Origin of the sequence: Neorhizobium puerariae, from assembly GCF_042429745.1 — a bacterium.
Taxonomy (GTDB): domain Bacteria; phylum Pseudomonadota; class Alphaproteobacteria; order Rhizobiales; family Rhizobiaceae; genus Neorhizobium; species Neorhizobium puerariae.
In genome coordinates, this window is the sequence record NZ_JBHMAA010000033.1 from 1 (window position 1) to 113,207 (window position 113,207).

The window sequence follows — 113,207 nt, forward strand, 5'->3', positions numbered from 1 at the left end:
AAGCTCAAACAATTCCGACGTGTCGCCACACGATACGACAAGCTGCTCGCAAACTTCATGGGCTTCGTCAAAATCGCCGCTATCGCCATCTGGCTCAAATAGTTAATTCGTCGCTACGGCCTAGGTCCTGGTCGACCACCCGGTAGTCGACGGCGAGCGCAGGGCGTGGAACCTGCCCATCCTGCGGCTGCAGCGAGACCCTGCTGTCGGGATTGGGGATCTGCTCCGCGTGATAACGCAGCAGATAGCGCCCTTTCGGATTCATCAGCATGCGCCAGCGATCGAGCCGCCGTTCCAGAAGGTTTCGCAGCGAGAGAAGAACATCCGGAAGCAAGCGGCGATCGGCGTGGATATTCTGCCAATGCTGCTTCCGGCTGATGTTCTGCGAGCCTCGCGACGTCGGCGCCAGCCCGTTCGAAAGACGGCGATAGAGCCCGAAGGTTCTGAGGAACAGATAGATGGACGAGAGTGCGCCCGAACCGTGCACGGGATCGGCGACCGAGATCGGGTCCAGCCAGAATACGCAGTTGAGAAGCTTTTCCTGCGTTTGCACCGCCGGCTCGATCTGGAGCCTCCGGCGGAAGATATAACCCTGGCGGTCCATCTGGAACGCAAATTGCTTCGCCATTTCAGGCTTGTCGAATTCGAGTACGGCGATATAGCCGGTCAGATGCCCCTGATAGAAACGTCCGAGCGGGTCACTCGAACCCTCGGCAATGCGGGGATGGTCCCGCGGCAGGGAAAACAGCAGACGCGCATTCTCGAGCCCCCCGCCGGCCAGGACGAAAGCCCGCGCCGTCACCTCGATCTGCTTTGCCCCGTGATGTGCGACAAGAGCCTCGATCCGCTCCCCGGAAGGGTCGACCACGACGCGCCTAACCGTGCCGTTGAGAAAACGGATATGACGGGAAGCCTGCAGGCGTTCGGTGCATATGGGCCCGAGATCGGGATATCTGCTCCAGCGTTCCAGCGCCTGTGTCCCGATCGTGCCATCCGCAATGCCGATCTCGTCCAGTTGCACGTCTCCCGCATTGCAGTTGAGGAATGCCAGCGCCTCTGGATAGTGGCGGCGGAGCTCGTCGTGGGAGATCGGCCAGCCGGAAAAAGGCACATGGCCACGCTTGTCGAAATCGATGTCGTCGAACTCGACGCAGCGGCCACCCCAGAGAGCCGAAGCGCCGCCGATCCCCGGACGGGACATGGCCGGCGAAGAGGCATGATGGCCGTTCTTGAATTCGATATCGCCCGTAGCGCCGCCATCACCGCCAGTTTCACCGGTGCCCATTTCCAGGAGGGTGACGGTGAAACCCAGCTCCTCCAGCTTGAAAGCCAGCGCCAAACCGACAGGTCCGGCGCCTACGATACATATATCCGCTCGCGCCGATCCCGTGTCCCAATCCGCCGCTATCATGGCCGCCTTTCAGCAAAAGCCCCCGTGATGAGCAGATAGCGCAAATTCGCGGAAATGGAACCGCCTTATTCCGGCGAAGTTTATGGTAAATCTCGATTTTTTGTCGTTTTTTGATCAGTCGCCGATCCGGTCCGCAACGACGCGCCAGTTCACCAGCTTGTCCAATACGGCCCGGATATGCTCCGGCTTGCGGTTTTCATAGTCGAGATAATATGCATGCTCCCAGATATCGATGCCGAGATAGGCAGGACGCCCGACGGCTACCGGGTTGTTGGCGTCCTCGTAGCCGACCAGGGCGAGTTCGTTCCGGTCGTCGCGCGTCAGCCAGACCCAGCCCGTACCGAACACCTCGTCCGACACAGCCACGGCCTTGTCGACAAAACCGTCATAACCGCCGAACGCAGCGTCGATCATTCCGGCAAGGTCGCCGTCGGGCCTGGCCGGACCGCCGGGCGTGAACTGCTCCCAATAGGCGACATGGTTCCAGGCCTGGGCGGCATTGTTGAAAATCTTGGCATCGGCTTTGGAGCCCGCGGACGCCTTGACGATGCCGGCGAGATCCATGTCGGCATAACGGGTGCCGCCCGCAAGCTGGTTGAGCTTGTCGAAATAGGCCTTGTGATGCTTGCCGTAGTGAAGCGAGACGGTCCTCGCCGAAATGGCCGGAGCCAGGGCATCCTCCTTGAAAGGCAAGGCGGGCTGCGCCAACGGCAGCGCCGCCCGGGCGATGTTCGGCCTTGGGAAAACGGCTGCGGCAGCGGTCGCGGCACTGGCAGCCAGAACGGTACGTCGCGTCATGTTCATCGGAATGTCCTCGCAAAGAAATAGCCCGCGACATGCGAACCCGCAGAAGCCGCAAATGTTTCCTCGACGGGAAGCATTGCCGGCGCAGACCGGGTTTCACCGCGTCAGGGGATAGAGGAGCTGCCCGTCTTCCTCGCCGCGCGGGAACGCGCCCTCGCGGTTGCTTTTCTCCGATTGCCGGTAGCCGAGCGGGCTGATGCCGATATAGCGCTTGAACATGCGCGAGAAGTAATAGGCGTCGGAATAACCGGAAAGTTCCGCAGCGCGCTTGACGCTGCAGCCGCCGGCCATCAGCCCCATGGCTCTCTCCATCCGCTTGAATTCCTGGAATTTGTCCGGCGTCCAGCCGACCCGTTTGCGGAACTCGCGTTTGAAATAATCGGCGTTGTAGGGAGCCGCATTCAGTGCCCGCTCAACGATCCCCCCGTTCAACGGATCGGCGGCGATCTGGCTGGCCGCGACCATGATGGAAAACGAAAGCGCATCGGGATTGTTGACATTGCCGACCGACTGCTCCCGCCAGCCGACATGCGCCTGCTCGATGAACTCGATCAGCAGGAACATGAAAAGATGATGCTGCAGTAGAGTGGTCGAATAGGGCGGCGAGTTGTCGTGGTAGTACCGGGTCAGCGGCTCCATCATGTCCCAGCGGGCCAGCGTGACGGATCGTTTCAGGTTCATTTGGGAAATTAGGTCCAGCCGGCCGAAAAGATCGAGCGTGAAGTGCTGCGCGATCCCGGTATAGGGCTCCTTCGAGGTCGAATAGCCGACGAAATGCGTCTCCGCGGGCAGAAGCATTGCCCGGCCCGGTTCCATGCCTATCGTCTTCCCCTCCACCTCGTAGTTCGCCGATCCTGTCAGGCAGACGACGAGGTCATGCACGCTGTTCGACTTGTCGACACTCCAGGTATGCGCGTGCTGCATCCTTATGGTTGAACGCGTGAGCGTCAGGGCCACTGCGCCCATCGGAACGCCCGCCAGAACGCTACCTTCGATTTTGTCCATCCTTTTCCCCGAATTTGTCGATTTGATCTCCTGTAAGGCGTGAGAGTATCAGCACGGGAGCTGAGGCCTCAACACGCCGGAAGGCAAGAATGGGAGGAAATGGCGGTTCATCCGCGGAAACCTGAAACCATCAGGACGATTCCGCTTTTGAAAACGCCAACATTGCGATGCACAATAAGGGAAGTATCTCTTCGTTCGATATCGCTTATATCGGCGGCGGTTCGCTCAACTGGGCGACGAAGCTCATGGGCGACCTGGCTTTCGACGGAACGATCGCCGCGCATATCAGGCTTTTCGACCTCGATCAGGCCGCAGCCGAACGCAATGCCCGCATCGGCATGCGCTATGCCGGCCGGGCGGACCAGACGGAACGCCTGCGCTATACGGCCGAACCCAGCCTGAAGGCTGCGCTGACCGGCGCCGATTTCGTCATCATTTCGATCCTGCCCGGCAGCTTCGACGACATGGCGCACGATATCGCCATTCCGGAGCGTTACGGCATCCGCCAGTCGGTCGGCGACACGGTCGGCCCCGGCGGCTTCATTCGCGCCTTGCGCGCCATTCCGGAACTCGCCGAGATCGCGGCGGCTATCGGCACGTTCTGCCCGAAGGCCTATGTCTGCAACCTCACCAACCCGATGTCGGTGCTGACCGGCGCTCTCTACAAGGTCTTCCCGGAAATCCGGGCCTGGGGATCGTGCCACGAGGTCATCAAGATCCGCAAGCTTCTCGCCTTTCTAGCCAACCGTCGCCGCGGCGAAGTCGCGTTCGGCTACCGGGATGTGAAAGTCAACGTGCTCGGTATCAACCACTTCACCTTCGTGGATGCCGCTTCCGCCGGCGGCATGGACATGATGACCGAATACATGGCCTTCGCCCGCGAACATCACGCCGATGGCTGGCGCGAAAACCCGATCGACCCCGCCGACGAACATGTCCGCTATTTCGAGGACATGAACCGCGTGAAATTCGATCTTGCCTGCCGTTTCGGCGTGGCGGGTGCCGCCGGCGACCGGCACCTGGCGGAATTCGTGCCGCAGAGCTGGTACCTGGACGAAAACGAAAGGTGGAAATTCGGTCTGACGCCGGTTGAATACCGCATTCGGGAACGCACCGAGAAGCAGGCGGCCGCAGCGGCCCTCGATACCGGCGCGGCGCTGCCCCCGCCTGCCCCTTCCGAAGAGGCGATCGTCGAACAGATCAAGGCGCTGACGGGCGGGCCGGAGCATGTCGGCAATGTCAATCTGCCGAACATCGGCCAGATGCAGGGCCTGCCGCCCGGCGCCATCGTCGAAACGAATGCCCGCTTCAGCGGCCTCGGCATCCAGCCGGTCCATGCCGGACGACTGCCGGCAGCGCTGGAAGTGATCGTCCGGCCCCACGCGGAACGGCAGACGGCGCTGGTCGAAGCGGTACTTGCCCGTGACAGCGCGGCGCTGCTGCCGCTTTTCCTCTCCGATCCGCTGGTCTCGCCGATCGGCCTCGATCGCGCGGCGCAGATGTTCCGCGACATGGTGGCGGCGACCACTCACCGGCTGCCGGAAGCACTGGCCAGATTGGGGAAGGCGGCATGAGCGGAGACAGCCGGTTCCTGGGTCTCTTTTACCTGTCGCCCTACATCATCGGGCTGCTGATCTTCACGGCCCTGCCCTTCCTCGCGTCGCTCTATCTGAGCTTCACGAGCTACAACCTGATGGACGAGCCGGTTTTCACCGGCCTGGCAAACTATATCAAGCTCTTCACCAACGACCGCACCTTCCGCAAATCGCTCTGGGTGACGCTGGCCTACGTCTTCACCACGGTGCCGCTGAAGCTCGCCTTCGCGCTCTTCATGGCGGTGATCCTGAACTACAAGCTGAAGTTCATCAACGTGTTCAGGACGGCCTATTACGTGCCGTCCATCCTCGGTGGTTCGATCGCCATCGCCGTGCTCTGGCGCTACATCTTCGCCGATGTCGGCCTCGTCAACATGGGCTTGAACCTGCTCGGCTTCGAATCCGTCAACTGGTTCGGCGACCCGACGAACGCGCTCTTCACCATCACCCTGCTGCGGCTGTGGCAGTTCGGTTCCGCCATGGTCATATTCCTCGCCGCGCTCCAAAGCATCGACAGGACGCTTTACGAAGCGGCCTCGATCGACGGCGCAGGAAAATGGAAGAGCTTCGTCCACATCACCCTGCCGCTGATCACACCCGTCATCTTCTTCAACCTGATCATGCAAATGGTCCAGGCCTTCCAGGAATTCAACGGCCCCTATATCATCACCCAGGGCGGCCCGCTGAAATCCACCTATCTCCTGCCGATCTACATCTACGACGAAGCCTTCAAGCGCTTCGACATGGGCTATGCGTCCGCAATCGCCTGGGTCCTTTTCGTCATCATCATGGCGCTCACCCTCATCGCCTTCTGGTCGTCGCGCCACTGGGTCTACTACGCCGGCGACAAGAGGAGCTGACCTTGGCCGATCATATCCTCTCCCAAAACACCCCCGCTGCCCGAGACGTGGACCGCGTCCGCTCGAAGGAGATGCGCCGCCATCGGACCGGCGTTGCAATGCGCTACATCCTGCTTGCCGGTGTCGGCCTCCTGATGCTCTACCCGCTGATCTGGCTGATCGGCGCATCCTTCAAGACGAATTCGGAGATCTTCTCCAATCCGGGCTTCTGGCCCGAAAACCCGACGCTCGACGGCTACATCAAGGGATGGCGGACCTCGACGCCCTATTCGTTCGGCACTTTCTTCCTGAACACGCTCTGGATCGTTATCCCGAAGGTCATCGGCACGGCCATTTCCTGCACGGCGGTCGCCTATGGCTTCGCCCGGTTCGAATTCCCGTTCAAGAAATTGCTCTTCGCGTCGCTGATCGCGACCCTGCTCCTGCCCAACGTCGTCACCCGGATTCCGCAATACCTGCTCTTCCGCGATCTCGGCTGGCTGGACAGTTTCCTTCCGCTCTGGGTGCCCTCCGCCTTTGCGGGAGATGCCTTCTTCGTCTTCATGCTGGTGCAGTTCCTGCGGGCCATCCCGCGCGACATGGAGGAGGCGGCCCGCGTCGATGGCGCCACGACCTGGCAGACGCTGATCTTCATCGTCGTGCCGCTGCTGATGCCGGCGCTGATCTCCGTCTGCCTCTTCCAGTTCATGTGGACGATGAACGATTTCCTCGGCCCGCTGATCTACATCTCGTCGGTCGACAAGTACCCCGTCTCGCTGGCGTTGAAACTCTCCATCGACACGACCGAGGCATTCGAGTGGAACCGCGTGCTGGCCATGTCCGTGCTCGCGCTGACCCCGGCGCTCGCGGTCTTCTTCCTCGCCCAGAAATATTTCATCGACGGCATCTCGTCCGGCGGCATCAAGGGATAATCGTCATGGCCCGTCTCCAATTGAGAAACCTGGAAAAGGACTACGGTTCGTTCCGCGCGGTGCACGGCATCAACCTCGATGTCGAGGACGGCGAGTTCATGGTGCTTGTCGGCCCCTCCGGCTGCGCCAAATCGACCACCTTGCGCATGATCGCCGGCCTCGAACGGGTCACCGGCGGCGAGATCCGCATCGGCGGTGAGCTGGTCAACGACAAGTCGCCGGGTGACCGGGGCATTTCCATGGTCTTCCAGAACTATGCGCTCTATCCGCATATGAAGGTGCGCAAGAACCTTTCCTTCAGCATGCGGCTCAAGCGTCGCTCGTCCGAGGAAATCGACAGGGCGACGGGCCATGTCTCCGGCATGCTCGAAATCGAGCCGCTGCTGGACCGCCTGCCGAAGCAGCTTTCCGGCGGCCAGGCCCAGCGTGTGGCGGTCGGCCGCGCGCTGATCAAGAAACCGCAGGTCTTCCTGTTCGACGAACCGCTGTCGAACCTCGATGCGAAACTGCGCGCCTCCATGCGCGTGCGCATCACCGACCTGCACAAGCGGCTGAAGGCCGAGGACCAGCAGGCGACAGTCATCTACGTGACCCACGATCAGACGGAAGCCATGACCATGGGCGACCGCATCTGCGTCATGAAGGACGGCCATATCATGCAGGTGGCCGACCCGGTGACGCTTTACAGCCGCCCCGCCAACACCTTCGTCGCCGGATTCATCGGCAGCCCGGAAATGAACTTTCTTGACGGCGAACTCGAAGGAACTGGCGCTGTCCGGGCTGCGGGCCAGACGATTGCGCTTGGCGACGATTTCGGCCGCCGGCTTTCGGCCGGCCGCAACGGCGAGGTCACGCTCGGCATCCGGCCGCAGCACTTGCGTATCACGGCCGCACAAACGCCCGGCACGCTCAAGGGCAAGCTCAACCACATCGAGTTCATGGGCCACGAAGTCTACCTCTACGTCGATATCGGCCCGAAGCGGCTGATCGCCGTCGTGCCGTCCAGCACCTACGACCGCAGCGCGTTGCGCGACGACTGGGTCTGGCTGAGCCCCGACCCGAAAGGGGTCCACCTGTTCGACCGCAAGACGGGGGAAAACATCGGTCTGGCGATCTGAAAACTTCATCGTTCCAACTTGGGAGGAGCCAAAATGAGAACCATGATCATGACAGCGGCCTTGTTTGCCGCCACGAGCCTGTCGACCGCCTTCGCCGCTGACCTGCGCATGTCCTGGTGGGGCAGCGACGACCGCCACCTTGCAACGCAGGAAGCGCTGAAGATCTGCGGCGGCAAGTTCGGCCACAAGATCGCGCCGGAATTCACCGGCTGGACCGGGCATCAGGAAAAAGTCGCAACCCAGCTTGCCGGGGGGACCGAGGCTGACATTATGCAGATCAACTGGCCCTGGCTGCCGCTCTTCACGAAAAACGGCACCGGTTTTGCCGATCTCTACCAGTACAAGGATGTCATCGATCTCGGCCAGTGGACCAAATCCGACCTCGACAGCGGCACGGTCAAGGGCAAGCTGAACGGCATTCCCGTCTCCACCACGGGACGCGTCTTCATGTTCAACAAGACGACCTACGACAAGGCCGGCATACCGATCCCCAAAACCTGGGACGACCTGATCGCCGCGGCGCCGAAGATGAAGGAAAAGCTCGGCAAGGAATATTACCCCTTCGAAGGCGCGGCCCTCGATGCCCGGCTGGTGGTCATCCTGCGCACCACCCAGAAGACGGGCAAGGATCTGATCGATCCCGCAACCAACAAGGTTGCCTGGACGGAGGACGAGCTGATCGAGGGCCTGCAGTTCTACAAGACGCTGGTCGACAAGGGCGTCATCGAAGCCTGGAAACAGGTGGCCGCCGCCGGCAACACGCCGCTGCATGAAAACCCGAAATGGGCGAAGGGCCAGATTGCCGGCACCTACCAGTGGGACAGCACCTATGGCAAGATTTCCACGCCTATGGAAAAGGGACAGGAACTCGTCCCGGTCAAGCTTCTGACGATCGACGGCGCAAAGACGGACGGCGTCTACCGCAAGCCTTCCATGCTGTTCGCCATATCGAAGAACAGCAAGGACCCAAAAGCGGCCGCCCAGATCGTCAATTGCCTGCTCAACGATCCGGAAGCGGTGAAGGTTCTGGGCGCCACGCGCGGCATCCCCTCCAGCAAGGCTGCGCTCGACGTGCTGACCAAGGAGGGCAAGGTCAAGCCGGTCCAGCTGGAGGCCTACAAGCAGGTCATGACCCCGACGAGCCCCGGCGTCTCGCCACTGAATGAGCACCCGCGCGTCACCGAGGTCTTCGATACCAATTTCGAGGCCTTCGCCTACGGTCAGCAATCCGCCGGGGATAGTGCGGCGGAGATCGTCGCCGGCATCAACGAAGCGTTGACGGGGATCTGAACGCCGTGCCGATCGCCGCCATCGAACTCCTGACCGCCGGATCGCGCAGCGCCACCTTCAGCGTCGATGCCGACAGGTATCTGCATGACCGGGCCGATGCACTCGCCTGGCAGGTCCGGAAAGGCGATGGCGGCATCGTAACCGAGGGGATGACGTCGAAGGTCGTCTTCACGATTCACGGTCTCGAGCCGGGCTGCCCCTATCGCCTGGAAACAGGCGATGCCCGGCTCGGGTTTTGCACCGGCAAGGAAGCCGCTCTTCTGGATATTCGCGATTTCGGCGCCTCGCCGGATGCGGAAGACAATGCCAGGGCGATCCAGAGCGCAATCGAAGCCCTGCCCGCCGGCGGCACATTGTGGATACCCGCGGGGCGATGGCTTTCCGGCCCGGTTTTCCTCAAGAGCGACATGGCGTTGCTGATCGGAAAGGGTGCCGAGTTCGCTGCCGTTTCGGATCGCCGGGGTTTTCCGATCCTGCCGGCACGCCATCCGGACGGCAGGGTGCTGGGCACCTGGGAAGGCGTCGCGGAAGCCTGTTACGCCAGCCTGATCAACGCCATCGATTGCCGCAATCTCTCCATCGCGGGAGAAGGCATCGTCGACGGCGGCGGCGACCGGGGCGACTGGTGGTCGTGGCCGAAGGAAACACGCGACAACGCCCGCCGCGCCCGCACTCTTTTCCTGTCCGGATGCGAGGATGTGACGCTGACCGGCCTCACGATCCGCAACTCGCCATCCTGGACGGTCCATCCCGTTCTCTGCAGAGGGCTGCTTGCCGCGGACCTGACTATCCGGAACGCCCCGGATTCGCCGAATACGGACGGGTTCAACCCGGAAAGCAGTTCCGACATGCACCTTGCCGGCCTGCACATATCGGTCGGCGACGATTGCATCGCCCTGAAGGCCGGCAAGCGCAGTCCGGATGGCGGACCTGGCCGTCCCACGGAAGATGTCCGCATTTCCAACTGCCTGATGGAGCGCGGCCATGGTGCGATCGTCATCGGCAGCGAGATGAGTGGCGGCGTACACGACATTGCGATCAGCCACTGCCACTTCAAGGGCACGGACCGTGGACTGCGCATCAAGACCCGCAGGGGACGCGGCGGCACCGTATCGGACATCCGCATCGCCGATTGCCTGATGGAGGACGTGGCGACCCCCGTGGCAGTCAACTCCTTTTATTTCTGCGACGCCGACGGCCGCTCCGACTATGTCCAGTCCCGCTCACCGCACCCCGTTTCCGCCGAGACGCCGAACATCCGGTCCATCTCCGTCAGGAACGTTACCGTTTCCGGCGCCCGCACGGCCGCCGCCGTCTTCTACGGCCTGCCGGAAGCGGTGATCCGCGACATCGCCCTGGAGAACTATTCGGTTTCCTTCGCGCCGGACGCAGAACCCGAGGTTCCGGAAATGGCTTGCCTCCTGCCGCCGCTGCGCCACGCCGGGATCGTCGCGGAAAACGCCGTCTTCAGCCGCCTGGCGAAGCTTTCGCCCGCCTCCATCCATCCAGCCCAAGACTGAATTCCCATGCTTCACGACTACTTCGAGACCTATGTCCGCAACTATCGGTACTACAAGGGCGGCGCCTGGTGCTACGAAGACGGCTGTCTCTACCGGGGCCTGATCGCGCTTTACGAGGCGACCGGCGACACGTCCTGGATCGATCATCTCGTCCGGCTGGTGAGCGGCCAGATCGACGCCGAAGGCCGGCTGATCGGCTATGAGATGGAAGAATTCAATATCGACAACATCCTGCCGGGCCGGGCGCTGGTCTTTCTCCACGGCCTGACGGGCAAGACCGCCTGGCTCGACGCCGCCGCCGCCCTCGCGCGGCAGCTCGAAACCCATCCGCGCACCGGAAGCGACGTCTATTGGCACAAGCTGCGTTATCCGCACCAGATCTGGCTGGATGGCCTCTACATGGCCCTGCCCTTCCGGATGGAATATGCCCGTGCCATCTCCAGCCCGGACATGGTGGATGAAGTGCTCCGCCAGTTCTCGGCCGCTCTCGATCTGACCTACGACCGGGACGCGGACCTCTACCGTCACGGTTACGACGAAGCCCGCCAGCAGCCCTGGGCGGATGCAAGCAGTGGCCTTTCCCGGGCCCATTGGGGACGATCGATCGGCTGGCTCGCCATGGCCTTCGTCGATATCATCGAAAACCTGCCGCATGGGCCGGCACGGCTCGATCTTGCCGGCCGTTCCTCCGCGCTGGCCTCCCGCCTGCTCGATCTCCGGACGGCGGATCATCGCTGGCTTCAGGTCATCGACCGGCCGGATGAAAGCCGGAACTATCCCGAAAGCTCCGCTACCGCGATGTTTTCCTATTTCCTGCAAAAACTCGGACGCCTGGGCGGTCCGAATTCCTATGCCCAGGCGGGCCGGGCGGCTCTGCGATCCCTGGTCAGCGAAGAGTTGCGACCCGCCGCGGACGGCACCCTGAAGCTCCACAATATCTGCTGCGTGGCGGGTCTCGGCGGTTTCAACGGCCGGTATCGGGATGGGACGGTGGAATATTACCTCTCGGAGGAAATCCGCCCCGACGACATCAAGGGCGTCGGGCCGCTGATGATGGCCTATGCCGAAACGCTACTCGACAGACGGTCATCGGCTCCGCAATCCACGCACCCGCACGATGAAATACGGCTCGCAGCCGCCAAGCGATAGCCCCTCCCCGAAGCGGGATTATCAGGAGAGGTACTGGAATTCAAAAACGAGCCGATGGCATGGGAACAGCCGTTACCGCGAGCCGCGGTCCTGACTCTCGTTCATTCCGGCAGGGTCGTAATTCAGGCTCCAGTCCTTTTTAGGCCCTTTCTTCCCCGGCGGGGTGCGGTGTGCCGTCGCATCCTCCGACCCGGGGATGACGGTCGGCTTCGCGCTATGGACACCGCTGCTTTTTCTGTTTGCCTGCGATCTGGCGAACTGCCCCTTCGCATCGCTGCGCGGCCCCTTTTCCGAATGGCTTTCCTTCATTTCAATCTCCCTTGGCCTTGCCGGCATCGGAAAGCTTTTCGCGGGATGGGTCCCGGTTGTTTTCGCCACGGGCATCCCTGTCACGATCTGGATCATCCCTGGCCCGCAGATATCCGCGCGGCGAATTTTCCCGAGGCCCTTCCCAGCGGGGAGACTGATCGGTCGTGCCGGGTGTGCCATTCTTCGGTGATTTCATACCCATGGGAAATCCTCTCTTTGAAAGGAGTAACCAGGATAAACGCCGGGAGTTCCCGGCCGCACCGTCGGCGGCGCAACCGCCCGCGCGGCTCAGGCTGCGGTGACGATGAACTTTTCCTCAATATCGACGGCAGCCATGGGCCGGCCGACGAGGTAGCCTTGCAGCTGATCGCAACCGGAAAGCTTGAGAACCTTGGCTTGCGCGGGTGTTTCGACGCCTTCGGCCGTGACGGGAATATTCAGCGCATTGGCAAGGGAAATCGTCGCGGCGAGAACCTTCGCGCCCCGCTCGTTGTCGATCGCCATCACCAGCGAACGATCGATCTTCATGCGGTCGAAGCCGAATTCGCGCAACGCCCCGATGCTGGCATATCCGCAACCGAAATCGTCCAGGGCGAACTTGACGCCGATCGCCTTCAGGCTGGCGATCGAGCGCTTCGACTGCTCGGGACTGGACATCAGGACCCCTTCGGTAATTTCCAGCGTCAGCCGGGCGGGATCGAAGGATTTCGTGCTCAGAAGCGCCGTGACATCTGCGGCGAAGTTCGGATTCTTGAGCTGGACCGGCGAGACATTGACCGAAACGGCGATATCTCCCCACCGCCCGATATTGTCGATCGCCGCGGAAAGCACGCCCATGCCAAGGTCGTCGATCAAACCGGCCCGCTCGGCGATCGGGATGAAGACCTCCGGGCTGACGGGGCCTCTTTCCGTCGTCCAGCGGGCAAGCGCCTCGACCCCCTTCAGTTCTCCGGTGGCCGCGTCGACCAGCGGCTGATAGGCGAGGTGGATGTTTTCCGACGCGATCGCCAGCCGCAGTTCTTCCTCCAGGCGGCTCCGGTATTCGCGCTCCAGGTCAAGGTCCGCCTCATACCTGACGGCCTGCCCCCTTCCGTTCTCCTTTGCCCGATAGAGAGCCATGTCGGCCCGGCGGAGAAATTCGAGAGTGTCCGTGACGGCGGCCTCCGTCGTCACGAGACCGATGCTCACCCCGATCTCGATCGTTCTGCCGCCGATGGCGAAAGGCATCGCCAGGTTCTTCAATATCGATTCGGAAAGCGCGCCGTCCGCTCCCTTGCCAACCGCCACCGCGAATTCGTCGCCCCCAAGACGCGCAAACAGCGCGCCGGATGGAAGAAGTCCCTCGACCCGGGCTGCAACGAGCTTGATCAGCTCATCGCCGACAGCATGCCCCCAGGCATCGTTGACTTCCTTGAACCCGTCCAGATCGAGAAGATAGAGATCCATCTCCGCATCGCGGGCCAGCCGCTCCTCCAGCTTTTCAAGGAAGCCGGCACGGTTGAGAAGCGAACTGAGTGGATCGTGAATGGCCTTTTGATGAGCCCGCTGCGCTGACCGCTTGAAATCCCGGGCGGAGAGGACCCCGATCACGACGATGGCGATGAAGAAACCAACCAGGATGAGCGCCGCCGCAAACAGATAGGTGCGAACTTCCTGGTAGATTCTGGAGCCGGGGTCCCGGCTGGGCCATTCAAGAAAGGAAACGGCTCTTCCATCCATGCCTGGAAGCGGCGTGCTCAGGCGGGCGGAAGCCGGTGAGGAAACAAGCCTCAAATCTCCGAGATCGAAAGTCTCGTCGATTTCGGCCACCGCTTCGGCGGTCAGTATCTTGGCAAGAATAAGCGTGCTGAACGCCTGCGGGCTTGCAGGCTTTTCGTCATACGGTTGGATGGAGCCCGCTCCAAGCAGTGCCGTTTCGTCGGCGGCCGCGGCAAATGCCGAAACCGTATCCTGCCCCGCTTCGCCTGCCTTTGCCGCGAGCCCGAAAAGCGCTTCGCCGAAATAACCGACGGGATCGAATTCCTGCCCCTTCTTGTAGGCGCTGAGCACGGTGCGGTCCGGCGCAAGCACGACGGCGATGTCATAAAGAGGATAGTCCTCCGAAGTCTTTCCCCAGTTTTCGTAGGCCCAGTCCTTGCCTCCCTCGGACCCGATAGCCTTGTAGGCATCGTCCCAGACCGCATTGTCCCTGACGGTGGCCCGAAGGCGGCTCCGGAGCGCCTCCACCGCCGCGGCCGCCGCATGGGACGCGCGCGTATCGTCGATCGTGGTCGCCGCCTCGGTCATGTCCCTCACCGCGATGGTGACGAGGATTGCGAGAATAGAGCCCACCGCTATGAAGAATCCGGTTACGGCGGCGATGACGAAAAGGGCGGAGCGAGATGACCGGGGGCGTATACTCTGCATCTATGGGACCTGCATGATTCCGTACAGGACAGGCATGAACCTGCATCGGACCCATATTAGTCCACCTTAATCAAGGAACGATTAATCTGCCGGCCGGAAAGGCTTTTTTGCACAATTTCATGCGCTTCCAGCCCCATGCCGGACAGGACCGGAAGCGTGGCCGGCTTCGTCAGACGATACCGCCGCCACCTGCGGAAGAGGCTGGCCGCTCACGTGCAACTTTCCTGCGATAACCGCTGGCCCGATAGGTCGCGACAGGATCGATCGCACCACCGGCGCGCTGCCGGGCCGCCGCCAGAATCGGTTCGACATCGGTGCGATAGGCGCGCTTCAGCGTCTCCGACGCCATCAGCGCATCGTTCTCCTGCTGGTAGCCGTCGAGCGCGTTGCGATCGACCAGCAGCGCCTGCGCATAGGCGCGGCGGATTTCGTTGGCGCTCGAAATCAGGCTTTCGATCGGATCGGTCACGTTATGCGACTGGTCGATCATATGAGCGGGATGGAAGCCCGTCACGTCACGATGCTCCGCGTCGACCAGTTCGTTGAAGACGAGGAACAGACGGTACGGCTCGATCGCACCGGCATCCAGGTCGTCGTCGCCATATTTCGAGTCGTTGAAATGGAAGCCGCCGAGCTTGCCGAACTGGATCAGGCGCGCGACGATCATCTCGATATTGGTGTTCGGCGCATGATGGCCGAGATCGACGAGGCAGAAGGCCTTCGGCCCCAGCGTATTGGCGATCAGGTAGTTCGTGCCCCAGTCCTGCACCACCGTCGAATAGAAGGCCGGCTCGTACATCTTGTGTTCGGAAAAGAGCCGCCAGTCGTCCGGCAACGCCTTGTAGATCTCCGCCATGGCGACGAGATAACGTTCGAAGCTCCTGGTGAAGTGGCTCTGGCCCGGGAAATTCGAGCCGTCGCCGATCCACACGGTGAGCGCCTTCGAGCCGATCGCCCTGCCGATCTCGATGCATTCGAGATTGTGCTCGATGGCCTGCCGGCGCGTTGCGGCATCCGTATGGCTGAGCGAGCCGTATTTGTAGGAATGAGCCTGCCCCGGCGCATCGGAGAACGTGTTGGAATTCATGGCGTCGAAACCGAGGCCGAGAGCATCGCCCTTGGCCTTCAATTCCTTCACATCCGCCTTGTCCCATGGAATGTGCAGAGAAACCGTCGGGGTTGCCCGCGTCAGCTGGTGGATGACGGAACAATCGTCGAGCTTGTCGAAGATGCCGCGCGGCTCGCCCTGTCCCGGAAAGCGGGCAAAGCGCGTGCCGCCGGTGCCAACGCCCCAGGAGGGCACGGCGACGAAGAATTCAGCCACCTTTCCGGTCACCGCGTCGATATCGATCCCGCGGCGCGACAGGCTCTCGCCCAGCGCCTGGTAATCGGATTTGAGCGCCGATGCGCGTTTGTCGTTTTCGGCAGCGATCAGATCCGCCGCAATCTTCAGCTCTGTCATGACACTATCCTCCCTGCGCAATCCGGAACCGCGCCCGCCGCCGGCCTTGGGAGGACCGGAAGCGGGCGGGCAAGCCTTTAACGCGTAAAGCTCTGGGCGTTGCCGGCGTCCACATTGATGATGTTGCCGGTCGACTTCGCGGACGCATCGGACGCCAGGAAGTAGATCGCTTCGGCAATATCCTCGGGGAAGACGTTGAGCTTCAGCATGGAGCGCTTGCGATAGTGCTCCTCCAGTTCGCTCACCTCGATCCTGGAGGAGGCCGCACGCTGCTCACGCCACTCGCCGCTCCAGATCTTCGAGCCGCGCAGCACCGCATCCGGATTGACCGTGTTGACGCGGATGCCGGCCTCCGCGCCCTCCAGCGCCAGGCAGCGGGCGAGATGGATTTCGGCGGCCTTGGCGGTGCAATAGGCCGACGCGTTCGGCGAGGAGGCGAGCCCGTTCTTGGAGGCCACGAAAACGACATTGCCGCCGAGCTTCTGCCGCCGGAACAGCCTGAAGGCCTCACGCGAGACGAGGAAATAGCCGGTCGCCAGGATATCGATATTCTTGTTCCACATTGCGAGCGTGGTTTCCTCGACCGGTGCCGAGGAGGCGATACCGGCATTGGAGACGAGGATATCGACGCCGCCGAACTCCAGGCAGGCTTCGGCGAAGGCGATGACGACCGCTTCCTCCTTCGTGACGTCGAGAAGGACGCTGCGCACGGCATCCTTGCCGAAGGACTTTTCGAAATCGGCCTTGGTCGCCTCAAGAGCGCCGCCGTCGATGTCGGCGAGCACCACGCAGGCTCCCTCGCCCATCAACCGCGCGGCCGTCGCCCGGCCGATGCCGCCGGCGCCGCCGGTGACGAAGGCGACCTGACCGGCCAGGCTTTTCGGCTTCGGCATGCGCTGCAGCTTGGCTTCCTCGAGCAGCCAGTATTCGATGTCGAAAGCCTCCTGCTCCGGCAGGCCCTGGTATTCGGAAACGGTGGAGGCGCCGCGCATCACGTTGATGGCGTTGACATAGAATTCCCCGGCGATGCGGGCGGTCGCCTTGTCGCGCGCAAAGGACAGCATGCCGACGCCCGGCACCAGGAAGATGACCGGGTTCGGGTCGCGCATCTTCGGCGAGTTGTCGTGCTTGCAGGTCTCGTAATAACGGGTGTAGTCGGCGCGGTAGTCCTCAAGCGCCGCGTCGAGCGCGGCGATGACCGCATCGATATCGGGCTTGGCAGGGTCGAAATCGAGGATCAGCGGACGAATCTTGGTGCGCAGGAAGTGGTCCGGACAACTGGTGCCGAGCGCGCCGAGCGGCTTCAGGTTCTTCGAGTTGATGAATTCCAGCACCGCATCCTGATCGTCGAAATGACCGAGCTTGCGTTCGGCCTTGCCGATGCGTCCGCGGATTTCCGGCATCAGCTTTGCGGCGATCGCCCGGCGCTCCGCGGCCGGCAGGCTTTTCACCGCGGCGCCGCCGAAGATCGCCTTGCCCTCGGTCGCTCCCGCGAACCAGTCGATCGCCTTGTTGATGATCTCCAGCGTCAGTTCGTAACACGCTTTCGCATCGTTCGCCCAGGTGAACAGGCCATGGCTTTCCAGCACGACGCCCTTGGCGCCCGGATTGGCCTTCACGAACGCTTCGAGGTCGAGCCCGAGCTGGAAGCCCGGCCGCCGCCACGGCAGCCAGCCGATTTCGTCGCCGAAGATCTGCTTCGTCAGTTCCTTCGAATTCTTCGAGGCGGCGATCGCGATGATCGCATCCGGATGCATGTGGTCCACATGCGTATAGGGCACGAAACCGTGCAGCGGCGTATCGATCGAGGCCGCGCGCGGGTTCAGGTTGAAGGTGCAATGCGGCAGGAAGCCGACCATGCGGTCTTCGTCCTCGATGCCTTTGTAGAGGCCCTTCAGCGCTTCCAGCTTGTCCAGATAAAGGGTGGCGAAGCCGTCGAGCCTGATCGTGCCGACATCGCCGCCGGAGCCCTTCACCCACATGACGCGGACCTTTCCGCCCGTGAGCGGGTCCGTCTCCAGCACCTTGGCCGAGGTATTGCCGCCACCATAATTGGTAATGCGCTTGTCGGCACCGAGAAGGTTCGAACGGTAGAGCAGCTTGCCCGGCTCATCGAGCTTGGCAGCATGAGAATCGTCCCAGCGGTTTTCGAGAAGGCGGGGTTGGCCCGACATCGCTTTCCTCCCAAGGTGTTTTGGCTCACGGCGACAGGACGACGTCGTCTCCCATCCCGGTTGGGTATCGCGCATTGCCACGTCACCTGTCAATCAAAAACGATCACAAACTTTCATTGTGCAGCGCAATATATGCAAATTTGATCGTTTATGATTGACAACGTAAATTTTCCAGCAATAGTTGATTGCCTAGGAGGACCCCATGCACGAACGTGAACGCCATCGCATCATTTTGAGCGCTATCCAGGAAAAGCCCGTCATCACGGTGCAGGATATCGCCGAACTGACCGAGGCTTCGGAGGCGACGATCCGGCGCGACATCGCTGCGCTGCATGTGCAGGGCAAGCTCCGGCGCGTGCGCGGTGGCGCCGAAGCCGTTCATCCTCCCCAGATCGGCCAGCTCGCCGCCCGTTCGTTCCGGGTGTCGGAATCGGTCAATATCGACAAGAAGCGCGCGATCGCACGCCGCGCCGTCGAACTTTGCGAAGAAGGCGACTCCGTCATCATCAACGGCGGCACGACGACCTTCCAGATGGTGCACTTCATGTCGGCGCGCCGCCTGCAGGTGATGACGAATTCCTTCGCGATCGCCGAGCATCTGGTCAAGCATTCGAAGAGCACGGTGACGGTGCCGGGCGGCGCGATCTATCGCGAACAGAGCCTCATCCTGTCCCCTTTCGAAAACGACGCGATCCGTAATTTCTACGCGCGGCGGATGTTCATCGGCGCGCAGGGCGTCGGCCCGCTCGGCGTGATGGAGGCCGACGCGCTGGTCATCCAGAGCGAACAGAAGCTGATGCAGCAGGCCGAGGAACTGATCGTGATGGTGGATTCGTCGAAATTCCATCGCCGTTCGAGCCTTATCCTGTGCCCGCTGGAACGGGTGACGACCATCATCACCGACGACGGGATTTCCGAAGATGCCGCGCGGATGATCGAGGACGCGGGTGTCAGGCTGATCATCACCGGGACCGCCACCATGGAGCCCGTCAAGGAGGATTCCCCGTCGGCTGCGTGAGCGCACCGCCGGGAAGCGAATGAACCGTGTTCAACTGGGAGGACTGACCATGAAACTTGCAAGGAAACTCGCCATCGGCGTGGCGCTCGCCTTCGCAGCGATGACGACCGCGGCAAATGCCGCGGACATCAAGATCGCGCTCGTCGTGAAATCGCTCGGCAACGGCTTCTTCGAGGCGGCCAACAAGGGCGCTCAGGAAGCAGCCAAGGAACTCGGCGGCGTCGAGGTCATCTATACCGGCCCGACATCCACGACGGCCGAAGGCCAGATCGAGGTGATCAATTCGCTGATCGCACAGGGCGTGAACGCGATCGCCATCTCCGCCAACGACCCGGATGCCGTCGTCCCGGCCCTGAAGAAGGCGGCCCAGCGTGGCATCAAGGTCATCTCCTGGGATTCCGGCGTGGCCAAGGAAGGCCGCATCATGCACCTGAACCCATCGTCCAACGAGCTGATCGGCAAGATGTGCCTGACGCTCGCCAAGGACCATCTGGAAGGCGGCAAGGGCGATTTCGCCATCCTTTCGGCCACCACCACCTCGACCAACCAGAACACCTGGATCGCCGAGATGAAGAAGCAGCTCAAGGATTTCCCGGGCCTCAACCTCGTCACCACCGTCTATGGCGACGATCTCGCCGACAAATCCTATCGCGAGGCCCAGGGGCTCCTGACCTCGCAGCCGAACGTCAAGGTCATCGTCGCCCCGACGACGGTCGGCGTGCTCGCCGCCTCGCAGGCCGTCAAGGATGCCGGCAAGATCGGCAAGGTCTACGTGACCGGCCTCGGCCTGCCTTCCGAAATGGCGGGCGCGATCAAGTCCGGCGCGACGAAGGAATTCGCCATCTGGAACCCGATCGACCTCGGCTACTCCGCGACGCAGATCGCCTATCACATCGTCAAGGGCGACACGGACGCCAAGCCCGGCTCGGAGATCAAGGCCGGCCGCATGGGCACGATCAAGGTGGGCGACAACGGAGAGGCCGCGATGGCCGACCCCTTCGTCTATGACGCCAAGAACATCGACGAGTTCTCGAAGATTTTCTGACCCCATTCGGCGGCAGGCGCGTGCGGTTACCCCCCTCATCCGCCTGCCGGCACCTTCTCCCCACTGGGGAGAAGGGAAGTTGCCGCACCGTCGCGAACCCTCCTCTCCCCTCAGGGAGAGGGTGGCCGGGCGCAGCGGAGGCCGGGTGAGGAGGCCGCGCCCTCAAAGCCATCGGCTCACCCCTTAAACCAGACGTGAACTCAAAAACCCGTCGGAAAATGTCCTGATGAACGGCGCTACTCGACCCCACGACCGATCCCCTCACCCGGCACCGCTGGCCGAACCCGCGCCCCTTCTGGAAATGCGCGGCATCAGCCAGATCTTTCCGGGCGTGAAGGCGCTCGATGGCGTCAGCGTCAAGCTCTACCCGGGACAGGTGACCGCGCTGATCGGCGAAAACGGCGCGGGCAAGTCGACACTGGTCAAGATCCTGACCGGCATCTACCGCCCCAACGAGGGCGAGATCCTGATCGATGGCCGGCCGATCGCATTTCATGGCGCGCAGGCCGCGATCGATGCGGGCGTTACCGCCATCCATCAGGAAACCGTGCTCTTCGATGAGCTGACGGTCGGCGAGAACATCTTTCTCGGCCATGCGCCGCGCACCCGCTTCGGCACGATCGACTGGCGGCAGATCAACACCCGCTCGAAAGCGCTGATGCACCAGCTCGAAAGCGAGATCGACCCGACGATCCGGCTGCGCGATCTTTCGATCGCCCAGCGCCATCTCGTGGCGATCGCCCGCGCGCTGTCGGTCGAAGCCCGCATCGTCATCATGGATGAGCCGACCGCAGCCCTTTCCCGCAAGGAGATCGATGACCTTTTCCGCATCGTCGAGGGCCTCAAACGGCAGGGCAAGGCCATACTCTTCATCAGCCACAAGTTCGATGAGGTCTATGAGATCGCCGAAAATTTCGTCGTCTTCCGCGACGGCCGCGCCGTCGGTCATGGCAAGCTCAGAGATACCCCTCAGGACGAGATCGTCCGATTGATGGTCGGACGCGACGTCAAGGACGTCTTCCCCAAGGTCAAGGTCGAGATCGGCGCGCCGGTGCTCGCTGTCCAGGGTTACAGCCATCCGACGGAATTCCGCGACATTTCCTTCGAACTCCGTCGCGGAGAAATCCTCGGCATATACGGCCTGATCGGCGCCGGCCGCTCCGAACTCTGCCAATCGCTGTTCGGGATCACCCGCCCCTCCTCCGGCAGGCTGATGCTTGACGGCCGGCAGGTCGACATCCGTTCGTCGGGCGATGCGATCCGCGCCGGCATCGTCTATGTTCCCGAAGAGCGCGGGCGTCATGGTCTGGCGCTGCCCATGCCGATCTTTCAGAACATGTCGCTGCCGTCCCTGAAGAAGACGTCGCGCTCCGGTTTCCTGAAGGCCGCGAACGAACTGGCGCTTGCCCGCAAGTATGCGGAACGGCTGGACCTGCGCGCCGCGGCCCTTTCCGTGCCGGTCGGCACGCTCTCGGGCGGCAACCAGCAGAAAGTGGTGATCGGCAAATGGCTGGCGACCCAGCCGAAGGTGATCATCCTCGACGAGCCGACCAAAGGCATCGACATCGGCTCCAAGGCGGCCGTGCATGGCTTCATCAGCGAGCTCGCCGCCGAGGGCCTGTCGATCATCATGGTCTCCTCCGAACTGCCGGAAATCCTCGGCATGTCCGACCGGGTGATGGTGATGCGCGAAGGCCTGGCGGCCGGCATTTTCGAACGCGACAGCCTGAGCGCCGAAGTGCTGGTGCGCGCCGCGACCGGCAATCAGTGAGGAGAAGCCCATGAACCGTCTCCTGAAAAACCGCGAAATCCTGCTGGTCGCCATCATCGCGATCATGGTCGCCGCCTTTTCGACCCGGGCGCCGGGCTTTGCATCGCCGGGCAATCTCGCCAACATCTTCAACGACACCTCGATCCTGATCATCCTGGCGCTCGGCCAGATGACCGTGATCCTGACGAAATCCATCGATCTTTCGGTCGCCGCCAATCTCGCCTTCACCGGCATGGCGGTGGCCATGACCAATGCCGCCTATCCGGAGCTGCCGCTGGCGCTTCTGATCGTCATGGCCATCGGCATCGGTGCCTTTCTCGGCGCCATCAACGGTTTCCTCGTCTGGGCGCTGCAGATTCCGCCGATCGTGGTGACGCTCGGCACGCTCACCATCTATCGCGGCATGGCCTTCGTGCTGTCGGGCGGCGGCTGGGTCAACGCCCACCAGATGACGCCGTCCTTCCTCAACATCCCGCGCCTGGCCGTATTCGGCCTGCCGATCCTCTCGTGGATCGCGATCCTCGTCGTTTTCGGAGCCTGGTTCGTGCTGACGCGCCTGCCCTTCGGCCGCGCGGCCTATGCCTCCGGCGGCAACCCGACGGCGGCCGTTTACGCCGGCATCGATATCGGCTGGACGCGCTTCCTCGCCTTCGTTCTATCCGGGGCCCTGGCCGGCCTGTCCAGCTATCTCTGGGTATCGCGCTACGCAGTCGCCTATGTGGACATCGCCGCCGGTTTCGAACTCGACACGGTCGCCGCCTGCGTCATCGGCGGCATTTCGATCGCCGGCGGCATCGGCTCGGTCGCCGGCGCTGTCCTCGGCTCGCTCTTCCTCGGCGTCATCAAGAACGCCCTGCCGGTCATCGGCATCTCGCCCTTCGCGCAGATGGCGATCTCGGGCATCGTCATCGTGCTCGCCGTCGTCTTCAACGCCCGCGCCGAAAAGAAGGCCGGCCGCATCATCCTGCGCGACCGCGCAGCCCAGGACCGGAATATCGGGGAGGTCTCCGCATGAGCGATGTCGCAACCTCGAAACGGGTCATTCCCGACCGTCTCGGCACCCGGACCTCACGCATCCTGTCGAGTTGGGAAGTGCTGCTGTTCGGCGTGGCCGTGCTGATCTTCATCTTCAACTCCTTCGCCTCGCCCTATTTCCTGAACGCCTGGAACCTGTCCGACGCCACCTTCAATTTCACCGAGAAGGCGATGATCGCCTTTGCCATGGCGCTGCTCGTCATCGCCGGTGAGATCGACCTGTCCGTGGCGGCGATCATTGCGCTGGCGTCGACGGCGATGGGGGCCGCGGCCCAGGCCGGCATCGGCACGCCGGGCCTTGTGGCGATCGGCATCGGCGTCGGCCTCGCCTGCGGAGCCTTCAATGGCCTGCTCGTCTCCGCACTGCGCCTGCCCTCGATCGTCGTGACGATCGGCACGATGAGCCTCTTCCGCGGAATTTCCTATATCGTGCTCGGCGACCAGGCCTATGGCAAATACCCCGAAAGCTTCGCTTATTTCGGCCAGGGCTATGTCGCCTGGGTCTTCTCGTTCGAATTCGTGCTGTTCATCGTGCTGGCGATCGCCTTCGCGATCCTGCTGCACGCGACGAATTTCGGCCGTCAGATCTATGTGATTGGCAATAACGAGTTCGCTGCACGCTTTTCCGGCATTTCCGTGGAACGGGTGAAGTTCATCCTGTTCGTGCTGACCGGTCTCATGGCGGGCGTCGCTTCCGTCTGCCTCACCTCGCGGCTCGGCTCGACACGCCCGTCGATCGCGCAAGGATGGGAACTCGAAGTGGTGACCATGGTCGTGCTTGGCGGCGTCTCGATCCTCGGCGGCGCGGGAACGATCGCCGGCGTCGTCATCGCGGCCTTCGTCATGGGGCTCGTGACCTTCGGGCTCGGCCTCCTCAACGTCCCCGGCATCGTCATGTCGATCTTCGTCGGCCTGTTGCTGATCATCACCATTGCCGTGCCGATCGTCGCCCGCCGGATCAAGGAAATGAACCGATGACTTCAGAGAAACACGCCTTCAAGATGAAGCTCAATCCGGGCATGGAGGCCGAATACAGGAAGCGCCACGACGAAATCTGGCCGGATCTGGTCGAGCTGCTGCGCGCTGCCGGCGTCAGCGACTATTCCATCCATCTCGACCGCGAAACGAACACCCTGTTCGGCGTGCTGACCCGGCCGCGCAACCATGGCATGGCAAGCCTGCCGGACCATCCCGTCATGAAGAAATGGTGGGCGCATATGGCGGATATCATGGAAACCAATCCGGACAACTCACCGGTGGCGATCGATCTCGTGACGGTCTTTCATCTGCCATGAGCAAGCCACGGAAAATTGCCGTTCTCGACATCGGCAAGACCAATGCCAAGGTTGTCGTGCTCGATTGCACGACAGGTGCGGAAATCGCAGGGCGCCGCACGCCGAACCGTGTTCTCGCCGGCCCGCCCTACCCGCACTACGATATCGAGGCGCTGTGGTCCTTCGCTCTGGAAGCCCTGGCGGCCTTTGCCGCAGAACCCGGCTTCGATGCGATCTCGATCACCACCCATGGCGCTGCCGCGGCATTGCTGGGTGACGATAGCGGCCTGGCGCTGCCGGTGCTCGATTACGAACATCAATATCCCGCCGACACCCGAAAAGCCTATGCGGCGATCCGTCCGCCCTTTTCCGAGACCTTTTCGCCGGCCCTGTCCGGCGGCCTGAATGTCGGCGCGCAGCTGCATTACCAGAAGAGCGCATTTCCCGAGGAATTCGCCCGGGTACGAAACATCGTGACCTACCCGCAATACTGGGCCTTCCGGCTGACAGGCGTTGCGGCAAACGAGGTGACTTCGCTCGGCTGCCACACGGACCTCTGGAGACCACGCGACGGGACCTATTCATCTCTGGTCGACGCGCTCGGCATTCGCGGTCTGATGGCGCCGGTCCGTTCCGCCTTCGAAGCGCTCGGCCCCGTTCTGCCGGAAATCGCCGAAAGGATCGGCCTTGCGAAACCGGTGCCGGTCCATTGCGGCATCCACGATTCCAACGCATCGCTGCTGCCGCATCTGGTCGGGCGCGAGCCGCCGTTTGCGGTCGTCTCCACCGGCACATGGGTCGTCAATTTCGCCGTCGGCGGCGATCTCGACCATCTCGACCCGAAGCGCGATGCCCTCGCCAATGTGGATGCCTATGGCCGCGCCGTGCCGTCATCCCGCTTCATGGGCGGCCGGGAATTCGAGATACTGACGGCGGAACTCGGCAAGCCCGACCCGCGGGCGGCGCTCGCCGCCATGCCCGAAGTCATTGAAAAAGGCCTGATGCTGCTGCCGAACCTCGCGACGGGCTCCGGCCCCTTCCCCGGCCGGGAGCGGCAATGGATCAACGATGCCGGCGCCTCCGCAAACCAACGCTGGGCCGCCGCCTGTCTCTATCTTGCGCTGATGACCGATACCTGTCTCGGCCTCATAGGCGCGAGGGGACCGGTTCTGGTCGAAGGACCGTTCAGCGCCAATATCGCCTATCTGCAGGCGCTTGCCTCCTCGACCGGCCGCGAGATCATCGCTCTTCCCGGCTCGACGGGGACGAGCCAGGGCGCGGCGCTTCTGGCGGGAACGCCTTCATCCGCAGGCCACAGCTCCCATCGCCTGGAGGGCAGCCTTCCGGGCATGCCCGCCTATCGGGAAAGCTGGCGCCGGCAGCTTGAGTGATTCCGCGCCGGGTTTTCAGTCCAGAAGCAGGCGAAGCCGCGTCGCGAGTTCTCTGGCGGTATAGGGTTTCTTCAGCCAGCTTCCGGACTGGGCAAGCTCGCGCCCGGCGATCGCCGGCTCCGCATAACCCGATGTGAAAAGCACCTTGATGTCGGGCCTTGCCGCCCGCACCTTGTTGGCGAGTTCGTCGCCTGTCATGCCGCCGGGCATGACGACATCGGTGAAGAGAAGCGCGACATCATCGTTGCGGGCGAGCTGGTCGAGCGCTTCCGCACCATTCGCGGCCTCCACCACCTGGTATCCGAAATCCGTCAGGCGCGACACGGCGACACGGCGCACGCGCGGATCGTCCTCGACCACGAGGATCTTCTCGGTTCCACCGGGAATCGCCACTTTCGCAACGCTCTCCGGCCCCGCGGCAGGCCTCATCTCTTCCTTTTGCGCCGCCGGCAGGAAAATCCTGACGCTGGTCCCCTGCCCGAGCTCGCTGTAGAGCTGGATATTGCCGCCCGACTGCTTGGCAAAGCCGTAGACCATGGAAAGACCAAGCCCCGTGCCGGCCCCGACCCCCTTCGTGGTGAAGAAAGGTTCGAAAGCCTTTTCCCTCACGTCCGGCGTCATCCCTGTGCCCGTATCCGTCACGGAGATCAGAACGTAGTCGCCCGTGCGCACATGCGGATACATCTGGGCATAATCGACATCGAGCTTCACCCGGGAAATGTCGATCGTCAGCTTGCCGCCGCGCGGCATCGCGTCCCGGGCGTTGATGGCGAGGTTGAGAAGCGCGTTCTGAAGCTGTGAGCCGTCGACCAGCGCTTCGTTGGAAGCGCCGGTGACGACCGTGCGAAACTCGATCGTCTCGCCCAGCGTGCGCCGCAGAAGGTCCGAAAAGCCGGTGACCAGTTGCCCCACGTCAACAAGTTTGGGATTGAGCGGCTGGCGGCGTCCGAAGGCCAGCAGCTGGCCGGTCAGCTTGGCGCCGTCCTCGGCGGCATCCTGCGCCTCGCGCAGCAGCACGAGCAGTCTTTCGTCCACCAGCCTGTTCTCGATCATTTCGAGATTGCCGCTGATGACGGTCAGGAGATTGTTGAAATCATGCGCCAGACCGCCGGTGAGCTGGCCGATCGCCTCCATCTTCTGCGATTGCCGGAGCTCCTCCTCGATCTTGTGCCGGCTGGTCAGGTCCCGGATGAAGCCGGTGAAGATGCGCTTGCCGCTGGTGACGGTCTCGCCGACCGCAAGCTCCATCGGGAACAGTGTCCCGTCCTTGCGCTGACCGGTCACCACGCGCCCGTAACCGATGATGCGGCGTTCCCCGGTCGTCAGGTAGCGCGAGAGATAGCCGTCATGGGCTTCCCGATCCGGCGACGGCATCAGCATTTTGACGTTGTGGCCGCAAACCTCATCCGAGGAAAAGCCGAAAAGCCGCTCGGCGGCGGCGCTGAAGGATGTGATGATGCCTGTCTCGCTGATGACGACCATCGCCTCGGGCACGGTGTCGAGGATTGAGCGCAGATGCGCTTCCCGCACGGCGAGATCGTTCTGCACCCTCTTCATATCCGTGATGTCGTTGTTCGTCTGGATGACGATGGTCCGTTCGTCTTCCGGAGAGGGGTTGACGGCAACCCAACGGCTGGCAATGAAAATCCGATGGCCGTCCTTGTGCCGGTGAACGACTTCGCCTTCCCAGGAATGCTCGTCCTGGATCTGCCGCCGGATGGCCGCCAGCGGCTCGGGGAATTCCGTTCCGAGAAGCTCGTGGACGATGCGGCCCACGGCCTCCTCCCGCGACCAGCCGTAGAGGCTCTCGCACCCGGCGGTCCAGCGGCTGATGACGCCATCCAGCCCGTGGACGATGAGATTGGCATCGTCGAGAAGGCCGGTGACGGCATCGAGCTGGTTTTCGGCGTCGACGTCGGTATGCGTATTTTCGTTCATATTTCTTCCGTGGGCGGTACCGCTAATGGCGGCGCCGCTCACCATGAACGACGAAATCCCGCCGGCTGTCCTCATATTCATCGCCGTCCCCGGCGAGTTGCGCAAGCGTCGCAGGCTTGATGATCCGGAGCGAATGTCGGCCGGCCGGTGTCAGAACGCCCTTGCTGGTCAGCTTGGTGATCGTGCGGGAGACGGTTTCGATTGTTAGCCCCAGATAGTCGGCCATGTCCAGACGGGTCATCGGCAGATCGACGACGGGCTGAAGGGCGCCGACGGACATTGTCCGCCGCAAATACCCGAGAAGGAAGCTGCAAAGCCGTTCCTCGGCGTTCTTGCAGGACAGCAGGACCATCTGGTCCTGGGCTGCGGCCATTTCATCGCAGACATGGGCGAAGAGCTGCGGACGAAGCTCTTCGGAATCGGCGACGGCCATTTCGAAAGCCTTGCGTGTCAGGCGGCGAACCTTGGTGACGGTGATCGCCTCCGCACTGTAGAGGTAGTTGCTTCTCAGGGAAACTCCGACGATGTCACCCGCATGCAGGAAACCGGTGATGATGCGCCGGCCGTCGGAAATGATGCGGAAGATGCGAAGCGTGCCTTCAAGCACCTCGAAAACGTGCCTGGCCTCGTCGCCTTCGAAGAACAGCGGCTGGCCCGGCGCCAGGTGCTCCACCGGCTGCTTGGCGAAGAGCGAATGCAGGCAACCCTGCTCTTCACGTTCCGCGGCCCTTGCGATCTCGTATCCATGAATGCGATTGCTGGTGAGAAACATGACGCTGCCTCCGTCTTTCGTTGGATGCAGTTGACCGAATCCAGGTAACACGCGAATGCTAGTACTGTTAAACACGGTTCGATTTTGTAACAGACTGTAACAGACCGATGCCTCTGCTTTCATCAAGTCCCGCTCATATTCTGATAGTCGATGACGATCCCCGGATACGGCAAATGCTGACCCGTTATTTCGAGGGAGAAGGATATTCGGTGAGCACCGCTGCCGACGGCGCGGAAATGAAGAGCCAGCTCAGGCAGAAGGCGATCGACATCATCCTGCTCGACCTGTCCCTTCCCGGCGGGCAGGACGGCCTCGACCTCGCGCGCGAAATCCGCAGCCAGTCGGATGTGCCGATCATGATGCTGACCGGACGTGACGACGTTGTGGACCGGATCATCGGCATCGAGATCGGCGCGGACGACTATATCGCCAAGCCCTTTCATCTCCGCGAAGTGCACGCGCGGTTGAAGTCCATCCTCAGGCGCCGCCAGCCGAGCGCGCCAAAAGCGGAAGTGAACGAGGATCGTGTCATTCGTTTCGAGGGCTGGACCCTTAACCTGTCGAGGCGGCAGCTGCTGGCGTCCGACGGCAATGACATCGAGCTCACCACCGGCGAATTCGACATGCTGACGGCGTTTCTGCAGAATGCCGGACGGGTCCTGACGCGTGACTTCCTGATGGATTCCACGAGAGGGCGCCAGCTTGAGGCTTTCGACCGGACCATCGATGCCCAGATCGTGCGCCTGCGCAGGAAGATCGAAGCGGACGCTCGCAATCCGCAATTGATCAAGGCCGTGCGCGGAGTGGGTTACATCTTCACCGGAAAGATCGATGGATGAGCGTCATTCAGGTCGGCGCTCAGATCGCAGACCTGACCGTCATCCCACGGCTCCGACGCCTTGATGATCTCGAGGCTTTGCCAGTCCCTGGCATTCCATTTCCAGAAATGCATCTTCTCGCAGCCCGCCTCCAGCGCGCGATGCTTGATGGCCTCAAAGAGCCGTTTGGCCACGCCCTCCTCGTCCAGCAGGCTGACGGATGCAAAGATCGGTATCTCCAGCCGGCGTCCAAAGGCCAGATGCTCCCTGACGAACAGATGGCATATCCCCCGAAGATAGCCCCTGGCGTCGGCGACCGTCAGCCAGTCGTGACGCAACACAGCCGTCGCCGTCAGGGCCTCCCATGCCTCCAGCCCGAGGCCGGGCATGATTGCCTGAATGACCGCGAAAGCGCGGTAGATATCCGCAGCCCTAAGGGTGCCTGTTTCATAGCCCTCATCCATTTTGCCACCTCGCCAAGAGGCCGCGGACGATCTTTCGCGGCGCCAGCATGCTGAGGCCGGAAAGACTATGTCACCCGATTTTGGAGGCATTGACCGGAGTCAACATGGCCCGTCATCGCTGCAAAACCGGCGAGGCCGGCTTGATGCGCCATACTCCTGCCAATCGTACCGCGACTTGATCTTGGTCACTGACGGCGTCCGAAACAGGAATATCCTCCCTGTGATGGACAAGGAGGCTATCATGACGCTGACACTGAAATCGGGATTTCTTACGTCGTCCGGATACGAGGGACGCCTCATCATGAGCACGGGAGCCGGTGACCAGGTCGTCGTGGTCACCCATGATGCGCTTGCCGCCATCGCCGATCCTCCGCGGGTCGATGAATTCAGGCTGCAGGAATATATTGAAGCCTTCAGCCGGATCGCGAGCGACAAGTTCGACGGCGGCATATTCGATGCGACGGGCCATGTCTGCGTAACGGCCGATGACGTTCGCAAATGGCGCTCGTCTCCACCGCAGCTCCACTGAGGACGCTTCGACATGCATCAATGGAGCGGCCGGCCGGCGCGCATCGATCCGTTGCGCGCCTCCCTTGTTCGTTCCTTCCGGCATCGCGGGCAATCGGCCGCGTGTTCCTGCCCGCCGATCCCTCCCGAACGGATATAATCAGAAAGTCAGGTTCTTCTCGATTTCCTGAATCGGCAGGTTGACGAGATCCTTGGCATATTCCGCCACGACAAGGTGCTTGACCGACGCGGGCATCGCGTGGCGCAGGTCGGCAAGCGCCTTCGGGGGCGCGACGATGAACAGCTTGTGGATATCGTTTTCCGCGCAGATCGTCTCCAGCTTGTGGGCAACCATGGAGGAGAAGCGGTCCTCTTCCAGTTCGTGGAAATCGGTCTGGCCGAGACTGCTGCGATGGCTGCCGGTTGCCGTACGGCCGGGCCTGTCCGTGCCCTGCTCACGGGTGGGGGCATTGTTCGGCGCCTCGATCACCTGCTCGACCTCGAACATGAGCTTCAGGGCCGTGCCCGTGTTGCGCAGGAGAAGAGCCTTTCTTGCATCCGAAACCAGGACCCGGGCATTGTAGGGAATAACTTTGTTGTTCATCACATCATCCTTCTCATGACAGGGATCAGCATAAGTGCCTGGACGGCAAGCCGTTTGATCGGCGTCAATATTCGAGGTTCCCGGCTCCTTCCGCACCCGCGCCTCAGGGGGGACCGCGATTGCCGCGTCCCGCCGGGCGACATGCAGAGCCGTGACGACACCGACGGATACGGCCGATATGGAGCAGATATCGCCGTCATCCACCCCGGACGCATCCGCACTCGGCCGGATGGGCCATCGCGCCGCGGTGATGCCGTGCGCAAGGAATGGCGCGGCCTGTTTTACAATTTTGTGACCGAAATGAAAAACGGGCGGAAAACCCTGTAACCGGCCTGACATGGGATGCCTCTAAAGAGGCTCGCAAACGTGTTCCGCAAGGCTGCGGCCGTTTCAGGACCGGAGGCTGCGCCCGTGAAAATCATTCAGATCACCGACACGCATTTCAGCCCGGACAAGCCGCATTTCAACGGCAACTGGGCTCCGCTGCTCACCTGGATCGAGGATACCGGCGCCGACCTGATCGTTCACACCGGCGATCTCACCGTCGACGGCGCGGACAACGCCGAGGACATCGCCTTCAGCATGGACCTGATGCGAGAGGCATCGATCCCGATGCTCATCGTGCCCGGCAACCACGATGTCGGCCATCTGCCGGGCTCGGAGCAGCCCGTCAACGCCGAACGCCTCAAGCGCTGGCGTGACCTCGCCGGCGAGGACCGCTGGTTCGAAGATACCGGCGACTGGCGCTTCATCGGCCTGAATTCCCTGCTGCTCGGTCATGAGGACAAGGAGGAGGAAGCGCAATTCGAGTGGCTGCGGGAAACGCTCGAAAGCCGCAGGGGCCGCCGGATCGCGCTCTTTGCCCACAAGCCCCTCTTCGTCGACGATCCCCATGAGGGCGATACCGGTTACTGGAGCATCCGCCCGGCCCAGCGCAGGCGGCTCTACGATCTCATCGAAGCCCATGACGTGGCGCTTTTCGCGAGCGGCCACCTGCATTGGGCCTGGCAGGGCCGCTTCGAACGGATTTCGCTCGCCTGGGGACCGGCAGCCTCTTTCGTCATCGACAAGATGGAGCGCGAGATGCCCGGCGAAAGGCTTGTCGGCGCGACCCTCCATACATTCGGCGACGATGTCCTCAGCGAAATCGTCGCCGTACCGGGCATGACGGCGCATATCCTCGACGAGGTCGTGCACGAAGTCTATCCCCGCGCCGTCAAACAGAAGGAGCCGGCCGAATGAGCGCCCTTTCCCTTCGTGGCATCCACAAATCCTTCGCCGGCAACCCGATCCTCAAGGGCATCAGCCTCGATGCGGAGCCCGGTGAGTTCATCGCGCTCGTCGGCCCCTCCGGCTGCGGCAAGAGCACGCTGCTGCGCATCCTTGCCGGGCTCGAAACCGCCGATGGCGGCGAGATCGTCGTCGGCGACCGCGACCTGTCGCCCGTTCCGGCAGCGGACCGCAACATCGCCATGGTGTTCCAGTCCTACGCGCTCTATCCGCATCTCACGGCCGCGCAGAACATGGCCGTACCGCTCGTCATGCGCAAGCTGACGCGCGCCCAGCGCCTGCCGTTCGTCGGTCCGCTCCTGCCGGGCCGGCGGCAGGCCGTGGCGGCGATCAGGCGCGAAGTCCAGGACATGGCGGTCTCGCTGAAGATCGACCACCTGCTCGACCGCAAGCCCGGCCAGATGTCCGGCGGCCAGCGCCAGCGCGTCGCGCTCGGCCGCGCCATGGTCCGCCGGCCGGCGGTCTTCCTGATGGACGAGCCGCTGTCTAACCTCGACGCCAACCTGCGTGTTCACGCCCGCGGAGAGATCGTCGAACTGCATCGCCGCGCCGGCGTGCCGACGCTTTACGTCACGCATGACCAGGCCGAAGCGCTGTCGATGGCGGACCGGGTCGCGGTCATGATCGGCGGCTCGCTGCTGCAGCTTGCCTCGCCGCAGGTGATCTACGACGATCCCGCCCATGTCGAGGTTGCCCGCTTCATCGGCCAGCCGCGCATCAACCTCTTCCCGTCGCAGGTCGGCGCCGATGCCACCGTTGCGCTCGGCGGTCTCCACCTTCAATTGCGGGAAAAACTGGCTGCAGGAACACCCGTCACCATGGGCATCCGGCCGGAATTCGTCCATGTCAGCCGCAGCGGACAGCATGGCCTGCCCGGACGCATCGACCGCATCGAATTCCTCGGTTCCGAGATCATTCTCTACTGCCGCCTCGATGCGATCGGCGAAACCATGATCGCCAGGCTTGCCCCGGCCGAAGGCGCCGGTCTTGCCTCGGGCATGCCGGTGCGCCTCGATTTCCCGGCCGAACGGCTTTTCGCCTTTGCCGCCGATGGCCATCGCCTCGCGTCCACGCCCGTGAGCTCCGATGCGGTGCTGGAGACGGCCCATGGCTGAGATCGCTGAGGCAGCCGCGCTTCGCGCTCCCATTGTTTCTTCGTCGGCTCATGCGGCGGCCGCCGGCAGGCACGAGAGCCGGACCGCCTGGCTCCTTTCACTGCCGGCGATCACCCTGCTCTTCGTGTTCATCCTTCTGCCGGTCGCAGCCGTGATCACGCTCGGCTTCACCGATTACGAACTCGGCTATTCGGGTTTCCGTTTCGTCGGTTTCGACAACTACGCCGACCTGTTCGCCAGCCGCACCTTCCGCCGTTCGCTGTGGAACACCGCCGTCTACACCGGGATTGTCGCGCCGGTCTCGATCTTCATGGCGCTCGGCCTTGCCATGCTGATCGAAAGCGAGGGCATCGGCCGGTCCTTCTTCCGCACCGCCTATTTCCTGCCGGTCGCTTCGCTGCTCGTCGCCATGGCGACAGTCTGGCAGTACCTGTTCCATCCAACGATCGGCCCGGTCAACGCCATGCTCGCGCTTGCCGGCATCAAGGGGCCGAACTGGCTCGGCGCCTCGGCCTATGTGCTCTACGGCCTGTCGATCATCGGCATCTGGCAGTCGGTCGGCTTCAATCTCGTGCTTTTCCTCGCCGGACTGACGGCCATCCCCCGCGAGCTTTATCAGGCCGCGCATGTGGATGGCGCACGTTCCGCATTCGACCGCTTCCGCCTGGTCACCTGGCCGATGCTCGGGCCGACGACGCTTTTCGTCACCACGATCAGCATCATCAACGCCGTGAAGGTGTTCGAAACGGTCAAGACGCTGACGGAAGGCGGTCCGAACAAGGCGTCCGAAGTGCTCCTCTTCACCATCTACCAGGAGGGCTTCGTCTATCTCAAGGTCGGATACGCCTCGGCGATGACGGTCGTCTTCCTCATCATCCTGGTCGTGCTGATGTTCCTGCAATACCGCATCCAGGACAGGCAGGTGCATTACACATGAGCACCCGCACCCTCACTCCCGGCCGCATCCTGCGCCTGTCGATCCTGAGCTTCGGCGCGCTGATCTTCCTTGCGCCCTACATCTTCATGATCTCGACCGCCGGCAAGGAGCAAAGCGAGATTTTCTCCTCGTCCCTGTCGCTGATCCCCCAGCAGTGGTCCTACGTTCAGAACTTCACCAAGGCGCTGACGCGCGTCTCCATGACGAGGCTGCTCCTGAACGGCGTCATCGTCTGCGGCCTGATCTTCCTCCTGCAGGTGCTGATCGCCATTCCCTGCGCCTATGCGATGGCGAAGCTGAAATTCCGGGCCGCGCGGGCGATGATGGTGCTTGTCATGCTCGGCCTGCTCGTGCCGATCCATGCGACGGCGCTGCCGATCTATGTCGCCTTCGACCGCATGGCGTTGCTGAACAGCTATTTCGCGCTCGTGGCTCCTTTCACCATCTCGGTCTTCGGCATCTTCCTGTTCCTGCAGTTCTTCCGCGCCATGCCGGACGACCTCATCCATGCCGCCCGTCTCGACGGCATGTCGGAACTCGGCATCATCGGCCGCGTCATCGTGCCGAATGCCTGGCCGGCGATCACCGCCTTCGCGATCTTCTCGGTCGTCGCTCACTGGAACGATCTCTACTGGCCGCTGATCGTCGTCTCGAACCAGGCCTATGCGACGCCGCCGCTCGGCCTCCTCTATTTCCGTGCCGCCGAGGCGGGGGACGATTACGGCGCCCTGATGGCCGCCACGCTCATCATCACCTTCCCCCTCGTCGCCGCCTTCCTGGCCGCGCAGAAGCGCTTTGTCGAGGGCATTACCATGACCGGTCTCAAGGGCTGACCGGCGCAACCAGGAGAACATGCGATGAAGCATATCACCAAGATCCTCGCCGCCGCGACGATTGCCATGACGGTGTCGCTTCCGGCCCATGCCGAAACGACATTGACCGTACATTATCCGATGCCCGGCTTCTTCAAGGACGTGATGGACACGATCTCGAAGAAGTTCATGGAAGAAAACCCGGACATCAAGATCCAGTTCGCCAATCCGTCGGCCACCTACGAAGAAGGCATCCAGCTCATCATGCGCCAGGCCGGCACGGCGGAAATGCCGGACCTGACCTTCATCGGCCTCAACCGCCTGCGCATGGTCAACGAGCGCGACATCCCGGTCGATCTCGGACCGTTCGTCGCCAAGGAAGGCAACATGGCCGAGAAGGGATTTTCGGACAACATCCTGCGTCTCGCCCAGGTGAAGGGCAAGCAGGTCGGCCTCGCCTTCGCGACCTCCAACCCGATCATGTATTATAATGCCGACTTGGTGAAGGCCGCCGGCGGCAACCCGGACAGCCCGCCGAAGACCTGGGACGAAGTCGTCGCGCTCGGCGCCAAGATCAAGGCTCTCGGCAACGGCGTCGAAGGCATCGACTTCCGCTGGCAGGGCGACGACTGGATGTTCTCGGCCCTTCTTTTCGGCGCGGGCGGCAAGATGCTGGCCGACGACGAGAAGTCCGTCGCCTTCAACGGCCCGGAGGGACAGAAGGCGATCGAAGTGCTCGATCGGCTGGTCAAGGAAGGTGGCCTGCCGGTCTTCACCGCCCAGGCCGGCGAACAGGCCTTCTTCGCAGGCAAGGTCGGCATCGAATTCAAGACCACCGGCGCGCTGCGCAACACCATCAAGAATGTCGGTGACAAGTTCGACCTGCGCACCGCCCAGATACCGCTGATCGATCCGGTGAACGGCAAGCTGCCGACCGGCGGCAATGCGGTCGTCATCCTGACCCGCAATGCCGAAAAGCAGGAAGCGGCCTGGAAATTCGCCAAGTTCGCCGCCGGCCCCTATGGTGCGTCCGTCGTCGTTCCCGGCACCGGTTATGTCCCGAACAACGAACTTGCCGCCAAGTCGCCGGAATATCTCGGCGATTTCTACAAGAAAAACCCGCTGTTCGTCGCCGGCCTCAGCCAGATGAACCGCATGGTTCCCTGGTATGCCTTCCCCGGCACCAACGGCGTGAAGGTGACGCAGGCAATCGTCGAGAACCTGTCCCGCGTCGTCGAACAGACTGCAACTCCCAAAGAGGCGCTCGAAGACGCGGCTTCGGAAGTCGAAAGCCTGCTGCCGCGCAGCTGAACCCCCATTTGACCAGGGCTCCGAGGGCCGCCGTTTCCAACCGGAGACGGCGGTTTTCATGTGCGATACATCAGATGGCGCGCACCGTGCCGCCGCGCCGGAGCATGTGAGCCACGCTCAGATGGCGGGCAGGAGCTGCGTTCTCCGCCATGTCGAGCAGCAGCGACGCCGCGGCCGCTCCCATGCTGGCATCCGGCATTTCGATCGTCGTCAGGGGCGGGTCCATAAGGCGACCGATCGCAATACCGTCGAAACCGGCCACCGAAACGTCCCCGGGCACGGAAAGCCCTTCCCGCCTCAGGGCGCCGATGACGCCAAGCGCCAGCAGATCGTTGGAGGCGATGATGGCGGTCGGCGAAAAAGCCGTCAGCGCGGCGCTGAGATCGAGCTGGTCGTACACGCCGACAAAAGGAATCTCCATGGCCCGGATCGGTGAAAGGCCGTGTCCGGCCATGGTCTCCCGGTAACCCTCGTAGCGATGCTGCGCGCGGTCGGAAGCCGCGAAATTGCCAGATACGAAAAGGATGCGGCGATGCCCGAGGTCGATGAGCATCTCGGTAAGCTCGCGCCCGGCGCCATGATTGTCGGCCGTCACGGCAGCGGGAAACAACGATGTCGGCATGTTGTTGAGAAGAACGGTCGGCGGCAGCGACGGAAGCAGCGCGGCGCTGCTGGCGGGATTGCAGACGGTCAGGATGAGGCCGGTAGGCTGGTCGTTCAGGAGCGACGCAACCGCATCCGCTTCGCGGGCCGGATCGTAATCCGACTGGGCGATGAGCACGCCATGCCCCGCGACCAGCATCCGGTTTTGGATGCTGGAAAGCGACGAGGCGAAGACCGGATTGGTGATGCTGGGGATCAGCACCCCGATCACCGGGCGCCTGCCCAGCTTGCCGCCCGCCGGCACGGCGGGACGATAACCGAGTTCGGCCGCCGCCCGCCGCACCTTGCGGACCATCAGATCGCTGACGGCCCCATTGCGATTGAGCGCCCGGCTGGCGGTCGCAAGCGAACATCCCGCTCTCAATGCCACCTGCTGCAACGTGGTCATGGAAAAGGATACCTTTCTCATCGCCGGACCGCTTCGGCCCGGTAGCAAGAGGTTTCTTCCTCTCCGCATGTAAAAGATTTATGTCAGCGCCGGCTGCGCGGCCTGAACGCCGCCGCCTCCCTCCAGGCGCCAGTCGAGCCATCCGCCCGAAGGGTAACTTCGCCCTCAGAAGCACCCAAATTAAGCAATTGCCTTTTCATCGCGTCCGGAATTTAGGCAACCAATCCTTCGCGCATTTAATCCATGTAATTAGTATATAGTCGGCTTCGGCGCATCGGGGGACAAGCACGATGAGCGGGGAGCCTGATTGTCACATCAGGAGCATTTTCACATGATATCTCAAGGTTTTCTGGGCGGTTTCGCAAGAACGGCGGTTGCCGCGGCCTTGCTCGCTACGGCTGCGCTCTCCGGCACTGCTCACGCTGGTCCCACGCTCGACAAGATCAATCAGCGGGGCAACATCAAGGTCGGCGTCGGGACGACGCCCGGTTTCTTTGCGCCCGACGGCAATGGCCGCTGGCAGGGTTTCTTCATCGACTACGGCCGCGCCCTTTCCATCGCCGTGTTCGGCAACCCGGACAAGGTCGAATTCACCAATTCCTCGCCGCAGCAGCGCCTGCCCGCCCTGCAGAGCGGTGAGTTCGACATCCTGCTTTCCGGCGTGACCGTGACCGTCACCCGCGCCCTCAAGCTCGGCTTCCACTTCGGCCCGACGATCTTCTACGACGGCCAGGGCATCCTGGTCCGCAAGGACCTCGGCGTTACCAAGGCGGCCGACCTGGACGGCGCCACGATCGGCGCCCAGAGCGGCACCACGGGCGAACTCAATGTGGCGGACTTCTTCCGCAGGACCGGCAAGACCTTCAAGCCCGTCACCATCGAGGACACCGGACAGTTCATCGCCGCGCTGGAATCCGGCCGCGTCGACGCCATCACGCAGGATTCCTCCGATCTGGTCGGCAAGCGCACCCAGCTCAAGAAGCCGGACGACTACATTCTCCTCCCCGAGCGCCTTTCGAAGGAACCGCTGGCCCCGGCCATCGCCGGCGGCGACGATCGCTGGCTGGAAATCGTCAGCTGGACGGTGAACGCCACCATCCAGGCGGAGGAATGGGGCATCACCTCCAGGAATGTCGACGAATTCCTGAAGTCGGAAGATCCGGCGATCCAGCGTTTCCTCGGCGTCGATCCGGCACTCGGCCAGGCGATCGGTCTCGATCCCAAATGGGCCTACAACATCATCAAGACAGTCGGCAATTACGGCGAGATCTTCGACCGCCACCTGAAGCCGCTCGGTTGGGAGCGCGGCTACAACCGCCTGTGGACCGATGGCGGCCTGCTCTATTCTCCGCCTTTCCGCTGAGAACGGCACGGGCCATCCCAGATGACCGCCACCGCAACGCCGGGCCCTCGCAGGCCCGGCATTTTCCGTCGTGTCGTGATGTGGTGGGGCGGCCGCCCCCTCGCCCAGCTCGCCGTCATCCTGCTCCTCGTCGCCCTGCTCGTTCTCCTTGCTGCGAATGTCGCTGCAACGATGAACCGCATCGGCATCGTGCCGGGCTTCGATTTTCTCTGGCGCTCGACCAGTTTCGAGATCGGCGAGAGTTCGATCTCCTTCACCGCCAGCGATCCCTACATCCGGGCGATCCTCGTGGGATTGATCAATACGCTGAAGATCTCTCTGTTCGGATGCGTGCTCGCCACCGTTCTCGGGGTGGCTGTCGGCGTCGCCGGCCTTTCCGGCAACCTGCTGCTGGCCTCCCTGGTGCGCTGCTATGTCGAGCTGATCCGCAACACCCCGCTTCTCCTCCAGCTCTTCTTCTGGATTTCGCTCGCAAAGGCCTTTCCCGCCCCGCGCCAGGCGGCGGCAATCCTCGGCTCGGTTTACCTGACCAATCGCGGCGTCTATCTGCCCGTCGTCTCGATCGACGGCGGTTCGGTCTTTGTCGTCCTCATCATCGCGGCCTATGCCGCAATGCTCCTTGCTCTGGCCGGGATGCGACGCCTCAATGCCCGGACGGCTGGCATCGCCTCCCTTTTGGCACTGGTCACCGCGGTAACGCTGTTTCAGGTGCAGGGCGCCACCCTCGTCTTCGACGTGCCGGCGCTTTCGGGCTTCAATATTCGCGGCGGTTACAACCTGACCCCCGAATTCGCCGCTCTTCTGACCGGCCTTGTCGTGAAATTCTCGGCCGCCATCGCCGAGATCGTGCGGGCGGGCATCCAGTCCGTGAACCGCGGCCAATGGGAAGCGGCGCGCGCGCTCGGGCTTCACGGCGGACAGATCATGCGCCTCATCGTCCTGCCGCAGGCATTGCGGGTCATCACTCCGATGACCACGTCGAGTTACCTGGACCTCACCAAGGATTCGAGCCTGGCGGTGGCGATCGGTTACCCGGACCTCGTCAGCATCGTCAACACGACTGCCAATACCACCGGCCAGTCGCTTGAAGCCCTGATGATCCTCATCGGGACGTATCTCGGCATCAACCTGTTCGTGTCGGCCCTCATGAACCAATACAACAAGCGGGTAGCACTGAAGGGAACGACGCGATGACGACAGGCTTTTCAGGCGCGACGAAACATTCCCGCCGGCGCCGGATCACCGGCCTGCGGAACGGATTGTTCGGAACGCTCCCGAACACGGTGATCACGCTTCTGACCGTGGCGACCCTGGCCTGGATCATACCGCCCTTCATCCGGTGGGCGATCCTTAACGCCACATGGAGCGGAACCGCCGCGGACTGCACCGCCCGTGACGGCGCCTGCTGGGCGTTCGTCGCAGCCAAGCTGCGTTTCATCTTCTTCGCGTTCTATCCGCCGGATCTTCAGTGGCGCGCAGGCCTGGTCATCCTGATCCTGGCAACATTGCTGGTCGCCAGCGCGCTCCCCCGCTTCTGGCGGAAGGAGCTGCTGATCGCCTGGCCGATTGCGGTCGCCGCCTGCTGGCTGCTGCTCGGAGGAGGCTTCTCCTCGTCCCCGGTCCCATCGAACCAATGGGGCGGCCTGCCGGTTACGCTTTTCGTCTGGGCCGTCTGCTTTGCGGCGGCCACGCCGATCGCGATCCTCCTCGCGCTTGCCCGCCGCTCCGGGCTTGGAGGGTTTCGCACCCTCTCCGTCATCTATATCGAGGTGATGCGCGGCACGCCCATGGTGGCCATCCTCTATGTGGCCATGCTCATCCTGCCGATGGCGCTTCCGGACGGACAACTCTTCGACAAGATGATCCGGGCGATGATCATGATCACGCTTTTCTGGGCCGCCTATGTGGCCGAGGTCATCCGGGCCGGCCTCCAGGCCATTCCGAACGGCCAGCAGGAGGCGGCCACGGCGCTCGGCATCGGTTACTGGCGAACCATGCAGCTCGTCATCCTGCCGCAGGCCCTGAGGATCGTCATTCCCGGCCTGGTCAACCTCGCGATCGGCTTCCTGCTGGCGACATCGCTCCTGGCGGTCATCGGCATCTTCGACCTGCTCAATGCCGCACGCGCCTCGGCGACCGATCCCAGCTGGCTGGGCTTCTACAACGAAGCCTATCTCGTCGTTGCGCTCGTCTATTTCGTCATATGCTTCGGCGCGTCCCGATACAGCCTTTGGCTGGAGCGACGCCTCCGCGGCAACAGGAACTGAGCATAAAGGCGGTCCGGCGCGTCAGACCGCCTTCGCCGCCGCAAACCCTTTCTCAAGATCGGCGATGAGATCGGCGACATCCTCGAGCCCGATCTGAAGACGCAGGATCGGCCCGCCTTCCGGCGGCGGCGTCACCTTGCGGTCGAACAGGTTGACATGCAGCGCAAGGCTCGGAAAACCACCCCAGGAATAACCGAGCCCGAAGAGCGTGAGCGCATTGAGAAATGCCTGCGCCTTGCGTTTGTAGTCTTGCCTGCGGTCGACCGCGAGCACGAAGGAGAATATGCCGCTGGCGCCCTTGAAATCCCGCTTCCAGAGTTCGTGTCCCGGAAAGCTCGGCAGCGCCGGATGCAGCACCTGCGCCACGTCGTCCCGGCCTTCCAGCCATCTTGCGACGGCAAGCGCGCTCGCCTGATGACGTTCGAGCCGCACACCCATGGTGCGCAGCCCCCGAAGCACCTGATAGGCATCGTCGGGAGCCCCGCAGATGCCCAGAGCGCCGTTGGTCTCCTTCAGGCGCGGCCAGTGTTTCGCATTGGCCGAGACGGTCCCCATCAGCACGTCGGAATGGCCCGCCGGATACTTGGTGACCCCCTGGATGGAGATATCCACGCCGAAATCGAGGGGCTTGAAATACAGGGGCGTCGCCCAGGTATTGTCCATGGTCACGACCGCGCCATGCCGGTGCGCGACGGCGACGATTGCCGGAATGTCCTGCATCTCGAACGTGTTGGAGCCCGGAGCTTCCGTGTGGACGAGCCTCGTGTTCGGACGGAAGAGCTTCTCGATGTCCGCTCCCGCCATTGGGTCGTAGAATTCCGCCTCGACCCCGAAACGCGAAAGCATAGTCTCGCAGAAATGCCGGGTCGGGCCATAGACGGAATCCACCACCAGCGCATGGTCTCCGGGTGAAAGATAGGCCAGGAAGGCAATCGTCACGGCGGCGAGGCCCGACGGAACGAGGATGGTTCCGGCCGCGCCTTCGAGCTCGTTGATGGCGTCGCAGAGCGCATTGGTGGTCGGCGTGCCGCGCGTTCCGTAGGTATATTTCTGAGCGTGCGTATCCATGATCTCGGCGGTCGGGAAAAGGACGGTGGAAGCCCGCACTGGCGGCGGATTGATGAAGCCGTGGTAATCGAACGGATCGTACCCCGCCCGCACCAGTTGGGTATTGATGCCGAGGGAGCGGGACGAACTGCTGTCTTTTGTCATGCAAATGCTTTCCAGGTATTGAGAGGCTCGCCGGCGGCCGCAGCCGGCGGCGGTTGCCAGCCGAGCTGCGGCGCGATCTTCCGGGCGAAATCGGTGATGATCTGTTCGTACTCTTCCGGCGCGAACTCGTAAGGCAGTTCCAGCCGGAGCTCGCGAACCTCCGGTAGAACGCTGTCGGCGAACAGCCTTTCGAGGATCTCGTCGGAACCGCCGACCAGATCCCGGCTGAAGAGCGTCCGGCGCGGCCCCTGCGGCGACAGTGTGCGCTCATGGCGGCTGGCGGCGTATTCGTGGTATTTCTCCCGCGTCCGGCGATCGGCGCTGTCGGTCGGCACGATCACGCGTCCGGCTGCGACCCGAGGGTTCCGGCCAGCCGGCAAGGCGGCACGATAGGCTTGTAATTGCCTTGCCTGGGCTTCGAAGAAATCGTCGGAAACATCCCCGGAAGTCAGGCTGCCGATCATCAGGTTGAGACCGGTCTTTCCCGCCCATTCGGAGGAACGCAGCGATCCGCCCCCATACCAGACGCGGTCCTGCAGTCCCTTCGCATAAGGCTGGAGGCGCGCACGCTGGCGGTTGCCCGGCGAAACGACATAGGTCTCGCCGTCGCCGATATAGTTGCCGGCGAGATTGGCGACGAGCCGCTCGACGCGGGCATGGGAAAAGTCGAATGTCTGCCAGTCGCCGTCGAAGACAAGCGGCGCGACGAGTTCCGCATGCAGGGGCGGCCCCGCGCTGACGCCGACATTGAGACGGCCGCCGGAGAGCGCATCGGCCATGGACAGATCCTCGGCAAGCCGGAACGGGCTCTCGTAGCCAAGCTGGATCACCGCCGAGCCAAGCTGGATGCGCCGCGTGCGCTGGCTGGCGGCAGCGAGAAATACCGACGCCGAGGAGATGCCGTGCTCCAGATGCCGTTGCCGGACCCATGCGCTGTCGTATCCCAGCACCTCTCCCGCCTCGAAGAGCTTGAGCGAGGCTTCCAGCCCCCCGGCGGGATCGTCGTCGGGATAGTTTCCGGGCGTGAGAAAGCCGATATGGCCTATGGTGAGCGAAGGTGACGTCATGGTTCTGCCGGCATCGATGAAAGGGATGAGGCCGCAGCCGGTGCTGCGGCTCCCGGATGCGGGATCAGCTCTTCGGAAGGCCGGGAGGGTTGGTCCGGGATTCCGGCAGCGCTTCTTCCGAAAGCTGCCAGCGCTGCAGGATCTTTGCGTAAGCGCCGCTCTTGATGAGATCGTTGGTCGCGAGCGTCAGCGCATCCGCCAGTCCCGAACCCTTGCGGGTGGTGATCGCCACGTCCGACCGCTCCGGCCAGCCGGCGGAGAGCGTGCCGACACGCCGGATGTTCTTGTCGCGCGCGGCGATATAGACGAGCTGGGCATGGGGCTGGACGATCACGTCCACACGGCCGGAACGCAGCGCGACGAGCCGGGCCGCATCGTCGTCGTGATATTGAAGCTCGATCGGCTTGAGCCCGGCCTTGACGTTCTCTTCGCTCCACTTGAGCAGGATGAGCTCCTGGTTGGTGCTGGCGCTGACCGTGATGCGCAGGCCCGCGGCATCCTTCGGCTCCCTGATCTCCTTGATATTGCTGTCGGCTCTCACGAAGAAACCGTGCAGGCCCTGCCGGTAGGTGGAGAAATCGAATTTCTCCTTGCGCAGTTCCGTGACGCCGATATTGGAAATCACGGCATCATATTTGCCGGAGGCAAGCCCCAGCGGCCAGTCGGCCCAGGCGACCGGAACCAGTTCCAGCTGAAGCCCGAGACTGTCGGCAATCGCCAGCGCATAGTCGGGATCGGCGCCAACCACGGTCTTGGCATCGGTGGCATAGGTCGCAAGCGGCGGACCGCCGGGCGATACGGCCACGGTGAACTTGCCGGGCGCGACGAACTTGAAGTCCTTCGGGACCGCTGCGATCGCCGCCGGGTCCTTTTCGGCTCGAATACGGCCCGACTGATCGGGTGAGAGATCGAAAATATCGTCCGCGGCAATCGCGGTCGCAAAGCCGATGGCGGAGGCCAGCAGGCTGGCAGCCACAAGGCCGGCTGCTTTCTTGAAAAAGGTCATGACGAGCTTCCGGTTTGGTAAAAGAGACGCGGGCACAGAGGGACGGCCCGCGCCAAACGAATTATTTCTTCGGCAGGCCGGGAGGATTGGTCTGCGATTCCGGGATCGCCTCGGCGGAAAGATTCCAGCGTGCAAGCGCCTTGGCATAATTGCCGTTCTTGATCTGCGCGTTGATCGCCGCGGTGATCGCATCCGCAAGGCCCGAGCCTTTCTTTGTGGCGACGGCGATTTCCGCCGTCACCGGCCAGCCGCCGGAGAAGGTGCCGACGAGGCGGGTCTTGTTGCCCTGCGCCGCCTTGAAGGCGGAGATCGCGTTCGGCCCGAGATAGACATCGGCGCGGCCGGATTGCAGCGCCAGATCCTGCACCACGACATCGTCATAATACTGAATTTCCGCCGGTTTCAGGCCCTTTGCCACATTGGCCTCGTTCCAGCGCAGCAGGATCTGCTCCTGGTTGGTGCTGGCTCCGACGATCACCTTCAGGCCGGCCACGTCCTCCGGCTTGGCGATGCTCTGGATCTTGCTGTCCTTGGCGACATAGAAGCCGAGCAAGTCCTTTCGGTAGGTCGAGAAATCGAGCTTTTCCTTGCGCTCCTCGGTAACGGTGACATTGTGTATCACCGCATCGAACCGCCCCGAGGCGATGCCGAGCGGCCAGTCCGCCCAGGCGACCGGGACGAGCTGCAATTCAAGCCCAAGGCTGTCGGCCACGAGCTGGGCGACATCCGGTTCGCCGCCAACCGGCGTCTTGGTGTCGCTGCCGTAGACTGCGAATGGCAGGTTGCCGGGAACGGAGGCGACGGTCAGCTTGCCGGGAGTCACGAACTTGTAGTCTTCCGGCAGGAGATCGATCACCGCCTGCACCTTTTCGGACCGGACCCGGTCCTTCTGCTCCGGCGAAAGATCGACCCCTTGCGCATGGGCGACCGAAGCGAGGGCGGCGGAGAGCGACAACAGTCCACCGATTGCGAAACTGAGCAACTTGTATCTGTAGGACATCCTGGCTGTTTCCTTTGGGTTTCGATTTTTCAGAGAACCTTGGCGAGGAATTCCGCGGTGCGCGGATGCTCGGGCCGGTTGAAGACCTTTTCCGGCGTGCCGGTTTCGAGTATCCGGCCCTGTTCCATGAAGACCACCAGATCGGAGACTTCGCGGGCAAAGCCGATTTCATGGGTGACGATGATCAGCGTCGTGCCCGAACGGGCGAGTTCCTTGATGACGTCGAGCACCTCGTTCACCAGTTCCGGGTCCAGCGCGGAGGTCGGTTCGTCGAACAGCAGGACCTTCGGCTTCAACGCCAGGGCGCGGGCGATTGCGACACGCTGCTGCTGGCCGCCGGAAAGCTGGCGCGGATAGGCCTGCGCCTTGTCGGCAAGGCCGACACGGGCGAGAAGATCGCGCGCCTCCGCCTCCGCCTGCTCCTTCGGAATACGGCGCACGGTGATCGGAGCCTCGATGACGTTCTCCAGGACCGTCAGATGCGGGAAGAGGTTGAAGCTCTGGAACACCATGCCGACTTCGACGCGGCGCTTCAGGATGTCTTTTTCCTTGAGTTCGTAGAGCGTTTCACCGTCCTGGCGATAGCCGATCAGCTCGCCGTCGATGGCGATGAACCCCTCGTCGACACGCTCCAGGTGATTGATCGAACGCAGCAGCGTCGATTTGCCGGACCCCGACTGGCCGAGAATGGTGGTGACGCTGCCGGCCGGGATGGAAAGCGTCACGTTGTCCAGCACCTTCAGGTATCCGTAGCTCTTCGATACCCCATGGATCGTGACATCGCCGCCGCGCGCATGGAGAGGCGCGATGTCCACCCGGCGCTCGGCCGGCCGCACCGCGGGTTCAGCGGCTTCACCCGTTTCCACCGCCTGCGGCACAAAACGGCGATAGAGGCTGGAGAAGATCGATGGAGGCGGATTGCGGAGCGCGCCCCTGGCGTAATGCCGCTCGATGTGATGCTGGACGATCGACAACACCGTCAGGATGACGAGATACCAGACCGTCGCCACCATGAGCAGCGGTATGACTTCCAGATTGCGGCGATAGATGATCTGGATCGTATAGAAGAGTTCCGGCAGCGCCAGGATATAGACCTGCGACGTGCCCTTCGCGAGACCGATGATATCGTTGAAGGCAGTCGGCAGGATGGAACGCATCGCCTGCGGCAGGACAATCCGCGATGCCTGGCGGCTACGCGGAAGACCGAGCGCCGACGCCGCTTCGAGCTGTCCCTGGTCGACGGAGAGAATGCCGCCGCGGATGATCTCGGACGCGAAGGCCGCCTGGTTGAGCGTCAGCCCGAGAACGGCGGCGGCAAAAGGCGTAATGAGCTGCGTCGTGTTCCAGCTGAAGAAGTTGATGCCGGTATAGGGCACGCCGACCGTGATCGTCTCGTAGAGATAGCCGAGATTGTTGAGGATCAGCAGGAGCACGATCAGCGGGATCGAGCGGAAGATCCAGATATAGACCCAGGAAACGCCGGCGAGCAGCGGAGAGCGGGAGACGCGCGCGAGCGCAAGGCCGGTGCCGAGCAGAAATCCGAAAAGGGCACCGAGAAAGGTGAGCAGAAGCGTGCGGCCAAGGCCGACCAGCACGGGTTCGGCAAAGAACCATTCGGCGAAGACGTCCCAGCCCCAGCGAGGATTGCCGAAGATCGAATGCAGGGCCGCGGCGATGACCAGCAGAGCGAAAACCGTACCCACCGTGCGGGCCGGATAACGCGCCGGCACGATGCGGTAGTGCGAGTAATCGCCTTTTGCGGCCGGCGCTTTCGGCGCCGCTACGGCCACGTCGTTGAAGTCGGTCGTGACGGTCATGGCGATCTTCCTCACACACCGTGGACAGCGCTTGCCGGAACGGATGCGCGCACCACATACGGACCGGCCGGAAGCAGTTTCTCGAACGGCAGCTTCCTGATCGTTTCCGGATCGGCGGCAGTATCGAAGAGCGCGGTGTACCCGTTGGTCAGGTAGAGGCCGACGGCTTCCGGCTGACGGAACCCCGTCGTCAGGTAGACACGGGAATAACCCTGCCGTGCCGCCTGGACCTCCAGTTCCAGCAGAACCTTCCGGGCCAGTCCCTGGCGGCGATGGGACGAATGCGTCCAGATGCGCTTGAATTCGGCGGTGTCGTCGCCTTCGTGCCGCATGAAGGCGCCGCCCGCGATCGCCTGCCCGTCGCGCAGCAGAAGAAGGAAATTGCCGTACGGAGGCGTAAAGACATCCGGGGCATAACGGTTCATTTCCTTCGTCGCGCCTTCCGCGTCGTAGAAACTGCCGTAACGGCTGTCGTATTCGTAGGTGAGTTCGTCGATCAGCGGCTTCGCCAGCGGATCGAGCGGGGTGGTGTAGACAAAGCGATCGCTCACGGGCATTCCTCTGTATCGACGGATCAGGACAGGAAGGTCTCGGCGAGACGCACCCAGAGCCGGGCCGCGGGTGCTATGATCTCGTCGTTGAAATCGTAGTGAGGGCTGTGCAGAGGCGCGCTGTCGCCGTTGCCGACGAAAAGGTAGGAGCCGGGCCGCGCCTCCAGCATGTAGGCGAAATCCTCGCTCGCCGTGCGCGGACGAAAGTCCCTGGCCACCTGCTCCGCCGGGAAGTTCTTCTCGGCCACGCGGCGGGCAAAGCGCGTTTCCTCCACATGGTTGATGACCGGCGGAAAACCGCGCCGGTAGCTCACATCCGCCTGTGCGCCGAAGCTCTCCGCCTGGGCGCGCGCGAGGGCCGGCACGCGTTCCTCCAGCTTGTCGCGGATCGCTTCCGAATAGGCCCTGGCCGTGAGTTTCAGCTCGACGCTTTCGGGAATGACGTTGGACGCCGAGCCGCCATGGATCGACCCGACGGTCAGCACCGCCATTTCCAGCGGATCGACATTACGTGCAACGATGCTCTGCAGGGCGGTGATGAAGGAGGCCGAGGCCAGAACGGGATCGACCGCTTCATGAGGCGCCGCACCGTGGCCGCCCCTGCCGACAATACGGATCACGGCCTGATCGACCGAAGCCATGGCAGGTCCTTCCACGAAGCCCAGCTGGCCGGCCGTGACACCCGGCCAGTTGTGCAGCCCGAACACCGCATCCACCGGAAAACGCTCGAAAAGCCCGTCCTCGATCATCTTGCGGGCGCCGGCGCCCACTTCCTCGGCCGGCTGGAAGATCAGCGTCAACGTGCCGGAGAACTTGCCGTGTTCGGCAAGGTAACGCGCTGCGGCCAGCAGGATCGTGGTGTGGCCGTCATGACCGCAGGCATGCATCACACCCGGATTCCGGCTTGCATAGACGAGGTTGGTCGCCTCGGCGATCGGCAGCGCATCGATATCCGCGCGGATACCGATGCGCCGGCCGGCCGGCCCCCGCCTGAGCGTGGCGACCACCCCATGGCCGCCAATGCCCTCCGTGACCTCGTAGCCATAAGAGAGGAGATATTTGGCTACGATTCCAGAAGTCCGCCGTTCCTGGAAGGAGAGCTCAGGATATTGATGCAGGTCGCGCCGTATGGCGACGAACTCATCGATGGAGGCAAGGATCGCCCGTTCGGCGTCGTCGCGAGGACGCGCGCCGTCAGTGTGGATGTTCATGGTCGTCTGCTTTCCGAAGGTTCGGCCGCGGGGTTTCGAGGCGCGGCCGCATCAGCCTTTCAGTTCGTCAAGCCCGGGCTTTTTCCGCTTCACGGCCCGGACCCGTCTTGTAGACGCTTTCGCGATAGGGCAGGCCGAGATGATCGCGCAGCGTCGTCCCCTCCAGATGCGGATCGAAATAACCGCGCTCCTGAAGAATCGGGATCACCAGCCGGACGAAGTCGTCGAGACCCTCGGCGATGACCGGGAAGCCCAGGATGAACCCGTCCGCGGCTCCGTTGTCCACCCAGTCGATGATCTTGCCCGCAATGGCATCCGCCGTCCCGACGAAACCTTCGCGCGGCGTCGCGGCCTCCAGCGCGGCCTCGCGCAGCGTCTGGCCTTTCTCCCTGGCGACCCGCTTGATACGGTCCGTGGTCGAGCGGAAGCTGTTCTTGCCGATGTCGCCGAGTTCCGGGAAAGGTTCGTCCAGCGGATAAACGCTGAAATCGTGGTGATCGAAGAAGCGGCCGAGATAGGCAAGCGCGTCTTCTATCGAAATCAGGTTGCGGATGGTCTGGTATTTCTCTTCCGCTTCCGCCTGTGTCTCGCCGACGACCGGGCCGATGCCGGGGAATATCTTCACGTCGTCCGCCGAGCGCCCCTGCGCCACCGCCGCCTGCTTCACCTGGCGGGAAAAGGTCAGGTTGTCCTCCAGCGAAACAGCGTTGGTGAAAACCGCATCCGCATGCTTGCCCGCAAGCCCGATGCCGGCATCCGACGAACCGGCCTGGAAGATGACCGGCTGGCCCTGCGGCGAGCGCTGGATATTGAGCGGGCCTTCCACGGAGAAGAAGCGTCCCCTGTGATCCAGCCGATGCAGCTTTTCACGGTCGAAGAATTTGCCGGTCTCCCGGTCGCGCACGAAAGCATCGTCGTCCCAGCTGTCCCAGAGACCCTTGACGATCTCCAGATATTCATGCGCGATCTCGTAGCGCAACGCATGTTCCGGATGCTGGCGGCTGTAGTTCTTCGCCGTTCCTTCAAGCGGCGTCGTCACGGCGTTCCACCCGGCGCGCCCCCCGCTCAGGAGATCGAGCGAGGCGAACTGGCGGGCTATCGTGAATGGATCGCTGTAGGAGGTCGAAACGGTCCCGGCGAGACCGATCTTCGACGTCACCGTCGCAAGCGCGGAAAGAACCGTCAGCGGTTCGAACCGGTTGAGGAAATGAGGGATCGACTTCTCGTTGATGTAGAGCCCGTCCGCCACGAAGGCGAAGGCGATGCCCGCAGCTTCGGCCTTCAGCGCCGTCGTCTTGAAGAACTCCAGATTGACACTGGCATCCACCGGGCTTTTCGGATGACGCCAGGAGTTCATGTGCCCTCCCGCGCCCTGCAGCATGATGCCGAAACGGATTTTCCTGGTCATCTCATATCTCCTTCAGAATCATGCGGCGGCGGAAAGCGGCTTGCGCGCCAGAAGCTCGACGGATGCGAGCCGCTCGTCGGCGCCGACGGCCGGCGGCTCGAGGATGAATTCCTCGACGCCGTACAGCTTCGAAAGACGCGCGAGCTCCTCGTGAATGCTCTCGGCCGTACCGTGCAGCACGCTCGGTTTGCGCTCCTCGATACGGTATTCCTTGGCGCCGGCCTGCCTTGCAAACTCCTCCGCCTGCTCGCGGCGGCCGAGACTTACAGACTGGCCGTTGTCGAGGAAAACCTTGAAAACCTTGAGTTCGGAGACCTGCGCCGCCGCATGCGCAGCGCTTTCGGAAGCAAAGGCGGCAAGCGCCAGGATCGCCGGCTTTCCGCCGCTTTCCCGCCGGAAGGTCTCAAGGCTGATCCGCAGATTTTCCGGATCGCCGTTGAGATGACCGGCAAAGACGAAGTTCCATCCATAGGCAGCCGCAAGACGGGCGCTGTCCGGGCTGGCCCCCAACAGGAAGCGGTCCGCCGTCACCGGAGGCCGCGGGCCGGCAACAGGCCGGGTCTCATCCGGCTGGCTGGCGACGGCATTGTCCAGAAATGCCCTGAGATCGGCAAACTGCGCCTCGAAATCCGGCTTGGCGGCGCGATAGGCCTGAAGAGCGGCGGTTGCCCTGGGCAGGCCGCCGGGCGTCTTGCCGATGCCCAGATCCACGCGGCCGGGAGCAAGCGACGAAAGCAGGTTGAACACTTCCGCCACCTTATAGGGGCTATAGTGCTGCAGCATGACGCCGCCCGATCCCACGCGGATGCGCGATGTGTTGGCCAGTATCCAGGAAACCAGCACTTCCGGCGCGGAACTGGCCAGTTCCGCGCTGTCATGGTGTTCGGCCACCCAGAAGCGGCGATACCCCAGTTCCTCGGCTTTCTTTGCGAGATTGACCGTATTCGACAGCGCCGCAACGGCGCTCTCTCCCCGCGGAACGGGGCTTTTGTCGAGAAGGCTCAGAGCGTACATCGGGACCTCGCGGATGCGTCGGAAACTTTCCCACAATTAATCTATTGATTTAGTGTATTTATGAAGAGCGTTATTTCTGATTGCAGCGGGCTTCTGCGAAATCTTTTTCGATCCGAAGCGGCGCTTGGGGAATTAAGCTTTTTGATTTCTCCGGTCCGAAAGACTGAAAGCGCCGGGCTCAAATCGGCCACGGACAGGCTGGGCGAAGGCGTTCGAGGCAACGTTCAGGCTGTCCGGACCAGCGGGACGGCCCCCCGCGTGCGACCGGAAGCTTCATCTGCGGCCCGTCTCAGCCGCTCGAAGAAACGGTAACCTTCATCCCAGCGGCCGAAGCCGCTCGCGACATTGATATGGCCGGCAAAACCGATCGTGACGAGTTCGCTGCCCCAGCTGCGAATGTGCCGCTCGATATCGGGAACGCTCATATAGGGGTCGTTCAGGCTACCGACCACGAGACTGGGAAAGGGGAGCCGTGACAGCGGTTCCTCGCCGAACTCGATCATGCATGGGTGAAGCTGCAAAGTGACGGCCAACGAACATGGCGCCACCAGCAGCGCGCCCCGGATTTTCGCGGCGAGAGACCGCCCGGCATAGCTTGCCGCCAGCAGGCACCCGAGGCTATGCGCAACGAGAAAGGCGCCTTCGGTTTGCGAAAGCGCCCTGTCGAGTTCGGCTTGCCAATCCTCCAGGACGGGACAGCTCCAGTCCTCCTGTTCCACGACGGAGGAGCTGGAACGTTCCTTTGCCCAATGGCGCTGCCAGTGCCCGTCCGGCGAGCCGTTCAGACCGGGTAATATGAATGTCGGGTACATGGGAACCTCCGGGAAAAATTCGGCGACTGCGGGCGGATGCGAGGCGCGGGTCAGGATCGCGGCCGGATCTTCGCCCACCGCCTGCATGCTCAGAACACCTTTCCTTCCCTGAGATGCGTCATCGTTCCGTTGAGCAGGTAGTCGCCCACGACGCGTGACTTGTGCAGCAACGGATTGTGATTGAGGACCGTGCGGATGTTGCGCCAGTGGCGGTCGAAATTGTTGTTTCGGGAGGTTGCCGATCCGCCGCCCAGCTCGAACATGCGCTCCGCGCTTCTGGGGCCAAGCTGGCCGAGCAGAAGCTGCGTGCGCGCTGTGGCGAGCGCGGCGGCAAGCAACGCGTCCTCGATTTCCGCCTCGCCGCCATGTGTGAATGCCGCAACCGTCTCATCCAGGGTAGCCGCCGCGGCGGAGACGGCGGTATCGATGGCGAAGGAATTGGCGGCGATCTCACCGATGACCTGCTGGACGAACGGGTCCTGACTGGCCGTGTCGGCCATGCTGTGCGCCGCCGACCGAGCCTGGCGCCGCACGTAATCGAGCCCGTCGGAAAGGACATTCCGCACCGCGCCCGCAGCGCTCGCAGCCAGATGCAGCTGCCGCAGCGTCGAGCAGTGACGACCGACGAGATTGTCCAGGCTGCGTCTGGTGAACTCATGCGGAAACACCTCGACATTGTCGAGGATCACGCCGCCGCTTGCCGTCAGGCGCTGCCCCATGCCGTCCCAGTCGTCGAGAATCTGGACGCCGGGACGGTCCACCGGCAGGAGCACGCCGACCGCCTGGCCTTGCTCGTCGAGCGCGCTGAACGATGCGAAATCGGCAAAGGCCGTGCCGGTGGCATACCACTTGCGGCCGTTGAGACGGTAGGTGTCCCCCTGCCGGATGATCGTCGTCGTGACCTGTCCGGGCCGTGCCGTCCCCTGCTCCGTATGAGCGCCGCCGAACAGCTTTCCTGCAAGGATCAGCTCGACCGCTCCCGCATCCCGCTCCCGTGGCTCGCTGAGGATGACATTTTCCACATAGTTGAAATGCGAGCGAAGGGCGTGCGCGACATTGGAATCGGCCGCACCGATCGCGGCGATCAGCTCGATATAGTCGGCGACCGATCCCCCCGGCCCGCCAAGAGCCACGGGGATACGCAACGTACCGAGGCCCAGCTCGCGAAAGAGCCGGAAGGCCTCGAACGGCAGTTCGCGATTGAGATCGCGTTCCGCGGCGCCCTTGGCGACTTCCGACGCGAAGGCGGGAATGCGCGCAAGCAGTTCTTCGCGCGTCAGGCCCCTGGTTGTCTGCAATTTGGCAATTGTCACGCAAGGACCTCCGGAAGTCCAGAAACAATGGCGGCCGGACCGGAAGCCCGGCCGCCATTCCTGTCGTCAATCATTCTTCGAGATAGATCCCGGCACCGTTGCTCCAGAGGTGCTCCACGCCGGTTTTCAGGTTCTTGACCCGCTTGTCGTAGACAGTGATCACCGACGGCGTGACGATGTCGAGCGTCGGCAGGTCCTGCACGACCAGCTTCTGGAAGTCGTTGAACAGCGCAAGACGCTTCTTGGGATCAACCTCGACGGCTGCGGTCTCCAGAAGGCGGTCGACGTCCGGGTTCACATATTTGGAACCATTGGTGAAAGGCACACCCGGCTTGAAGTTCTTCGACCAGTAGAGACGCTGGATGCCGACCGTCGGATCATAGAGGTTGCTCATGCCCTCGATGGCGATATCGAAATCGCGATCGGTGAAGATCCGCTTCACGAAGGTCGCGAAATCCTGCGTGCGGAGTTCCACCTTGATGCCGACCTTGGCGAGCGCCTGAGCGAAATATTCAGCCGTCTGCTTGGGAGGACCAGAGGGCTGGGTCGGATCGATGAAGAGCTTGAAGCGGAACCCGTCCGCACCGCGCTTGTAGCCCGCCTCGTCGAGAAGTTTCTCCGCCTTGGCGGGATCGAACTCGTATTTCGGCAGATCGGGCGTGTAGAATTTCGCGAGATCCGGGCTGACCGGTCCATCGAGCCGGGTCGCGTAACCGAGATAGACCGTATTGACGATGAAATCCTTGTCGACCGCATGGGCAATCGCATGGCGCACCTTGATATCGGCGAGATATTTGTTTTCCAGGTTGAACTCCGCCCGCGCGATGCTCGGCGAATAGGGAGCCGGGTCCGTATCCACGATCAGGTTCGGATTGGCCTTGAGGCGGTCGATATCCGTCAGGGGAAGGTTGGCGGTCGACACCTGCACTTCGCCGGTTTCGATGGCGGCGACGGCAGCAGCCGGATCGATGATGAAGCGGAAGATGATCTGGTCGAGATAAGGTTTCGGCGAGCCCCAATAGTCCTCGTTGCGGACGAAGAGCGCATGGCTGCCGCGCACCCATTCCACGAACTTGTAGGGACCGGTGCCGACCGGCGCCACGTTGTGCGGGTTCTCGGCGATCTTCGTGCCTTCGTAGAGGTGTTTCGGCACGATCGGCGCCTCGAAGCTCGCGAACGCGCTGAGCAGGTAGGGCGCAGGCTTGGAAAGGAGCAGCTCGACTTCGTGCGGGTTCAGCACATTCGCCTTCTGCACCGTCGCGAAAGTGGCGCGGCCGCGCGGATGGTTTTCCTTGAGCGCGAGGATGGAGAAGGCGACATCCTCGGCCGTGAAATCCTTGCCGTCATGCCAGCGCACGCCTTCGCGCAGCTTGAACCAGTAGCGCAGCCCGTCGTCGCTCACCTTCCATTCGGTTGCAAGCAGCGGCTGCGGATTGAAATCCTTGTCGTAGGTGAGCAGGCTTTCGGTGGCCTTGCCGCTGATATAGTAGGCCGCCCCGGCGCTATGCGCGATGAGGACCAGAACCGGCGGCTCGGTCCCGATATTGATCGAAACGCTGCCGCCGCGAGGCGTCTCGTCCTGGGCGCGGGAAACGTGAGGCATCGCCGCAACGGCTGCGAGAGCGACGGTCGAAAGCAGGAAAGCGCGCCGCGTAGGTTTCAGGACCCGGGCATTTCTTATCGTCATGTGATTATCCCCCAAGCGGCTACTTCAACGGGAGGCGGAAGAGCCCGGATTGCGTCCAACACCCCTGAACGGGTGATCGGGGAAACGATATTAAATATACTAACTTTATCGAGATACTGTATTTCCAAACTCGTGAGGCTTTCTGAAAAAAGCTACGTCCGCCCTGCCCGAATTCGATATTTTTTGCCGCCACAGCCGAAGCCACACCCATTGCAGGCAAATTTATCCTACATCGCAACCGGCCCCTGCCGTCATCGTTGCATCGGGAAGCAGCCGGAATGCACCCCGCGCATCGTCTTCGGCGGGCTCGTCTTCGCTCTCACGCAAACGCAATCCATCCATGGGCGGATAGGTGAAAACTTATCCTAGGATCGACCCGCAAAACGCAATCGACAATGACTATCAAATAAATAGATTAATAGGGCGAAACACGCATCCCGACATTCAGCGGAAGCGACTGAGCTTGATCCGGGCTCTTTCCTGATGCCGTTCCAGGAGCTTCATCATGCAATCCGAATTCATCGGCCATACGTCCAATCGCGAGGGGTCCGACGTCGTCCCCGCCGCCGGGCCGGTCATCGACAAGACCTATATCCGCAAGCATGTTCAGGCGGCGGAGGCTGCCGGTATCGACCGGCTGCTGATCGGCCAGTTCGCGCAATGGCCGGACAACAACCAGATCGCGGCTTATGTCTTCAGCCAGACGGAGCGGATCGGCGCGCTTCTCGCCCACCGGCCGGGCCTTATGGCGCCGACGCTCGGCGCAAGGCAGCTTGCGACCCTCGACCAGTTTTCCGAAGGACGCCTGTGGGTTCATGTCATCACCGGCGGATCGGATGCCGACCAGGCCCGCGACGGCGATTTCGAAGACCACGATACCCGCTACGCCCGCACGGACGAATATCTGACCGTGCTGAAAAAGGTCTGGGAGAGCGATCGGCCCTTCGATCACGAAGGCCGTTTCTATAAGTTCAGGGGCGCATTCAGCCAGGTCAAGCCGTTCCAGAAACCGCGCATTCCGATCTCTTTCGGTGGTTCCTCGGACGCTGCGATCGCGGTTGCCGGCAAGCATGCCGATATCTACGCGTTGTGGGGCGAGCCGCTGGACGGCACGCACGAAACGATCGCCAAGGTGCGCGCCGCAGCCGTCGCCAACGGGCGTTCGGCCCACGATATCCGCTTCACCCTCGCTTTCCGCACGGTGGTCGCCGAGACGGAAGACGCCGCATGGGCCAAGGCCGCCGATATCCTTGAGAAGGTGAAGTCGCAGGTCGCCCGCTCGGCCGGCGGCAACGGCGAGAAACTACCCTCGAATGTCGGTTCGGTGCGCCTTCGCGAAGCAGCCGGACGCGGCAAGGTGCTCGACAAGCGCCTCTGGACCGAGGTGGCCGAGGCGAGCGGCGCGGGCGGCAATTCCACCGCGCTGGTGGGCACGCCGGAACAGGTGGCCGAGGCGATTCTCGACTATTACGACGCTGGCGTCTCCAATTTCCTCGTGCGCGGCTTCTATCCGACCGAGGATACAGTCACCTACGGACGCGACGTCGTGCCGCTCGTGAAAGCCGGGATCGCCGAACGCGAGGCCAGAAAGGTAGCCGCAGAATGACCGCGCCGCTCGATATCGTCGACATCCACACGCATTTGTGGCCACCGGCCTGGGGACCCGGGGGCAAATATGCCAGGCCCGCCAGCGGCTTCGCACCCGAGATCTACCGCAAGATCACCACGCCGGAAGCACTGGTGGAAGAATTCGAGGCAGCCGGCGTGTCGCTGGCGATCGTGACCGCAACGATCGAGAGCCTGTTCGGTGCGGAGGGCCCTGTTGATCCCGCCGCCGTCGGAGAAGCGAACGAATGGCTGGCCACTCTCTCGCACGATCACCCGACGCTATCCGGCTTCGGCGTGACCGACGCCTTCAGCGGCGAAGACGGCGCGCGCGAAGCGGAAAGGGCGATTACCGAACTCGGACTGTCCGGCCTCGTCATCGACTCGTCCCGTAACGGCAAGTTCCTGGCCGATCCTTCCGCGCGTCCGACGCTGGAAGCGGCGGCACATTACAAAGTGCCCGTCTTCGTGCATCCGGTCGCTCATCCGAACGCGCAGACGCTGATCGCCGGCGCCGGCATGCTCGGCAACTCGCTCGGACGCGGACTGATGAACGGCGTGGCGTTCCTCTCCGTCATACAGTCGCCTCTGCTCGATGAATTGCCGGACCTGCACCTCGTCTTCGCGACGCTGGGCCTCGGCGCAATCGTGCAGGCGGCACGCGGCGGCATCTATGGCCGCGCCGAGCGGGCGGCGGGCAGGCGTCCGAATATCTATTTCGACACGATGGGACACGACCCCGCGATCATCCGCACGCTGGCCGGCTTCTTCGGCGCCGAACGGGTGCTGGCCGGCACGGACTGGCCGATCCTTGCCGCGCTCGACCGGAAAAGTCTTGCCGAAAGCCTCGCGGAAGCGGGTCTCGGCCATGCAGAGGCCCGCCTCGTCGCGGGCGGCAACGCCAGGCGGCTGCTTGGGCTGAGAGAGACGAAGGCGCTGGCGGCGGAATAAGGCCCTCCCAAGCCAAAAGCCCCGGATCGAAAATCCGGGGCTTTTCTTAGGATGAGCAGGGTCGGCCCAAATTCACATCATGCAACCCGCTGCGGGCGAGCAAGCGGAATGACCTGCGCTTCCGCGGCGGCCGAGCGCGGAACGCGACCTTCGACCGGATGGCCGGGATCGGTGAAGCCCGGCGTCGACGGATGGCCGGTCGCAACCAGCCGGTCGACCAGCGCCTCGTCCTCCGCATCGAGCTTCACGTCCAGAGCGCGGATATAACTGTCCCACTGCTCTTCGGTGCGCGGACCGGCGATCGCCGAGGTGATCAGCCGATTGTTCAGCACCCAGGCAAGCGCGAAGTCGGCGGCGGCGACACCCTTGGCCTGCGCATGCGCGGCTATCTGCTTGGCAATGGCGATCGATTCGTCGCGGAACTCGACGTCATGCATGCGCTTGTCGCCGCGGCCGGCGCGGGTATCGGCAGCCGGCGCCTCGCCGACATTGTACTTGCCGGTCAGCACGCCACGAGCCAGCGGGCTGTAGGAAACGACGCCGAGACCATAGGCGACCGCAGCCGGCAGCTGCTCGGCTTCCGCCGTGCGATTGACGATGTTGTAGAGCGGCTGGCTGGCGATCGGCCTGTCGATGCCGAACTGGTCGGCGAGATGCGCGACCTCGGCGATGCGCCAGCCGCGGAAGTTCGAAACGCCGAAATATCTGAGCTTGCCGGCCTTGATCAGGTCGGCGATCGCCCTCACCGGCTCGTCCAGCGGCGCGTCGAACACGGCACGGTGGAAATAGAGGATGTCGATATAGTCGGTGCCCAGATTGCGCAGGGAATTCTCGACGGTCTGATAGACCCATTTGCGGGAATAACCGCCGAGATTCGGGCCTTTGTTATGGGAGTTGACGAACTTGGTCGCCACGACCCAGCTGTCGCGGTTCTTCTTGATGCCGCGGCCGACCACCTGTTCCGACTTGCCGTCATGATAGACATCGGCGGTGTCGATGAAGTTGATCCCCTGCTCATGCGCCTTGTCGATGATGCGGAACGCCACGTCGTCCGGCGTCTGGTTGCCGAACATCATCGCCCCCAGCGTCAGCGGCGACACCTTGAGGGCACTGCGGCCCAGATAACGATACTCAACCATTTGAAAACTCCCTCGTCATTCAGTTGATGCGGTCCGCGAAATGGCAGGCGACCTGGTGGCCGGGCGCGATTACGCGGAATTCCGGTTCGTCCGCGCGGCACAGGTCCGTCGCGAGCGGGCAGCGGGTGTGGAACCGACAGCCCGATGGAATATTGCTGGGGCTTGGCAGATCCCCGCCGAGCGGGGCCGCCTGGCGCGGCCTCGAAGGATCAGGCACCGCCTCCATCAGAGCCCTCGTATAGGGGTGCCGCGGATCGGACCACAGGGTCGCGTTGTCCGCACTTTCCACGATCCGCCCGAGATACATCACCATAACCCGGTCCGCGAAATAACGCACCACCGAAAGATCGTGGCTGATGAAAAGGTAGGAGAGGCCGAATTCCTTCTTCATCTCCACCAGCAGATTGAGGATCTGCGCCTGGATGGAAAGGTCGAGCGCCGAGACCGGTTCGTCGCAGACGATCAGCTCCGGATTGAGAAGCAGCGCGCGGGCGATGCCGATGCGTTGCCGCTGGCCTCCGGAGAATTCGTGCGGATAGCGGTTGATGGATTCGGCAGGCAATCCGACCTTGGCGACGATGTCGGCAACGATCCCTCGCCGTTCTGCGCGATTTCCCACCTTGTGCACGATGAGCGGCGCCTCGAGAATCTCGCCGATCGTATGCCGCGGATTGAGCGATGCGAACGGGTCCTGGAAGATCATCTGAATGGACCTGCGCACGTTCCGCAACCGCCGCTGATCGAGAACGGTGATGTCCTCGCCCTTGAACTCGATCCTGCCTTCGGTCGGATCGACGAGCCGCAACACCGTCTTGCCAAGCGTCGACTTGCCGCAGCCGCTCTCTCCCACGAGGCCGACCGTTTCCCCGCGTTCGACCACGAGGTCGATGCCGTCCACCGCACGCAGCAAGCCGTCCCGGCTCCTGTAATGCGTCTTGAGATCAGAGACTGAGAGCAGCGACATGGGGCACGGCCTTGATGGGAGACGTGAAGGGGCAGGCAACGAGGCGATCCGGTGCCGGGATCGTGAGCTGGGGGACGTGATGACCGCAGCTTGCGCGCGCTTCGCCGCACCGCGGCCTGAAAGGACAGCCGGTTTCGCCGGCCGCAGAAACGATCGAGCCGGGTATTTCGGTGAGTGCGCCGTCGCGATAGTGGAAATCGTTCTTCAAACGCGGCGATGCGGCAAGCAGGCCGCGCGTATAGGGGTGAAGGGGATTGTCGAACAGGTCGCCGGGCAATGCCTGCTCCACCTTGCGGCCCGCATACATGACCACCACCTTGTCCGCCCACTGCGCCACCACGCCGAGATCGTGGGTGATGAGAACGACGGCCATCCGCAGTTCGCGCCGGAGCGTATCGAGCAGGTCGAGCACCTGCGCCTGAATGGTGACGTCGAGCGCGGTCGTCGGTTCGTCGGCGATCAGCAGCTTCGGTTTGCAGGCGACGGCCATCGCGATCATCACGCGCTGCCGCATGCCGCCGGAAAGCTGGTGCGGATAGTCGTCCACCCGCTTTTCCGGCGCGGGAATGCGGACCAGCTTCAGGAGCTCGATCGCCCTTTCCCGCGCGGCTCTCCCCGGCAGCTTCTCGTGGACCTTCAACACCTCGGCGATCTGGCGGCCGATCGTCATCACCGGATTGAGACTGGTCATCGGCTCCTGGAAGATCATGGCGATCTCGCTGCCGCGCAAATGCCGCATCTCGCGCGCGTCGAGCTTCAGCAGGTCACGGCCGGCAAAAGCGATCCTGCCGCCGGTGATCCGCGCGGCGCGCGGCAGGAGCTGCATCAGCGCCAAGGCGGTCAGCGACTTGCCGGAACCGGATTCGCCGACGATCGCCAGCGTCTCTCCCTCTCCGATCTCGAAGGAAAGGTCCCGGACCGGCTCGGCGCGCGGAAAACGGATGGTGAGGTTGTCTACCTGCAGCAGTGACGCCATGTTCTAACGATCCTGCGAGAAGCGGGGGTTGAGGGCATCGTTGAGCCCGTCGCCGATGAGGTTGAGCGCCAGCACGGTGAAGACGATCGCCAGACCCGGCAGCGCCGTGAGATACCAGGCGGTGCGGACGAGCTCGCGGCCAGTGCCGATCATCGAACCCCAGCTTACCACGTTCGGATCGCCGAGCCCCATGAAGGACAGCGCCGATTCCATCAGGATCGCGGTCGCCACCATGACCGACGACGTGACGATGATCGGCGGCAGCGCGTTCGGCAGGATTTCGCGGAAGATGATGCGGGCGTGGCCGTAGCCGAGGCTGCGGGCCGCCACCACGAAATCCTTCTCCCGGATCGCACGGAATTCGGCGCGCGTCAGCCGCGCCACGGTCGGCCAGGAGATGATGGCGATCGCCAGCGTCACCGTCGTCGCGGAAGGCTGGGCGATCGCCACAAGCACGACAAGCAGCACGAAGCTCGGCAGCGTCTGGAAGATCTCGATCAGGCGCACCAGCACGTCATCGATCCAGCCGCCGAAATAGCCCGCCACCGATCCCACCAGCACGCCGAATGTCAGGCCGAGCGCCGTCGCCGTCAGGCCGACGAACAGCGAGATGCGCGAGCCGTGCAGGATACCGGCGAGCACATCGCGCCCGAGCGAATCCGTGCCAAGCGGAAAGGCAGGATTCTGCCCCGGCCAGAGAAAGGGTCGCCCCACCATGGAAAGCGGATCGTCAGGATAAAGGACCGGCGCAACAAAGGCGACGACGATCACCAGCAAGAGGAAACCCGTGCCGAACAGGGCATTGGGGTTCGAAAGGAACACCTTCAATGCGCGCCTGCCATTGGTGAGGGCGACAGCCGAGCTCGACTGCGACCGCGCATCCGGCGCCTTCATGTTGGACCAGGCCGCGGCATCCGCCGAACCGGAACCGGCAATCGGCTCGGCTTCGTTCGGAACGATGTCGCGCTCGCCAGCGATGCTGCGGAACGTTCCGATATCGGTCGTGGACATCAGCGGGCTCCAATACGGGGATCGAGCCACGCGTGGACGAGGTCCACGGCGGCATTGGCGATGATGACGAGAAGCGAGGAAAGCAGGAGAATGCCGAGAAGCACGGTGAAGTCGCGGCCCATCACGGCCTCGAAGGCCAGGCGGCCAAGGCCCGGCCAGCTATAGACCGTCTCGACCACGACGGCGCCACCGAGCATGCCGCCGATATGCATGCCGGCCATGGTGGTGATCGGAATGAGCGCGTTGCGAAGCACATGCCGCGCCGTCACGCCGAACGGCGTCAGCCCCTTGGCATAGGCGGTGCGGACGAAATCCTGGTTCTTGACTTCGAGCATGGAGGCGCGCGTCAGCCGCGCGTAGATCGCCACGTAGAAGAGCGCGAGCGAGGTCGCCGGCAACACCATGTAGCGCGCCTTGTCGAGAAAGGCCGGAAAACCGGTCAGCCGCGAACCGATCGTCGCGGCCCCTCCGCTCGGCAGCCATCCCAACGTCACCGAGAAAAGGACTATCAGCATGAGGCCGATCCAGAAACTCGGGATCGAATAGAAGAGCAGCGAGAAGATCGACAGCAGGCGGTCGGGAAGCCGGCCGGCGAAGGCCGACATCAGCGAGCCGAGGACAACGCCGAGCAGGATCGCGATGACCAGCGCCACCGCCATCAAGGTCAGCGTGCCCGGCAGGCGCTGGGCGATCAGATCGGCGACCGGCATGCCATAACGCGGCGAAAAACCCAGACTGAAATGGGCGAGGTTGCTGAGATAGTGCCCCAGTTGCACGAGCACGGGGTTGTCGAGCCCGAAACGGGTCCTGAGCGCCGCCATGCTCTCTTCGGTCGCCGATCCGGCCTCGCCCGCCAGAACGTCGGCGGCATCCCCCGGCGCGAGCTGCAGCAGGAAGAAATTGAGGATGACGATTCCAAGCATCGTCGGGATCGCCTGCAGCAAGGTACGTCGCAGCGTTCGTCCAATTCTCACCAGCGCGGGCATGAATGTCGTCTCTTCATTGTGCAATTCGCCTGATGCGGGTCGCGAAACTCGGCGCACCCGTTCATCGGGTGCCGATGATTTTGATAGTTGACTAACTCTATAGGCTTTGTCAAATCTGTTTTAGCAAACGCAACCCGATTATCCGAAATTATGGAAACAACATTTCGTTATATGCCGGTATTTCGGGAAATTACGGGATGAAATTCCAATTTACGCAACAACGACGCAACAAACGCACTCACATGCAGTGATTGGGCGAAAAAGGCTTCCGGGCAGGCGATGCAAAAGAGGACAGGAGAGGTTCGATGACACTGAGGAACACGATCTCGCAGATTTGGTATACCCGTTGCCCGGTGCCGACCCCGGTCGGACTTGCGACGCAGCTTGGCCTGCTCGATGAGGCCTTCGCGAAGGAAGGGATCACGCTCAGTTCGATCATCGACAGCAAGGACCGGGCGATCCGCTCCAGTCATTTCGATCATCATCTGCAATACTCCTTTCGCCACGGCGGCAACGTCCCGCCGATCCGGGCGCGCTCGGAAGGCAATCCGACCCGCCTCGTCGGCATCACCTGGACGGACGAATTCCAAGCCATCATCACCCTCCCCGGGACAGGTATCGGGACGACGCGGGACCTCGTCGGCCGCCGCTTCGGCATCGCCCGCCGTCCGCCGGGCATCGTCGATTTCATGGCCGCCACGGCGCTGAAGGGCCTCGTTTCCGCGCTCTCGCTCGAAGGACTGACGCACAAGGACGTGGAGATCGTCGATATCCCACTTCCCGACTCGGTGCTGGACAATCGCGAAGGGCCGCAGCTCTACGGATTGCGCAACCGGCAGGCCTATGGCCCGGAAATCGCGGCGCTGCTGCGCGGCGAAGTCGACGCGATCTATGTGAAGGGCACGCCGGGCATCGGCGTCGCCAACCTCTTCGCGACCCATACCGTCACGGAATTCGGCTTTCATCGCGATCCGAAAATCCGCATCAACTCGGGCTCGCCGCGCATCCTGACGGTGGACGAGCGGCTGGCGGAAGACCGGCCGGACCTCGTCGCCAGGCTCATCGAAACGCTGCAACGCGCGAGCGCCTGGGCCGAAGGCCACCCGGACGACGTGCGCCGCTTCGTTGCCCGCGAGGTGGGCGCCTCGGAAGAGGTCGTGGCGGCCGCCAACGGCCCGGATCTCCACAAACACCTCGGCATCGGGCTGGAGCCGGACCTGGTCGATGCGATCGGCCACTACAAGGACTTCCTGCATGAATGGGGCTTCCTCGCCTCCAATTTCGATATCGAGCAATGGGTCGACCGTCGTCCCTGGGCTGAGATCGAAACGCGCGCCGTCGCCTGACCGGAGAACCCGATGACCGTTCCAACCGATGTCGCCTCGGCGATCGCAAAGGCCGAGGAACTGGGAAAGCGCTTCGCGCTGACCGCCCGCCATTATGACGAGACCGGCGATTTTCCGTTCGCCAATTTCGACGCGTTGCATGAGGCCGGACTGCTCGGTCTCGTGACCGCGCCCGAACACGGCGGCCTCGGCGGCGGCCTGACGGAAGCGCTGGCCGTGGTTTCCGCCATCGCAGCAGGTGAACCGTCCACCGCCCTGGTGCTCGCCATGCACTATAACCAGCATTATTCGATCCGGGTTTCAGGCAAATGGCCGGAGCATCTGGTCGAGCGTGTGACGAAGGCCAACCGGGAAGGCGTGGCGCTGATAAACGCCGCGCAGGTGGAGCCGCGCGTCGGCTCGCCCTCGCACGGCACCCTGCCCGAAACGGTTGCCCGCAGGGTCGGGGACCAATGGCGGATCACCGGCCACAAGACTTACGCGACGGGCATTCCGCTCCTGCGCTGGGTCTCGGTGCTGGCCGTCACCGACGAGGCGGAACCACGTCTCGGCTCATTCCTCGTGCCGACCTCGGCCGACGGCATGAGGGTCGAGAAGACATGGAACGCCACGGGCATGCGCGCCACCAACAGCCACGACCTCATCCTCGACGAGGTCGCCATTCCGCTGGAAGACGTTCTCGATATCGCTCCGGCAAGCGAGGGCCTGAAGCGCGACGAGCGGATGGGGGCATGGTACTTCAGCCTCGTCCCCGCCATTTACGACGGCGCCGCCCGCGGTGCCCGCGACTGGCTGATCGACTTCGCGGCGACGCGGGCTCCAGCAAGCCTTGGCGCTCCGCTCTCGACGGTTCCCCGCATCCAGGATGGACTGGGGCAGATCGAAGTCTGGTTGACGGTAAACAGACGGCTGCTCAGGTCGATCGCGGAAGATTTCGATTCCGGAAGGCCCTTTGGCCCGGATGCCGCGGCGGTCAAGCACACCGTCATGGAAAATGCCATCGCCATTACCACGCTGGCGCTGGAACTCGGTGGCAATCCCGGCATCAGCCGCGACAACCCGCTGGAGCGCCACCATCGGGACGCGCTCTCCGGCAAGGCGCATGCGCCGCAGAACAACCTCATCCGCACCATGCTCGCCAAGGCGGCTTTCGGCCGGCATGCCGCCACGCCCACACGGACGCTCGAACCCGTGCCGGTACGCCCTCACCCGCAACCACGCCTCGCCGTCGTCGGCCGCAGCTAGGAGATCCGCCATGCCTTCTCTCGATTCCGTGTGGTACACACGCTGCCCGGCACCGACCCCGCTGTCGATCGCCCACCAGCTTGGCTGGATCGACCGGCAATTCCAGGCTTCCGGCGTCTCTGTCCGATCCATCCGGGACAGCAAGGACCCCACCGTCCGGCAGAGCCATTTCACCCACGCGCTCGACTACTCCTTCCGGCAGGGCGGCAACATTCCCCCCATCTGGGCGCGGTCCGGCGGGCGGGAAACCCGCGTCGTCGGCATTACCACCACGGACGAATTCCAGGCGATCATCGCGCTCCCCTCGTCAGGCATCGCGAAGGGCGCCGACCTCAAGGGCCGTCGCCTGGGCGTTCCCCGCAAGCCGGGAGAGAAGATCGTCGACTTCCAGCGTGCGACGGCGCTGAAGGGCATCGTTTCCGCCCTGTCGCTCGAAGGGCTCGGCCACGCCGATGTCGAGCTCGTCTATCTCGACAGCACGGAAGCCAGCCTGATCGAGAGAGGCAATGCAGCTTTCCTTGGCCTGAAGCGCCGTTACCCCTATGGCGAGGAGTTGCTGGCGCTTGCCCGGGGCGAGATCGACACCTTTTTCGTCAAGGGCGCCGAAGGGGTGGTCCTCGCCAATCAGATCGGCGCCGTCGTGGTATCGGAGTTTGGGTTCCATCCGGACCCGAAGATCCGCATCAACAACGGCACGCCGAGACCCCTGACGGTCGATGCCCGTTTCCTGAGCGAGCATTTCGATCTCGTCGCCGACCTCGTCGAAACCGTCACCCGGATTGCCTCCTGGGCCGAAGCCAATCCGGACGATGCCGTTCGGCTCATCGCCAGTGAGATCGGCGTCGGTGAGGATGCCGTCCGGGCTGCGAACGGCCCCGACGTCCACCGCCATCTCGCGCTTTCCCTGGAAGACGAGCAGGTCGCCGCCTTCGATCATTTCAAGCATTTCCTGCTCGAATGGGGTTTCATTCCTGCCGATTTCAACGTCTTCGACTGGATCGACAGGAGGCCGCTGGAAGCCGTATCCCGGCGTATTGCGGCATGAGCGCCGCCCCCATCCTCGTTACCGGCGCCACCGGCAGGCTCGGGCAGATCGTCGTCAAACGGCTGATCGCGCTCGACCAACCGGTTCGCATCTTCACGCGCCGGCCGGAGACGGCGAGAAGCCTGTTCGGCCCTGCAGCCCGGATAGCCGTCGGAGAATTCGCCGACGGCGCTTCCCTCGCCGCCGCGATCCGTGATGCCGGGCGGCTTCTCCTGCTGTCGCCCATCGGCGAAACCCTCGCCGCCGATCAGATCGCCGTCGCCAATGCGGCGGCCGCAGCCGGTCTCCACCGTGTCGTCAAGATTTCCGGCTCGGACTGGACGATCGAGCCGCCCGGCAGCTCCATTTCGGGCGATGCCCACGCCGCAGTCGAACGGCATCTCCGCTCGCTTCCGGTCGAGCACGTCTCCCTCCGGCCGAATGCCTGGATGCAGGTGTCGCTCGCCAACACCATCCGGCAGGTACTCGCCGGCAACCCAGTCGCCGCAGCCAACCCCGATGCCGGGGTGGGCTATATCGATGCCCGCGACATTGCCGATGTCGCGGTACACGAATTGCTGGCCGACGGCATCGCCGGCGAGACGCTGAACCTCACCGGCCCGGACGTGGTGACGCCCCGGCAGATCGCCGGCCTCCTCTCCATCGCCTTGAAGCGCCCGGTCGACGTGGCGGAAAGGCCGCCTGCGGGGGCTTCCCCTCATGGCGATTTCGAACAGCGCGCCGTGGCGCAGTTCGCGACATTGATTGCCGCTGGCCGCGCCGCGACGACGACGGATGTCGTCGCCTCTCTTCTCGGCCGCGCGCCACGCGGCGTCGAAACCTTCATTTCCGAACATCTGGCCGCCGAAGCGGCACTCGCTAGGTAAACTCCATGAGCATTCCTTTCGTCGACATCGCCATCATTGGCGGCGGCCCGGGCGGCCTCGCATTGGCACAGGGGCTGAAGAAAAACGGCATCGACGCCGCTGTCTTCGAGCGCGACCCCGTTCGCGCCGACTACGTGCAGGGGTTTCGCCTGCGTGTCCGGCAACGCGGTATCGACGCCCTGAAGGCTAACCTGCCAGCGCATCTGTTCGAGGCGTTTCTCGCAACGCTTGGACGCGCGCCGACCGAAACCCTTACGCTGGATGAGAATTTCGACCGCGTCGACCCGCCGGTCTTGGGAGGCCAGGAGCCGGAAGACACCCATATCGAAAAATCGGCAAGCCGCATCACGTTGCGGCAGATCTTGCTTTCGGGTCTCGAAGACGGCGTCCGGACCGGCAGGACCTTCGAACGCTACGAAAAGCAGCCGGACGGCACCGTGCTTGCGCATTTTTCCGACGGCTCGGCGGTCCGCGCCAATGTGCTGGTCGGCGCGGACGGCGCCGGCTCCGCCGTACGCCGGCAACTGCTTCCCGAACTGGAAGGCGTCGATACCGGCGCCCGCAGGCTCGCCGGCAAGATCACCCTTGCCGAGGCCGAACGGCATGGCATCTCGCCGCTCCTGGTCGATTTCAACGTCAACATCCGGCCGCACGATGGCCGCCGCCTGATGATCACCAGCCATCGCGTCGATCCGGAAGCCTATGCGCGCTACGGCTTCATCGGCGCCGAGGACCCGACGCATCGCGACATTCCCGGCTTCCATTTCAACAACACCACGAGCTATGCGTGGTGGAACACCGCCTACGAGCTGGGTGAACTGGCACCGGACAGCCTGCTCGAAACGCTGGACGGCGCCGGATTGCTGCAGGTCCTCCTGTCGCGGATCAGCCATTGGGACGAACGCATTCTGAGGCTGATCCGTCATACCGATCCGTCCACCGTCGCGCTGCTGAAGGTCAAGAGCTCCACGCCGGGCGCCGTCTGGGAAACCGGCCCTGTCACCCTGCTTGGCGATGCCATCCATGCGATGACCTATTTCCGCGCCCTCGGCTGCAACACCGCGCTTCACGATACCGGGCTCCTCGTTCCCGAACTCGTCAAGGCCCGCAAGGGGGGAAAGCCCCTGCTGGCGGCCATCCGCGATTACGAGGATGCGATGCGCGAACACGGCTATGAGGCCGTGCGCTCCTCGCTCACCGCCCTGCAACGCAACCTCGCCGACAGCCGGCCGCTCCGGGCGGCCGCTCTTTGAAGATCTCGGATGCCCACATGACCAGCTCGACACGCAAGCTCAATCTCAACATCGGCACAAACACCACCGGCTACCTCCCCAACGCCTGGAAATACAGGACGGGCAGCCGCCACGACATATACGACCCGGACTACTATCGACGCCTGACGGAACTCGCACACAGGGGCCTGTTCGATGCGGTGTTTTTCTCCGACCACCCGGCCTTGATGACCGACCCGAACGGCCGTCCCTTCCATACAATCGACCCGCTGATCCTTTGCACGACGCTCGCCGCCCAGGTGCCGGACATCGGTTTCGTCGCGACCATGTCCTCGACCTACAATTCGCCCTACAATCTGGCACGTCGAACCCAGTCGACGGATATCGTCTCGGGCGGCCGGCTGATCGTCAACATCGTCTCCTCCTTCAATCCGGGCGTGGCGGCCAACTTCGGCAGCGCGCCGTTGCCGCCGCGCAGCGAGCGTTATGCCAAGGCCTCCGAATTCCTCGATGTCGCCAAGAAGCTCTGGTCGAGCTGGGACCCGGCACGCGAGGGCGACATTCAGGAAGGCCGCTTCTGGGACAGCACGAGTGCCCATACGATCGACCATGCGGGCGAGTATTTCACCGTGAAGGGGCCGCTGAACGTGCCGCGGGGGCCCCAGGGGCATCCCGTCATCGCCCAGGCGGGCGCGTCCGAGGGCGGGATCGACCTTGCCGCACGCCATGGCGAGATCATCTATTGCAACATTCTCTCGCGGCCGGCCGGCCAGGCGTTCGGCAGGAAGGTCAGGGATCGCGCCGCCGCATTCGGACGCGATCCTTCCGGCATCCGCATCGTTCCCGGCCTCGTGTTCATCATCGGTGAAAATCGCGAAGAAGCGTTGCGCAAGCATGAACTCTACAGCGGAACGGGTTCCGAGGACGGCCTGCTTGCCCGCTTCGTCAAGGAATACGACCTCGATCCGTCGACATTCGATCCGGACGCGATACTGGATGCGGAACGTTTCATTCCCGATCCGAACCGGCTCCAGGCCGTCGGCATGGGTCTCGGGCTGTCCGATCTTCTCGCCCATGAAAGGCTGACCGCGCGGCAGGCCATCCGCCGCTCCGAAGGGCATCACAGGCTCGTGCTCGGAACGCCGGAAGAGGTGGCGGACGCCATCATCGATCTGTGGTCCGATGGAACGGTGGACGGCTATACGCTGCAGCCGCCGCGCGCACCCGACGACATCCGGGAATTTGTCGAAAAGGTCGTGCCGATCCTGCAGGACCGTGGCGTTTATCGAACCCGCTACGAGGAAAAGACCGTGCGCGATCGGTATGGCCTGCCTTACCCGGCCTGACGCGCAGCAGACGGGGATTCCGTTGGCGTGATTTGTCCGCTATATATCCGAAAGCGGGATTTTCCTCTAGGCTGGCGGCTTTAGAATGTCTTCCATCATCAATCAATGGAGGCAACAAATGTCCGACACGGCCTTGATCGTCATAGATGCGCAGGAATCGTTCCGCCATCGCCCGTATTTCCGCGAGGAACTTCTGGACGCTTATCTCGAACGCCAGCAGGCATTGGTCGATGGCGCGAAAGCCGCCGGAATATCCATCGTCCAGATCTTCCATGTGGAAGATGCCGGCCCGTTCTCCGAAGCTTCGGGCTACGTCACCACGCTGGCGCCGTTGCGGATCGAGCCGGACGCCGTCTTCCGGAAGCGGCGTCACAGCGCCCTCGTCGGCAGCGGCTTCGATGTCTGGCTGACCGGGAACGGCATCCGCCGGCTCATCGTCTCGGGCATCCGCACCGAACAGTGCTGCGAGACGACGGCCCGGCACGCCTCCGACCTCGGCTACCAGGTCGACTACGTCGGTGAGGCGACACTGACATTTCCGATGACCGACGCGACGGGGCGGGAATGGAGCCCTGCCGATATCCGCGCCCGGACGGAACTGGTGCTGGCCGGCCGTTTCGCCCGCATCGCCACAGTCGAGAAGGCGATCGCAGGCCCGGCCGGAAAGGCTGCCGCATGACGGCAGCGCGGCGGCGGACGATCATTCCCGTCTTCATGGTCGTGCCGCCGCGCGCCTTGCTGCTCGACATCGCCGGGCCGATCGAAGTGCTGCGCAAGGCCAATCTGGAACAGGAGCATGTACAGTTCATCGTCTCCTATATCGGACCGTCGACAACGGTCGGCAGTTCCATCGGCCTTGCCCTGACCGGCATAACACCGCTGCCCGCAAGCTTGCCCGACGATGCGCTTGTGGTGATCTCCGGCGCCACGGACCAGATACTCGGATCGGCCACGGATAGCCGCAGGCATGACGCCCCGCTTGAAACCGAGATCGTCGCCTGGCTGAAATCCGCGGTCCGCCCCGGCATCCGATTGGTGACGATCTGCTCCGGCGCCCTGCTGGCCGCACGGGCCGGCCTGCTAGAAGGTTACGAATGCACGACCCATTACGCGACGATGAACGAGCTTCGGCGATTTGCGCCGACGGCAAAGGTGTGCGAGAATAGGCTTTATGTCGAGGACGGTGAGAGGCTGACAAGCGCCGGCATCACCGCCGGGATTGATCTGATGCTGCATGTCGTCGCCCGGGAGGCGGGCCATGCGGTGGCGCTGGCCGTGGCGCGCTATCTCGTCATCTACCTGCGCCGGGGCGGAGCCGACCCGCAGCTTTCGCCCTGGCTCGAAGGGCGCAATCACATCCATCCCGCCGTCCATCGCGCGCAGGATGCCATCGCCGCCGATCCGGCTGGAGACTGGTCGGTGGAAACGCTCGCCGGGATAGCCGCGACCAGCCCGCGCAATCTCTCACGTCTCTTCAACGAACAGGCGGGCATGAGCGTCATCGACTATGTGAACCGTATCCGGATCGCGCTCGCGCGGGAACTCGTCATCGGATCACGGCTCGACATGGAAAGCGTCGCCGAGCGCGCGGGTTTCGCATCCACCCGTCAGTTCCGCCGGGCATGGTCCCGGCTGCACAGCGTGTCGCCGGCCCGGCTGCGCGCCACCCACGGCTGATTTCCGCACGATACGCACCATTTGGCAGCTCCCAGGAAAGGGCTGCCGGCAAGGGTGTCAAGAAACTGGAGATGCTTCGTAATGAAGCCTGACAGCGCGCGCAAAGCACTGTATTTAAAAGGGGTTCGATAGAAAGGTTTTGATGTTGCCTGTCTGATGGCGATCTTATGGAAGGTTCCGAGATGACCCCTGCCCGCTTCACTGAGTGCCTGCTTCACATCCGCTGGACGCCGATCAATATCGCCTCGGCGCTGCAATGCGAGCTCTCCTGGATAGAGGCGATGGAAGCCGGGACCGAAGAGATACCGGAAGCTCTCGGCGAATGGCTCGAAAAACTGGCGCAAACCCACGAGGCCCTCCCGCCGCCGGCCACCTATCGGGGACGGAGAGCGAAGCACTGAGCTTTTCCGCCGGCCGGCCCTTATCTCTCCACGCACATGGCAATGCCCATGCCACCGCCGATACAGAGCGTTGCGAGCCCCTTGCGGGCGTCCCTGCGCTGCATTTCATGGAGCAGCGTGACGAGAACACGCGCGCCGGACGCACCGATCGGATGGCCGATGGCGATCGCTCCACCATTGGCATTGACCCGTCCGGGTTCCCAGCCCATGTTCTTGTTCACGGCGCAGGCCTGAGCCGCGAATGCCTCGTTCGCCTCGATCAGATCGAGGTCGTCCACACTCCAGCCGGCCTTATCGAGAGCCTTGCGTGAGGCGGGGATCGGCCCGGTTCCCATAAGCGCCGGATCGACGCCGGCCGTTGCCCAGGAGGCTATGCGCGCAAGGACCGGCAGGTTTCGTTGCCGGGCGTCCCTGAGGCTCGTGACGACGACTGCCGCCGCTCCGTCATTGAGCCCGGAGGCGTTCCCGGCAGTCACCGTGCCGTTTCGGTCGAAGGCAGGGCGCAGCGCCGCCATTCTTTCGGCACTGGCGTCCCGGCGGATATACTCGTCCCGGTCGACGACGACGGTCGCTTTTCTGTTCTCGACGCGAAAGGGTACGATCTCGCGCTCGAAATATCCGGCCTCCTGCGCCGCCGCGGCCTTTCTCTGCGATGCCAGGGCGAAATCGTCCTGTTGCTGCCGCGATATCTCGAATGCCTTCGCGACATTCTCAGCCGTTATGCCCATGTGATAACCATGGAAGGCATCCACTAGGCCGTCGCTCAGCATCGTATCGGCCAAAACCGCGTCACCCATCTTCGCCGCGGCTCTCAGATGCCGGCAATGCGGCGAAAGCGACATCGACTCCTGGCCTCCGGCCACGACAATCCGCGCGTCTCCGGTGACAATCTGCTGTGCGGCAAGCGCCACGGCCCTGAGGCCCGAGCCGCAGACCTGATTGACACCGAATGCCGTCGCCTCCTGGGGAATGCCCGCCTTCATCGCGGCCTGCCGAGCCGGATTCTGGCCCTGCCCGGCCGTCAGAACCTGGCCGAGAATGACCTCGTCGACTTCTTCCGCGAGTAGCCCCGCCCGTTCGAGCACGGCGGTGATCACAGCCGAACCAAGCTCGTGGGCCGGAACGTCTGCAAAGCCGCCCATGAAACTGCCGACCGCGGTGCGCGCCGCCGAAACGATGACCGCCTCATTCATGATGCAATCCTCCCGGAAGCAAGACCGATGTCGAAAAGAGTGCCCGTCTTGGCGCGGATTTCATCGACGGATACGCCATCCGCGGTTTCGACAAGCACCATCCTCGGCTCGCCGTGCCGGGCAATGGTGAAGACGCCGAGATCGGTGACGACGAGATCGGCGACCCGCCGGCCGGTCAGCGGCAGGGTGCATTCCTTGAGCAGCTTCGGCTCGCCCCTGGCTTCGTGCTCCATGACGACGACGACGCGCTTGACGCCCGCGACAAGATCCATCGCACCGCCCATGCCCTTGACCATCTTGCCGGGGATCATCCAGTTGGCGAGGTCGCCGCTTTCCGAGACCTGCATCGCGCCGAGAATGGAGAGGTCGATATGCCCTCCCCGGATCATCGCAAAGCTGTCGGCTGACGAAAAATAGCTCGTTTTTGGCAGTTCGGTGATTGTCTGTTTCCCGGCATTGATGAGATCGGCGTCCTCCTCGCCCTCGTAGGGAAAAGGCCCCATGCCCAGCATGCCGTTCTCGCTTTGCAGGGTCACCTCGACCCCGTCCGGAATGAAATTGGCGACCAGCGTCGGAATGCCGATGCCGAGATTGACGTAGAAACCGTCCTCGATCTCACGGGCGGCACGCGCCGCCATCTGCTCGCGGGTCCAGGCCATGTCAGGCGAACTCCTTGTGTGGTTTGGGACGCGTGGTGCATTGTTCGATCCGTTTTTCCGGATTGGAAACATGGACGATCCGCTGCACGTAGATGCCGGGCGTGTGGACGTGATCCGGATCGATCGAGCCGGCAGGCACGAGGTGCTCGACCTCGGCGACCGTCACGCGTGCGGCCGTCGCCATCATCGGATTGAAGTTGCGCGCCGTCTTGCGGTAGACGAGATTTCCCTCCGTATCGCCCTTGAAAGCATGAACGATCGCGACATCGGCAACGAGGCCCGTCTCCATCACATACTCCTCCCCGGCGAAGCTGCGCACCTCCTTGCCCTCGGCCACCAGCGTTCCGACCCCGGTCTTGGTGTAGAAGGCGGGAATGCCGGCTCCTCCGGCCCGGATGCGCTCGGCGAGCGTGCCTTGCGGATTGAATTCCAGCTCCAGTTCGCCCGACAGGTATTGCTGGGCGAACAACTTGTTCTCACCCACATAGGAGGAAATCATCTTGCGGATCTGACGCGTCTCCAGCAGGATGCCGAGCCCGTAGCCGTCCACTCCGGCATTGTTGGAAATCACCGTCAGATCCTTCGCGCCCGAGAGCCGGATCGCCTCGATCAGGCTCATCGGGATGCCGCAGAGGCCGAAACCGCCGGCCATGATCGTCATGCCGTCGGTCAACATTTCCGAAAGCGCGTCCGCGCCGCTTTGAAAAAGTTTTCTCATGCAAGGCTCCAGCCGGACGGAGCGTCCTTCTCCACGAAGATCGCTGCTTTCATCTTTTGCGCCATATCGGTTCCTCCCGGGCTGGCGATCCGTGATTGCTTCTGATGGCGAACGGGCGCGGCATCTTGGAACCGCGCCCGCTCCGAGCGCTGCCGCTACGCGGCTTCCGCCCGCTCCGGAACCGGCAGGCCGATCCAGTCCCGATAGAAGGTATCGATATCCGGCTCGAAATCGCGGATGATCGGATACCAGGGGGTCGGCGCCTCGACATCGTGAAGCGTGCCGCATTCGGGGCAATAGAACTCGCGGATCACCTGCCAGGTCGGTGTCGGAGCCATCAGGCGGGGATAGATCTCCTCCATCTTTTCCGGTGTGTCGCGTACATGCACCAGCGCATGGAGCTTCCAGTTCTCGCGCCAGTCGCAGAAGTCGTGACCGCACTCGCAGCGAACCGTCCATTGCTTCGTCTGTTTCTGCTGGACGATATAAAGCTTGGGTCCGAGCGGCAGGATGATCTTCTCGTCCCACGGAACCCGCTCCTGCAGGATTTCCATGTACATCTGGAAACGCTCCGGGTCCTTCGGCGTCGAAAGCATCTGGTGAAGCGTGTCGTGGTCGATCTTTCCGTCGATGAGATCGGCGATCTTGGTACGGGTATAGGCCATTGTTCAAATCCTCCCAAAGGAAACGATGGTGAATGGATACGGGCCTTGCCGCCCGTATCCTTCTGCAAAACCGGGGATCATTCCTCGACGAACTGGACGGTCTTCACGTCGGGCAGCTCGGAAAGGTCCATGGAGTAACGCGACCCGTAGGTGGGGATGCCGAGCTCCTCCTCGGTCAGCACCCAGTCTTCCGGCAGGTCCCAGAAAGTGCGGAACTCTTTCTCGAAACGCGGGCCGAGCTTGAAGGACGAGGCAAACATCTGTTGCACCTGGGTCGAGGCCTTCTTCGCAAGGATCTTCTCCCGCTCCTGCTTCATCCATTCCCGGGCGGGAACCGCCTTTGCGATTCGCGCCTTGCGGATTGCGCGGCGCTCCGCCTCGGTGGCGGCAACATCGACGGCATGTCCTTCCTGGCCCTTTCTCAGGACGACGCCGTAGACCTGCCGGGCAAAGCGCTCCAGCACGTAGCCGCCGTTGACGTCATCCGCGACGGTCTGCGGGTCGCGATCGAGCGGATCGCCGAAGCCCGGACCGCCACGCATGTAGTTGAGATAGAGGTCATAGTCGGAGAACATTTCCTCGGTGGTGATCGCCTGCTTGTCGCGCTTGATCACGGCGTCCTTCAGGAGGCCGTCCCAGACCGGGTTTTCCGGATCGGCATCGCCGCCGAGCGGTATCTCCTTTCCTTCCTCGATGAGCTTCTTCAGTTCCGTCTTGTGCGCGGCGAAACGGTATCCCGAGGCCGCCGGATAACCGCCCATCAACCCCCAGTCGGAGGAGATATGGCCATTGCCCATGAAGAACATCGTCCAGTCCTTGGCGTTCCAGACCATGCGCAGGCTCTCGAAGCCGCAACCGCCGCGATACTTGCCCGATCCGCCCGAGGAAGCCTTGATCTGCCGGCCGAGATAGACGAGCGGTTCGGCAAGTTCCCAGATCTCCATGTCACCCATGTCGCCTTCCGGGTTCCAGATGGCGGCCGCGTGGGAGAGGCCGTCCCCGACGGCGGTCGCACCCGTGCCGTTGGCCGCGCATTCGAAGGAATTGACGGCATGGATCTCGTCGTACTGGTTGAAGCCGCCGCCCTGCAGCCAGTTCGAGGTGTTGGCGTTGCCGGCGTTCACCTCCTCGAGATAGCCGCGTCCGAAATAGGAGCGCGACAGGCCGCGCCAGAGCGCCGTCCAGGCCGACACCAGGAAGTGCCAGGAATAGGAGAAGGCGACGCGCCGGTCGTCCGGGTTCATCCATGTGCCTTTCGGCAGCCGGAACTCGGTGCCGTAAGCCGCGCCGTCATTGATCATTTCCGATGGGATCAGGGTCTGCGTCATCATCACCCATATGCCGGACGTGAAGCTCACCTGATGGGCGTTGTAGGTGTGCCAGCCCCAGCGGCTCGAACCTTCGAAGTCCAGCCGCCAGGTGCCATCGTTCCGGATGGTGATCTCCGATGGCGCATGCATGATCGTATCGACCTTCGCGAAATCGGAAGGCACGCGCACGTCGTCGTGATTATAAGGCACGTCGACGAACCCGACCTGCCGGTACTTGCCGGGAATGGTCATCGCCTTGATGCGATTCTGCAGGCCGACGCGGCCATGCTCGACCGCCTCGTAGGCGAACTTCCAGTAGGAGTCGATCCCCTCCTCGGCGATCACCTCCTCCACCAGCTTGCGGATCATGTGGCAGCCGGCGATGCGCGTGCGTTCGTCCAGCATCCAGTAGCGGGTGGTGCGGACCATGCGCTGGCTTTCATGCAGCCAGTCCCGATAAAGGGTGTCGTTCTCGCCCACCTTGCGGCAGGTGATGGAATAGCCGTCGCCGAAACGCTGCACCTGCCCGGTCGCCATGGAGCCCGGCCCGACGGCGCCGGTGTCGATGACGTGGGTGACGCCGCCGACCCAGCCGATCAGTTCGCCCTCCCAGAAGATCGGCACGATCGTATGGATATCGCACGGATGCACGTTGCCGATGAGGGAATCGTTGTTGCAGAAGATGTCCTTGTCGCGCACGCCGGGATTGCTCTCCCAGTCGTTCTCGATCATGTACTTGATCGCCGCCCCCATGGTGCCGACATGGATGATGATGCCGGTGGAGGTCAGGATCGAATCGCCGGCCGCATTGTAGAGCGTGAAGCAGAGTTCGCCTTCCTGCTCGACGATCGGCGATGCGGCGATCTTCTTGGCCGTCTCGCGCGCATCGACGACACCGGCGCGAAGCCGCGAGAACAGCTTGTTGTAGAGGATCGGATCGCGGTCGCGCAGCTCCATCTTCTGCAGGCCGGCGTAATGTTTCGTCTTCCGCGTCGCATCCATGACGCGGTCGCGATGTTCCTTCAGCGTTTCGCCTCCACGGACCACGCCGCGCGCGGCGCCTTCGAGGCTCCTGTCCTTGACATTGATGTTCATGACTATGTTCCTTGTTCGATCTTGAGGGTGCTCTGTGGCCGGGGCCGATTGCGGTCGCCCCCTGCGCCTGGTCAGACTTCCTGCAGGTGGAACAGACGGTGTCCGTCGAGCCAGGTTTCGAAGCCGTCCGGAACGACGAAGGTGGTCGCGTCGGACTCGATGATGGCCGGGCCGATCACCCGGTTGCCGGGCTTGAGCGCTTCCATCTTGTAGAGCTGGGCGTCGACCCAGCGTTTCTTGCGGTAGAACTTGCGCGTGCCGATCTTCGCCTCCTCGGGCGGGGTTTCGGACTGCAGGTCCTCCTTCGGGATCTTGGGCTTCTGGATCGGCACGGTGCCGCGCATGATGGCGCCGGTCACCGAATAACCGAGCTCCGGCGAACGGGCGCTCTCGGAATAGACCCGGCCATAGGTGGCGTTGTAGGCATCTACCATCTTGTCCCAGTCTTCCGCCGTCGACGCCGACTGGATCGGGCTTTCGATCTCCAGGTCATTGAGCTGGCCGCGATATTGCATGCGGTAACCGGGCTGGAGCGATACCTTGTCGGCGTCGTAGCCGTTGAGCCGGAACTCCTCCAGAACGTTGCGGGTCAGTTCCTCCCAGGCCGCCTGAAGCACCTTCGAGGCCTCGGCTTTCTGGGCATCGGGGGCATCCGGGGCAATGTTGATGTCGAGGGACTTGTCGTAGCGGTATTCGAAATCCGCAGCGGCGCAGCCGAAGGCGGAAAATCCCGCGGCCCAGGCCGGCACGATGACGTCCTCGAAACCGAGACCCTCCGTATAGCCATAGGTATGGACCGGTCCCGCACCTCCATAGGAGAAGCAGACGAAGCTTGCCGGCGAATATCCCTTGCCAGAGATCATCGAGCGCAGATAGTCGCGCAGGTCGGAATCGAGCAGCTCGATGACGCCGGCCGCCGCATCTTCCACGGAAAGTCCGAGCGGATCGGCGATCTGCTTCTTGATGGCATCCACCGAACGCTGCCGGTCGAGCTTGACCGCGCCGCCCAGGAAATTGTCCGGATTGAGATAGCCGAGCACCATATGGCAATCGGAAACCGTCACGGTCTCGATACCGCTCTCGGCCCAGCAGACACCGACGCGATAACCCGCGGAATCCGGCCCAAGCTTGATCGCCTTGGTATAGGGATCGAGGCGGATGAAGGAACCGGCGCCGGCGCCGACGGAATCCATGCCGACGAGCGGCAGGGAGAGAACGAGGCGGGCCATGTCGGGATCGTTCTTGATGGTGAGTTCGCCTTGCGTGATCAGCGCCACGTCGAACGACGTACCGCCGATATCCGAGCAGGCGATATTCTTGTAGCCCAGCACTTCTCCCAGATACTTGGCGCCAATGACGCCGCCGATCGGACCCGACACGATCGTGCGGGCGAGCTCCTTGGCCTTCCACGAAATGGTGCCGCCATGGGTCGCCATGACGCGGAAATCGAATTTCGTCCCCTGCTCCTTGAAGGCGTCGGATATCTTCTTCAGCGTCTGTCGCGACGGCTCGGCGGCATATCCTTCGAGGATCGTCGTGTTGGTCCGGTGTGTTTCCTTGCGCACCGGATAATAGTCGGCCGAGGCGAAAACCGGGATATTCTTGCCGCTCTTCGCGACCTCCTCGATCACGATGTCGCGGACGCGGCGCTCATGCGCGGCATTCTTGTAGGAGTGGAGCAGACTGATGACGATCCCCTCGACATCGAGCGCGATCAGTTCGCGTGCGGCCCGGCGGGCGCTTTCCTCCCGGAGCGGAATGACCACGGTGCCGGACATGTCGACCCGTTCGACGACGCCCCGGGTAAGCTGCCGCGGGACAAGCGGCGGATCGTAGCGATGGGTGTTGAGATGGATGCGATCCTCGTAGGCATAGCCGAGATAACACTGGATCGCCCGTCCCATCCGGTGGAAATCCTCCATGCCGGCATTGACGATGAGACCGCACCGAAGCCCCTTGCGCTGCACGACGCGGTTCAGCATGGCCGTGCCCGAATAGACGCCGGTCTGCAACTGCGCCAGGGCATCGGACAGGTCCATTCCCCACAAGGCCAGCCCGTCCTTGCTGGAGTTGATCAGTCCGATCGCCTCGTTCTGCGGGGTCGATTGGGCCTTGCCGACGACGAAATCGCCTTCTGCATCGACAAAGAATGTGTCCGTCATGGTGCCCCCGGCATCAATGCCGAGCACCTGGACGCTACGCACATTTTTGTTGTGTACGTTCACGGTAACTCCTCCTCTTGTCCGCGACCCCTCCTTGGGTCACGAACAACAGGCAGCAATGACCGTGCCAATCGGCACCGTTTCCACGAACAGACTGAAAAATAAGGATTCTTTTTATCGCCTGGCAAATGCCGGGATTTTCGACCGTCCGCGGGCCGGACACTGTCCGTCCGGTGTCCGCCGCCTTTCGAAGACACATGGCCCCCCGACGCACGAAGGAGCCGCCTCGTGGAAGAACAACACGATCGTGAGAAATGTTACCGGTTGATGCCGTATTCGGCCAACCGGACATAGAGGGTCGAACGGGCAATGCCGAGACGCCGGGCGGCCTCCGTCATATTGCCGTTGCAGGCCTCGACCGCCTCCCGAATGGCCGTTTCCTCGGCCTTGCGCAACGCGCCTGCCGCGGATGTCACATTCACGGGGATGCCCTCGCGCACCTCCGCCGGAAGGTTTTCGAGGCGGATGTCATCGCCTGGCATCAGCGCCACGGCCGCATCGATGATGTTACGCAATTGGCGGACATTGCCCGGCCAGCGATAGGCGCAGATCGCCTGCAGCGCCTCCTCGGAAAAGCGGGGCATTGCCTTCGACAGCCGCCTTGCGGCCAGTTCGGCGAAATGCCCGGCGAGCAGGATCACGTCGTCTCCCCGGTCTCGCAGGGGCGGAATTGTAATCGTCGCCGCTGCGACGCGATAGAAGAGGTCGCTGCGGAAACGGCCGGCCGCGATTTCCCCGGCAAGGGACCTGTTCGTCATCGAGACGAGCGAAAGCTCCACCTGCCGGCCCTCCTGCGAGCCGACGGGATAGACGATGCCGTCTTCCAGGACGCGCAGGAGATAGGATTGCAGTTCCAGCGGCATTTCGCCGATCTCGTCGAGACAAAGGGTGCCGCCGTCGGCAGCGACGATCCGCCCTTCGCGCCCCCGTTCGTCGGCGCCCGTAAACGATCCCTTGTTGTAGCCGAAAAGCTCGCTGGCGATGAGATCGCGGGCAATCCCTCCGCAATTGACCGGAACGAAGGGCGCCTGAGAGCCGCGGACCTGGGCATGGATTGCGCGCGCGAAAAGCTCCTTGCCCGTCCCGGTCTCTCCCTCGATCAGCACGGGAAGCCCTGCTTCGGAAAGGCGGACGGCTCGCTCTTTCGCAGCCAGCATCGCCGGGCTTTTCCCGAGGATATCGGAGAACAGGACAACCCGTTCCCGCAAGGAGGAGGCTCCGGACCGCGTGGCGGTCTTCGCCTGCGGCCGGCCGAGCAGAACGATCGCGCCGATCTCCCCGCCCTCCTGGCGCACGAATTCGATCTTGGCATTCGGTTCGCGTCGCCTCAGTTCGGCTTGCCATTCCGGAATGGGCAGGGTCTGCACCTCTTCGCGCATCCCGCTTTCCTTCCAGACGCCGGCCGAGCCTCCTTCCTTGGTCGCGTGAACGACCAGCCCATAACGGTCGAGCACCAGCATGTCTTCGTTCAGCCACACGGACCGCTTCATCAGAAAATGACGGAGCAGGACCTCATGCTCCATCCTCAGCATCCGATCGAGCGCGCTCTCGATCTCCCCGCCCACCGCAACGGCAAGGGCCATGCTTTGAGGATTGAAGGATTCCACCCGGCCGGAGATATCGACCACGCCGAGGATGCGGCCGTTTGCCGAGTTCTTGACGGGAACGGCGGCGCATGTCCAACGCTGGACGTCCTCGCAATAGTGCTCGCTGCCGTGTATCTGCACCGCGGCACCTTCGGCCAGCGCCGTGCCGATCGCGTTGGTGCCGATCTGCTGCTCGTGCCAATGCCCCCCAAGCTCCAGATGGTTCGCGCGCCCTGCGTCGACCACCCTTGGATCGCCTTCCGTGGCGATGATGAGGCCGCTGGCCTCGGTGAGGATCAGCATCGACCTCGCATCCGCAAGAAAGGTGCGGGACCGCCCAAGGGCCGGGGCTGCCGCCGAAATCAGAATGGCGTTGCCCGTTCGTCTTCGATGGAGCTCACCTTCCTCCACCATCGGCGCCAGACGCCGGTTGAATCCGACATGGAAACCCGCCGACCGTTTCCAGGACTGCGTGACGACATCACGTATGGTCTGCCCGGGCAGTTCCCCATCGCTGACGAACCGCTCCCATGCCTGTCTGATCTGCGCTCCCACCTTAGTCTCCTCCCAAGGTGCGTTAACCAGCGGCCTCGCCGTCAAAAAATGACCTTCGCTGTATTTTCTCCCGGCGCTGGAAGCGTGAACACTAACACGTCCCACTCCGAACACAACCGCCTGCGGCCGTTTGATCCGGAGCAGGCAAGGACCTCATCCAAGCACGACCCGATGTTCGGCGACGCCTCTGGCCGGCACGGCACGGCAGAACGTCATCCCGGCACACGGTTCCGCCAGGCGTGCCTCGGGCGTCATCCCCTGCTGTGCGGACGTGGCGAAGAGCAGGTCGAGATCGGTCCCGCCGAATGCCGGGCAGGATATGCGGGCCGCATCGAAATGATGGACGGCGATCTCCCTGCTGTCCGGCCCATAGCAGGCAACCCGGCTGGCGCCCCACTGGGCATTCCAGAAACTTCCCTCGCTATCCGTAACGGCGCCGTCGGGCGAAACGCCGGAAACGGTCAGGTCCAGGAACAGGCCGGGCTCCTCCGCCGGCCAGCCGTCCCGGTCGAGCCGGACGGACCATATCCGTTTGAGCCGGGTATCGGCAAAATATCCGAGCGACCGCTCGGCATCGAAGCAGATCGCATTGGGAATGCTGATACCGGGATACAGCTTGCGCATCTCGCCGCGATAGTAGCGCCAGATGGCCCCGGCTTCGTGTTCGGACTGCTTGCCCATCGTGCCGATCCAGAAGCCGCCCCGGGGGTCCGCCCGGCCGTCGTTGGAGCGCAGATGCTGTTCCGGCGGCAGCCTCGCCACGATTTCCCGCCGCCCGGATTCGATATCCATTTTCCACAGACCCGTTTCGGAAGCCACCAGCAACTCGGCTGTCGAAATCCACCCCGCGGCGGAGACGCATTCATCGAACTGCCACCGGAGCTCGTTGCCCCGCTCCCGGCTCAGAAGCGCCTTGCCGGTGATGTCGAACCAGAAGAACTGCTGCCTCCCGGGATGCCAGAATGCACCCTCCCCAAGTTCGCAGCGGCGGGCATCGAATAGGTCGCTCATGATCCGGTTCTTCGTCGTGATGCAGCAGTGCCTGAGGATTGACCGGGAAATTCATCGTATGAATGTGAAAAACATCAGTCGACTTGACGAGATACAGCAGACAGGTCAAAACGTCCAGCGCCCGTCCGTTCATTGGTCCCGCCATTGCCTCGCGTCCCGCTCATCCTTTCAGTGGCGCTGTTCATGGAAAGCATGGACGCCACGGTTATCTCCACATCCCTGCCGGCGATCGCGGCCGACATCGGCACGACATCGGTGGCGCTGAAGCTCGCCTTCACCGCCTATTATGTCGCCATGGGCATTTTCGTGCCGATGAGCGCCTGGCTCGCCGACAGATACGGATGCCGTAACGTGCTGCGGTTTTCCATGGCGCTTTTCATCCTCGGCTCGCTCGGATGCGCCGCTTCCCAGTCGCTTGCACACTTCGTATGCGCCCGCTTCATCGAGGGCGCGGGGGCGGCCTTCATGGCGCCCGTCGCGAGGCTCGCTCTCTTCCGGGTCACGCCGAGGGAGGAACTGGTGAGTGCGACCTCCTGGCTGACAATTCCGCCCACCGTGGCCCCGATGTTCGGGCCTCCCCTCGGCGGCTTCCTGACCACATACGTCGCCTGGCAATGGATCTTCGTCGTCAACCTTCCCATGGCGATCGCGGGCATCGTCCTGATCACCCGTCTCATGGCGGACCCAATCCGGCTCCCGACCGGACGCCTGGACCTTTTCGGCCTTGTCCTCGTCGCCATCAGCCTTTCCGGTCTCGTTTTCGGGGCATCTCTGATCAGCATGCCGGTATTGCCGGCATGGCTCGGCCTGTCGGGAATGATGCTCGGCGCCGCGGCCGGGATCGCATATTTTGCACATGCTCGAAAATCCGCCGATCCGGTTCTGGACCTGCGCGTCTTCCGCGAGCCGACCTTCCGGGCGACCACGATCGGAACCACGCTGATGCTGATGGGGTGTGCCGCACTTCCTTTCCTGACCGCGCTGATGTTGCAGCTGGGGTTCGGGATGGATGCCTTTCAGTCAGGCCTGCTCGTCTTCTCGGGGGCGATCGGCGCCCTCGCCGCGAAGTTCGTCGTGGCCCCCTTGTTCAAACGCCTCGGCTTCCGCCGGGCGATGACCTGTTCCGCCCTGCTCGCCGGCATCGGCATCGGCGTCAAGGCGACGCTCCTGCCGAGCACGCCGGCCCTGCTCATCGTCCTCCTGCTCTTCGTCAACGGTCTCATCCGGTCGGTCTATTTCACCGGTCATGCGGTTCTCACCGTCGCGGATACAAGCCCGGAACAGGCAGGCCATGCCACCGCCATTGCCGCAGTCTCGCGGCCGGTCGCGTCGGCGCTTTCCTTCGCCATGGCTGGCGGACTGCTGACATTCCTGTCATCGGGCGGCACCAACACGATCGGCGATTTCCATATGGCCATCGGCCTCGGCGCGGCCTTGTGCGGCAGCGCCGCCCTCGCTTTCCTGATCTGCCGTCCTTCTCGCAACCCGTCATAGACAATTGCTGGGGGAACAGGCGTTGCCGGCCCATTGTCCATTGAAAGAAGGGGCTATTTGTCATACATGTGTGATGAATCGAAGGCGTGGAATACCGCGTCCGGGTGACGTTCGGTCGAGCCGATGCGAGGGATCAAGGCGTGGCTATGCAAGTGAAGGATCGCAGCAGGGGTCCTGGATCGCTGGTCTCACAGGTCGGAGAGAGCCTTCGACAGGCTATCCTGAGCGGGCAGTATTCCCCCGGCGACAAGCTTCCGAGCGAGGTTGAGCTCACCGAAACGCATGGCGTCAGCCGGACCGTGGTCCGCGAGGCCGTCGCGGCGTTGCGCTCCGACGGACTTGTGGAGGTGCGTCAGGGAGCGGGCATATTCGTGCTCAATGCCGATCCGAACCCGGTGCTTCCGGGACGCAGGATCGACAGGGCTCGCGTTTCCTCCGATCTCGAGGTTCTCGAAGTCCGCGCACCGCTGGAGATCGAGGCGGCCGGCCTGGCCGCCTTGCGCCGGTCGCCCGCCCAGGAGGAAGCGATCTTCGAATGCCATCGCAAGATCCTCAGATGCATCGAGAATGATGAATCGATCCGCGACGCCGATCTGGCGCTTCACTTCGCCATAGCCGAGGCGACCAACAACCCGTTGTTCCGGCAGCACCTGGAATTCCACGGCTCCGCGGTCATTCCCCAATCGAGGGTCATCCCGGAATCCCGGGCAGCTGAACAGACCGCCTACCGGAAGATGATCCACAGGGAACACGAGGCGATCGTGATGGCGATCTCCGACCGGAACGAGGAAGCTGCGCGCAATGCCATGCGAGACCACCTGAGAGGCAGCCAGATCCGCTACCGCGACCTGCTCAAGGACTTTCGCACGTTTTCGGAATAGAGACCTGCATGCCCGTTCCTAATCTGCCTCCCGCCCCCACACCTCGATCTGCGTCAAGGCCGGAAAGGGGGACGGATCTTCCGCCTTGATCAGGTTATGCAGCCTGATCCAGTCCACGGTGCGAGGCGCCACGGGCAGGCATTGGGCGGCGCCCGACTTGACGAGCGGGAAGCAGCATGTCCCGCCATCGGAAAAGGTGATGCTCGCCTTCTCCCACCAGGAATCATGCGGAAAGTCCGCCCGCAGGTAGAGCACGATCTCATCGACCGTCACCGGCCGCCCGAATTCGACCGTCAGAGCGGCCTCCGGATCGCGGTTGATCCCCCAGCTGGTATAAGGCCAGAAGCCATGGTCGTTATTGGCCTTTTCGCCGTCGATCGCATTGCGCGCGGCGAATACCGCCTCTCCGCGTGTCTCGACATTGGCTTTCGCATGCGGAAACAGCGTTTCGTTGGCCTGATCATCCCAGGGATTGAGCGCGAGATTCCGCCGCGGCGCGACCTCGTCCGGCCGTGCCTTGCGCACATAGAGCCGATGAATATCGCCATGAAACGCACGCGGCGAATAAGGAATGCGTTTCTGGCCGAAAGGCACCGACAGGGAATAGGAACGTCCCCTCAGATAGACCGCCGTGGGACCGATGGCGTCGTCGAGAGCGAGCACGACATGCCCTGCCTCCGATGCCTCCACGACAATCCGGTCGCCTTCGCGATAGCTTTGGCGATGGACGAGGAAACTCTCCCCGCCCCCCGTCGCGCTCGCCAGGACCGCTCCATCGGCGTCGACCACCTTCAATGTCAGTTCCATTCGCGTCCTCCTCAGACGACCCGCAATTTCAGGCGCTCCTTCGCAAAAGCGATCCGCAGCCTGTAGATCCTGCCCGGCCAGGACAACCTGAGCCGGGCATCTTCGATATCGATTGCGTCGATTTCGATTTTCCCCGCGCCATCGAGTTCGATACGGCCAAGCCCGGCGAGATCGATCGCGCCGGCGGCGACCGTCGGCTGGACGGAAACCATCAGCGACAGGACGGCTGGCAGGTCCCCGTCATGGCAATCGACGATTTCGACGTGGCGCCCGCGCTGGAGAGTGACCTTGCGGCGGTAGCTGCGCACCCGCGCCTCGGGCGGATAGGCGCCGGCGATATCGAGGGAAACATGCGCTTCGGCGGGACCGAACCCGGTCTCCATCTCGCGTGCCGCAAAGCCCTCGCCGTCCGACTGCATGACCTTCCCGAAGGTCGGCAGGTTGTGGAATGCCGACTGCATCGTCCAGATTTCATATCGATCGGGAGAGAACGTCTTGGCCGTATAGGCTTCAACCCCGACGTCGATGAGGAACGGAAGCCCGTCCTTGTAGAGGGTCACGCTTCCGACATCGTTGTGATTGTGGCTCTCGCCGTTGTGGCCGCCCTTGACGGCAACGGCAAAATGCCCGTCACGCGCGATGAACAGACCGATGCCGGAATAGAAGACATCGCGCGCCGGGACGGAGCGGGGCTTATAGACGACCGTCTGGCCGACCAGTAGTTCCTGCACCCGATACCAGAGGTTCCACTCCGCGGGCAGATGCAGCTTCTCGGCCGTGCTTCTGCTCGCTGCGGCGAACTCCATGAGAGGTTCGGAACCGACAGCCTGTCCGAAGAGATATTCGCGGACGCTGCAAGGTTCGACCACGGCGGAGGAATCCGCGAAATTGAAATAGTGGCGGCCGGCTACATACATGTTGAGAATGTATTCGGCCATGTTGCGAATCTTCGGCTCGCCCCAGAGATGCGCAAAAACGCCCGGCGCGACGGCATCCAGGATCGTCATCGCGCCATGCAGGCAGAGTGCTGCATGGCGATAATAGACAACTCCCTCTTCACAGGCCCCGTCTTCGGCATAATCCTTCAGAAAGGCATCCAGGCTGCCGAGCGCCTTCCCGACGATTTTTCGGCGCAATGCCTGGTCCGTGCGCAGGCAGAACGTGGACAGCAGGACGTTCTGCGTGATCCACGCCGTCCAGTTGTTCATTCTCTCGCTGCCGCGCCCCATCCACCAGAAGTGCCGGTCGAGGTAAGGGGAAAAGATGCGTCCCTCGATCTCCCGTTCGATGCGGGCGACGATCTGCGGGCTCACCGCATCCAGTTCATCCCCCATCAGGGCCACAACCGTTGCCAGCAATGCCGCGGTTTCCGCGGCGAAAAGGTCGATGACCGGTTGCGCCGTGTCGGGGAGCGGAAGACGCTGCCCTCCCCTCTCATAGGCGTTGTGTGCAGGCAATTGCCAGCCGCTTTCCTCCACAATCAGGAAAATGCCGTCGACGATGGCGGACAGGAAACGCCCCCGGCCCTCCAGCATTTCGCCGAGCACGAGATCGTTCAGCATCCGCCGCCGGGTGAAATAGAGATTCTCGAAGCGGGAACGATCGCCCGTTTTCGTGAACTCCCAATAGTCCGATGCTCTTATGACCGGCCATGCCCGCGAGAGGGCCGCCTCGGCGTCCTGAACGACCGCCTCGCGGACGGAGGCGGGAACCGCAGACCAAGCCGCGCGATCCCCACGAACGGAGCCCGGAAGGAAATCCCCCAGAAAATCCGGCAAAGCCGCCGCAATCTCGCTGAGCATCTCTCCTCCTCGCAAAGCCGCCGGCGCCCGACTTGACGCCTACCTATCATACGTATTTTGCGATATCCATAAAATTCATATGACTTATTCATAATTTGTTTGACCAATGTCGGAGATATGCTATGGGTCAGCCGGGAGGCAAGGGCCGGCACAAGGCCGCACCCGCTGCGATTGGCGGACTTCAAGTTTTTGGCGACAGCCGGCCGAGGCCAGTCGCGCTGGAGGAGATACCGATGTCCATGTCGAGTTCGGCCATAGTGGCACGCCCCGCGACGGCAGCCCCCCGGCGCAAGGTCAGGATTTTGTCCCGGCGCCGGCGGAAGGTTCAGAATGCGCTGATCGCCTATTCCTTCATCGCCCCGAATTTCATCGGTTTTGCGGTCTTCACGCTCGGCCCGATCCTCTTCGCCTTCGCGCTGGCCTTCATGCATTGGGACGGTTCGAACGCGATTACTTTCGCGGGACTGGACAATTTCTGGCGGCTTTTCGAGGACAAGGCATTCATCGCCGCCTTCTGGAATACCGTCATTTACACGGTCGTATCGGTGCCGGCGACACTTGCCTGTGCATTGGGCCTCGCCATCCTGCTCAATCAGAAGATCTTCGGCCGCGATTTCTTCCGCACCGCCATGTTCTTCCCCTATGTCGCCTCCCTGGTCGCTGTGGCGGTTGTCTGGAACATGATCTTCAACCCCGAGATGGGCCCGGTGAACATGATCCTCTACACGCTCGGCCTCGACCCGAAGGACATGCCGGGCTGGGCCGCCGACCGACACTGGGCGATGGTGACGGTCATCCTCTTCGGCATCTGGAAGAGCATGGGCTACTACATGGTCATCTATCTCGCCGGCCTGCAGGGCATCAATTCCGAACTCTACGAGGCGGCCAATCTCGACGGCGCGAACGCCTGGCAGAAATTCATCTATGTCACGGTGCCGCAGCTTGCCCCCACGACCTTCTTCGTCACCGTCATGCTGACGATCCAGTCCTTCAAGGTCTTCGACCAGATCTACATGATCACCCAGGGCGGGCCGGGCACGTCCACGCTCGTCCTCGTCTACCACATCTATAACGAGGCCTTCATCTCCTGGGATCTTGGCTATTCCAGCATGGTCGCGCTTGTCCTGTTCTTCCTCGTGCTGGCCGTCACGATCATCCAGTTCCGTCGCCAGAGGGAGGATTGAGGCCATGAGGATCGCCGGACACAGGATCACGACAGGAACCGTCGCCGTCTATGCGACCGCCATCGTCATCACCGCCGTGATGCTGATGCCGTTCGCCTGGATGCTTTCCGCCTCGCTGAAGCTCAGCCGCGACGTCTTCGTCTTCCCGATCGAATGGATTCCCTCCCAGCCGCAATGGCAGAACTATGTGGACATCTGGACGAAGATCCCGCTGGCGCTCTTCATCTACAACACGTCCAAACTGACGATCATCGTCACGCTGCTGCAACTCCTGACGTCGAGCTTCGCGGCCTATGCCTTCGCCAAGCTCGATTTCCCCTACAAGAACACGCTCTTCCTCGGATACATCGCCACGATCGCCATGCCCTGGCAGGTCTATATGGTGCCGCAATTCCTGCTGATGCGCGAATTCGGGCTGAACAACACGCATCTCGCGCTCATCTGCCTGCAGGCTTTCACCGCCTTCGGCGTCTTCCTGATGCGGCAGTTCTACATGTCGATCCCGACGGAGTTTTGCGAGGCGGCCCGCATCGACGGCATGAACGAATACCAGATCTGGGCGAAGATCATGCTGCCGCTCTCCAAGCCCGCTCTTTCGACCCTCACCATCTTCACCTTCGTCACCACCTGGAACGACTTCCTGGGCCCGATGATCTACCTGACGAAGACCGAACTGAAGACGATCCAGATCGGCCTGCGGATGTTCATCTCGCAATATTCGGCGGAATACGGGCTGATCATGGCCGCCTCGGTCGTGGCCCTGATCCCGGTTCTGATCGTCTTCCTGTCCCTGCAACGCTTCTTCGTCGAAGGCGTCGCCTCGTCGGGCCTCAAGGGTTAAGTCCATGAATGCCGTCCCATCCTTCGCGCCGCAGCCGATCACCGACATGGAGGTGAAAGCAGCCCTCGATATCGCCGTGGAGCAGGTCAGGCGAAACCTTCCGCAGTTCACCTATGTCTCGCAGAACCATTCGAGCACCGGCAATTTCTATCCCGCGGTCGCGAACGACCAATGGACCGCGGGCTTCTGGCCCGGAGAAATCTGGCTCGCCTATGAGCATACCGGCGACAAGGTCTTTCAATACGCCGCGCAGATCCAGGTCCAGAGTTTCCTGCACCGGATCGTCAACCGCATCGAGACCGATCATCACGACATGGGGTTTCTCTATTCCCCGTCCTGCATCGCGGCCTGGAAACTGGTCGGAGACGAGGACGGCCGCAGGGCCGCCATTCTCGCGGCCGACCAGTTGATCGAGCGTTTCCAGCCGATCGGCCAGTTCATCCAGGCCTGGGGCCGCAAGGGCGTGGCGGAGGAATATCGCTACATCATCGACTGCCTGCTCAACCTGCCGCTTCTCTACTGGGCGAGCCGCGAGGCCGGCGATCCGAAATACCGCGATATCGCGCTCATCCACGCGCGCACGACGCTTGCGAACTCCGTTCGCCCGGACGATTCCACCTATCACACCTACTATATGGACCCCGTGACGGGCGCTCCCGTGCGAGGCGCGACGAAGCAGGGATATCGCGACGACAGCGCCTGGGCGCGCGGGCAGGCCTGGGGCATCGCCGGCATGGCGCTTTCCTATCGCTACGAGCGGCTGGAAGAATACCGCCTGACCTTCGACCGCCTGCTCTCCTTCTATCTCAAGCGCCTGCCGGCCGATATGGTACCCTGTTGGGACCTGATCTTCTCGGATGGGGACGGCGAACCGCGCGACACGTCCGCGGCCTCGATCGTCGCCTGCGGCCTGCTTGAAATGGCCGAACTGGTGGACGAGGAAGCCGCCGCCGGCTACCGTGAACTCGCGCGCCGCATGATGAAGAGCCTCGCGGACCACTACGCCGTCAACGACCCGGCCATCTCCAACGGACTGGTCTTGCACGGAACCTATTCGAAGAAATCCCCCTTCAACACCTGCCGCGGTGAAGGCGTCGACGAGTGCGTCTCCTGGGGCGACTACTATTACATGGAAGCTTTGACGCGCCTTTCGCGCAACTGGTCTTCCTATTGGTGAGAGGACCTGATGGCCAGCATTTCCCTCAAGAAACTGAACAAGACCTACGGCGCCCTCACGGTCGTGCACGACATCGACCTGGAGATCGCCGACAAGGAATTCATCATCCTCGTCGGCCCATCGGGTTGCGGCAAGTCGACGACGCTGCGGATGATCGCCGGCCTGGAGGAAATCTCCGGCGGCGAACTCAGGATCGGCGGCGACCTGGTGAACGATGTCCCCTCCAAGGACCGCGACATCGCCATGGTGTTCCAGAACTATGCGCTCTATCCGCATATGACCGTCTACAAGAACATGGCCTTCGGCCTGCAACTGCGCAAGGCGGGACGGGACTTCATCGACAGCCAGGTGCAGGACGCGGCGAAGATCCTCGACATCGCGCATCTTCTGAACCGCAAACCCAAGGCGCTTTCCGGCGGACAGCGCCAGCGCGTGGCGCTCGGCCGCGCCATGGTGCGCAATCCGGCCGTCTTCCTGCTGGACGAGCCGCTTTCGAACCTCGACGCGAAGCTGCGCGGCACGATGCGCGCCGAAATCAGCAAGCTGCACAAGCGGCTGGACGCGACCTTCATCTACGTCACCCACGACCAGATCGAAGCCATGACCATGGCGGACCGGATCGTCGTCATGAAGGACGGCCACATCCAGCAGGTCGATACGCCGCAGAACCTCTATGACCGGCCTGTGAACATGTTCGTCGCGGGCTTCATCGGCGCACCGCAGATGAACATGCTGCCGTCCCTCATCCGGCACCGGGGCGACGGATATGTCGCGATCTTCGACGACCGCGAGCTGCCGCTGCCGGCGCATTTCGACAAGGCCCGGATCGCGCCTTACGAGGGCCGCGAACTGGTGCTCGGCATCCGGCCGGAGAATTTCCATGAACTGCCGCCCGCCGATATCGAGCCGGAAAACCTGGCGCCCTTCAGGGCGGTCGTCGAGCTTGCCGAGCCGATGGGGTCTGAAGTGCATCTGAACATGGTCGCCGGCGGGCGCGGCCTGATCGCGCGCGTATCGCCGCGCTTCAAGGCCGGTATCGGCGATGAAGTCGAGCTGGTCGCCGACATGACCAATGTGCAGCTTTTCGACGCGGAAACGGAACGCTCCATCCTCTATTGAGGCGACCGGGAGGAGACGGCCATGCAGTGGCTGCGGGACATGTGGACGAAGGAGGGACCGGGCATCTCCAAGGATGCCCCGAAGAAGACCGGCCTTGCCCTGTTTGCGGAAATCTTCGCCCGCGAATGGTGGGAAATGGTCAAGCTCAACATCCTGTTCGTTCTGGCGGCGATGTTCGTGGTGACCATTCCCGCTGCGCTCGCCGCGACCGCGCGCATCTGCGTCGCTTTCGCCGAGGACCGCAACACCTATCTGCTGCGGGACTTCACGGAAGCCCTTGTCCGCTATTTCTGGCGCGCCACGGCCTGGGGGGTTGCGCTTGCCGCGGCCCTCGGCATCGGAACATACGCGGCCATCGCCTACGCCGCCGCCGCCCGGGACAATCTCATCCTCGCCGCGCCGCTCGCCGTCAGCGTCGTCGTGACCGGCTTCATCGCGGTGCTCGCATGCCATCTCCTCATCCTGATGGTGATGCGGGACCTTCCGATGCTGAGACTGTTGCGCCTCGCGGCGATCGCCTCCGTCCTCCGCCCGCTGCCGGCACTGGCGGCTCTCGGCTTCGTGGCGACGCTGTGGCTCGCCCACATCCTGTTCTATCCGGTTTCCGTCTTCATGCCGGCAACGCTCAATTTTTCACTTGGAATGTTCGCCGTGGCATTCGGCGTCCATCGGGCAGCGGCGATGGTTCTGGCCCTGCCGATCGCAACGCGGGAAACACGCGAACCGCATGCTCGTGACGCCGCACACAACGTCTGATCCAGAAACACTCAGGGAAGGAGAATTGGAATGTCTTTGGATACTCTTGGGAAATCAATGAAGCTTGCACTGGCCGGTCTTGCACTGGCCGCAACCACCGCCGGCTCCGCGCTCGCCCAGTCGGGCGATGCCGTGACGCTCAAATGGGCCTTGTGGGATTGGGACAAGGTCGCCTACTACAAGCCCCTGATCGAGGCCTACCAGGCGAAACATCCGAATGTGAAATTCGAATCCGTCGACCTCGGTTCGCAGGACTACCAGCAGATGATCGCCACGCAGCTCGCCGGTGGGTCGAAGGACATCGACGTCGTCACGGTCAAGGATGTTCCGAACTATACGAACCTCGTCCGGGCCGGCTCGATCTCCGATCTCTCCGGTTTCATGACGGAGCAGAAGATCGATCCGGCCTCCTTCGGCGGCCTCGTCGACGAACTCAAGGTCGACGGCAAGATCTACGCCCTGCCGTTCCGCTCGGACTTCTGGGTCGTGTATTACAACAAGGACATTTTCGACAAGGCGGGTGTGGCCTACCCGACCAACGACATGACCTACAAGCAGTTCGACGAGATCGCCGGAAAACTCGCCGGCGGCATGGGCGTCAACAAGATCTATGGCGCGCTTTTCCACACCTGGCGTTCCACGGTCCAGCTTCCCGGCATCCTCGACGGCAAGCACACGCTCGCGGGACCGGACTATGCTTTCCTGAAACCCTGGTACGAGCGGGCACTGGCGCTTCAGAAGGAAGGCGTCGTGCCGTCCTACGCATCGCTGAAAACCTCGAACACACATTATTCCGCGCTGTTCTTCAACGGCACGATCGGCATGCTGCCGATGGGCACCTGGTTCATCGGTACGCAGATCGCCAAGGTGAAATCGGGTGAATCCAAGAGCAAGAACTGGGGCATCGTCAAATTCCCCCATCCGGAAGGCGTTCCCGCCGGCACCACGGCCGCGCAGATTTCCGGCCTGGCCGTGAATGCCAATTCATCCCACAAGGCCGAGGTGCTGGACTTCATCAAGTTCGTGACCGGGCCGGAAGGTGCCTCGATCATCGCGGCCACGGGAACGATCCCGACGGTCCGCACGTCCGAGGTCACCGCCAAGATCGCCTCGCTACCCGGTTTCCCGCAGGACCAGGCCAGCAAGGACGCTCTGCAGACCGGCAAGTCCTTCCTCGAAATGGCCGTCAACCCGAACGCTGCAAAAATCGAAGTGGTCCTCAACCGCGCGCATGACTCGATCATGACCGACAACATCTCGATCGATGATGGCCTGAAGGAAATGACCGAAGGCGTAAAAGCCATCAAGTAACGACATCATCCGCCGCGGAGGGATATATTCCTCCGCGGTTCCTTGCCTTTCATGACGAATGGGTTGCACCGTGCCCTACGATCCCGTCCGCGCCAATCCCCTGTACGGAAATCCGCTGCTCACCCGCGCCGACCTGCAAAAGGCGGCGACCGATCTGTTTTCTCCCCTACTTCCCTATTTCTCCGAGGGTGGGGCGAGGGTCCGCCTGAGCGCGACCGCAGCGCATTTCGACCGGGCCGCCGCGGACCTGGAAGGATTTGCACGGCCGCTCTGGGGCCTCGTGCCGCTGGCGGCGGGAGGCGCGCACTTCCCTCATTGGGAACTTTACCGCCACGGCCTTGCGAACGGCACCGATCCGTCACATCCCGAATATTGGGGCGACATCTCCGACCGTGACCAGCGGCAGGTCGAGCTGGCTGCCGTCGGCTTCGCGCTTGCCATGGTGCCGGAACATATCTGGGCCCCCCTTACCGACGCCCAGAAGAGAACCGTCGCCTCTTACCTCCTTTCGGCCCGCGACAAGGAGTTCATCGACAACAACTGGAAATTCTTCCGCGTTCTTATCGATCTCGGGCTCGAACGTGTAGGCGTCGATTTCGACAGATCGCAGACCGAACGTTATCTCGACGAGATGGAGGCATTCCGGCTCGGCGAGGGATGGTATCGCGACGGGCCTGTCAGGCGGGTCGATCACTACATCCCTTTCGCGATGCATTTCTATGCCCTGATCTATTCGGTCCTGGCCGCGAAGGACGAAAGGCGTGGAGCCGCGTATCGCGAACGGGCTCGCCTTTTTGCAAAGGACATCCGCCACTGGTTCGGCCCGGATGGAGCAGCGCTCGCCTTCGGACGCAGCCAGACCTACCGGTTCGCAGCCGGCGGTTTCTGGGGCGCCCTTGCCTTCGCGGGCGTCGAAGCGCTGCCCTGGCAGGAGGTCAAGGGTTATTACATGCGCCACATCCGATGGTGGTCCGCAATGCCGATCGCCGACCGCGATGGGGTACTCTCGGTCGGCTACGGTTATCCGAACCTGCTGATGAGCGAGAGCTACAATTCAGCCGGATCGCCCTATTGGGCGCTCAAGTTCTTCCTGCCGCTGGCGCTGCCGGACGATCATCCGTTCTGGCTGTCGGAAGAAGCGCCGGCCCCCTTCTTCACCGACCCCGTTCCCCTCAGGGAGCCGGGCATGGTCGCCATGCACACGCCCGGCAATGTCGTCGTCCTCGCCAGCGGACAGCAACATGGCAACATGCGCGGAGCCAACGAGAAATATTCGAAATTCGTCTACTCCACGCGCTACGGATTCAATATCGAGGCGGACGACAGGAATTTCGCCGCCGCGAGCTTCGACGGCATGCTCGGCCTGTCGGACGACGGCGTGCATTTCCGCACCCGGGAGACCCTGGAGGAGGCATCGATCGCCGGAGACCGGCTGTATTCGCGCTGGCGCCCGTGGAGCGACGTTGTCGTCGAAACCTGGCTCCTGCCCGCCAACCCATGGCATATACGCATTCACCGGATCGCGACACCGCGGACGCTGAAGACCGCCGAAGGCGGCTTTGCCATCGAACGGGCCGATTTCGACATCGACCGGCCGGAGCAAGCGGAAGGCCGCGCGATATGGCACGGCCGGAGCGATATCAGCGCCATCGTCGATCTTTCGCCGGAGAACCGGAGAGACGGTCTTGCGATGAGCCCGATCGCCAACACCAACCTGATCCATGCAAAGACGCTTCTGCCGCAGTTGCGTGGCGACATCCCTGCAGGTACGACGATATTGGCCACCGCCGCCATGGCATTGCCCCCCGGCGACCATGCGACGAGATCGCTGCACGCCCCGCCCGCATGTCCCGACATGGGCGCGCTGGAGCAGTACTTTCTTCTGAAAGGTTTACCCGTATCCGCGTTCAAACTTGAGTTATAGGTTCCCGCCAGGAACGCCAGGGACCCGGCCAACCGCGAAGCGCTGGCGTCAGAACCGACGCGCGCAACACGAAAGGAAAAGACATGACCACCACCGTTCAAACGCGCCATGCCATCCACTACAGCCAGTCCGAACGGATGACGGGTGCGGAACTGCGTGAGCATTTCCTGATCGAGGATCTCTTCGTTGGCGGGTCCCTTCAGGCAGTTTACACGCATTACGACCGCATGCTCGTGGCGGGGGCGACGCCGGCCGGTGGAACGCTGGCCGTCGGCGAGGAACTGGCGAAGCTCGTCGGAACCGACCACCTGCTGGAACGCCGCGAGCTTGGCCTGATCAACATCGGCGGGGCCGGCCGGGTCATCGCCGATGGCACGACCTACGAACTTCAGCCCACGGATGGCCTCTATCTCGGCCAGGGAACGAAGGACATCGCCTTCGAAAGCGCCGACGCCTCCACGCCCGCGAAATTCTACATCAACAGCGCGCCCGCCCACACGAAGTTTCCGTCGCGGATCATCCGCAACACGGACGCGATCGAGAACGATCTCGGAGACGGCGCAACCTCGAACAAGCGCAAGCTCTACCAGTATCTCCACCCGAAAGTCCTGCCGACCTGCCAGCTTCTGATGGGACTGACGCGGCTCGAAACCGGTAGCGTCTGGAATACCATGCCCGCTCACCTGCACGACCGCCGCATGGAAGCCTATCTCTATTTCGAGCTTCCGGAAAATGCCTTCGTCGTCCATCTGATGGGACGCCCCGAGGCCACGGAACATCTGATCGTGAGAAGCGGACAGGCGATTCTCTCTCCGCCGTGGTCCATCCACTGCGGCGCGGGCACTTCGGCCTATGCCTTCATCTGGAGCATGGCCGGAGACAACCAGTCCTTCACCGACATGGACATGGTCGATATGAAGAGCTTGAAGTGAATATCGCTTCCGCTTCGGTTGAAACGGATGCCGCCATGTGTTTCTTTGCGGCGTTCACAGCGGGAGGGAATTGAAATGGGAAGACCGGCCTCGATCATCGTCGATTGGGGAACGAGTTCGCTGCGCGCCATGCTGGTCTCGGAAACCGGCGAGACGCTCGCCACCCGCGAGACCGCGGGCGGCGGCATACAGTTCGTCAAGGACGGCGCTTTCGAGGAGGCGCTGCTCTCCGCAGCCGGAGACTGGTTCTCGGCCCATGGCCCGCTGCCCGTGCTGGCGAGCGGCATGATCACGAGCCGCAACGGCTGGATCGAGGTGCCCTATGTCGATGCGCCGGCCGGCGTGGCTGAACTCGCCGCCGGCACGAAGACGCTGACGCTCTCCAACGGAGCGGTCATCACCTTCCTGCCCGGCATGCGCGATCCGGCGGCAAGACCCTTCCCCGATGTCATGCGCGGCGAGGAAACTCAGATCGTCGGCTTCGGCCTAGACAGGGACCGCACGCTGGTCCTGCCCGGCACCCACAGCAAATGGGCGCGTATCAAAGGCGGCCGCATCGATGGTTTCCAGACCTATGCCACCGGCGAGGTCTTCGCGCTGCTGACCAGACATTCTTTCATCGCCAAGGCGCAGGAGCCCGCCCCCGGCGCGGAGCCGCACTGGGACGCCTTCGATCGCGGCGCGGAGTTCGCCGCAAGCGAAGAGGCATCGGCCGACGCATTCCTGTCGGCGATCTTCAGCGCCCGCACCGGCATACTGGACGGCAGGCTGAAGCCGGAAGACATTCTCGACTATGTTTCCGGCCTCGTCATCGGCTCGGAATTCCGCCAGGCGCGCGCCGCCGGCTGGTTCAGGTCGGGCGATGCGATCGGCATCGTCGGCAACAATGCGCTCAACATCCGTTACGGCCGCATCGCGCCGATGTTCGGCCTTGCCATCGAAGCCGGTCCCGACAATGCCGCCAAACGCGGCATCATGCAGATCGCGGCCGAAGCCGCCGGAAGATAAGGAACTCCCCAAATGACCTTCGAAGAAGCGCTGAAAGCCTGCAACCTCGTCGCCATCCTGCGCGGCATCAGGCCCGAAGAAGCCGAAAGCGTCGGCGAGGTGCTGGTCGAGGCCGGCTGGCGCATTATCGAAGTGCCGCTCAACTCGCCCGAGCCGCTGAAGAGCATCGAAAGACTGGTGAAGCGTTTCGGCGACCGGGCCCTGATCGGGGCCGGAACCGTGTTGACTCCGGCGCAGGTCGCCGACGTCGCCGCAACCGGCGCGAAGGTGATCATCTCGCCGAACGCCAATCCCGAAGTCATCAGGGCAAGCCGCGCCGCCGGTCTGATAAGCCTGCCGGGTGTCGCAACCCCGACCGAGGCCTTCGCGGCGATCGATGCCGGCGCCACCGGCATCAAGGCTTTTCCGGCCGAGGCCATTCCGCCGCTGATCATCAAGGCCTGGAAGGCGGTGCTGCCGAAACACATTCCGGTGCTTGCCGTCGGCGGCGTCACGCCCGAGAACATGGCTGCCTACCGCCAGGCCGGCGCCGCCGGCTTCGGCATCGGATCGTCCCTCTACAAGCCCGGCGCCGACATCCCGTCCATCGTCGATAAGGCGGCGCAATTCATCAGGGCCATGCAGCAGGAACTTTAGAGAACCATGCCCAGGACTTGAAAAACGCGTTCGTCGTCGCATTGGGCGACGTTGAAGCGAAGGAAACTCCTGGCCGACTGGGAAAGACTGAAGGCGTTGCCCGGTGCGAGGATGACGCCGTGTTCGAGACAGGCGCGGGCAAGATCGGCCGCATCCTGTTCGCCGGGCAGCCTGCACCACAGGAACATTCCCGCCGGGGGCCGCATCCATGGCTCGATGCCGAGCGGCGCAAGCCGGCGGATGACCTTCTCTCTCGCATCGGCAAGCCGCCAGCGCACCGCTTCCATATGCCGGCGATAGCTGCCGTCGGTCAGCGCGGATGCAAGGATCTCGGACGCGAGACGCCCGCCGCCGAAACTGGTGGCGATCTTGAGGTCGGCGAGGTTGTCGATCCAGTCCGGTCGCGCGGCGATATAACCGCAGCGGACCGCAGCCGACAGCGCCTTGGAGAAGCTGCCGATCTGGATGACCCGCGCAAGCCCGTCGAAGGCCGCGAGCCGGGGCGCGGGCACGTCCTCGAAATCGGCGAAGATATCGTCCTCGACGATGACGATATCGGCCGCCTCGGCTAGCTTGAGCAACTGGTGGGCGATGGCCGGCGACAATACGGCGCCGGTCGGATTGTGGATTGCCGAATTGGTTATGTAGAGACGCGGGGCATGGTCACGAAGGGCGGCGGCGAACGCATCGAGGTCCGGACCTGCGGGCGTATAAGGCACACCCACCGCCTTTGCCCGATGCGCCTTCAGAAGCGCATGGAAATTGAAGTAGCATGGATCGTCGACCAGTACCGTATCCCCCGGCTCCAGCAGCAGCCGGCAGACAAGGTCGATCGCCTGCGTCCCGGATTCGGTAAGCAGGATCTGACCGGCCGGCGCTTCCACTCCGTAAGTCAGCAACCGCCGGGAGAGAATCTGCCGCAAGGCCTCGAAGCCGAGAGGCGAGCCATAATCGACGAGATCGGCACTCTCGCCCCGGGCAAGCGTTCGCAAGGCGCGGCGGATGCCTGCCTCGAACATCCATGACGAAGGCAGCCAGCCGCAGCCCGGCATGAGGGTTCCCTGCCTGGCCTCAAGGGATTGCCGGGAGATCCACAGCGGATCGACGCTGCGCGCCCGCTTCGGCGCAACCTCCGCCAACGAGAGCGGCGCCGGCGAGCCCGACACGTAGAACCCAGCGCCGGGGTGGGAACGGATGACACCCTCGGCCACCAGCCGGTCATAGGCCTCCACGACCGTGGAAACGGAAACCCCCATCGTCTGTGCCTGCACACGAACGGAAGGCAGCCGGCTCCCGGCGACGAGCTTTCGCCCCGCGATCCGCCCCCGTATGGCTTCCATCACCTGCTCGATCCGGGTCGAAGCACCGGCGGCGATTTTTTCCAGATCCAATCCGTACTGCCCTTTCGACCATAACAGTTCTTTATAATTGTACCGCATCGTATCTGGTTCGACCAGCGGCGGTTCGCGATGGTCGCCATCCTGTTAAGGAGATTGACGACATGGATATGAGGACGAACGGCTGGGTCAACGGCTTCATCGGCGTGGCGATCTTCGCCGGCTCGCTGCCGGCGACACGATTGGCGGTTACCGGTTTCGATCCGCTGTTCCTGACGGCGGCGCGCGGCGCGATCGCCGGGCTTCTCGGGCTTGGCCTGCTGGCAATCTTCCAGGGGCGCCGGCCGGCGGGAAGCGATATCCTGTCGCTTGTCATTGTCGCGTTCGGGGTGGTGATCGGTTTCCCGTTGCTGACCGCGCTGGCGCTGCAGCATGTGACTTCCGCGCATTCCATCGTTTTCATCGGCCTGCTGCCGCTTGCCACGGCGGTCTTCGGCGTCCTGCGCGGCGGAGAGCGGCCGCATCCGGCCTTCTGGCTGTTTTCCTCGATCGGCAGCGCGCTGGTCGTGGGTTTCGCAGTATCGGGAGGCATCCTGATCTCGCTGCAGGGCGACATGCTGATGCTCGCGGCGGTCATCGTCTGCGGTCTCGGTTATGCGGAAGGTGCCCGGCTTTCACGTAGCCTTGGCGGCTGGCAGGTCATCTGCTGGGCGCTGGTTCTCTCCCTACCGCTCATGCTGGCGCTCGCTGCTGCCGACTGGCCGGCAACCTTCGCACCGATACCGACGACGGCATGGGCGGGACTTGCCTATGTCGCGCTCTTCAGCATGCTGATCGGCTTCATTTTCTGGTATCGGGGTCTCGCCCAGGGCGGCATCGCGGCTGTCGGGCAACTCCAGCTTCTCCAGCCTTTCCTGGGCCTCCTGCTGGCTGCGGGCCTGCTGGGCGAGGACGTCAGCGGAGCGATGCTGGTCGCCACGACCGGCGTCGTGGCCTGCGTGTTCGGCGCCCGGCGGTTTGCCACCCGGAAGCATTCTCCAGCGCCCCGCTCGGCCTAGACGCCGCTTCAGGCATGCTCCTGCCGGGCGGCGCCGGAGCGCCGAGCGTCCTTCCGGCCGCATAAAGGACGCCCGAGCCTTTTGAATCTATGCATCGTGCTTTTCGAAAACCGATTCCGATTTCAGGGCCGATGCCGAAGAGCAGAAGATGGACTTGCAGATGCAAGCTCTGCATCACTCCGGCTGCGCAAGGATTTTCGAAGATCACGGCGTATCCGGAAAGTCCTTCGAACGGCAAGGCCTGGATGCAGCTCTTGCGGCGCTCAAACCCGGCGACACCCTGGTGGTCTGGCGTCTCGACCGGTTGGGGAGGTCCCTGTCGAGGCTTGTGCAGCTGATGGAGCAACTGGGCAAGAAGGATGTCGCCTTCAGGTCGCTCAGCGAACACATCGACACCAGTTCCTCAGGTGGGCGGCTGGTGTTTCACATGATGGCGGCCCTGGCCGAGTTCGAGCGGTCCCTGATCAGCGAAAGAACGCGCGCCGGAATGCAGGCCGCCAAGATGAAGGGCAAGCATTTGGGGCGTAAGCCGTCGCTATCCATCAACCAGGTCGACGAAGCGATTGCGGCGATCGAACTGGAGGGTGAAAAACTCACGGACGTCGCGGATCGTTTTGACGTATCGAGGCGCAGCCTCAGGCGCCTGATGAAGATAAGGCAATCGGAACTCGGCGCTAGCGGTTGATCGGCAGCCGCGCCCCATCGGCCGCATTGGAGGTTCCGCAATGCAGCGGAATTGGCTGTCTTACGGCAACGACGAAACCCGTCGCGGGATTGGGTGGGATGGCTCGTGGGATCACCAGGATCACGGACGGGAGACGAACCAGACGGCCAGGACGGCTATGCTTGCGGGAACGAGAAAGACAACGGCAAGAATCGGAAGTTCGTCCTGCAGGGAATAACCGGCCTTCGTCACGCCTATCCACATGTTCAGGAGAGACACCACCAGCCAGACGGGAATGAATGCCTTGGCAGCCAGCGCAAAACTGGTCATCGTGCCGCCCCACAGCCAGCCGAACAGCGCAAATATGCCGAGCTGCCAGATGCCTCCCGCAATGACCATCAGCATGTGCATGCGTTTCTCCCGATACGCCGTTGAAGCGGAAACCAGGCAGCGCCCGCCCGGCTGCCTCGTGCAACCGCCTCGATCAGGACCGGATATCGTTGAGCATCGTAATGCATTCCCTGGCCACCCAACGTCATCGAACCGGATCTCCGCTGGGGACACGCCCCTTCATGGGCAGGAACGCCGAAAGCAATACGAAGGCTCCGCAGGCAAGGGCGGCAAAGAGCGGCAGGCCATGCAGCGTCGCCTCCATCGCGATACCGCACAGGAACGGCCCGGCGAAGGCGCCGATCCCCCACGCCACGGAAAGCAGCGCATATATTCCGATCAGTTCCGAACCTTCGTAGAGGTCGCCGAGCATCGCCACCGTGGTGGTATAGATTCCAACGAACACGCCGCCCCAGACGAAAAGCAGCGGATAGGCAAGCCAGGCATGCGCCAGCGCGGCCGGCCAGAAGGCCGCCCCGACAGTCGCGAGGATCGCGAGCAGAACCAGCAGCCTCGGTCGCGGCATTCTGTCTCCCAGCCAGCCGATCGGCAGCTGCAGCGTGATCGAGCCGATGAGGAGCACCGTCAGGAGTATGGTTGCGGATTGTTCGGGCCATCCGAGGTTCACGGCATAGATCGGCAGAAGGCTGAGCCCCGCCGCCTCCAGCGCCGCGTTCAGCGCGGCAGAGGCCACGGCGGCAGGCACCAGCTTGAGAAAGCGAAAAGGATTGCCGATCTCCTCGTGTTCCGACTTCGGTTCTTTCGGCTTGCCGACGGCAAGGACGACACAGGCGGCAAAGGTTACGGCGGCGCCTATGACGAATGCCCAGAGTTCATGGCGGCCGACAAGGGCCAGGATGGCGGGACCAAGGGCGGTCCCGCACGAAAGCGCGGTCATGTATATGGCGATCAGGCGTCCGCGCGACGCCTCGCTTGCCAGATGATTGAGCCATGCCTCCGAGACGACGAACAGGGTCTCGGACATCGCACCGAGGGCGGCGCGCAGGGGAAACCATATCCACAGGAAAGGGGCGGCCGGAAACAGGAGCAGGATGCCGCCCGCGCCCAGAAGGGCGCTTTTCGCCAGGCGCTCGAAACCGAACCGGTCGAACAGACGGGGCAGGAAAGGAGCAGCCAGCAAGACGCCCACGGCATACATCGCGCCGTTGGCGCCGATGAAGCTCTCGGAATATCCCGCTTCGGAAAGCTCAAGCGCGATCAACGGCGCACTCAACCCGTAGGTGAGGCCGAAGATGGTGGCCGTCGCGGTGATGACCAGCGAGGTTCGCGTCACCTGGTTCATGCCTGCCTCGCACCGTCTTCGGCACACTCGCCACCGTGAACAAAGGTGCGGCGCGCCTGCATCGCATCATGCAGCTTTCTCCGCCAGCGGCCTTCATTGTCCTCGACGACCGCCAGCAGAAGGCGCGAATAGTCGAGCACCAGCCCGGGCGTCCAGGTCATGGCCTCCGCGCGACCGCGAACGAGGCGCAGCAGCCAGAACTGCGGATTGGTCAGGAGCTTGAAAAGATCGCGCCAGATATGGCCGGTATAGCCGCTCTCCTCGAAGGCCGCGTCCAGTGCCTGGATAACCGTGGTCGAGCAGTTGCGCGCGGTCAGGTTGTAGGTATTGTCCTGTGAATAGGCCGCCCAGAAGCGCCGCAGCGCCTCGGGCCTGAAGCGGCGGAACGTCACCTTCTGATCCGGCATGCACCAGTTGGCGGCCTCCCACTCCAGCGACGGATTGAAGCGGCCGGGCACGTCGTTTTCCCGGCCGGCGGAAAGCAGGGCGCGAAAATCATCCGGGTCGTGGTCGATGTCGTTGGCCGGATAATGGCTGACATAGAGATCGGGCGGCATTCCGAGCGCCGCATGCCCGGTGGAAATCACCCCGTTCTTGTCGACGGCCGCGATATACCGGTCGACCAGCACTCTTCGCTCCGGGCTGCCGATCGCGCCTGCCGCCGTCCAGACATATACGTTGAGAACCTCGTCGCCGGTGGCCCAGACATCCTCGCCCGGAGGAATGACCGGGCGCGTCGCGCCGCCCTGCCAATTGCGGGCGGCATAGAGCGGGAGGGCCGTGACGGACCCGCCCTCGGGAAGTTCGCGCAGTGGCAAGGCCATCCGAACCAGGGCGTATCCCGAGGTCAGCAGCAGAAGGGCGAAACAGAACGGAACGGTCAGAAGATGAGGAATGGGCCAGGACATCAGTATGGCAACGGCGAGGCACACCTCGATCAGCCCCGCGACGATGCCGACGCGCCAGCGCGAACTGTGGACGACGAATGCCGAGGCGATCCGGAAAAGCCCATCCACCAGGAAAGCGCAGCCGAATACGATCGCAGCCCCGATATTGCCGTCCCAGGGGACGTTGAACACGAGGAAAGCCGCAACAAGAAAGGCAAGGCCGCGAAGCGCATCGATCCAGTGCTGGCGGATGCCGATCGAAAAGGCGGCGGCAATTTCGATCAGCCCTTCGACGATGAGGAAGATGGCGAATGTATCGAGCAGGATGAACAGCTTGCCATCGCTCAGGTCGAACAGAATGGCTATGCCGAGCAGCATCCAGGCGATCCCGGCGATCACCAGGATTCTCCAGGCAGGCTTGAGCGCCTTGGCTCCGAGAAGCAGGAATATCAGATTGATCATGGATCGTTCACGCGAAAGAACAGCTTCATTGTTTCCCCAACTCTCGTCTCGGGCGTACGAATGACCACCTCCCGTGGGACTGGAATCGAGGAAATCCTGTTCGCCGCATTCTTGCCGATGTCAGCGAACCGGATCTTCCTTCACCGGCGGAAGCGTCCTGCCAGCTGGCGGACACCGAAGGACAGGTTGACTTGCCAACCGCCTCCCCGATCTTTCTTCGTCACGACCCGGGCGTGATTCGCTTCCAGCCGTTTCTGCTCCTTGAGCTTGGCCGCCTTGCCCTTGAGGTGCGGCTGAAAGGGATATTCCACCATCGAAACGACAACCTGTCTGCTGCAATCGGCCGCTGCCTGAACGGAACGGTCCGCCCACCGGGGGATGAAATGCCGGGCGCAAAAGGGAAGCGGCCCCTCCTGCGCCCGTCCCGGCCTTTGCTACTTGAAGCCCTTGGCCTTCATGCAATCCTCGATCAGGTCTTCCTCGTCCATCGCCCGCTCGACCCCGGCGGCAACACCCGCGCTGATCGCCTTTCCGTAGGTCTTGTAGTGGCCACCCGACCCGATGCCCGCCGTCGCGGCCTCGGCCTGATATTTGCACTCCGCCATCGCCTGGTCCGTCTCCGACCTCGGCGTATCGTCCTTGGCCCAGTGCTTTTTGCTGCCGCCGCACCCGGCCAGCAGCACGGTGGTAACCAGAAGAAGAATTGAAGCTCGAAAAATCATTGTATTGTGATCCCTGCTAATTGGTGCCCGTCACCGTGTTGGCAAAACAGGAGGCGATGTCCTGGGGTGCTCCGAGCTTCTTCGCCCGGGGCAGTCAGCCCGGGCGTTTCCGATGGATCGGCCCACCCGCCCCACACCTCGCGGAAATGCTTCTTTCCGTTGACGGTTTCGAAGAACATGACGCCGTCTTCACTTGCAGGCGTCGAGATATAGGCCGCGCTCCAGGCTCCGCTTTCCGGGATGGAATGGAACTTCACCTGAGACGCCTTGATTTTGGCCTTCATCACGGACGCGACAGGGACACCGTATTCCTGCCTGCGTTCATCCGTGATTGCGACCTTGATGCCCTGACATTTGTCAGCAGCGAGAGCCGCACCGACAGACAGGAGCGTGGCAAGCGCGGTTCCTGTGATCCGAGACAGCCGTACGGACCTGCTGTTTGCTCGAACCATAAATCCCCTCGACTGTTCATTTCGCCACGCAACCTCCTTCCCGGAGGGTTTCTCTCGGAAGGCAGGAACAATTCTCGGGGAATAAAATCACAAAAATTGCAGCATCGCTGAAAAGTGGTGCGGACGAGATGCCGAACGGGGTCGTATTTTAACAAATGATGGAATTTTGATATACACGCGTGATCGCAGGAGGGCCCCCTGATGGCCCACCAACTCGCCGGATGGATGCGAAAGGCAACCGGCGAGATGACAGCTGCTCGCCGCCCCATCGCGAACGGCCGATAGGATAGGATGCTTATGTCTGGCGTCGCAGATCCCGGCGCAGATCCAGCGGCGTGAACCCGCGGACGCGTTTCATGACCGCCGTCATATGGCTGTTGCTTGAGAAACCGGTCGATTGGGCAATGGCGGCGAGAGGCAGATCGGTCGTCATCACCAGGCGCTCGGCAAAGGCAAGCCGCTTTGCAACAAGATACTGGTGCGGCGCCTGCCCCGCGGTCCGCCGAAACGCACGCAGGAAATGGCTCGGCGACAAGCCCGTAATCCCGGCAAGCTCGATGATCGAGAGGCGCTCCTGCAAATTGTCCTGGATATAATCGCTCACGGCGCGCCACGCCTTGGGAGAAAGACCGCCGACGATCAAGCGATCACGATGATTGCTGCGGGACGAATAGGTGCGCAGCAAATGGGCCGCAAAGAGCGTGATCAACCCATCGAAGCACAGCTCGTTCATCGCGTCACCGCGCTGGAACTCCTCCCGCATCAGGTTGGCGAAAAGCAACGCCTTGCGGTCGACGCTGCCGATCCTCGGCGGCTGAAGCTCGAAATCCTCGTTCTGGAATTCCATCCCGGCGATGACGGCCAGCTTCCGTTCATCGACGGCGACCAGCAGGTTCTCCTTGTCGACCATCCAGCGGGCGAAGAGCTCAGCCCCCTCGGGCACGATCTCGATCGATCCTAGAGGGGCCAGGCCTATCTTTTTGCGGCTGCTGTTGAGCGCAACCTCCCGATTGGGCTGCGGAGAAAGCATGACCAATGCCAGGTTGGCAGGCGCCGTCAGCACGATCTCGTTCGGCCCGGTCCGCGTCTGCGTCACCGCACCGCTTTCCGCACCGAATTTTGGTCCCCAGGAGTCTGGTATGGAGCGCAACAGGGAGGGCAAACGTTTCCTCTCGCAACAGGAGTGCCTGACATAGGCGCATAAGATGCCGGAACGGTCCATCAGGCAAGCGCCAGCGGACCTCCGCAGTCCTCAGTTGAGAATGATCGCATACATGAGAGCGTCCCCCATGAGCATGTCTTCGAAGGCATCCCAGGAATCGAGCGTCATCACCGGCCCGTTCTCGGCATAACGCAAGGCATCCTGCCCCTGTATCCAGTTTACGAGGTCGACCGGCCCGGGCTCCAGGAACATGCGCTTGACGTTTATCCCTGCCTGATCGCCAAGCTGCCAGTATGGGGCCAGCAGGCGGCCTTCCAGCAGCGCCTCCATGTCGGCAAGCACGCCCAGCCAGAGATCTGCGGTCCGCTGCGGAAACTCCAGCCCGAGCGCGGATGTCTGGCGCGCATTCGGAATCCACTCGGCATCGTTGTCGGCTTCCGCCTCCGCGAACCGCCAGAAAGCACGGTTCTCCGTCACCATTGCCAGAAGGTGGCCATGCGCCCGGGCAAGGGCCGGCTTGTCCGGCTGTTGATCCAGGGCGTTCTTGACGATCGCCACCATGTCCGCGATGCCGGCGAAATCGAACATTCCGCTTGACCTGATCGCCCCAAGCTCGGCAATTCTCGTTCGCGACTGCACCACGTTTCTGATGGCGTCCGTCGGATCGTATGCAAGTACGGTTTCGCCGATGCCGGCGATCAGATGGGCATAGGCCCTCAGCCAATGCGCGTCCGCGAGATCGAACCTGATCACGATGGACGGGATGGAGGGCGTCTCGCCGGGATTTGCCGGCTGCTGGATGTCGGCAGGCGACGCCAGCCCCATGACCTCCGCGAAACTTTCGCCGGCGTCGCGTTTGCCGTTTGCATTGATGTCGAACCACAGATCCGCCGTGTCGACTTCGAGCTTGAAGTTGCTGTCGTCCGGGATTTGGGACAGATATGTCTCGGCCGCCCCCGCTCCGGTGACCGCTTGCCGGAAAATCTGCGAGACGATCGCGGCATCGAAAGGTTCGGGCGCCGGATTTTCCGGTATCGGCAGCCGCATCAGGGGAAGCCATCCGAGATCCTCCGACAGACCCACCTTCCAGCGCGATTGCAGAGCCTGTTCGACCGCGGCCAGCATTTCGAGGCCGCCGAGCCCGAACTTCTCATCGTCCGGCAGCGACGCGGCGGCGCGCAACCGGTCGCGTGTCGCCGCAATGCCGGATTGCCGGATCTCCTTCGAGAGCCGGCCTTCGGCCAGCGCCTGATTCGACCAGCCGAAAACCAGAATGAGCAGAAACGCCAGCAGCCTTACCGAAACCATGTTGCCTTACCAAGTCCTTCAAATTCCAGAAATACTTACGGGAGCGACCCGCAATTTTTGCATTTTCGCGAGAGCCATTTTAATGCAGTTGCCTGTTTGAACGGCAAGGGGCTTTTGCATGAAGATCGTTTCCATACCTTCCTCCATCATTTTCGCTGTCCTCGCAATTGCCGCCCTGAGCGTCGCATTCGGGTCCTGGTACACGATCGATCAAGGTGAGCGCGGCGTCGTTCTCAGATATGGCGCGATCGCTGGAACCGCCGAGCCTGGGCTTGGTTTCAAGTTACCGCTGATCGATTCCGTCGTTCGCATTTCGGTGCAATCGAAGGCTGCCGTCTACGAGCACATGGAAGCCTATAGCCGCGACCAGCAGCCGGCGGTGGTCAAGCTGTCGGTGAACTACCGCATACCCGTCGACCAGGTAGCCTCGGTTTACGAACAGTACGGCTCTGAGGACGGCCTGTTGAGCCGTCTGGTCGAGCGAAAGGTATTCGAGGAGACGAAGACGGTTTTCGGGCGTTTCAACGCCGTCACCGCCATTCAGGAATGCGGCAGGCTGAATCAGGAAATCGCCCAGGCGATCCAGGACGGCGTGAGAGGCCCCGTCATTGTCGATAGCGTTCAGATCGAGAATATCGACTTTTCCGATGCCTATGAGGCGAGCATCGAACAGCGCATGCTGGCGGAAGTCGAGGTGCAGAAACTGCGCCAGAACGCCGAGCGGGAAAAGGTTCAGGCGGAAATTACCGTCACTCAGGCGAATGCGAACGCGGATGCCCGCCGCGCCGAAGCGCAGGCGCAGGCCGACGCCGTCCGGCTGCAGGCGCAGGCCGAGGCGGAAGCCATCCGCCTTCGGGGCGATGCGGAAGCGCAGGCCATCAAGGCGCGCGGGGATGCGCTCAAGGACAATCCAGGTCTCGTTTCGCTGACACAGGCGGAAAGATGGGATGGCCGCCTGCCCACCACGATGCTGCCGAACGGCGCAGTGCCGATGATCGACCTGGGCAATCGAACAACCGCTGATCACACGGAATGAAGGGCGACCCGGCTTATGCCAGGATCGAAAAACGGCGGAACCTGTTGCGCGTGATCGGCTTCCGGGCACTGCGAACAGGTTGCGGCCGGGCTTTGTGCAGCCCGGCCGCCCGATGATCACTTGGTGGTATATCCGCCGTTGACGAGGATGGTCTGGCCGGTCATCCACCAGCCTTCCGAGACCATGAAGCGGATATAGGGCACGATATCCTCGATGTCCGTCAGGCCGGTCTTCGAGAAGCCGGACAATGCCGCCGCCGTCTTGTGATAGGCGACCGCATCCGCCCCCTCGGCCGGATAGAAGAACGACGTGTCCATCGGGCCGGGGCCGATCGCCGTCACCGAGATGCCGCGCTCGCCGAGTTCCTTCGACGCCGCGCGAGTGAAATGCTCCACCGGCGCCTTCGTGCCCGCATAGGCCGCATAGAAGGGCGTGAACGCTCCCAGGAGCGAGGTGACCAGCGTGCAGATCTTGCCGTTGTCGTTGAGATGTTTCCCTGCTTCCTTGATGAAGAAGAAGGCTGATTTCGCGTTGACCGCGCTCATTTCGTCGTACTCGGCTTCCGATATCTCGGTGATCGGCTTCTTCAGCACCTTGCCGACGGTGTTGATGGCGATGTCCGGCCGGCCGATGGCGGCAACCGCGTCGGCAAACAGCTTCTCCATGGCGCCTGCGCTCGTCAGGTTCGCCTGGAAGGCGACCGCCTCGGCGCCGGCGGCCTTGACGGCCGCCACGGTCGCATCCGCATCCGCCTTCGTCGCGGCGCTGTTGTAGTGGATCGCCACCGCCTTCGCGCCGTGCGCGGCGAGATCGCGGGCAATCAGTCCCCCGAGGTTCTTCGCACCCCCGGCGATGATGACGGTCTTACCCTTGATGCTGTGGTCGGTCATGGCATTGGCCTCCTTCGCCTGCGGTGGCCATCCATCGGCCACTTTCCGGCCGGGAAGATATCGTCTAGAACTGACAGATAAAGCCGATCGTTCTGACATAACTTGTCAGAACTGGATGACAATGGAGGCTGTGCGCATTGGACCGGATAGATCTGTTCCGTATCTTTTCCCGTGTCGTCGAGTGTTCGAGTTTCACGCGGGCGGCGGATACGCTCGGGCTGCCCCGTTCCTCGGTCTCGGCCGCGGTGATCGAACTCGAAGGCCGGATCGGGGCCCGGCTGCTCCATCGCACCACGCGGCGGGTTTCAGCGACACAGGACGGAATGGCCTTCTACGAGCGTTGCCTGCGCCTGACCGCCGACGTCGAGGAAACCGAGAACATGTTCCGCCGGACCGGCGCGCAGCCGTCCGGCAGGCTCAAGGTCGATGTCCCGGGCCGGATCGGACGACTGATCATCGCGCCGGCGCTTCCCGGATTCCTGGAGCGGTATCCGCAGATCGACATCGATCTTGGCGTCACGGATCGGGCCGTCAATCTGGTGGAGGACAGCATAGACTGCGTCCTGCGGGTCGGCCCCCTGGGGGATTCAGGACTTATCGCCCGACCGATCGGCGCGTTGCCGCTGATCAACGTCGCCAGTCCCGCCTATCTTGAGCGTCACGGCACGCCGCGCACTCCCGGCGATCTCGCGGATCATTGGGCGGTCAACTATGCCTCGCCGTCGACGGGCCGTGTCGAGGATTGGGAATGGCTCGAAAACGGCGCATTGCGCAACATGGCACTGCGCGGGCGCGTCACGGTCAACAGCGCTGAAGCCTACATCGCCTGCTGTCTGGCCGGCCTCGGCCTCATCCAGATTCCCGCGTATGACGTACGCCACCATGTCGAAGCCGGCGAACTTGCCGAGGTCCTGCCTGACTTCCGGGCCGAGCCGATGGCAATGACGCTGCTCTATCCCCACAGGCAGCATCTTTCCCGCCGTGTCCAGGTATTCGCGGACTGGCTGGAACGTCTCCTCAAGAACACCGTCACGCGATAACCGGCGGGAATCTTCTCCTCAGGCCGGCAAGCCGCTCCGCGGCAACACGAATTTCACAGGGAAGACCTGACGCCCCAATGGGGCGGCGCGCGCGCCCCGAGAAGACCCGATAGGCCGCGCACCGGGCGATGGTCCGTTCGCGCGGCCGGACATGCCGTCATCAAAACTTCGCACGAGCTTCAAGAAACTGTCTCGCAATCGGACTAATGGGTGCAAGGCGCGATGCAATTTTTTTTGCAAAGGAAAAATTCAATGTCACACAAATTGCACCATACGGTTGCGGCAGGCCTTCTTGCCCTTCTTGCCTCGGTCGCTTCGGCTGAAGCCGCGACGGCGGTAAGATTCTGGCACAGCTTCAACAAGTCCCAGGGCGAAGCGCTGGACAAGATCGTCGCCAATTTCGAGGCGGCCAATCCCGGCATCGACATCCAGGCCGAATACATCGGCAACTACAACGACATCGTCGCCAAGCTCCAGGCCGCCATCCCGGCCAGACGTGCTCCCGACGCGGTCATTCTCGAAGTGACCCGTTACGGCCTGTTCGCCGATCGCGGCGTGCTGATCGACCTCACGCCCTATTTCGACGCCGATCCGCTCAAGGACGATCTTTACGACTATGCCCGCGAAGTCGGCGTCTACAAGGGCAAGAACTATATCGTGCCCTTCAATTCCTCGACCCCGGTCCTCTACTACAACAACGACATCTTCAAGCGCGCCGGCATTGCCGGCGAACCCGCGCTGAAGACCTTCGCGGACGTTCTTGCCGTCTCCAGGACGATCACCGAGAAGCTGGGCCCGGAAGGCATCACCGGCATTGCCGCTCCGGGCCAGTTCGCCCGCTGGGGCCTGGTCATGGCGAACGATAGCGAGCTCATCGATTCGAAGACCAACGAGGTTCTGCTCGATTCGCCGAACACGATCGAAGCCTATCGGTGGATGTCCGCGCTGACATACAAGGACAAGGTCGCCTCGCCGGACGGCGTGACCGAGGAGGACAACGGCCGCGACGCCTTTCTCGCCGGCAAGGTCGGCATCATGATGAACTCGACCGGCAACTATGGCGGTTCGAAGAAGGCGCTCGGCGACAGGCTCGAAGTCCGTCCCATGCCCTGCAACAAGGTCTGCTCGGTTCCGATCGGCGGCGCCGGCATCGGCATCCTCTCCTCGTCCGCGAAGGACGTGCAGGACGCCGCCTACAAGTTCGTGAGCTTCGCCGCCTCGCCGGAAGCCAACGCGATCTGGTTTGCCGCCACCGGCTATCTGCCGATCAACAAGAAGAGCGCCGCGCTGCCGGTTGCCGCGGAGGCGCTCGCCACCCAGCCGGGCATCGACGTCGCCATCAAGCAGCTCGACTTCGCCCATGGCCGCGCTCGTCCGCCGGTCGTCACCTGGATGCGCACCACCGAATACAAGATGTGGGAAGCCATGGCGCTTGGCCAGCGCAACGTCGAGGAAACGATGAAGGACTTCGCCGCCCAGACCCGCCAGGAAGCCAAGCGTTCCGGCGAATAACCCCCTCGAACCCAACGGATCGGCAGGTCTTCTTCGCAAGCCTGTCGATCCCCTTTCCGGTCCCATGCTTCGTATCCTCACACCCTATCTGTTCGTCGCTCCGTTGATCGCCTTCATAGCGGTCTTCACCTATATCCCGATCGTGTCGAGCCTGAACCTCAGCGTCCGCGAATGGGATTTCCTGTCGCCGGACATGCCCTTCGTGGGCCTTGAGAATTATCGGGCGCTGCTTGCCTCGGGCGACTTCTGGAACGCATTGCGCGTCACCACGGTCTTCGCCCTGATCTCCGTGCCGCTGAGGCTGGCGCTCGCTCTGGCGATCGCCAGCTATCTCGTCCGCGACACGCTGCCGTCGCGGCTGCTGCGCGGCGCGCTGTTCCTGCCTTCTGTCACGTCGACCGTCTCTATCGCCG

At 62.9% G+C, this 113,207-nt stretch carries 104 protein-coding genes and 1 pseudogene (1 of these 105 running past the window's edge); 55 read left to right on the plus strand and 50 right to left on the minus strand.

The window, feature by feature from the left end; genetic code table 11:
* Positions 1-102: pseudogene (locus ACFFP0_RS26145) on the plus strand (IS5/IS1182 family transposase); the annotation flags it as partial.
* Here ACFFP0_RS26145 and ACFFP0_RS26150 read toward each other — a convergent pair.
* The 3 genes from ACFFP0_RS26150 to ACFFP0_RS26160 all read right to left on the minus strand — a co-directional run bounded on the left by ACFFP0_RS26150 (position 95) and on the right by ACFFP0_RS26160 (position 3,220).
* Complete coding sequence (locus tag ACFFP0_RS26150; protein WP_377265147.1) at positions 95-1,411, minus strand: FAD-dependent oxidoreductase; 1,317 nt, start codon at positions 1,409-1,411, stop codon at positions 95-97. The pseudogene ACFFP0_RS26145 and the gene ACFFP0_RS26150 overlap by 8 nt on opposite strands.
* A 114-nt stretch (positions 1,412-1,525) precedes the next feature.
* Positions 1,526-2,215, minus strand: coding sequence for a superoxide dismutase (locus ACFFP0_RS26155; RefSeq protein ID WP_377265148.1), 690 nt, complete (start codon positions 2,213-2,215; stop codon positions 1,526-1,528).
* Positions 2,216-2,311: 96 nt separating this feature from the next.
* A complete protein-coding gene (locus tag ACFFP0_RS26160) occupies positions 2,312-3,220 on the minus strand; it encodes an AraC family transcriptional regulator (protein WP_377265149.1) in 909 nt (302 codons plus the stop codon).
* Between the two features lie 167 nt (positions 3,221-3,387).
* On the opposite strand from ACFFP0_RS26160, the gene ACFFP0_RS26165 reads away from it, so the two are divergent.
* The 7 genes from ACFFP0_RS26165 (at position 3,388) to ACFFP0_RS26195 (ending at position 11,663) form a co-directional block, all read left to right on the plus strand.
* On the plus strand, positions 3,388-4,794 hold the full coding sequence (locus tag ACFFP0_RS26165; RefSeq protein ID WP_377265150.1) for a family 4 glycosyl hydrolase: 1,407 nt from the start codon (positions 3,388-3,390) through the stop codon (positions 4,792-4,794).
* Entirely contained in the window at positions 4,791-5,675 is an 885-nt protein-coding gene (locus tag ACFFP0_RS26170; protein ID WP_377265151.1) for a carbohydrate ABC transporter permease, read from the plus strand. Before ACFFP0_RS26165 ends, ACFFP0_RS26170 begins: the two co-directional genes overlap by 4 nt.
* Before the next feature lie 71 nt (positions 5,676-5,746).
* The gene (locus tag ACFFP0_RS26175; RefSeq protein ID WP_377265254.1) at positions 5,747-6,586 is read left to right on the plus strand and encodes a carbohydrate ABC transporter permease; all 840 of its coding nucleotides are present in this window, start codon (positions 5,747-5,749) and stop codon (positions 6,584-6,586) included.
* A gap of 5 nt (positions 6,587-6,591) precedes the next feature.
* Entirely contained in the window at positions 6,592-7,704 is a 1,113-nt protein-coding gene (locus tag ACFFP0_RS26180) for an ABC transporter ATP-binding protein (RefSeq protein ID WP_377265152.1), read from the plus strand.
* Positions 7,705-7,737: 33 nt separating this feature from the next.
* Entirely contained in the window at positions 7,738-8,994 is a 1,257-nt protein-coding gene (locus ACFFP0_RS26185) for an ABC transporter substrate-binding protein (protein WP_377265153.1), read from the plus strand.
* A gap of 5 nt (positions 8,995-8,999) precedes the next feature.
* A complete protein-coding gene (gene pglA, locus ACFFP0_RS26190) occupies positions 9,000-10,514 on the plus strand; it encodes a polygalacturonase PglA (protein ID WP_377265154.1) in 1,515 nt (504 codons plus the stop codon).
* 6 nt (positions 10,515-10,520) lie between these two features.
* Complete coding sequence (locus tag ACFFP0_RS26195) at positions 10,521-11,663, plus strand: glycoside hydrolase family 88/105 protein (RefSeq protein WP_377265155.1); 1,143 nt, start codon at positions 10,521-10,523, stop codon at positions 11,661-11,663.
* Positions 11,664-11,735: 72 nt separating this feature from the next.
* On the opposite strand, the gene ACFFP0_RS26200 is transcribed toward ACFFP0_RS26195, so the two are convergent.
* The 5 genes from ACFFP0_RS26200 to ACFFP0_RS26220 form a co-directional block, all read right to left on the minus strand.
* Positions 11,736-11,972, minus strand: coding sequence for a hypothetical protein (locus ACFFP0_RS26200; RefSeq protein ID WP_377265156.1), 237 nt, complete (start codon positions 11,970-11,972; stop codon positions 11,736-11,738).
* Position 11,973: 1 nt separating this feature from the next.
* On the minus strand, positions 11,974-12,174 hold the full coding sequence (locus tag ACFFP0_RS26205; protein WP_377265157.1) for a hypothetical protein: 201 nt from the start codon (positions 12,172-12,174) through the stop codon (positions 11,974-11,976).
* An 86-nt stretch (positions 12,175-12,260) separates the two neighbouring features.
* Complete coding sequence (locus tag ACFFP0_RS26210) at positions 12,261-14,378, minus strand: bifunctional diguanylate cyclase/phosphodiesterase (protein ID WP_377265158.1); 2,118 nt, start codon at positions 14,376-14,378, stop codon at positions 12,261-12,263.
* A 169-nt stretch (positions 14,379-14,547) separates the two neighbouring features.
* A complete protein-coding gene (gene rhaI / locus ACFFP0_RS26215; protein WP_377265159.1) occupies positions 14,548-15,840 on the minus strand; it encodes an L-rhamnose catabolism isomerase in 1,293 nt (430 codons plus the stop codon).
* Between the two features lie 77 nt (positions 15,841-15,917).
* On the minus strand, positions 15,918-18,014 hold the full coding sequence (locus ACFFP0_RS26220) for a bifunctional rhamnulose-1-phosphate aldolase/short-chain dehydrogenase (RefSeq protein ID WP_377265160.1): 2,097 nt from the start codon (positions 18,012-18,014) through the stop codon (positions 15,918-15,920).
* A 202-nt stretch (positions 18,015-18,216) separates the two neighbouring features.
* Between ACFFP0_RS26220 and ACFFP0_RS26225 the strand changes: the two genes are divergently transcribed.
* From ACFFP0_RS26225 to ACFFP0_RS26255, 7 genes are all read left to right on the plus strand, one after another.
* Positions 18,217-19,032, plus strand: coding sequence for a DeoR/GlpR family DNA-binding transcription regulator (locus tag ACFFP0_RS26225; protein WP_377265161.1), 816 nt, complete (start codon positions 18,217-18,219; stop codon positions 19,030-19,032).
* A gap of 49 nt (positions 19,033-19,081) precedes the next feature.
* A complete protein-coding gene (rhaS, locus tag ACFFP0_RS26230) occupies positions 19,082-20,077 on the plus strand; it encodes a rhamnose ABC transporter substrate-binding protein (RefSeq protein ID WP_377265162.1) in 996 nt (331 codons plus the stop codon).
* A 301-nt stretch (positions 20,078-20,378) separates the two neighbouring features.
* On the plus strand, positions 20,379-21,848 hold the full coding sequence (locus ACFFP0_RS26235) for a sugar ABC transporter ATP-binding protein (protein ID WP_377265255.1): 1,470 nt from the start codon (positions 20,379-20,381) through the stop codon (positions 21,846-21,848).
* Positions 21,849-21,858: 10 nt separating this feature from the next.
* Positions 21,859-22,863, plus strand: coding sequence for an ABC transporter permease (locus ACFFP0_RS26240; RefSeq protein WP_377265163.1), 1,005 nt, complete (start codon positions 21,859-21,861; stop codon positions 22,861-22,863).
* Positions 22,860-23,861, plus strand: a complete 1,002-nt coding sequence (locus tag ACFFP0_RS26245; protein ID WP_377265164.1) for an ABC transporter permease — start codon at positions 22,860-22,862, stop codon at positions 23,859-23,861. The genes ACFFP0_RS26240 and ACFFP0_RS26245 overlap by 4 nt, the downstream gene beginning before the upstream one ends.
* Positions 23,858-24,178 (plus strand): L-rhamnose mutarotase, encoded by a 321-nt coding sequence (rhaM, locus tag ACFFP0_RS26250; protein WP_377265165.1) that lies wholly within the window; start codon positions 23,858-23,860, stop codon positions 24,176-24,178. Before ACFFP0_RS26245 ends, rhaM begins: the two co-directional genes overlap by 4 nt.
* A complete protein-coding gene (locus tag ACFFP0_RS26255) occupies positions 24,175-25,548 on the plus strand; it encodes an FGGY-family carbohydrate kinase (protein WP_377265166.1) in 1,374 nt (457 codons plus the stop codon). Before rhaM ends, ACFFP0_RS26255 begins: the two co-directional genes overlap by 4 nt.
* Before the next feature lie 15 nt (positions 25,549-25,563).
* On the opposite strand, the gene ACFFP0_RS26260 is transcribed toward ACFFP0_RS26255, so the two are convergent.
* Together ACFFP0_RS26260 and ACFFP0_RS26265 are read right to left on the minus strand one after the other, a co-directional pair.
* The gene (locus tag ACFFP0_RS26260; RefSeq protein WP_377265167.1) at positions 25,564-27,486 is read right to left on the minus strand and encodes a hybrid sensor histidine kinase/response regulator; all 1,923 of its coding nucleotides are present in this window, start codon (positions 27,484-27,486) and stop codon (positions 25,564-25,566) included.
* 22 nt (positions 27,487-27,508) lie between these two features.
* Positions 27,509-28,258 (minus strand): helix-turn-helix domain-containing protein, encoded by a 750-nt coding sequence (locus ACFFP0_RS26265; RefSeq protein ID WP_377265168.1) that lies wholly within the window; start codon positions 28,256-28,258, stop codon positions 27,509-27,511.
* Between the two features lie 107 nt (positions 28,259-28,365).
* Here ACFFP0_RS26265 and ACFFP0_RS26270 point away from each other — a divergent pair, with 107 nt between their 5' ends.
* Entirely contained in the window at positions 28,366-29,097 is a 732-nt protein-coding gene (locus ACFFP0_RS26270; protein WP_377265169.1) for a response regulator, read from the plus strand.
* Here ACFFP0_RS26270 and ACFFP0_RS26275 read toward each other — a convergent pair.
* Positions 29,067-29,540 carry a hypothetical protein gene (locus tag ACFFP0_RS26275; RefSeq protein WP_377265170.1) on the minus strand — a complete coding sequence of 158 codons (474 nt, stop codon included), beginning with the start codon at positions 29,538-29,540 and terminating at the stop codon, positions 29,067-29,069. The genes ACFFP0_RS26270 and ACFFP0_RS26275 overlap by 31 nt on opposite strands.
* A gap of 241 nt (positions 29,541-29,781) precedes the next feature.
* Between ACFFP0_RS26275 and ACFFP0_RS26280 the strand changes: the two genes are divergently transcribed.
* The gene (locus ACFFP0_RS26280) at positions 29,782-30,069 is read left to right on the plus strand and encodes a hypothetical protein (protein WP_377265171.1); all 288 of its coding nucleotides are present in this window, start codon (positions 29,782-29,784) and stop codon (positions 30,067-30,069) included.
* Between the two features lie 138 nt (positions 30,070-30,207).
* Here the strand turns inward: ACFFP0_RS26280 and ACFFP0_RS26285 are convergent, their stop codons facing one another.
* The gene (locus ACFFP0_RS26285; protein WP_377265172.1) at positions 30,208-30,651 is read right to left on the minus strand and encodes a baeRF12 domain-containing protein; all 444 of its coding nucleotides are present in this window, start codon (positions 30,649-30,651) and stop codon (positions 30,208-30,210) included.
* 141 nt (positions 30,652-30,792) lie between these two features.
* On the opposite strand from ACFFP0_RS26285, the gene ACFFP0_RS26290 reads away from it, so the two are divergent.
* The 6 genes from ACFFP0_RS26290 to ACFFP0_RS26315 all read left to right on the plus strand — a co-directional run bounded on the left by ACFFP0_RS26290 (position 30,793) and on the right by ACFFP0_RS26315 (position 36,116).
* Positions 30,793-30,978 (plus strand): hypothetical protein, encoded by a 186-nt coding sequence (locus ACFFP0_RS26290; RefSeq protein ID WP_377265173.1) that lies wholly within the window; start codon positions 30,793-30,795, stop codon positions 30,976-30,978.
* Positions 30,979-31,062: 84 nt separating this feature from the next.
* On the plus strand, positions 31,063-31,893 hold the full coding sequence (locus tag ACFFP0_RS26295) for a metallophosphoesterase family protein (RefSeq protein WP_377265174.1): 831 nt from the start codon (positions 31,063-31,065) through the stop codon (positions 31,891-31,893).
* Positions 31,890-33,056, plus strand: coding sequence for an ABC transporter ATP-binding protein (locus tag ACFFP0_RS26300; RefSeq protein WP_377265175.1), 1,167 nt, complete (start codon positions 31,890-31,892; stop codon positions 33,054-33,056). Before ACFFP0_RS26295 ends, ACFFP0_RS26300 begins: the two co-directional genes overlap by 4 nt.
* Entirely contained in the window at positions 33,049-33,993 is a 945-nt protein-coding gene (locus ACFFP0_RS26305; RefSeq protein WP_377265176.1) for a carbohydrate ABC transporter permease, read from the plus strand. The genes ACFFP0_RS26300 and ACFFP0_RS26305 overlap by 8 nt, the downstream gene beginning before the upstream one ends.
* A complete protein-coding gene (locus ACFFP0_RS26310) occupies positions 33,990-34,826 on the plus strand; it encodes a carbohydrate ABC transporter permease (protein WP_377265177.1) in 837 nt (278 codons plus the stop codon). The genes ACFFP0_RS26305 and ACFFP0_RS26310 overlap by 4 nt, the downstream gene beginning before the upstream one ends.
* Before the next feature lie 24 nt (positions 34,827-34,850).
* A complete protein-coding gene (locus tag ACFFP0_RS26315) occupies positions 34,851-36,116 on the plus strand; it encodes an ABC transporter substrate-binding protein (protein ID WP_377265178.1) in 1,266 nt (421 codons plus the stop codon).
* A gap of 70 nt (positions 36,117-36,186) precedes the next feature.
* Here ACFFP0_RS26315 and ACFFP0_RS26320 read toward each other — a convergent pair whose 3' ends face one another.
* Positions 36,187-37,167, minus strand: coding sequence for a substrate-binding domain-containing protein (locus tag ACFFP0_RS26320; protein WP_377265179.1), 981 nt, complete (start codon positions 37,165-37,167; stop codon positions 36,187-36,189).
* A 331-nt stretch (positions 37,168-37,498) separates the two neighbouring features.
* On the opposite strand from ACFFP0_RS26320, the gene ACFFP0_RS26325 reads away from it, so the two are divergent.
* Genes ACFFP0_RS26325 through ACFFP0_RS26335 form a run of 3 tightly spaced genes read left to right on the plus strand, consistent with a single transcriptional unit; the run spans position 37,499 to position 40,797 of the window.
* Positions 37,499-38,530, plus strand: a complete 1,032-nt coding sequence (locus ACFFP0_RS26325; protein WP_377265180.1) for an amino acid ABC transporter substrate-binding protein — start codon at positions 37,499-37,501, stop codon at positions 38,528-38,530.
* Between the two features lie 21 nt (positions 38,531-38,551).
* Positions 38,552-39,724, plus strand: coding sequence for an amino acid ABC transporter permease (locus tag ACFFP0_RS26330; RefSeq protein WP_377265181.1), 1,173 nt, complete (start codon positions 38,552-38,554; stop codon positions 39,722-39,724).
* Entirely contained in the window at positions 39,721-40,797 is a 1,077-nt protein-coding gene (locus ACFFP0_RS26335; protein ID WP_377265182.1) for an amino acid ABC transporter permease, read from the plus strand. The genes ACFFP0_RS26330 and ACFFP0_RS26335 overlap by 4 nt, the downstream gene beginning before the upstream one ends.
* 21 nt (positions 40,798-40,818) lie before the next feature.
* Here the strand turns inward: ACFFP0_RS26335 and ACFFP0_RS26340 are convergent, their stop codons facing one another.
* From ACFFP0_RS26340 to ACFFP0_RS26395, 12 genes are all read right to left on the minus strand, one after another.
* Positions 40,819-42,009, minus strand: a complete 1,191-nt coding sequence (locus ACFFP0_RS26340) for a cystathionine beta-lyase (RefSeq protein WP_377265183.1) — start codon at positions 42,007-42,009, stop codon at positions 40,819-40,821.
* Positions 42,006-43,076, minus strand: a complete 1,071-nt coding sequence (locus ACFFP0_RS26345; protein ID WP_377265184.1) for an LLM class flavin-dependent oxidoreductase — start codon at positions 43,074-43,076, stop codon at positions 42,006-42,008. Before ACFFP0_RS26345 ends, ACFFP0_RS26340 begins: the two co-directional genes overlap by 4 nt.
* A gap of 64 nt (positions 43,077-43,140) precedes the next feature.
* Positions 43,141-44,082 carry an ABC transporter substrate-binding protein gene (locus tag ACFFP0_RS26350; RefSeq protein ID WP_377265185.1) on the minus strand — a complete coding sequence of 314 codons (942 nt, stop codon included), beginning with the start codon at positions 44,080-44,082 and terminating at the stop codon, positions 43,141-43,143.
* Positions 44,083-44,143: 61 nt separating this feature from the next.
* Positions 44,144-45,082, minus strand: coding sequence for an ABC transporter substrate-binding protein (locus tag ACFFP0_RS26355; RefSeq protein WP_377265186.1), 939 nt, complete (start codon positions 45,080-45,082; stop codon positions 44,144-44,146).
* A 29-nt stretch (positions 45,083-45,111) separates the two neighbouring features.
* On the minus strand, positions 45,112-46,899 hold the full coding sequence (locus tag ACFFP0_RS26360; protein WP_377265187.1) for an amino acid ABC transporter permease/ATP-binding protein: 1,788 nt from the start codon (positions 46,897-46,899) through the stop codon (positions 45,112-45,114).
* A gap of 11 nt (positions 46,900-46,910) precedes the next feature.
* Positions 46,911-47,450: a GNAT family N-acetyltransferase gene (locus ACFFP0_RS26365; RefSeq protein WP_377265188.1), complete on the minus strand. Its 540-nt coding sequence runs from the start codon at positions 47,448-47,450 to the stop codon at positions 46,911-46,913.
* 23 nt (positions 47,451-47,473) lie between these two features.
* On the minus strand, positions 47,474-48,661 hold the full coding sequence (locus ACFFP0_RS26370; protein ID WP_377265189.1) for a M20 aminoacylase family protein: 1,188 nt from the start codon (positions 48,659-48,661) through the stop codon (positions 47,474-47,476).
* A 67-nt stretch (positions 48,662-48,728) separates the two neighbouring features.
* Entirely contained in the window at positions 48,729-50,069 is a 1,341-nt protein-coding gene (locus ACFFP0_RS26375; protein WP_377265190.1) for an LLM class flavin-dependent oxidoreductase, read from the minus strand.
* A gap of 18 nt (positions 50,070-50,087) precedes the next feature.
* Complete coding sequence (locus ACFFP0_RS26380; protein ID WP_377265191.1) at positions 50,088-51,083, minus strand: MsnO8 family LLM class oxidoreductase; 996 nt, start codon at positions 51,081-51,083, stop codon at positions 50,088-50,090.
* A 224-nt stretch (positions 51,084-51,307) separates the two neighbouring features.
* Positions 51,308-51,982 (minus strand): RBBP9/YdeN family alpha/beta hydrolase, encoded by a 675-nt coding sequence (locus ACFFP0_RS26385; RefSeq protein ID WP_377265192.1) that lies wholly within the window; start codon positions 51,980-51,982, stop codon positions 51,308-51,310.
* A gap of 2 nt (positions 51,983-51,984) precedes the next feature.
* The gene (locus ACFFP0_RS26390) at positions 51,985-53,208 is read right to left on the minus strand and encodes an acyl-CoA dehydrogenase family protein (RefSeq protein ID WP_377265193.1); all 1,224 of its coding nucleotides are present in this window, start codon (positions 53,206-53,208) and stop codon (positions 51,985-51,987) included.
* A 70-nt stretch (positions 53,209-53,278) separates the two neighbouring features.
* A complete protein-coding gene (locus ACFFP0_RS26395; RefSeq protein WP_377265194.1) occupies positions 53,279-54,895 on the minus strand; it encodes an ABC transporter substrate-binding protein in 1,617 nt (538 codons plus the stop codon).
* Between the two features lie 505 nt (positions 54,896-55,400).
* On the opposite strand from ACFFP0_RS26395, the gene ACFFP0_RS26400 reads away from it, so the two are divergent.
* Positions 55,401-56,501 carry an LLM class flavin-dependent oxidoreductase gene (locus ACFFP0_RS26400; RefSeq protein ID WP_377265195.1) on the plus strand — a complete coding sequence of 367 codons (1,101 nt, stop codon included), beginning with the start codon at positions 55,401-55,403 and terminating at the stop codon, positions 56,499-56,501.
* Positions 56,498-57,451: an amidohydrolase family protein gene (locus tag ACFFP0_RS26405; protein WP_377265196.1), complete on the plus strand. Its 954-nt coding sequence runs from the start codon at positions 56,498-56,500 to the stop codon at positions 57,449-57,451. Before ACFFP0_RS26400 ends, ACFFP0_RS26405 begins: the two co-directional genes overlap by 4 nt.
* 77 nt (positions 57,452-57,528) lie before the next feature.
* On the opposite strand, the gene ACFFP0_RS26410 is transcribed toward ACFFP0_RS26405, so the two are convergent.
* The 5 genes from ACFFP0_RS26410 to ACFFP0_RS26430 are packed head-to-tail and all read right to left on the minus strand — an operon-like array spanning position 57,529 to position 62,527.
* Positions 57,529-58,590 carry an aldo/keto reductase gene (locus tag ACFFP0_RS26410; RefSeq protein ID WP_377265197.1) on the minus strand — a complete coding sequence of 354 codons (1,062 nt, stop codon included), beginning with the start codon at positions 58,588-58,590 and terminating at the stop codon, positions 57,529-57,531.
* Positions 58,591-58,609: 19 nt separating this feature from the next.
* On the minus strand, positions 58,610-59,554 hold the full coding sequence (locus tag ACFFP0_RS26415) for an ABC transporter ATP-binding protein (protein WP_377265198.1): 945 nt from the start codon (positions 59,552-59,554) through the stop codon (positions 58,610-58,612).
* Positions 59,532-60,530, minus strand: a complete 999-nt coding sequence (locus ACFFP0_RS26420) for an ABC transporter ATP-binding protein (protein ID WP_377265199.1) — start codon at positions 60,528-60,530, stop codon at positions 59,532-59,534. Before ACFFP0_RS26420 ends, ACFFP0_RS26415 begins: the two co-directional genes overlap by 23 nt.
* A 3-nt stretch (positions 60,531-60,533) precedes the next feature.
* A complete protein-coding gene (locus tag ACFFP0_RS26425) occupies positions 60,534-61,541 on the minus strand; it encodes an ABC transporter permease (RefSeq protein WP_377265200.1) in 1,008 nt (335 codons plus the stop codon).
* A complete protein-coding gene (locus ACFFP0_RS26430) occupies positions 61,541-62,527 on the minus strand; it encodes an ABC transporter permease (RefSeq protein ID WP_377265201.1) in 987 nt (328 codons plus the stop codon). Before ACFFP0_RS26430 ends, ACFFP0_RS26425 begins: the two co-directional genes overlap by 1 nt.
* A 305-nt stretch (positions 62,528-62,832) precedes the next feature.
* Between ACFFP0_RS26430 and ACFFP0_RS26435 the strand changes: the two genes are divergently transcribed.
* From ACFFP0_RS26435 to ACFFP0_RS26475, 9 genes are all read left to right on the plus strand, one after another.
* Positions 62,833-63,873 carry an ABC transporter substrate-binding protein gene (locus tag ACFFP0_RS26435; RefSeq protein WP_377265202.1) on the plus strand — a complete coding sequence of 347 codons (1,041 nt, stop codon included), beginning with the start codon at positions 62,833-62,835 and terminating at the stop codon, positions 63,871-63,873.
* 12 nt (positions 63,874-63,885) lie between these two features.
* Complete coding sequence (locus ACFFP0_RS26440; protein ID WP_377265203.1) at positions 63,886-65,118, plus strand: acyl-CoA dehydrogenase family protein; 1,233 nt, start codon at positions 63,886-63,888, stop codon at positions 65,116-65,118.
* Between the two features lie 10 nt (positions 65,119-65,128).
* Positions 65,129-66,163, plus strand: a complete 1,035-nt coding sequence (locus ACFFP0_RS26445) for an ABC transporter substrate-binding protein (protein WP_377265204.1) — start codon at positions 65,129-65,131, stop codon at positions 66,161-66,163.
* On the plus strand, positions 66,160-67,029 hold the full coding sequence (locus ACFFP0_RS26450; protein WP_377265205.1) for an NAD(P)H-binding protein: 870 nt from the start codon (positions 66,160-66,162) through the stop codon (positions 67,027-67,029). The genes ACFFP0_RS26445 and ACFFP0_RS26450 overlap by 4 nt, the downstream gene beginning before the upstream one ends.
* A gap of 5 nt (positions 67,030-67,034) precedes the next feature.
* Positions 67,035-68,282 carry an FAD-dependent oxidoreductase gene (locus ACFFP0_RS26455; RefSeq protein WP_377265206.1) on the plus strand — a complete coding sequence of 416 codons (1,248 nt, stop codon included), beginning with the start codon at positions 67,035-67,037 and terminating at the stop codon, positions 68,280-68,282.
* 17 nt (positions 68,283-68,299) lie between these two features.
* A complete protein-coding gene (locus ACFFP0_RS26460) occupies positions 68,300-69,607 on the plus strand; it encodes an NtaA/DmoA family FMN-dependent monooxygenase (protein ID WP_377265207.1) in 1,308 nt (435 codons plus the stop codon).
* Positions 69,608-69,725: 118 nt separating this feature from the next.
* Positions 69,726-70,286: an isochorismatase family protein gene (locus ACFFP0_RS26465; protein WP_377265208.1), complete on the plus strand. Its 561-nt coding sequence runs from the start codon at positions 69,726-69,728 to the stop codon at positions 70,284-70,286.
* Positions 70,283-71,284, plus strand: coding sequence for a GlxA family transcriptional regulator (locus tag ACFFP0_RS26470; protein WP_377265209.1), 1,002 nt, complete (start codon positions 70,283-70,285; stop codon positions 71,282-71,284). Before ACFFP0_RS26465 ends, ACFFP0_RS26470 begins: the two co-directional genes overlap by 4 nt.
* A 182-nt stretch (positions 71,285-71,466) precedes the next feature.
* On the plus strand, positions 71,467-71,685 hold the full coding sequence (locus tag ACFFP0_RS26475) for a hypothetical protein (protein ID WP_377265210.1): 219 nt from the start codon (positions 71,467-71,469) through the stop codon (positions 71,683-71,685).
* 20 nt (positions 71,686-71,705) lie between these two features.
* Here ACFFP0_RS26475 and ACFFP0_RS26480 read toward each other — a convergent pair whose 3' ends face one another.
* The 8 genes from ACFFP0_RS26480 to ACFFP0_RS26515 all read right to left on the minus strand — a co-directional run bounded on the left by ACFFP0_RS26480 (position 71,706) and on the right by ACFFP0_RS26515 (position 82,699).
* A complete protein-coding gene (locus tag ACFFP0_RS26480) occupies positions 71,706-72,878 on the minus strand; it encodes an acetyl-CoA C-acetyltransferase (protein WP_377265211.1) in 1,173 nt (390 codons plus the stop codon).
* The gene (locus ACFFP0_RS26485) at positions 72,875-73,537 is read right to left on the minus strand and encodes a 3-oxoacid CoA-transferase subunit B (RefSeq protein WP_377265212.1); all 663 of its coding nucleotides are present in this window, start codon (positions 73,535-73,537) and stop codon (positions 72,875-72,877) included. The genes ACFFP0_RS26480 and ACFFP0_RS26485 overlap by 4 nt, the downstream gene beginning before the upstream one ends.
* Position 73,538: 1 nt before the next feature.
* Positions 73,539-74,255 (minus strand): CoA transferase subunit A, encoded by a 717-nt coding sequence (locus ACFFP0_RS26490; RefSeq protein WP_377265213.1) that lies wholly within the window; start codon positions 74,253-74,255, stop codon positions 73,539-73,541.
* Positions 74,256-74,410: 155 nt separating this feature from the next.
* Complete coding sequence (locus tag ACFFP0_RS26495) at positions 74,411-74,920, minus strand: acetone carboxylase subunit gamma (RefSeq protein ID WP_377265214.1); 510 nt, start codon at positions 74,918-74,920, stop codon at positions 74,411-74,413.
* A 77-nt stretch (positions 74,921-74,997) separates the two neighbouring features.
* Positions 74,998-77,325 (minus strand): hydantoinase B/oxoprolinase family protein, encoded by a 2,328-nt coding sequence (locus ACFFP0_RS26500; protein ID WP_377265215.1) that lies wholly within the window; start codon positions 77,323-77,325, stop codon positions 74,998-75,000.
* Between the two features lie 71 nt (positions 77,326-77,396).
* Entirely contained in the window at positions 77,397-79,550 is a 2,154-nt protein-coding gene (locus ACFFP0_RS26505) for a hydantoinase/oxoprolinase family protein (protein WP_377265216.1), read from the minus strand.
* A gap of 254 nt (positions 79,551-79,804) precedes the next feature.
* Complete coding sequence (locus ACFFP0_RS26510; protein ID WP_377265217.1) at positions 79,805-81,688, minus strand: sigma-54-dependent Fis family transcriptional regulator; 1,884 nt, start codon at positions 81,686-81,688, stop codon at positions 79,805-79,807.
* Between the two features lie 153 nt (positions 81,689-81,841).
* Positions 81,842-82,699 carry an SMP-30/gluconolactonase/LRE family protein gene (locus tag ACFFP0_RS26515; protein WP_377265218.1) on the minus strand — a complete coding sequence of 286 codons (858 nt, stop codon included), beginning with the start codon at positions 82,697-82,699 and terminating at the stop codon, positions 81,842-81,844.
* 171 nt (positions 82,700-82,870) lie between these two features.
* Between ACFFP0_RS26515 and ACFFP0_RS26520 the strand changes: the two genes are divergently transcribed.
* Both ACFFP0_RS26520 and ACFFP0_RS26525 read left to right on the plus strand, forming a co-directional pair.
* Positions 82,871-84,193 carry an MFS transporter gene (locus ACFFP0_RS26520; RefSeq protein ID WP_377265256.1) on the plus strand — a complete coding sequence of 441 codons (1,323 nt, stop codon included), beginning with the start codon at positions 82,871-82,873 and terminating at the stop codon, positions 84,191-84,193.
* A gap of 146 nt (positions 84,194-84,339) precedes the next feature.
* Positions 84,340-85,074, plus strand: a complete 735-nt coding sequence (locus ACFFP0_RS26525) for a FadR/GntR family transcriptional regulator (protein ID WP_377265257.1) — start codon at positions 84,340-84,342, stop codon at positions 85,072-85,074.
* A gap of 18 nt (positions 85,075-85,092) precedes the next feature.
* On the opposite strand, the gene ACFFP0_RS26530 is transcribed toward ACFFP0_RS26525, so the two are convergent.
* Together ACFFP0_RS26530 and ACFFP0_RS26535 are read right to left on the minus strand one after the other, a co-directional pair.
* Positions 85,093-85,881, minus strand: a complete 789-nt coding sequence (locus ACFFP0_RS26530; RefSeq protein WP_377265219.1) for a carbohydrate-binding protein — start codon at positions 85,879-85,881, stop codon at positions 85,093-85,095.
* A gap of 11 nt (positions 85,882-85,892) precedes the next feature.
* Complete coding sequence (locus ACFFP0_RS26535; protein WP_377265220.1) at positions 85,893-87,683, minus strand: heparinase II/III domain-containing protein; 1,791 nt, start codon at positions 87,681-87,683, stop codon at positions 85,893-85,895.
* A gap of 233 nt (positions 87,684-87,916) precedes the next feature.
* Here ACFFP0_RS26535 and ACFFP0_RS26540 point away from each other — a divergent pair, with 233 nt between their 5' ends.
* From ACFFP0_RS26540 to ACFFP0_RS26585, 10 genes are all read left to right on the plus strand, one after another.
* Positions 87,917-88,867 (plus strand): carbohydrate ABC transporter permease, encoded by a 951-nt coding sequence (locus ACFFP0_RS26540; RefSeq protein WP_377265221.1) that lies wholly within the window; start codon positions 87,917-87,919, stop codon positions 88,865-88,867.
* Between the two features lie 4 nt (positions 88,868-88,871).
* The gene (locus ACFFP0_RS26545) at positions 88,872-89,708 is read left to right on the plus strand and encodes a carbohydrate ABC transporter permease (RefSeq protein WP_377265222.1); all 837 of its coding nucleotides are present in this window, start codon (positions 88,872-88,874) and stop codon (positions 89,706-89,708) included.
* Between the two features lie 4 nt (positions 89,709-89,712).
* Positions 89,713-90,885, plus strand: a complete 1,173-nt coding sequence (locus ACFFP0_RS26550) for a glycoside hydrolase family 88 protein (RefSeq protein WP_377265223.1) — start codon at positions 89,713-89,715, stop codon at positions 90,883-90,885.
* Positions 90,886-90,894: 9 nt separating this feature from the next.
* The gene (locus ACFFP0_RS26555; RefSeq protein ID WP_377265224.1) at positions 90,895-92,004 is read left to right on the plus strand and encodes an ABC transporter ATP-binding protein; all 1,110 of its coding nucleotides are present in this window, start codon (positions 90,895-90,897) and stop codon (positions 92,002-92,004) included.
* A gap of 21 nt (positions 92,005-92,025) precedes the next feature.
* Positions 92,026-92,760 (plus strand): DUF624 domain-containing protein, encoded by a 735-nt coding sequence (locus ACFFP0_RS26560; RefSeq protein WP_377265225.1) that lies wholly within the window; start codon positions 92,026-92,028, stop codon positions 92,758-92,760.
* Positions 92,761-92,790: 30 nt separating this feature from the next.
* A complete protein-coding gene (locus ACFFP0_RS26565; protein ID WP_377265226.1) occupies positions 92,791-94,071 on the plus strand; it encodes an ABC transporter substrate-binding protein in 1,281 nt (426 codons plus the stop codon).
* A 58-nt stretch (positions 94,072-94,129) separates the two neighbouring features.
* On the plus strand, positions 94,130-95,995 hold the full coding sequence (locus ACFFP0_RS26570; protein ID WP_377265227.1) for a DUF2264 domain-containing protein: 1,866 nt from the start codon (positions 94,130-94,132) through the stop codon (positions 95,993-95,995).
* 83 nt (positions 95,996-96,078) lie between these two features.
* Positions 96,079-96,927: a 5-dehydro-4-deoxy-D-glucuronate isomerase gene (gene kduI, locus ACFFP0_RS26575; RefSeq protein WP_377265228.1), complete on the plus strand. Its 849-nt coding sequence runs from the start codon at positions 96,079-96,081 to the stop codon at positions 96,925-96,927.
* Between the two features lie 75 nt (positions 96,928-97,002).
* Positions 97,003-97,935: a 2-dehydro-3-deoxygalactonokinase gene (locus ACFFP0_RS26580; protein ID WP_377265229.1), complete on the plus strand. Its 933-nt coding sequence runs from the start codon at positions 97,003-97,005 to the stop codon at positions 97,933-97,935.
* 12 nt (positions 97,936-97,947) lie between these two features.
* Positions 97,948-98,571, plus strand: a complete 624-nt coding sequence (locus ACFFP0_RS26585; protein ID WP_377265230.1) for a 2-dehydro-3-deoxy-6-phosphogalactonate aldolase — start codon at positions 97,948-97,950, stop codon at positions 98,569-98,571.
* Here the strand turns inward: ACFFP0_RS26585 and ACFFP0_RS26590 are convergent.
* A complete protein-coding gene (locus tag ACFFP0_RS26590) occupies positions 98,568-99,911 on the minus strand; it encodes an aminotransferase-like domain-containing protein (RefSeq protein ID WP_377265258.1) in 1,344 nt (447 codons plus the stop codon). The two genes, ACFFP0_RS26585 and ACFFP0_RS26590, sit on opposite strands and share 4 nt — an antisense overlap.
* A gap of 161 nt (positions 99,912-100,072) precedes the next feature.
* Between ACFFP0_RS26590 and ACFFP0_RS26595 the strand changes: the two genes are divergently transcribed.
* Positions 100,073-100,966, plus strand: coding sequence for a DMT family transporter (locus ACFFP0_RS26595; protein WP_377265231.1), 894 nt, complete (start codon positions 100,073-100,075; stop codon positions 100,964-100,966).
* A gap of 148 nt (positions 100,967-101,114) precedes the next feature.
* Positions 101,115-101,651, plus strand: coding sequence for a recombinase family protein (locus tag ACFFP0_RS26600; protein WP_377265232.1), 537 nt, complete (start codon positions 101,115-101,117; stop codon positions 101,649-101,651).
* Positions 101,652-101,771: 120 nt separating this feature from the next.
* Here the strand turns inward: ACFFP0_RS26600 and ACFFP0_RS26605 are convergent, their stop codons facing one another.
* From ACFFP0_RS26605 to ACFFP0_RS26640, 8 genes are all read right to left on the minus strand, one after another.
* Positions 101,772-102,041 carry a hypothetical protein gene (locus ACFFP0_RS26605; protein ID WP_377265233.1) on the minus strand — a complete coding sequence of 90 codons (270 nt, stop codon included), beginning with the start codon at positions 102,039-102,041 and terminating at the stop codon, positions 101,772-101,774.
* Between the two features lie 124 nt (positions 102,042-102,165).
* Positions 102,166-103,323, minus strand: coding sequence for an MFS transporter (locus ACFFP0_RS26610; RefSeq protein ID WP_377265234.1), 1,158 nt, complete (start codon positions 103,321-103,323; stop codon positions 102,166-102,168).
* The gene (locus ACFFP0_RS26615; RefSeq protein WP_377265235.1) at positions 103,320-104,672 is read right to left on the minus strand and encodes an HdeD family acid-resistance protein; all 1,353 of its coding nucleotides are present in this window, start codon (positions 104,670-104,672) and stop codon (positions 103,320-103,322) included. The genes ACFFP0_RS26610 and ACFFP0_RS26615 overlap by 4 nt, the downstream gene beginning before the upstream one ends.
* A gap of 140 nt (positions 104,673-104,812) precedes the next feature.
* Positions 104,813-104,986: a hypothetical protein gene (locus ACFFP0_RS26620; protein WP_377265236.1), complete on the minus strand. Its 174-nt coding sequence runs from the start codon at positions 104,984-104,986 to the stop codon at positions 104,813-104,815.
* A gap of 120 nt (positions 104,987-105,106) precedes the next feature.
* Positions 105,107-105,394, minus strand: a complete 288-nt coding sequence (locus ACFFP0_RS26625) for a hypothetical protein (protein WP_377265237.1) — start codon at positions 105,392-105,394, stop codon at positions 105,107-105,109.
* Positions 105,391-105,678: a hypothetical protein gene (locus tag ACFFP0_RS26630; protein WP_377265238.1), complete on the minus strand. Its 288-nt coding sequence runs from the start codon at positions 105,676-105,678 to the stop codon at positions 105,391-105,393. The genes ACFFP0_RS26625 and ACFFP0_RS26630 overlap by 4 nt, the downstream gene beginning before the upstream one ends.
* Before the next feature lie 463 nt (positions 105,679-106,141).
* A complete protein-coding gene (locus ACFFP0_RS26635; protein ID WP_377265239.1) occupies positions 106,142-106,942 on the minus strand; it encodes a helix-turn-helix domain-containing protein in 801 nt (266 codons plus the stop codon).
* 156 nt (positions 106,943-107,098) lie between these two features.
* Complete coding sequence (locus tag ACFFP0_RS26640; RefSeq protein ID WP_377265240.1) at positions 107,099-108,316, minus strand: hypothetical protein; 1,218 nt, start codon at positions 108,314-108,316, stop codon at positions 107,099-107,101.
* A gap of 118 nt (positions 108,317-108,434) precedes the next feature.
* On the opposite strand from ACFFP0_RS26640, the gene ACFFP0_RS26645 reads away from it, so the two are divergent.
* On the plus strand, positions 108,435-109,352 hold the full coding sequence (locus ACFFP0_RS26645) for a prohibitin family protein (protein WP_377265241.1): 918 nt from the start codon (positions 108,435-108,437) through the stop codon (positions 109,350-109,352).
* 116 nt (positions 109,353-109,468) lie between these two features.
* On the opposite strand, the gene ACFFP0_RS26650 is transcribed toward ACFFP0_RS26645, so the two are convergent.
* The gene (locus ACFFP0_RS26650; RefSeq protein ID WP_377265242.1) at positions 109,469-110,242 is read right to left on the minus strand and encodes an SDR family oxidoreductase; all 774 of its coding nucleotides are present in this window, start codon (positions 110,240-110,242) and stop codon (positions 109,469-109,471) included.
* Positions 110,243-110,379: 137 nt separating this feature from the next.
* Here ACFFP0_RS26650 and ACFFP0_RS26655 point away from each other — a divergent pair, with 137 nt between their 5' ends.
* From ACFFP0_RS26655 to ACFFP0_RS26665, 3 genes are all read left to right on the plus strand, one after another.
* The gene (locus ACFFP0_RS26655; RefSeq protein ID WP_377265243.1) at positions 110,380-111,282 is read left to right on the plus strand and encodes a LysR family transcriptional regulator; all 903 of its coding nucleotides are present in this window, start codon (positions 110,380-110,382) and stop codon (positions 111,280-111,282) included.
* A gap of 252 nt (positions 111,283-111,534) precedes the next feature.
* Positions 111,535-112,794, plus strand: a complete 1,260-nt coding sequence (locus tag ACFFP0_RS26660; RefSeq protein WP_377265244.1) for an ABC transporter substrate-binding protein — start codon at positions 111,535-111,537, stop codon at positions 112,792-112,794.
* Between the two features lie 64 nt (positions 112,795-112,858).
* Positions 112,859-113,207, plus strand: the start of a protein-coding gene (locus ACFFP0_RS26665) for a carbohydrate ABC transporter permease (RefSeq protein ID WP_377265245.1). Its footprint extends 521 nt past the window's final position; only the first 349 of its 870 coding nucleotides appear in the window; the start codon lies at positions 112,859-112,861; its stop codon lies beyond the right edge, outside the window.

What these genes read in the sequence shown, in the direction of transcription:
- ACFFP0_RS26150 (WP_377265147.1), bottom strand. Translation starts at nt 1,411, where the DNA reads ATGATAGCGGCGGATTGGGACACGGGATCGGCGCGAGCGGATATATGT.
- ACFFP0_RS26155 (WP_377265148.1), bottom strand. Translation starts at nt 2,215, where the DNA reads ATGAACATGACGCGACGTACCGTTCTGGCTGCCAGTGCCGCGACCGCT.
- ACFFP0_RS26160 (WP_377265149.1), bottom strand. Translation starts at nt 3,220, where the DNA reads ATGGACAAAATCGAAGGTAGCGTTCTGGCGGGCGTTCCGATGGGCGCA.
- ACFFP0_RS26165 (WP_377265150.1), top strand. Translation starts at nt 3,388, where the DNA reads ATGCACAATAAGGGAAGTATCTCTTCGTTCGATATCGCTTATATCGGC.
- ACFFP0_RS26170 (WP_377265151.1), top strand. Translation starts at nt 4,791, where the DNA reads ATGAGCGGAGACAGCCGGTTCCTGGGTCTCTTTTACCTGTCGCCCTAC.
- ACFFP0_RS26175 (WP_377265254.1), top strand. Translation starts at nt 5,747, where the DNA reads ATGCGCCGCCATCGGACCGGCGTTGCAATGCGCTACATCCTGCTTGCC.
- ACFFP0_RS26180 (WP_377265152.1), top strand. Translation starts at nt 6,592, where the DNA reads ATGGCCCGTCTCCAATTGAGAAACCTGGAAAAGGACTACGGTTCGTTC.
- ACFFP0_RS26185 (WP_377265153.1), top strand. Translation starts at nt 7,738, where the DNA reads ATGAGAACCATGATCATGACAGCGGCCTTGTTTGCCGCCACGAGCCTG.
- ACFFP0_RS26195 (WP_377265155.1), top strand. Translation starts at nt 10,521, where the DNA reads ATGCTTCACGACTACTTCGAGACCTATGTCCGCAACTATCGGTACTAC.
- ACFFP0_RS26200 (WP_377265156.1), bottom strand. Translation starts at nt 11,972, where the DNA reads ATGAAGGAAAGCCATTCGGAAAAGGGGCCGCGCAGCGATGCGAAGGGG.
- ACFFP0_RS26205 (WP_377265157.1), bottom strand. Translation starts at nt 12,174, where the DNA reads ATGGGTATGAAATCACCGAAGAATGGCACACCCGGCACGACCGATCAG.
- ACFFP0_RS26210 (WP_377265158.1), bottom strand. Translation starts at nt 14,378, where the DNA reads ATGCAGAGTATACGCCCCCGGTCATCTCGCTCCGCCCTTTTCGTCATC.
- rhaI (WP_377265159.1), bottom strand. Translation starts at nt 15,840, where the DNA reads ATGACAGAGCTGAAGATTGCGGCGGATCTGATCGCTGCCGAAAACGAC.
- ACFFP0_RS26220 (WP_377265160.1), bottom strand. Translation starts at nt 18,014, where the DNA reads ATGTCGGGCCAACCCCGCCTTCTCGAAAACCGCTGGGACGATTCTCAT.
- ACFFP0_RS26225 (WP_377265161.1), top strand. Translation starts at nt 18,217, where the DNA reads ATGCACGAACGTGAACGCCATCGCATCATTTTGAGCGCTATCCAGGAA.
- rhaS (WP_377265162.1), top strand. Translation starts at nt 19,082, where the DNA reads ATGAAACTTGCAAGGAAACTCGCCATCGGCGTGGCGCTCGCCTTCGCA.
- ACFFP0_RS26235 (WP_377265255.1), top strand. Translation starts at nt 20,379, where the DNA reads ATGCGCGGCATCAGCCAGATCTTTCCGGGCGTGAAGGCGCTCGATGGC.
- ACFFP0_RS26240 (WP_377265163.1), top strand. Translation starts at nt 21,859, where the DNA reads ATGAACCGTCTCCTGAAAAACCGCGAAATCCTGCTGGTCGCCATCATC.
- ACFFP0_RS26245 (WP_377265164.1), top strand. Translation starts at nt 22,860, where the DNA reads ATGAGCGATGTCGCAACCTCGAAACGGGTCATTCCCGACCGTCTCGGC.
- rhaM (WP_377265165.1), top strand. Translation starts at nt 23,858, where the DNA reads ATGACTTCAGAGAAACACGCCTTCAAGATGAAGCTCAATCCGGGCATG.
- ACFFP0_RS26255 (WP_377265166.1), top strand. Translation starts at nt 24,175, where the DNA reads ATGAGCAAGCCACGGAAAATTGCCGTTCTCGACATCGGCAAGACCAAT.
- ACFFP0_RS26260 (WP_377265167.1), bottom strand. Translation starts at nt 27,486, where the DNA reads ATGAACGAAAATACGCATACCGACGTCGACGCCGAAAACCAGCTCGAT.
- ACFFP0_RS26265 (WP_377265168.1), bottom strand. Translation starts at nt 28,258, where the DNA reads ATGTTTCTCACCAGCAATCGCATTCATGGATACGAGATCGCAAGGGCC.
- ACFFP0_RS26270 (WP_377265169.1), top strand. Translation starts at nt 28,366, where the DNA reads ATGCCTCTGCTTTCATCAAGTCCCGCTCATATTCTGATAGTCGATGAC.
- ACFFP0_RS26275 (WP_377265170.1), bottom strand. Translation starts at nt 29,540, where the DNA reads ATGGATGAGGGCTATGAAACAGGCACCCTTAGGGCTGCGGATATCTAC.
- ACFFP0_RS26280 (WP_377265171.1), top strand. Translation starts at nt 29,782, where the DNA reads ATGACGCTGACACTGAAATCGGGATTTCTTACGTCGTCCGGATACGAG.
- ACFFP0_RS26285 (WP_377265172.1), bottom strand. Translation starts at nt 30,651, where the DNA reads ATGAACAACAAAGTTATTCCCTACAATGCCCGGGTCCTGGTTTCGGAT.
- ACFFP0_RS26290 (WP_377265173.1), top strand. Translation starts at nt 30,793, where the DNA reads ATGCAGAGCCGTGACGACACCGACGGATACGGCCGATATGGAGCAGAT.
- ACFFP0_RS26300 (WP_377265175.1), top strand. Translation starts at nt 31,890, where the DNA reads ATGAGCGCCCTTTCCCTTCGTGGCATCCACAAATCCTTCGCCGGCAAC.
- ACFFP0_RS26305 (WP_377265176.1), top strand. Translation starts at nt 33,049, where the DNA reads ATGGCTGAGATCGCTGAGGCAGCCGCGCTTCGCGCTCCCATTGTTTCT.
- ACFFP0_RS26310 (WP_377265177.1), top strand. Translation starts at nt 33,990, where the DNA reads ATGAGCACCCGCACCCTCACTCCCGGCCGCATCCTGCGCCTGTCGATC.
- ACFFP0_RS26315 (WP_377265178.1), top strand. Translation starts at nt 34,851, where the DNA reads ATGAAGCATATCACCAAGATCCTCGCCGCCGCGACGATTGCCATGACG.
- ACFFP0_RS26320 (WP_377265179.1), bottom strand. Translation starts at nt 37,167, where the DNA reads ATGACCACGTTGCAGCAGGTGGCATTGAGAGCGGGATGTTCGCTTGCG.
- ACFFP0_RS26325 (WP_377265180.1), top strand. Translation starts at nt 37,499, where the DNA reads ATGATATCTCAAGGTTTTCTGGGCGGTTTCGCAAGAACGGCGGTTGCC.
- ACFFP0_RS26330 (WP_377265181.1), top strand. Translation starts at nt 38,552, where the DNA reads ATGACCGCCACCGCAACGCCGGGCCCTCGCAGGCCCGGCATTTTCCGT.
- ACFFP0_RS26335 (WP_377265182.1), top strand. Translation starts at nt 39,721, where the DNA reads ATGACGACAGGCTTTTCAGGCGCGACGAAACATTCCCGCCGGCGCCGG.
- ACFFP0_RS26340 (WP_377265183.1), bottom strand. Translation starts at nt 42,009, where the DNA reads ATGACAAAAGACAGCAGTTCGTCCCGCTCCCTCGGCATCAATACCCAA.
- ACFFP0_RS26345 (WP_377265184.1), bottom strand. Translation starts at nt 43,076, where the DNA reads ATGACGTCACCTTCGCTCACCATAGGCCATATCGGCTTTCTCACGCCC.
- ACFFP0_RS26350 (WP_377265185.1), bottom strand. Translation starts at nt 44,082, where the DNA reads ATGACCTTTTTCAAGAAAGCAGCCGGCCTTGTGGCTGCCAGCCTGCTG.
- ACFFP0_RS26355 (WP_377265186.1), bottom strand. Translation starts at nt 45,082, where the DNA reads ATGTCCTACAGATACAAGTTGCTCAGTTTCGCAATCGGTGGACTGTTG.
- ACFFP0_RS26360 (WP_377265187.1), bottom strand. Translation starts at nt 46,899, where the DNA reads ATGACCGTCACGACCGACTTCAACGACGTGGCCGTAGCGGCGCCGAAA.
- ACFFP0_RS26370 (WP_377265189.1), bottom strand. Translation starts at nt 48,661, where the DNA reads ATGAACATCCACACTGACGGCGCGCGTCCTCGCGACGACGCCGAACGG.
- ACFFP0_RS26375 (WP_377265190.1), bottom strand. Translation starts at nt 50,069, where the DNA reads ATGACCAGGAAAATCCGTTTCGGCATCATGCTGCAGGGCGCGGGAGGG.
- ACFFP0_RS26380 (WP_377265191.1), bottom strand. Translation starts at nt 51,083, where the DNA reads ATGTACGCTCTGAGCCTTCTCGACAAAAGCCCCGTTCCGCGGGGAGAG.
- ACFFP0_RS26385 (WP_377265192.1), bottom strand. Translation starts at nt 51,982, where the DNA reads ATGCAGGCGGTGGGCGAAGATCCGGCCGCGATCCTGACCCGCGCCTCG.
- ACFFP0_RS26395 (WP_377265194.1), bottom strand. Translation starts at nt 54,895, where the DNA reads ATGACGATAAGAAATGCCCGGGTCCTGAAACCTACGCGGCGCGCTTTC.
- ACFFP0_RS26400 (WP_377265195.1), top strand. Translation starts at nt 55,401, where the DNA reads ATGCAATCCGAATTCATCGGCCATACGTCCAATCGCGAGGGGTCCGAC.
- ACFFP0_RS26405 (WP_377265196.1), top strand. Translation starts at nt 56,498, where the DNA reads ATGACCGCGCCGCTCGATATCGTCGACATCCACACGCATTTGTGGCCA.
- ACFFP0_RS26410 (WP_377265197.1), bottom strand. Translation starts at nt 58,590, where the DNA reads ATGGTTGAGTATCGTTATCTGGGCCGCAGTGCCCTCAAGGTGTCGCCG.
- ACFFP0_RS26415 (WP_377265198.1), bottom strand. Translation starts at nt 59,554, where the DNA reads ATGTCGCTGCTCTCAGTCTCTGATCTCAAGACGCATTACAGGAGCCGG.
- ACFFP0_RS26420 (WP_377265199.1), bottom strand. Translation starts at nt 60,530, where the DNA reads ATGGCGTCACTGCTGCAGGTAGACAACCTCACCATCCGTTTTCCGCGC.
- ACFFP0_RS26425 (WP_377265200.1), bottom strand. Translation starts at nt 61,541, where the DNA reads ATGTCCACGACCGATATCGGAACGTTCCGCAGCATCGCTGGCGAGCGC.
- ACFFP0_RS26430 (WP_377265201.1), bottom strand. Translation starts at nt 62,527, where the DNA reads ATGCCCGCGCTGGTGAGAATTGGACGAACGCTGCGACGTACCTTGCTG.
- ACFFP0_RS26435 (WP_377265202.1), top strand. Translation starts at nt 62,833, where the DNA reads ATGACACTGAGGAACACGATCTCGCAGATTTGGTATACCCGTTGCCCG.
- ACFFP0_RS26440 (WP_377265203.1), top strand. Translation starts at nt 63,886, where the DNA reads ATGACCGTTCCAACCGATGTCGCCTCGGCGATCGCAAAGGCCGAGGAA.
- ACFFP0_RS26445 (WP_377265204.1), top strand. Translation starts at nt 65,129, where the DNA reads ATGCCTTCTCTCGATTCCGTGTGGTACACACGCTGCCCGGCACCGACC.
- ACFFP0_RS26450 (WP_377265205.1), top strand. Translation starts at nt 66,160, where the DNA reads ATGAGCGCCGCCCCCATCCTCGTTACCGGCGCCACCGGCAGGCTCGGG.
- ACFFP0_RS26455 (WP_377265206.1), top strand. Translation starts at nt 67,035, where the DNA reads ATGAGCATTCCTTTCGTCGACATCGCCATCATTGGCGGCGGCCCGGGC.
- ACFFP0_RS26460 (WP_377265207.1), top strand. Translation starts at nt 68,300, where the DNA reads ATGACCAGCTCGACACGCAAGCTCAATCTCAACATCGGCACAAACACC.
- ACFFP0_RS26465 (WP_377265208.1), top strand. Translation starts at nt 69,726, where the DNA reads ATGTCCGACACGGCCTTGATCGTCATAGATGCGCAGGAATCGTTCCGC.
- ACFFP0_RS26470 (WP_377265209.1), top strand. Translation starts at nt 70,283, where the DNA reads ATGACGGCAGCGCGGCGGCGGACGATCATTCCCGTCTTCATGGTCGTG.
- ACFFP0_RS26475 (WP_377265210.1), top strand. Translation starts at nt 71,467, where the DNA reads ATGACCCCTGCCCGCTTCACTGAGTGCCTGCTTCACATCCGCTGGACG.
- ACFFP0_RS26480 (WP_377265211.1), bottom strand. Translation starts at nt 72,878, where the DNA reads ATGAATGAGGCGGTCATCGTTTCGGCGGCGCGCACCGCGGTCGGCAGT.
- ACFFP0_RS26485 (WP_377265212.1), bottom strand. Translation starts at nt 73,537, where the DNA reads ATGGCCTGGACCCGCGAGCAGATGGCGGCGCGTGCCGCCCGTGAGATC.
- ACFFP0_RS26490 (WP_377265213.1), bottom strand. Translation starts at nt 74,255, where the DNA reads ATGAGAAAACTTTTTCAAAGCGGCGCGGACGCGCTTTCGGAAATGTTG.
- ACFFP0_RS26495 (WP_377265214.1), bottom strand. Translation starts at nt 74,920, where the DNA reads ATGGCCTATACCCGTACCAAGATCGCCGATCTCATCGACGGAAAGATC.
- ACFFP0_RS26500 (WP_377265215.1), bottom strand. Translation starts at nt 77,325, where the DNA reads ATGAACATCAATGTCAAGGACAGGAGCCTCGAAGGCGCCGCGCGCGGC.
- ACFFP0_RS26515 (WP_377265218.1), bottom strand. Translation starts at nt 82,699, where the DNA reads ATGAGCGACCTATTCGATGCCCGCCGCTGCGAACTTGGGGAGGGTGCA.
- ACFFP0_RS26525 (WP_377265257.1), top strand. Translation starts at nt 84,340, where the DNA reads ATGCAAGTGAAGGATCGCAGCAGGGGTCCTGGATCGCTGGTCTCACAG.
- ACFFP0_RS26530 (WP_377265219.1), bottom strand. Translation starts at nt 85,881, where the DNA reads ATGGAACTGACATTGAAGGTGGTCGACGCCGATGGAGCGGTCCTGGCG.
- ACFFP0_RS26535 (WP_377265220.1), bottom strand. Translation starts at nt 87,683, where the DNA reads ATGCTCAGCGAGATTGCGGCGGCTTTGCCGGATTTTCTGGGGGATTTC.
- ACFFP0_RS26540 (WP_377265221.1), top strand. Translation starts at nt 87,917, where the DNA reads ATGTCCATGTCGAGTTCGGCCATAGTGGCACGCCCCGCGACGGCAGCC.
- ACFFP0_RS26545 (WP_377265222.1), top strand. Translation starts at nt 88,872, where the DNA reads ATGAGGATCGCCGGACACAGGATCACGACAGGAACCGTCGCCGTCTAT.
- ACFFP0_RS26550 (WP_377265223.1), top strand. Translation starts at nt 89,713, where the DNA reads ATGAATGCCGTCCCATCCTTCGCGCCGCAGCCGATCACCGACATGGAG.
- ACFFP0_RS26555 (WP_377265224.1), top strand. Translation starts at nt 90,895, where the DNA reads ATGGCCAGCATTTCCCTCAAGAAACTGAACAAGACCTACGGCGCCCTC.
- ACFFP0_RS26560 (WP_377265225.1), top strand. Translation starts at nt 92,026, where the DNA reads ATGCAGTGGCTGCGGGACATGTGGACGAAGGAGGGACCGGGCATCTCC.
- ACFFP0_RS26565 (WP_377265226.1), top strand. Translation starts at nt 92,791, where the DNA reads ATGTCTTTGGATACTCTTGGGAAATCAATGAAGCTTGCACTGGCCGGT.
- ACFFP0_RS26570 (WP_377265227.1), top strand. Translation starts at nt 94,130, where the DNA reads ATGGGTTGCACCGTGCCCTACGATCCCGTCCGCGCCAATCCCCTGTAC.
- kduI (WP_377265228.1), top strand. Translation starts at nt 96,079, where the DNA reads ATGACCACCACCGTTCAAACGCGCCATGCCATCCACTACAGCCAGTCC.
- ACFFP0_RS26580 (WP_377265229.1), top strand. Translation starts at nt 97,003, where the DNA reads ATGGGAAGACCGGCCTCGATCATCGTCGATTGGGGAACGAGTTCGCTG.
- ACFFP0_RS26585 (WP_377265230.1), top strand. Translation starts at nt 97,948, where the DNA reads ATGACCTTCGAAGAAGCGCTGAAAGCCTGCAACCTCGTCGCCATCCTG.
- ACFFP0_RS26590 (WP_377265258.1), bottom strand. Translation starts at nt 99,911, where the DNA reads ATGGAAGCCATACGGGGGCGGATCGCGGGGCGAAAGCTCGTCGCCGGG.
- ACFFP0_RS26595 (WP_377265231.1), top strand. Translation starts at nt 100,073, where the DNA reads ATGGATATGAGGACGAACGGCTGGGTCAACGGCTTCATCGGCGTGGCG.
- ACFFP0_RS26600 (WP_377265232.1), top strand. Translation starts at nt 101,115, where the DNA reads ATGGACTTGCAGATGCAAGCTCTGCATCACTCCGGCTGCGCAAGGATT.
- ACFFP0_RS26605 (WP_377265233.1), bottom strand. Translation starts at nt 102,041, where the DNA reads ATGCACATGCTGATGGTCATTGCGGGAGGCATCTGGCAGCTCGGCATA.
- ACFFP0_RS26610 (WP_377265234.1), bottom strand. Translation starts at nt 103,323, where the DNA reads ATGAACCAGGTGACGCGAACCTCGCTGGTCATCACCGCGACGGCCACC.
- ACFFP0_RS26615 (WP_377265235.1), bottom strand. Translation starts at nt 104,672, where the DNA reads ATGATCAATCTGATATTCCTGCTTCTCGGAGCCAAGGCGCTCAAGCCT.
- ACFFP0_RS26620 (WP_377265236.1), bottom strand. Translation starts at nt 104,986, where the DNA reads ATGGTGGAATATCCCTTTCAGCCGCACCTCAAGGGCAAGGCGGCCAAG.
- ACFFP0_RS26625 (WP_377265237.1), bottom strand. Translation starts at nt 105,394, where the DNA reads ATGATTTTTCGAGCTTCAATTCTTCTTCTGGTTACCACCGTGCTGCTG.
- ACFFP0_RS26630 (WP_377265238.1), bottom strand. Translation starts at nt 105,678, where the DNA reads ATGAAGGCCAAAATCAAGGCGTCTCAGGTGAAGTTCCATTCCATCCCG.
- ACFFP0_RS26640 (WP_377265240.1), bottom strand. Translation starts at nt 108,316, where the DNA reads ATGGTTTCGGTAAGGCTGCTGGCGTTTCTGCTCATTCTGGTTTTCGGC.
- ACFFP0_RS26645 (WP_377265241.1), top strand. Translation starts at nt 108,435, where the DNA reads ATGAAGATCGTTTCCATACCTTCCTCCATCATTTTCGCTGTCCTCGCA.
- ACFFP0_RS26650 (WP_377265242.1), bottom strand. Translation starts at nt 110,242, where the DNA reads ATGACCGACCACAGCATCAAGGGTAAGACCGTCATCATCGCCGGGGGT.
- ACFFP0_RS26660 (WP_377265244.1), top strand. Translation starts at nt 111,535, where the DNA reads ATGTCACACAAATTGCACCATACGGTTGCGGCAGGCCTTCTTGCCCTT.